Origin of the sequence: Silanimonas sp. (assembly GCF_027531545.1) — a bacterium.
Lineage (GTDB): Bacteria > Pseudomonadota > Gammaproteobacteria > Xanthomonadales > Xanthomonadaceae > Silanimonas.
Genome location: NZ_JAPZSC010000018.1, coordinates 57,672 through 169,257 on the forward strand (window position 1 = coordinate 57,672; position 111,586 = coordinate 169,257).

Below are 111,586 nucleotides of genomic sequence, written 5' to 3' on the forward strand. Positions count from 1 at the left end.
CGGCCATGGCCGTGGCCTGCTCGTCGGGCGAGCCCGGGGCCCCCCCCGAGGGTGCCCCGGCGCCCACCGTGATCGCGCCGGCCGAGCCTGCGGCGGCGGCGATGGCCACCGACGACCTCGCGTCGATGGCCCAGCAGGCCGTGGCCGACAACCGCATCTACGCCCCCGAGGGCGACAACGCGATCGAGTTCTACCTGGCCCAGCGCGAGCGGGAGCCTGCGGGGGAGCCCAGCGCGGAGGCGGCCCTGATCGAACTGCAGCCCTACGCGATGATGGCCGCCGAGCAGGCCATCGCCGGCGCGGACTTCCCGGAGGCCGAGCGCCTGATCGCGCTGATGGTGCGCATCGATGCGACCGCCCCGTCCCTAGCTCGCTTGCGTGAGGACCTCGACGCCGCCCGCAACGCCCAGGCCGCGGCCCTCGCCGCCGCCGAGGCCGCTGAAGCCGAAGCCGCCGCCGAAGTCGCCGCCACGCCGCCGGCGACCCGCCCGGCGCCGGCACCGCGCCCGTCCGCCGCACCGCCGTCGCGCGCACCGACCACCGCCGTTCGCACCCCCTCCCCGGCACCGGCACGCCCGGCCAACCCCGCGGCGACAGCAACCGCGCCCGCCCAACGGCCGTCAGCAACGCCGGCCACCCCTGCCCGGTCCGCCCCGGCTGCCGGCCCCCTGGTGCCGGTGAGCACGCCGTTCCCGCCCTTCCCGAGCGAGGCCATCGCCCGCGGCCGGTCGATGGGCAGCGTCACGGTGCGCTTCACCGTGCGCGCCAACGGCCGCGTGGCCGATGTCCGGGTGGTCGAGGCCCGGCCGGAAGGCCTGTTCGAGCGCACCGTCATCGACACCCTGGGCGAATGGCGCTTCGAGCCCGGCGCCGGCGACCGCACCGAGACCCGGACCTTCAACTTCCGTAACTGAGCCTCGGCGGCCTCTCCGGCCCAGCAGCGTATTGACGCGGTGCAATGTAAAGACCGGTCGGCGACCGTGCCAGACGTCACGCTTTGGTGTTGACAGAAAGCTAACGAACGCCGGAGTCTGGCCGTTCCCCTTCTCCGGCTGGAATTCCCATCGTGTCCGCTCCGTCGATCCGCAAGCCCTCCGCCGCGCTCGCTACTGCTCTCGCGCTCGCCCTTGGCCTGTCGGCCTGCTCGCCGGCGTCCGAGGAGCCTGCACCGGCGGCTCCGACCGCCGCGCCAGCGGCCGCACCCGCGGAAACCGTGGACCAGGCCGCTCAGGCCGCCGAGGCTGCCGAGGCCACGGCAAGCGCACTGGCCAACCTCACCGATGTGGAACTGCGCGAGAAGGGCAACACTGCCCTGCGCGAGCAGCGCCTCTATGCCCCCGCCGGCGACAACGCGATGGAGTACTACCTCGCGCTGCGCCAGAAGTCGGCCAAGCCGGACGTCTCGGCCGAATCGGCCCTGATCGACCTGATGCCCTACGCGCTGATCGCCTCCGAGCAGGCCATCAACGAGTCCGACTTCACGGAAGCCGAGCGCCTGCTCGAGCTCATGGGCCGCACCGATCCGGAAGCCCCCTCGCTGAACCGCATCCGTGACGCCATCGCCGGCGGCCGCACCGCCGCCGCCGACCGCGAGCGCCAGGACGCCGAGCGCGCCGAGCGCGGGCGCGTGGCCGCCGAGCAGCGGGCCCGCGAGGAAGCCACGGCCGCCGCGACCGCCGCCGCCGCTCCGGCGCCGGCTCCGGCCGAGCCCACCCCGGCCCCGGCCGAGCCCACCCCGGCTCCGGCCCAGCCGGCGCCCGCCCCGGTGGCGGCCGCGCCCGCCCCGGCGCCGGCCGCGCCTGCCCGGACGGGTGGCGCGCCGCGCGCCATCAGCACGCCGCAGCCGCCCTACCCGCGCGAAGCGGCCCGCACCCGCGCCGCGGGCACCGTCACCGTGCAGTACACGATCGGCGCCGACGGCCGCGTCACCAATGTTCAAGTCGTTCGCGCCCGCCCGCGTGGCCTGTTCGATCGCAGCGTGGTGCAGACGGTCTCGGGCTGGCGCTTCGAGGCCACCGGCGAGATCACGACGCAGACCCGCACCTTCGATTTCCGCATGTAATCGAAGCGCTGCCATCGCAGCACGAAGAAGCCCGGCTCTCGCCGGGCTTTTTCTTTGCCGGGGCGTTCGGCCCCGCGATCAGGCCGAGATCGCCAGCTGCTCGCGGTGGTAAAGCCGGGCCGCGATCAACCAAAGCAGCGCGCCGAGGCCGAAACCCGCGCCCAGGTAGGTCGCCCACTGCAGGCCGGTGATCGTTTCCTGGCGCAGCACCATCAGGATCAGCTGGTTCTGCGCGAGGAAGGGCGTGGCGAACATCCACAGCGCGTTCTTCACCGGGTTCACCAGCAGGATGATCGTCGGCAGGATCGGCAGCAGCATCAGGAAGGCCATGTAGCTCTGCGCTTCCTTCAGCGTCTTCACCGAAGCCGAGATCAGCGTCAGCAGCGTGGTGCCGATCAGCACCATCGGCAGCAGCACCAACAGCAGCTTGGCCACCGCCACCATCGAGACATCGACGCCCTTGAACGGGCCGCTGTCGACGAAGCCGAAGCTGAGCTTGAAGGACAGCAGCGTCAGCAGCAGGCCGATCATGCCGAAGGCGCAGGCGGCGGCGATCTTGCCGCTCATGATCGCGCCTCGGCCCGCCGGCGTGGCCAGCAAGGGCTCCAGCGACTGCCGCTCGCGTTCGCCCGCCGTGGCGTCCATCACGAGATAGGCGCCGCCGAGGAAAGCCGAGAGGATCAGCAGGTAGGGCAGGAAGGCCAGGATCATGCCGCGCTTGGCTTCCGGCGTGGCGAGGTCGCGGTAGGTGACGCTGACCGCGGTGCCGAGCGACGGATCCACGCCACGCGCGATCAAGCGGATGGCGCCGGCCTGCCGCCCATACGCCTGCAATGCACGCTCGACGCGACGCACCGGGATGCTGGAATCCTGGCGCGAACTGTCGTGCAGGATCTCCACGGTCGCCGCGCGGCTGGCCCGCCAATCGGTGGCGAAGTCGTCGGCGATGCGCAGGATCACGTCCTTCTCCTGCGAGAGGATCAACGCATCCGGGTTCTCCGGCGCCGCTTCCGCGGCGATGTTCTGCGTGGCGAGGAAGGCGACGAGGTTCGGCGCGATGTCGGCACCGATGATCGGCAGCTTCAGTTCGGACTCGAGCTGGGTCTTGGCGCGGTTCTCGGCGAGGGCGCCCATGCCGAGGATCAGGATCGGGAACAGCAGCGGCGAGAGCAGCAAGCCGTTGATGATGATCTTGCGGTCGCGGAAGATTTCGGCGAGCTCCTTGAGCATCACCGTGATCAGGGTCTTCATGCCTGCAGGCCCTCCTCGGAGCCGATGGCCTGGACGAAGGCGTCTTCGAGATTGGATTCGCCGGTCTGCGCGCGCAGCTCGTCGGGCGAGCCCTGCGCGGTGACACGGCCCTTGGCGATGACCACGATGTGGTCACACAGCGCGCCCACCTCCTGCATGATGTGACTGGAGAGGATCACGCAGCGGCCCTCGCCTTTCAGCTTCAGCAGGAACTCGCGCAGGCCGCGCGTCGTCATCACGTCGAGGCCGTTGGTGGGCTCGTCGAGGATGACGTTCTTCGGGTCGTGCACCAGGGCGCGCGCAATGGCGGTCTTGGTGCGCTGGCCCTGCGAGAAGCCCTCGGTACGGCGGTCGATGAAGTCGCCCATCTGCAGGGCTTCGACGAGGCGGTCGGTGTTCTTGCGGATCGCCGCCTCGTCCATGCCGTGCAGGCGGCCGAAGTAGGTGATGTTCTCGCGCGCGGTGAGGCGCTTGTAGACGCCACGCGCGTCCGGCAGCACGCCGAGCGAGCGGCGCACGGCTTCGGCCTCGACGTAGGCGTCGCGGCCATCCACGCGCACGCTGCCTTTGTCGGGCTTCATCAGCGTGTAGAGCATGCGCAGCGTGGTGGTCTTGCCGGCGCCGTTGGGGCCGAGCAGGCCGGTGATGGCGCCGTCGCGGGCGGTGAAGCCAACGCCCGAAACGGCGCTGACCAGCCCGGTCTTGGTCTTGAACTGCTTGTGCAGGTCGGTGAGTTCGATCATGGCAGTGTCCTCAGGGCTCCCAGCCGTGCAGGCCGGTGCCGGGGGGAAGCGGGGCGAGGCGGTCGAGGCAGGCGGCATCGAGCCCCTTCGCATCGGCGGTCTCGATGAATTGCGCGAACAGCTTGGGCATGCAGCCTTCATTGATCGGCGTGTGGCCCTGGCCTTTCAGCACGAGGTGGCGCGCGTTCGGCAGTTCGGCGATGGCGGCGTCGCCATAGCGCGGCGGCGTCACCGGATCGAACTCGCCGCTGATGGCCAAGACGGGCAGATCGCCAGTGAGCGGCGCGCGGAAGTCGGCCGGGCGCTGGCCGCGCGGCCACACCGCGCACTGGGCTTTGGTGAAGGCGACGAACTCCGCACCCATCACGGTCTCGGCGTCGGCCGGATCGGGCTGCATCTCGTCGGCGTCCTCGGTGCAGATCACCGAGAGCTGCATGCCGTGCATGATCGACTCGCCGATGTTGCCCATCAGGAAGCGCGACTGCGCCATCAGCGGCGCGTAGTCGCCGTCAGCGGCCTGCTTCAGCACCACCGGCAGCAGGGTCGCGGTGAGCGGCGAATAGCTGTAGAGCCGCAGCGCGATGGTGAGGTGGCCGAGGGTGGGCACCTCCTCGCGACGCTCGCCGGTGGTCGGGTCGCGGTAGGCCACCGGCGCGAGGCCCGGCTGCGACAGCGCGTCGCGCACCGTGGCCAGCGCGGCGCGGGCATCCGGCACGGCCTTCGCGCAGGCGGCATCGGCGGCGCAGCGCGCGAACTGCGCGTCGAGCGTGGCGTCGAGGTTCTTCGCATGCTCGCTACCGAGCACGAGGCTCATCGGCGCGACACTGTCGATCACCACCGCCCGCGTGTGCTGCGGGAAGGTCTTGGCGTACTGCTGCGCCACGCGGGTGCCGTAGCTGCCGCCGTAGAGGTTGATGCGCTCGGCGCCGATGGCCTGGCGCACGGCGTCGAGATCGGCGACGGCGTCGGTCGTCGTGTAGTGGCGCACGTCCGAGGTCTTCGAGAGTTCGGCGAGGCAGGCTTCGGCGAAGCGCGCCGCGGCGTCGGGGCTCTCGTCGGAAGGGTCGCTGAAGGCGTTGTTGCCCTCGGCATCGCGACAGGCCAGCGGGTTCGAGCCGCCGGTGCCGCGCTGGTCGACGAGGATGACGTTGCGCGTGCGCATCACGTCGCGGAAGCCGGGCGCGACCGAGGGGAAGGAATCGCGCGCGCCCTGCCCCGGGCCGCCCGCGAGCATGAAGATCGGGTCGGGCTCGGCTTCGCTTTCGGTGGGCACCCAGGCGATCGCGAGCTCGATCTTCCGGCCATCGGGTTCGGCACGGTTCTCGGGTACGGACAGCGTGGTGCACTGGGCTTCGACCGGGCCAGCCGCGCCGCTGCCGGCGAGGGTGCAGGGTTCGAATTGCAGCGTGCCGAGCGGGCGCGCCGCGAGGCCGCCGGCGCCGAGCAGTGGGAGGGCCGTGGCCAAGGCCAGCGGAAGGACAGAGAGACGGTACATCGATGACTCCGTCGTGGCGGGTGGGGGAGGGAAAGGGAGGGGAAGGAGCGGGGCGGGCTCAGGCGGCGGCGTCGTCAAAGAGGGTTTCGATGGGTTCGCCGAACAGGCGCGCAAGCTTGAAGGCCAGCGGCAGGCTGGGGTCGTACTTGCCGGTCTCGATCGCATTGACGGTTTGCCGGGACACGGCCAACTGCTCGGCCAGTTCGGCTTGCGACCAGCCGAGTGCCTCGCGACGTTCGCGAATGACGTTGCGCATCATCCGTGCCGCCAGCGGCCGACGACCTTGCCGAGCGTGTAAACGAGCATCACCGCCGGCAGCATGCCGTAGGCAATCAAGGTGCCGTCGAGCACCACGAGCTTGAACAGGCCCAGCAAACCGAGCGCGAAGTAAGCCATGCCGACGAGCAGCACGCCGATGGCGATGCCGTAGACCTCGATCAACTTCTCCCACTCGTCGCAATCGCGGAAGTAGTCGATGTAGACCTTGATGATCCATACCATCGGCAGCACCGGCAGCAGCGCAAGCGACGCGAGCACGGCGAAGGGCCACTCGTCGCGGTATTCGCGAACGAGCAACGCGCTGCCCAGCATGACGGCCAGGAATGCCAGGGTTGGCGCGATGCTGTTGCGGTAGTAGCGCTTCTCGTTCGGCGTGAAGCGCACCATGTCGATGAAGGGGTTCATCCGGCGTAGCTCCGTAGCACCACCGCCTTGGCGAGGCCGTAGGTGCCGAACAGCGTGGGGAGCACGAGGATGGCCACGAGGTCGCCCTTCAGGGCGAACACGCCGGCACTGGCGAGGAAGCCTGCCACCATGAAGCCGATGCCGGTCACCATCGCGGCCAGCGCGACCAGCAGCCAGCGCAGGTAGCGCCGGATGGGCGGGGTCAGGCACTCGTCATCGCGGACGGGCGTGGTGGCGAGCATGGTCCGGCTCCGGGGGTGTCAAGGACGCTTGACACCATCCTCCACCCGCCGCGATCCCGATGTCAAGCGTCCTTTACACCCCGCCTCGTGCCGCCAACCCGGACGGGCTTACTTCCCGCTGACGTACTTCTCGCGGCGGATCTGCGGCACCGGCAGGCCCGCGGCCTTCAGCGCCTCGAAGGCGGCATCGACCATGTTCGGGTTGCCACAGAGGTAGGCGATGTCGCCGTCGGCCTGCGGTTCGAGCGCGGCGATCTGCTCGGTCACGTAGCCGCGGCGCGCGTCGGGGCCGGCGGCCTCGTTGAACTCGCGGGAATAGCAGGGCACGAAGCGGAGATACGAGCGGTGCTTCGCGGCCATGGCGCGGAAGTCGTCGGCGTAGATCAGCTCGGCCTCGCTGCGGGCGCCGAACAGCACCAACACGTGCACGCCGCGCTCGAGGATGGCCTTCTCCAGCAGCGGCAGCATCGAGCGGTAGGGCGTGACGCCGGTGCCGGTGGCAATGAGCAGGTAGCGGCGGTTGGCGTCGTTAGGCAGCAGGCAGAAGCGCCCGAACGGGCCGCTCGCCATCACTTCGTCGCCGTCCTTCAGGCCCTCGAACAGCGCCGTGGCCGTGCCGCCCGGCACGAAGGACGCCGCGATATCCACCGCCTCGCCCGGACCCATCGCATGGTCGTGGATGGTGGCCAGCGAGTAGCTGCGCTTGGTCGGCTCGCCGTCCCGCCCGATGAGGTGGATCTGGATGAACTGCCCGGGGATGTAGTCGAGCGCCTGCCCGTCGGCACGCTGGAAGCTCAGGTGGGCGACAGCGGGGGCCAGCATGCGCTTGGCCACCAGCTTCATGGGGAATTGGGGAATCAAGGGACGGCTCCGGAAGACACGGGATTATGGCCCGCGCCGGCGTGCGCGGGGCGTGGCGGCGCCACCACGCGGCGTGCACGCGGCTCGGCCAAGGCTGGGGCGACCTGCCCGCGCCGACCCGCCATGACCCCGACCGCCGCTCCGCACGCCGACACCCTCGCCCTGCAGCGCCTCTACCACTGGGAGCGGCATTCGCCCGGCAAGCGCGTCTTCGTGCAGCCCTATGGGCCCGGCGACGTGCGCCACTGGACCTGGGGCGAGGCACTCATCGAGACCCGGCGCATGGCCGCGCACCTGCAGTCGCTGGGCCTGCCGCCCGGCTCGCGCATCGCGCTCATCTCGAAGAACTGCGCGCACTGGCTGATGGCCGACTGGGCGATCTGGATGGCCGGCCACGTGTCGGTGCCGCTGTATCCCACGCTCACCGGCACCTCGGTGCGCGAACTGCTCGCCCACAGCGGCGCCTCGCTGCTGTTCGTCGGCAAGCTCGACGATTGGGCGTCGATTGAACCCGGTATTCCCGACGAGCTGCCCTGCATCGCGTTCCCGCTGGCGCCCGAAGGCGCGAAGCGGCGCTTCAGCGGCTGGGACGCCGCTTGCGCCGCCCAAGGCCCGCTGGCCGGCACGCCAACGCGCGCGGCGGACGAGCTCGCCACGATCATCTACACCTCGGGCACCACCGGCATGGCGAAGGGCGTGATGCACGCCTTCGGCAACTTCGCCGCCGCCACCGCCGCCGTGTTGGCGCGCGTGCCCTTCCACCCCGGCGATCGCCTGCTCTCCTATCTCCCGCTGTCGCACATCGTCGAGCGCACGTTCCTCGAACACACGCTGCTCGCCACCGGCTACGAGGTGTACTTCGCCGAGTCGCTCGACACCTTCATCGCCGACCTGCAGCGCGCGCGCCCCACCCGCTTCGCCTCGGTGCCGCGGCTGTACCTGAAGTTCCAGCAGGGCGTGCTGGCCAAGGTGCCGGCGGCGAAGCTGGATCGCCTGCTGAAGCTGCCCGTCATCGGCTGGCTGGTGAAGCGCAGGGTGCTGAAGGGCCTCGGCCTCGACCAGTGCATTTGCGCCGGTGGTGGCGCCGCGCCCATGCCGCCGGCGATGCTCGAGTGGTACAAGCGCCTCGGCCTCGAGATCCTCGAGGCCTATGGCATGACCGAGAACTGCGGCGTCACCCACACCAACGTGAAGGGCCACCAGCAGATCGGCACCGTCGGCCCGCCCTACCCCGGCGCCGAGGTTCGACTCGACCCGAGCACGCAGGAAGTGCAGGTGCGCTGCGCCTGGAACATGCAGGGCTACTACCGCGATGAGGCCGCGACGACCGCCGCGTTCACCGACGACGGCTTCCTGAAGACCGGCGACAAGGGCGCCATCGCCGCCGACGGCGCGCTGAAGATCACCGGACGCGTCAAGGACGCCTTCAAGACCAGCAAGGCGAAGTACGTCGAACCCGGCCCGATCGAAGAGAAGCTTTCCGCACTGCCGCTGTTCGAAGCCTGTTGCGTGGCCGGCGCCAGCCTGCCGCAGCCCGTGGGCCTGGTGATGCTCGGCGACGCGGCGCGCGCCAAGGCCGCGACGGCGGCGGGCAAGGCCGAGATCGAGGCCATGCTGGCGAAGCATCTCGACGCCGTGAACGCGACGCTCGACAGCTACCTGCACCTCGACGCGCTGATCGTCGTCGGCGAGGAATGGACCGTCGACAACGGCCTGATCACCCCGACGATGAAGGTGAAGCGCGCCGGCATCGATGCCACGTACGGCCCGCACTTCGAGCGCTGGCTGGCGAGCGGCGCGAAGTTGGTGTGGGCCGAGCGCGTGGTGGCGGAGACGCCGAAGGCCGCGCAGGCGGCCTGAAGCACGCTGCGCTCAGGCCTCACCCAGCAACCACGCCACGCCGGCTGCGGCGTGGAGCGCCATGGTGTCGAGCAGCGGCACCGCGCTGTCCTCATCGCGCACGATCATCATCAGCTCGGTGCAGCCGAGGATGACGCCCTCGGCGCCGGCCGCGACGCCGCGCGCGATCACGCCGCGCAGGGCGTCGCGCGAGGTTTCCAGCACGCGCCCGGCGACCAGTTCTTCGAAGATGACTCGATGCACCTCGGCGCGGTCGGCGGCGTCGGGCACGAACACCTCGAGCCCCTCGGCGCGCAGGCGATCGAGCAGGAACGGCTGTTCCATCGCGAAGGCCGTGCCCAGGAACAGCAGGCGACGGCAGCCCGCCGCGCGCGCCGCCGCGGCCGTCGGCGTGGCGATATGCAGGACGGGCAAACCGCCGCCCGTTTCGACGGCCTCGACCAGCTTGTGCATGGTGTTGGCGCAGATCATCACCGCGCCCGCGCCCGCCGCCGCGAGGCCGCGCGCCGCGTCGGCCATCAAGACCGCCAGCTCGTCCCAGCGCCCCGCATGCTGCAGCGCGCTGATCGTCGCGAAATCGAAGGAATGCAGGCGCAGCTCGGCGGCATGCGGCGCACCGCGCGCCACGCGCACGCCCTCGTTGAGGGCGCGGTAGTAGTGGGCGGTGCTCTCCCAGCTGATGCCGCCGATGAGGCCGAGGACGCGATCCGACATGGCGGCAAGAAACGGAGTGCGGGCCCAGCCCGGGGCGGCCAGAATGCCGCCATGCCCGAGCACTCCGCCACCCTCCGCGCCTGCGACGACGACGCCCTGATCGCAGTGGCTCGAACCATCGCGACCCGCGCCGACGAACCGTGGCCACTGGCCGATCTCGCGGCCCCATTCGGACTCTCGCCCTCGGCCTTCCAGCGCCGCTTCACGGCAGTCATTGGGCTCTCGCCGAAGGCACTGCAGGACGCCGCGCGCTTGGGTCGGCTGAAGTCGGCCTTGAAGGCCGGCAGCCGGGTTACCGACGCCATCCTTGAGGCCGGCTTCGGTTCGACCAGCCGGGTGTACGGCGAGGCCCCGCGCGATCTCGGCATGACGCTCTCCGCCTACCGCGACGGCGCCGCGGGTGAGCTCATCCATTGGGCGGTGCGCGAGACGCGACTCGGGTGGCTGGCGATGGCCGCCACCGCGCGCGGCGTGTGCTTCGCGCAGTTCGGTGATGATGCCGATGGGCTGCGGGCCGAACTCGCACGCGAATTCCCGAAGGCCGCGCGGGTCGAGAGCGCGGGCAGTGCGCAGCTCGACGCATGGATCGAGGCCCTCGACGCGCACCTCTCCCGTTCGGTCCCCATGCCCGACCTGCCGCTCGACCTCCAGGGCACGTCCTTCCAGATGCGGGTGTGGCGCTTCCTGCAAGGCATCCCGCTGGGCGAGACGCGCTCCTATGCCGACGTGGCCCAGGCCATCGGCGCGCCGAAGGCCACCCGCGCGGTCGGCACGGCCTGCGGCGCGAACCGGGTGGCCGTGCTGGTGCCCTGCCATCGCGTGCTTCGAGGCGACGGGGCGCTCGGCGGCTACCGCTGGGGGCTGGAGCGCAAGCGCGCGCTACTCAAGACAGAGGCGACGACGACCCAGTGACGAGCCCCAAACGCTTGCCCCCCCCCCCCACGGACTCGTCTAGGATTGAATCGCGCCTTGCGGTGCACCCCCCAACTCAATGACAGAGGACGTTCCCCCATGTCCATGCTTGGACTCACGCTTGCGCTCGCGGTTGCTGCCGCGCCCGAAGCCGCAACCCCCGAGATGATTCCGCCGGCTGCTGCCCAGTGCGTTGGGCAAAGTGTGTTGATCGAATCCCGCCGATCGTTGCGTGGTGCAGAGGCCGCCCGCACGCACGAAGCGGTCGGACGTATCGTTCTCCAAACACCGGGGCTTTCAAACTCTAGTCGCACTTCGTTTCTTCGCCGATCGTCGGCAACGGTCGGCACGGCGTACGCTATTTCTCGTCGAACGATCTGCATTGCGGCCGCTGAAGCGTCAACGAAGGGTGTCGTCGATCCGCCTGATTTCCCGGACATTCCGCTCGACCGTTTCGCGTCACCCGGGGACACCTTTGTCTACAGCACGTGCGACCCCATCAGCAGATACAAGGCGACGTACACGCTCCGCTATGTGAGCGACAAGGACGGTAACCCGGCCACGAAAGACCCGGGCTGGATCATCGACAAGGAAGTGAAAGGGTTGCTTACCGCCGGTTGCCCCGTCGAGCAACGAGCTTGGGGGAGGGGTCCGCAACGGCTCCCTCCTCGCTCCACCGGGACTGCAGCCGCCGTTCCGTCGCGCTGAACGCCGCATTCCGGCGCAGCTACGCGCCAGCTGCCCGGCGCGGAAGCCGGGGCACCTATACTTCACGCCCTGCACTCCCGCCCGCCGCCTGAAGGCCCATGGCCGCCGTCCCCGCGCTCTGCGTCACCGACCTCCGCAAGACCTACGACAACAAGACGGAAGCCCTGAAAGGCGTTTCGCTCAGCGTGCAGCCCGGCGATTTCTTCGCCCTGCTGGGGCCCAACGGCGCCGGCAAGAGCACGCTGATCGGCATCGTCAGCTCGCTGGTGAACGCCAGCGCGGGCACGGTGTCGATCTTCGGCGTCGACCGCTTCGCCCACCGCGAAGACGCGATGCGGCTCCTCGGCCTCGTGCCGCAGGAGATCAACTTCAACATGTTCGAAAAGCCCTTCGACATCCTCGTGAACTACGCCGGCTTCTACGGCGTGCCGCGCGCCGAAGCCGAGCGCCGCGCCGAGGAGCAGCTGAAGCTCGCGCAGCTGTGGGAGAAGGCGCAGGTGATGAGCCGCACGCTCTCCGGCGGCATGAAGCGCCGGCTGATGATCGCCCGCGCGATGATGACGAACCCGCGGCTGCTGATCCTCGACGAGCCCACCGCCGGCGTGGATATCGAGATCCGACGCGGCATGTGGAAGCTGCTGCGCGAGATCAACGCGCAGGGCACCACGATCATCCTCACCACGCATTACCTCGAGGAGGCGGAGAACCTCTGCCGCAACCTCGCGATCATCGACAAGGGCCGCATCGTCGAGCAGGGCCCGATGCGCGACCTGCTGGCCAAGCTCGACGTCGAAGGCTTCGTGTTCGACATCGAAGGCGCGCTGCCGGCCACGCTGCCGGCCATCGAGGGCGTCAAGCTGCACGCCGAGAACCCCCAGACGCTGAAGCTCGAGATGCCGCGCGAGATGGACCTCAACCGTGTCTTCGCCGCCTTCCAGCAGGCCGGCATCACCGTGCGCTCGATGCGCAACGAGGTGAACCGCCTCGAGGAGCTCTTCGTCCGCCTCACCAACAAGGACGCCGCATGAGCGCCGCCACCGCCAACCCGAACTGGACGGCGTTCCGCACCATCATCCGCCGCGAGATCACGCGCATCGTCCGCATCTGGGGCCAAACCCTGGTGCCGCCGGCGATCACGATGACGCTGTACTTCCTGATCTTCGGCAAGCTGATCGGCAGCAAGATCGGCGACATGGGCGGCTTCAGCTACATGGACTTCATCGTGCCGGGCCTGGTGATGATGTCGGTGATCCAGAACGCCTACGGCAACATCAGCTCGAGCTTCTTCGGCGCGAAGTTCGGCCGCCACATCGAGGAGCTGCTGGTGGCCCCGCTGCCGAACTGGGTGATCCTCGGCGGCTATGTGGGCGGTGCCGTGCTGCGCGGCTTCATGGTCGGCGCCATCGTGCTGGCGGTGGCGATGCTGTTCACCAAGGTGCGCGTGCACGATTGGGCGGTGACGGTGAGCACCGTGCTGCTCGGCGCGGTGATCTTCTCGCTCGCCGGCTTCGTCAATGCCGTGTACGCGAAGAAGTTCGATGACATCGCGATCATCCCCACCTTCATCCTCACGCCGCTCACCTATCTCGGCGGCGTGTTCTATTCGGTGAAGCTGCTGCCGGACTGGGCCGAAGCGGCCACGCACGCCAACCCGATCTTCTACATGGTCAACGCCTTCCGCTATGGCCTGCTGGGCACCGGTGCCACCGACGTGCCGCTGTGGAGCGCGTATGCCGTGATGCTGGGCGCCGTGGTGGCGCTGACCTGGCTCGGCCTCTGGTTGCTGCAGCGCGGCGTCGGCCTGCGCAGCTGAGGAACCCCCGCCCGAATCGGGCGGGCGCTATGCTCCACGCGACCCACTTTGGGCGCGGGAGTACGTGATGGACGAAGCGGCCACGCTCGATCTCCACCGGCGCCACCGCGTGCGGGTGGAGGGAACCGGCCCCACCCTGCTCTACGCGCACGGCTTCGGCTGCAGCCAAGCCATGTGGGACGCGATCCTGCCGGCGTTCGCCGCGACCCATCGCCAGGTCTCGTTCGACTACGCCGGATCAGGCCGCTCCGATCGCGCCGCGTACGATCCAAAGCGCCACGCCTCGCTCGAAGGCTACGCGGACGACCTACTCGCGATCGCGCGCAGCGTCGCACCGCCCGAAGGCCTCACCCTCGTCGCGCACTCGGTGAGCTGCAGCATCGGCATGCTCGCCGCCGCACGCGAACCGGCCCTCTTCCGCGACCTCGTGCTGCTCGGCCCAAACCCCTGCTTCATCGACCATCCGCCCGACTACATCGGCGGCTTCCAGCGCGCCGACCTCGAAGGCCTGCTCACGCTGATGGACCAGAACTACCTGGGCTGGGCGCAAACCCTGGCCCCGGTGGTGGCCGGCGAGGGCGGCGGGGCCGAGGTTTCGGGGCGGCTTTCCGAAAGCTTCTGCTCGACCGACCCCAATGTGGCGCGCCAGTTCGCCGCGGCCACGTTCTTCTCGGACAACCGCGCCGATGTCGAGCGCGTCCGCACGCCTGCGCTGCTGCTGCAGCACCGCCATGACGCGCTCGCCCCTCTGGACGTCGGACGCTGGCTGAAGGCGCACCTCCCGCAGGCCACGCTGGAGGTCCTCGACGTCGCCGGCCATTGCGCCCACATGAGCCACCCGGCATTGGTCATCGACGCGCTGCGGAGGCGGCTTGGGCCCTGAGCGCCCATCGATGGCCGAGCTGCTGCCGCGCCTTCCGGCGCTGTTGATCGTCACCGATGCGAGCGGGAGCCTGCAGGTGGTGACCGGCGACGTCGTCGAAGAGCTGGGCATCGATGCCGGCGCGCTCGACTACATCGGCACCGTGTTCGGCCGCGCCTCGGCCATCTTCCTCGAGACCCACCTCTCGCCGCTGCTGCGTCGCGAGGGGCGTTTCGATGAATGCCATGTGCTGTTGCAGTCGCCGGGCGGCACCCCATGGCCCTGCCTCGTCAGCGCACGTCGCCTCGACGACGGCGCGCGCTTGCTCTGGCTGTTCTTCCCGGCGCGGGAGCGCGCCCGCTTCGAAGCCGAGCTGGTGGCCGCGCGTCAGTCCGCGCAGGGCCTCGCCAGTGAGCTGGCCGAGGCCAATCGGCGCCTCGAGGCGCAGTCCGAGGCCATCCGCACGCGCAATGACGAGCTTGACCAGCTCGCCCGCACCGACCCACTCACGGGCCTCGGCAACCGGCGCGTGCTCGATGCCGCGTTCCTGGCCCGGCCGGCCGCCCCACAGGACGGCACGCCGTCGACCGACAGCGCGCTGCTCATGGTCGATGCCGACCACTTCAAGGCCATCAACGACCGCTGGGGCCATGACGTCGGCGACACCGTGCTGGTGGCCATGGCAGGCGTCCTCCGCACCTGCCTGCGGCGCAGCGACACCGTCGTGCGCCTCGGCGGCGAAGAGTTCGCGTTGTGGCTTCCCGACGCGAACCCCGAGGCCGCCGCGCGCGTGGCGGAAACCGTGCACGCCAAGATGGCGGCCGTGCGGCTGCCGGACGCTGCCCAGGCGCTGACGGTGAGCATCGGCGTGGCGATGCTCGGGGGCCAACGCCACCGGAACGACCTCGCGCAGTTGCTGAAGCGCGCCGACGAAGCGCTGTACCTCGCGAAGCACTCCGGCCGTCACTGCACGCGCTGGGCGGATGCGCCGCCCGGCAGCCGCTGAGGTTCAGCCCTCGCGCCAGTCCTCGCCGGGCAGGATGCGCCGCAGGTAGGCGTCGAACATCGGCACGGTGAACGCGGTATCGCCGTGGTTTGGGCTCCACACCATGCCTTTGTCGATCAACTGCGCACGGATGGGCCCCATCGCAGTGACCTTGCGACCGAGGGTGTCGGCGATGTCGCCGGAGCGATGCGGGCCCGGCCCGAGCGCCGCCATCGCGCGCAGGTAGCGCTTCTCGGCCAAGGTCAGGCGATCGAAGCGCACGCGGAAGAAACTCTCGTCGAGGGCGGCCACCGCCTCGCGCGCGGCGCGTTCGACATCGGCGACCGTGATCGGCGAGCCCTTCGCCACGTCCCAGGCGTGCTTGCCCCACTCCTGCAGGAAGTACGGGTAGCCCTCGGTGGCGTGGAGGATGGCCTCGGTGGCGGCGGGCTCGAAGCGCACGCCCAGCGCGGCGGCCGGCACTTCGATGGCATCGCGCGCGGCGGTGGCGTCGAGCGGGCCGATGAAGGGGAAGGCAAACAGGCGCTCGGCATAGGACTTCGCGCGGCCCATCTGGCCGGGCAGCGACGGCAGGCCGGCGCCGACCAGCACCACCGGCACCTGCTGCTGCGCGCAGCGGTGCAACGCCGTCACCAACGACGCCAGCTGTTCCTCCGGCACGTACTGCAGCTCGTCGATGAAGAGCACGAGGGCCGTGCCATCGGCCTGCGCGGCGCGCGCGGCGGCCTCCAGCAGGGCCAGCAGGTCGCTCTCGAGGTCGCCGTTGTCGGCCAGGCCGGGCTCGGGATCGAGGTCGATGCCCACTTCGAGGTCGGCGTACTTCAGCTTCAGCGATTTCGCGAAGCCAGCCAGCGCGCGGAGGCCGCGGCTGGCGAGGTCCTTGGCCTTGTCGCGTCGCGAGAGGCGCAGCAGGGCGAGGCGCAGCTGCGGCGCCAGCATGGCCGGCAGCGAGCGGCCTTCCGGCGCCTCGATGCGGATGGTCTCCATCCCGGCGGCCTCGGCGTCCTGCCGCATGCGGTCGAGCAGCACGGTCTTGCCGACGCCGCGCAGGCCGACCAGCAGCACGCTCTTGGCCTGACGGCCGGCGCGGATGCGCGCAGTGGCGATCCGCACCTGCTCGATGAGCGCGTCGCGGCCGGCGAGTTCCGGGGGCGGTGCCCCGGCACCGGGCGCGTAGGGGTTGGCGATGGGGTCCATGGCCCATAGTCTAGGCCGATGTTTGGCAAATTACGCATTTTGGATAATTCGCCAAACCTCGACCAATCTCCCGGGAGAGGCGACCCCGCCGGCGGCCTCAGGCCTCCGGTAGCCGGAAGAAGGCCCGCGCGGTCGCCGTGGTGCTCGCCGCGGTCACCGCCACGTCCTCGCCGCGGTCCTTCGCGAGCTCGTGGACGATGTGCGGCAGGAAGGCCGGCTCGTTGCGACGGTCCTTCGGCGTGGGCTTCAGCGTGCGCGGCAGCAGGTAGGGGCAGTCGGTCTCGACCATCAGGCGGTCGGCCGGGATGCGCTTCACCAGCTCGCGGAGGTGCTGGCCGCGGCGCTCGTCGCAGAGCCAACCGGTGATGCCGATGTAGCAGCCGGCGTCCAGCGATTCCATCAGCGCGCGCTCGTCGCCGGTGAAGCAGTGCACCACCGCCGGGCCGCAGCGCGGCAGGAAGGGCTTGAGGATGGCGAGGAAGTCGTCGTGCGCGTCGCGCTGATGCAGGAACAGCGGCTTGCCGCATTCGACGGCGAGCTCCAGCTGGCGTTCGAAGGCGCGCTGCTGCGCGTGTCGTGGCGCGAAGTCGCGGAAGTAGTCGAGGCCGGTCTCGCCCACCGCCACCACCTCCGGGTGTGTGAGCAGTTCGCGCAGTTCGGCGACGGCTTCGTCGGTAACTTCAATGGCGTGGTGCGGGTGCACGCCGGCGGTGGCAAACAGCCGGCCCGGATGCGCGCGGGCGAGATCGAGCGCGTGGCGCGAGCCCTCGCGCGAGGCGCCGGTGACGACGAGCTGGTGCACGCTCGCCTCCGCCGCGCGCTCGAGCACGGCGTCGAAATCGTGGCCGAAACTCTCGTGCGTCAGATTGGCGCCGATGTCGATGAGCGGGTGCGGGAAGGTGGTGCGGTAGGGGTTCATGAACGAAATCAATTCAAACGTGTAGTCCGGCCGCGTGCCCTGAGGCCCAAGCCCATTGGAAGTTGTAGCCGCCGAGCCAGCCGGTGACGTCGAGCACCTCGCCGACGAAATGCAGGCCGGGCACGCGGCGGCTTTCCATCGTGCTGGACGAAACCTCTTTCGTGTCGACGCCGCCCAGCGTCACTTCAGCGGTGCGGTAGCCCTCGGTGCCGCTGCAGACCAGCGGGAAGCGGGCGAGCGTCTCGGCGATGCGCTGCATCGGCTTCGGGTCGATCTGCTTCATCGGCCTGCTCTCGAACACCGTCTCGCACAGGCGCTCGGCGAAGCGCTTCGGCAACAGCTCGCTCAGCACCGTGCGTAGCTGCGCGTCGGGGCGCGAGGTGCGGAGCGCGGCGAGGGTTTCGAGCGCGTCCTGGCCGGGCAACAGGTCGAGCTCCAGCGTGTCGCCGGGCTGCCAGTAATTGGAGATCTGCAGGATGGACGGGCCGCTGATCCCGCGATGGGTGATCAGCATCGCGTTGCTGAAGGCGGTCTTTCCGCACCGGGCCGTCACCGGCAACGCGACGCCGGCGAGCTCCGCCATGGCTTCCGCGGGCTTCCCGGTTTGCGTGAGCGGCACGAGGCCGGCGCGCGTGGGCAAGACCTCGTGGCCGAACTGCTTGGCCAGCGCATAACCGAAGCCGGTGGCGCCCATGCTCGGGATCGACAGGCCACCGGTGGCGACGACCAGCGATTCGGCATCGACGACGCCTTGCGAGGTGGTGACGCGGAAGCGCGGCGCGCCTTCGGTCGTGGCCTCCAGCGTCTCGACGGACTCGACCGCGCACGAGGTGCGCACATCGACGCCGGCCTCGGCGCATTCGGCCAACAGCATGGCCACGATCTGCTTGCTGCTGTCGTCGCAGAACAGCTGGCCCAGCTCTTTCTCGTGGTAAGCGATGCCGTGGCGCTCGACCATGGCGATGAAGTGCGCCGGCGTGTAGCGGGCGAGTGCGGACTTGCAGAAGTGCGGGTTGGCGGAAAGGAAGTTCGCCGGCGTCGTGCCGGTATTGGTGAAGTTGCAGCGCCCACCGCCGGACATCAGGATCTTCTTGCCGCAGCGATTGGCGTGCTCGATCACGCGCACGCGGCGCCCCCGACGGCCCGCGGTGAAGGCCGTCATCAGCCCGGCCGCGCCGCCGCCGATCACGACGACGTCGACGCGATCAGGCCGCACGCTGGTGCCACACGGGCGTGACGCTCACCGAGCCGCCCTCGCCCATCAGCTGCACCTCGCCGTCCTGCACGAGGCACTGCAGGTCCATGCCGCGGGCGAGCAGCGGCGCCAACGCCTCGGCCGTGCCGGCCGGCAGTTCGACGACGTCGAGGTTGGTGCAGCGCGCGAGGCCCGCAGCGTTCTTTTCCCACCACAGGCCGAAACCGCGGCCGCTGTAGCCGAACACCGTGACGCGGCGCGAGCGCCCGCAGGCGCGGCGCACGTCGGCTTCCTCGGGCTGGCCGAGTTCGATCCAGTGCTCGATGTCGCCGGTGAGCGAGCGCAACCACACGTCGGGCTCGCCGTCGCTGCTGATGCCGCGGCCGAACTCCAGTCGTTCCTCCGCGAACAGCCCGAAGGCGAGCAGGCGCACCATCAGGCGCGCATCCGTCTCGGAGGGGTGCTGCGCCAAAGTCAGCGTGTGCGTGGCGTAGTAGTGGCGATCGAGGTCGGAGACCTGCAGCGTCGCGCGGTGGACGGTGGCCTTGAGCGCCATGGGGATTCCGGGGAAGAAGCGGGGGGCATTGTAGGCGAGCCCGCCGGAGGCCCGGTCAGCGCGGCGCGCAGATCGGGTCGAAGCGCCAGCACAGGGCGGTCGGCAGGGCAGTGCGCCACGCGCCCTCGTTGTGTTCACCGTTCGGGTCTTCGAGGAAGTTCATCCGCGCGGAAGGCGATTGAACGCTCAAGGTCTCGAACATCGCCCGGGCTTTGGGCAGCGTCGATTCACTATCCTTGCCCCCGGCGTAGATCAACGCGTATTGCCCCGGCTTCAACGGCGTGCGCGCCGTCTCCTCGGCGATGGCCGGCGAGAACCAGTAGCTCGGCGAGAAGATGATCGCGCCGCCGAAGACATCAGGCCGCCGCAGCACCGCGGCATGCGCCATCAACCCGCCCATCGAGCTGCCGACGATAGTGGTGGAGGCCGCCGCGGGGCGCGTGCGGTAGCGCGCATCGATGGCGGGCTTCACCGCACCGACGAGATCGGCGAGGAAGGCCTCGCCCTTCGCCGGGCGGAACTCGGGGTTCTCCCAGACGCTCAGTTCCTGCATCCGCGCCTCGCCGCCGTGGTCGACGCCGACCGCGATCACCGCGAGGTCGTGCTTCGCCAGCAGGTCGTCCAGGGTTTCGTCGGCACCCCATTCGCCAACGTAGCTCGTGGCCGCATCGAAGACGTTCTGCCCGTCCATGAAATAGACGACGGGATAGCGGCAGCCCTCGCAGTTCGTATAGCCGCGCGGCAGGTAGACGCGCAGCGTGCGTTCGACGCCCAGCGTGGGCAGCGCGACGGTGAAGGTCTCGAAGCGCGAGGGCGAGGCGACGGTGGATTCGCGCGCCGGGTCGGCGGCGACGGCATCCGCGGCAATGCCCGCGGTCGTCAGCAGCAGCGAAGCGACGAGCACGCGCATCACTCAGCCTCCGGCAAGGTGTAATCGAAACGGTAGAAATGGTCGCCACCGGCGATGTCGATGCCCATCCGCCCGGAAAGACCAACGAGCTGCCCGGTGCCCGAATCCGGCACCACTTCGAGGAACAGGCGCTTCATGCCGCGCTCCATCACCCCGCTGTGCTGGAGCACGAAGCTGCCCAGCCGCCCGTCCAGCATCCCGACGACGCGCTCGATGGCGACGTAGCCGGCCGAGCCTTCCACGAAGGTGCGCGCGGAGAGCATCTCGCCGCGGCCGACCGCATCGAGCAAGCCTCCGTAGCGCTTGTCGAGCCGGAAGCGGCCAAGGTGCGGCGGGGCATCCGCATGCGCCAGCGGCTCGGGCGTCATCTGGACGTGGAAGGGACCTTCGATGGTGTGGGTCATGGCGTCACGAACGTTGGATTGGCTCCGCGCCACTCTAGGGTGCCGGCCGGGGCGTGACCATTGCGGCCCGGAAGTACGCCGCCGTTTCCGGATCCGAGCAATAGACGAAGCACCCCTTCATTCCACGAGTCATCAGGGTCCGATAGGTATTGCGAATGATGCGGTCGAGGCGCTCGCTTGTCTCCTCGGGCTTGGCCTTCTTGAGCGCCTTCCAACCACGAATGGATTTGTCCTGCTTCGAACGGCCTTCCGGCACGGTGATCAGGCGACCATCGCGTGCGACGAGATCAGGGCCAATGATCACGCCAACGGTATCCACCTCGAGGCCTTGGCATGTGTGGATGCAGCCGACCTCTTCGACTGAGGTGGGTGCCATGATCCACAGGCTGCCGTCCGACCCGAGGTTCCATCGCCGGCGGAATCCATGCTCGGCGATCACGATGTCGAAGGCATCTTCTTTCTTTTTGCTGACCCAGTCCCAGCAATAGCCCGCCACGAGCCTCGAACGATTGTTCGTGGCATTCAAGGCCTTGATGGTGTCGTGCAGTTCGGTCGGGGAGTCGAAAACCCGGAAGTCGTAATCCTGGGGCCGGAGGCCGCGATTTGCCGTTTCGCGTAGACCCAGCGTGTCGTCCAACCACGCGAGATAGCCGTCCGAGCCATTGCATCGGAACTGCGAGGCCAATGCGAGCCGGGTCACGGCGGCCCCTTCCTGCACTGCCCAACGCTCGATTTCCGCTGAGTGGCCGATGTCGGCGAGCGTCACGATCTGGTCATCGTCAACGAAGAAGACAGTGCAACGCGCGCTCCGGATCAGCTCCGCGATCTGGTTCTCGCCAAGGTTCTGGTACAGGCCGGATTTCGCGTTCAGTCGGTGGCCTTCATCAACGATCAGGGCATGGAAGGTATTTCGCGGCGTCTGGTGAAAGCTTCCCGACCCGGAGAACAGGTTGTCCACAACACTGGGGCGCACCGTGCCCTTCATCCGCGCCTTGTAGACAGCGCGCGGCGCGGCGTTTTTCGACACGTATTTGCATAACTTTCTTTCGCCCGTGAGTGCGGCCATCAGTTGGACGGCGAGCACCGACTTTCCGGTTCCCGGCCCGCCTTGGACGATCACCACTTGCTTCCGCTCATCCGTGGCCATCCGCGCGATGGCGCGAATGTCCTCGTAGACCATCTTCTGCTCGTCGATGAGCACGAACTCGCGGTGGCCCTTGATCATCGAACCCACCGCATCGGCCAGGGCCTTGGACGGACGGATTTTCCCGCCTTCGATCTGCACGATCAGGTCAGCGTCATCACCCTTGCGGATATGCGACTTGATGAAGTCGCGAAGTCGTTGCAACTCGGTGACGCCCTTGAGGAAGACCGGCGCTCGTTCGAGGTATTCCCCGTATCTCGGATCACTGACCCCCAAGCCGGAAGGGTGGTTGTGAAGGTAGGCGCAGGGCGAAAGATCCACCCCATCCTCGTAGGCCACCGTATTGAACCCCTTCAACAGCTCGGCGTAGGACCACGCCTGATAGCTGGGATGAAGCCCTTCACGCTCCAAACCCGAGCCGCCACGTTGTGCAAGAAGGACGCCATCCTTGTTGCTGGCGGTCGAACTGGACCATTGCTTCAGCTCGACGATGATGAGGCGTGACCGATCATCGTCTCCGAGCCCCGACAACATCACGTCGATGCGCTTCGAGGTCTGCGGAATGCCGAATTCGATGCCGACACCCAAGGTGTCGGGGATGTCCGGATCGCGAAGGACTTTGGCGACTTCGGCCAGTGAGGCCTTCCACGAGCGGAACTCGCTCTCCGGTGCGTAGCGCCCGGTCTTCGCCAGGAAGTTGGACGCGATGACATCCTCGATGAAGCCGTTGTCGGAGACATCGAGGAAGCCGCGCTTGTTCGAGTGATAGACGAGCATGGGTCACCCGCAGCGGATGGTGCCAGCGTCCTGCGCCGGGCGTTGGCCCCGCGCGGCCTGGACACGAAGCACCTCACCACCCACGGAACGCTTCAGCCAACCGGCCGCTTGGGCGCAGATGGGCACGGCGGCTTGGGCGGCGGTCAGCCCTTGCAGCTCCACCATCACGACTGGCCCGCCAGCGGCGTCACTCACGCCCTTCACCCGCACCGCCGCGAGGCGTTGCTCGATCGTCAGTTGCTGGCGTTCGGCCGTGTCACGAGCCATGGCGTCGCCCGCCGCTTGGATTTGAGCCTGCATCTGGCGCGTGGCTTCGCGGAGATCCCGTTCTGCCAGCTTGGCGTGCACGGTGTATTCGTAGAACGGGTAGGCGAGCAGCATCACGAGCGCGGCACCGAGGCCGATCCATAGCCGGCTCCAGGCGCCTCGGTCGGTGTCTTCGCTGGCTTGGCGGCGGCGAGCCCCGAGCTCCCCGGCGTCGTTTCCCCACGTCGTCATGACATCGCGCTCCGTATCCCTTCGAAGCGCCATTGGGGCCCAGCCGCAACACCCCGGTCAACCATCCCGCCCCCGCCGCGTTACCCGCCCCATGCGCCCTCTCCTCGCCCTCCTCGCCCCCCTGCTGCTGGCCCTGCCCACCGCGGCACAGACACCGGCCAAAGTCGATTTCTCCGTGGTGGATGCCCGCATGCAGTCGCTCGTGGCGCGCTACCGGCTCGACGGTGCCTCGCTGTGGGTGTCGCACAACGGCCAGCCCGTGCTGACGCGCCACTACGGCGGTTACTCGGACGCCACCCGCATCCCCATCGCCTCGGCCAGCAAGTGGGTCTCGGCCCTCGTGCTCGCGCGGCTGGTGGAGCGCGGCACCCTGCGATGGGATTCGACGGTGGGCGAATGGTGGCCCACCGCACCGGCCGACAAGCGCGCCGTCACCTTGGCCCAGCTGTTCTCGCACACGAGCGGGCTGCCCGGCGACGAGTCGGGCTGCATCGCCAACGCGCTCACCACGCTGCAGGCCTGTTCCTCGCAGATCCTCGCCGGGCCGATGATCGCCGCGCCCGGCAGCACCTTCGCCTACGGCGGCCTGTCGATGCAGGTGGCCGCGGCGATGGCCGAGCGTGCGACCGGGCTGGGGTGGGACGTGCTGTTCGCCCGCGAGCTGACCACGCCGCTCGCGCTCACCGCCACCGACTTCGGCCTCAACAGCACCGCACCCGGCCTCGTGGTGGTGCCCAACCCGCGCATCGCCGGCGGCATCCGCAGCACGCTGGCCGACTACCGGAAGCTGATGGCCATGTGGCATGCCGATGGCGTCATCCGCGAAGGCCCGAACGCCGGGCAGCGCTATCTCGCCGTCGCGACGATTCGCGCCATGCAGCGCGACCACGCCGAGGGCACGGTGAAGCAGGACGTGCCGCCCGTGCCCCAGGAGCTGAGCGCCTGGGGCTATGGCTTCGGCCACTGGATCCTGCCGACCTCTCGGGCCGGCGCGCCGGTCGTCGAGTCGAGCCCGGGTGCCTTCGGCTTCCAGGGCTGGGTGGACGGCGCCGCCGGCATCGCCGGCGTGTTCATGGTGCAGGACGCCAACACCCGCATGGCGCCGGAAGCCGAGGCCGTGCAGGCCGACCTCGCGCGCCTGCTCGATCCGCCGCGCTTCACGCAGTCGGCGGGCCCGGCCGCGAGCCCGCCGCCACTACCCGGCCATCAGGCGGTCCGCGGACGCCCGCGCAACCACGCGAAGTAAAGCAGCGGGATCACGACGAGCGTCAGCAGGGTGGAGACGGCGATGCCGAAGATCAGGCTGATGGCGAGGCCGTTGAAGATCGGGTCGTCGAGGATGAACAGCGCGCCGAGCATCGCCGCCAGCGCGGTGAGCCCGATGGGCTGCGCGCGAACGGCGCAGGCCTCGATGACGGCATCGGCGAGCTCACGGCCGTTCGCGATCTCGTGGTTGATGAAGTCGACCAACAAGATGGAGTTGCGAACGATGATGCCCGCCAGCGCGATCATGCCGATCATGCTGGTTGCGGTGAACTGCGCACCGAGCAGCGCATGGCCCGGCATCACGCCGATCACGGTGAGCGGGATCGGCGCCATGATCACCAGCGGCACGACGTAACTGCGGAACTGCGCGACGATCAGCAGGTAGATCAGCACGAGGCCCGCGGCGTAGGCGAGGCCCATGTCGCGGAAGGTCTGCCACGTCACCTGCCACTCGCCGTCCCACTTGATGGTGAAGGCCAGCGGGTCATCGGGCGCGGTGAAGAAGCGCTGCGCCACCGGCACGCCGACGTCGATCGAATCGACGCGGCCCACCAGCGAGAACATGCCGTACAGCGGCGAATCGACCTCACCGGCCTCGTCGGCCATGACATAGACGACCGGCAGCAGGTCCTTCTGCATCAGCATCGGCTCCCACGGCTCGCGACGCACCTCGACGAGCTCGACCAGCGGAATCATCCGCCCGTCCTGCGCACGCACCTTCAGCGCCAGCAGCTCGTCGATGCGCGCCTGTTCGCCCGCCGGGAGGCGCAGGCGCACCGGGATGGCGTGCTTCGCCACGCCGTCGCGCAGGTAGGTGGCGTCCACACCGCCCACGGCGAGCGCAAGCGTCTGTGCGATGGCCTGCTGGCTGACGCCCAGGCGTGCGGCGCGCACGCGGTCGACCACCACCGTCTCGCGGGAGGCCTTCGCTTCCAGCGAAGTGTCGATGTCGACGAGGCCATCGGTGTCGCGCGCGAGGCCTTCGAGGCCTTCGGCGATGCGCCGCACCGTGGCGGCATCGGGGCCATAGATCTCGGCCACCAACGGCGCCAATACGGGCGGGCCGGGCGGCACTTCCACCACTTTCAACGCGGCGCCATAGCGGGTGGCGATCGCCTGCAGGGCCGGGCGCCAGGCGCGGGCGAGGTCGTGGCTCTGGTCGTCGCGGTCATGCTTGTCGACCAGGTTCACCTGCAGGTCGCCGAGCGCAGCGCCTTCGCGCAGGTAGTACTGGCGCACGAGGCCGTTGAAGTTCACCGGCGCCGAGGTGCCGGCGTAGCCCTGCACGTCGAGCACTTCGGGGCGCTCGCGGAGTTCGGCGGCCAGTTCGAGGAGCAGAGCATTGGTGCGCTCCAGTGGCGTGCCTTCCGGAAGGTCGACGACGATCTGCAGCTCCGACTTGTTGTCGAAGGGCAGCATCTTCAGCACGACCAGCTGCACCACGACGAGGCCGACCGACAGCGCCACCGCGGCACCGATGCCGGCGAAGAGCTTGAACCGGCGCGCGCCGCCCTTGGCCGGGTCGAGGAAGGGGCGCATCAAGCGGTCGAACACGCCGTGCAGGCGCGCCGCGAGGCCGCCGTGGCCGTGGCCACCCGCCTCACCCAAGCGCGCGTAGTGGCGCGACAGCAGCTTCACCGCCAGCCACGGCGTCACCGTGAGGGCGATCAGCAGCGAGAGCAGCATGCCCACCGAGGCGTTGATTGGGATCGGGCGCATGTACGGGCCCATCAGCCCGGTGACGAAGGCCATGGGCAGCAGTGCCGCGATCACGGTGAAGGTCGCGAGGATCGTCGGGCCGCCGATCTCGTCGACCGCCGCCGGCAGCGCCTCGCGCAACGATTTGGCGCCGAGCGTCATGTGGCGGTGGATGTTCTCGACCACGACGATGGCGTCATCGACAAGGATGCCGATGGAGAAGATCAGTGCGAACAGCGAGACGCGGTTGATGGTGAAGCCCATCGCCCAGCTGGCGAACAACGTCACGGCCAGCGTCAGGATCACCGCCGCGCCGACCACCAGCGCTTCGCGCCAGCCGAGCGCGACCAGCACCAGCAGCACCACGGCCATGGTCGCGAAGACCAGCTTCTTGATCAGCGTGATCGCCTTCTCGTTGGCGGTGAAGCCGTAGTCGCGCGTCACCGTGGCATGCACGCCCTCAGGGATCAGCGCGCCTTCAAGGGCGACGAGGCGCTCGCGGATCGCGGCCGTGATGTCGGCGGCGTTCGCACCGGGCTTCTTGGCGATGGCCAACGTGACGGCTGGGGCCCATTCCACGGGCGACGCGTCGCCGGTCGGCGCGCCCGCGCCCGTCGCGTGCCAAACGTAAGCGGTCGGTCGGTCCGCGGCTTCGCGGATGGTCGCGATGTCGGCGAGACGGAGCGGCTGGCCCTCACGAAGGCCGAGCACGAGATCGGCCACGCCGTTCGCGTCGGCGAGGAAGGTGCCCACCGTCACCGGCACCTGCGTACCGCTGGCATCGACGCGCTCGCCGGCCTGCAGCACCACGTTGGCCGCGGCCAGCGCCTGCTGCAGTTCGCCGACCGTCATGCCATGCGCGGCGAGGCGCGTGGCGTCCAACTCGACGACCACCGCGCGCTCCGGCGCGCCGATCGTGGTGATGTCTCGGGTGCCGGGCACGCGCTTGAGTTCGGTTTCCAGCGCACGGGCCACGGCGCCGAGTTCGGTCGCACCGCGCTGCGGATCGTCCGTCCACAGGGTGACGCCCATCACCGGCACGTCGTCGATGCCCATCGGGCGCACCAGCGGCGGGCCCACGCCCAGCCCCGGCGGCACGAAGTCGGCGTTGGCGAAGACCTGATTATACAGGCGGACGAGGGCGTCCTTGCGCGGGATGCCGACGTCGAATTCGACGGTCACCACGGCCATGCCGGGACGGCTCATCGCGTAGACGTGCTTGACGCCTTCGACCTCGGCGAGCTTCTGCTGCAACGGCACGCTGACGAGTGATTCGACGTCGTGCGCGGACGAGCCGGCGAAAGGCACGAAGACGTTCGCCATCGTCACGTCGATCTGCGGCTCTTCCTCGCGCGGGGTGATCATCACCGCCACGAGGCCGAGCAGCAGCGCCGCCAGCGCCAGCACCGGCGTCAGCGGGTTGGTCTGGAAGGCCCGGGCCAGGCGGCCGGATACGCCAAGACGAGGCTCACTCATCGGCGGCCTCCCGCGCGGCGCGCTGGGCCACCAGCGCGGCCACCGGGTCGAGCGCGATGGCCTCGCCCGAAGCGAGGCCGGCGATCACTTCCACGCGATCCCCGAACACCTCGCCGACGCGGATCTGCCGCAGGCCCACGCGGCCCTCGGGCGACACCACGTAAACGGCAGCGATCTCGCTGCGACGGACGAGCGCCGTGGCGGGCACGAGCAGGCGCTCGGCCTCGCCCAGCTTGAAGCGCACCTTGACGGTGTTGCCCGGCTGCAGGCCGGTTTCCATCTCCGGCAGCTCGACGCGAACGGTGAAGGTGTGGGTCTGCGGGTTCGCCGCGGGGAACACGATCACCTCGCGGGCCTCGACGTCGCGGCCGTCGGCCAAGCGCACCGTGGCGGTCTTGTGCTCGCGGATGGCCGCGATGTCGGCCTGCGGCACCTGCACCTCGACGCGCAGCTGGCCGAGCGAAAGGCCCGACACCAGCGGCTGGCCCGGTGCGACGGTCTCGCCGATCTCGACATGGCGCTGGGTGACGAGGCCCGAGTACGGCGCGCGCACCACGGTGTAATCGACCTGCTCGCCCGCCTGCTTCACGCCCGCTTCGGCGGCGGCGAGGGCCGCGCGCGCGGCGTCGCGCCGTGCGGTGGCCTGGTCGAGCTGCGAGCGCGCCACCAGCTGGCGCCCGGCGAGGTCGGCGATGCGGCGCTGGTCGGCGTCCGCTTCCGCGGCCTGCGCGCGTGCGGCCCGCAGGGCGGCTTCCGCCTGCGCGCGACCGCTGCGCTGCTCGACGTCGGTGAAGCGCACGACGATGTCGCCGGCCTTCACCACGTCGTTGACGTCGAAGGGCAGTTCGACGACCCGGCCAGCGGTTTGCGCGGCGAGCGTTGCCTGGTTCACCGCCTGCACCACGCCGTCCCAGCTGCGCTCGCGCGCGGCGGTCGCCGGCGCGACGGCGAGCGTCTGCAAGCCGGGATCAGGCGACGTGGGAGCCGCGTCGTCGCTGCCCGAACAGGCGGTGAGCGCAAGGGCGGCGAAGAGGGCGGCAGCGAGGGGCAGGCGGCGGAAAACCATGGGGAAATCCTTCAGCGGAACGCAGAGCCGGACGAGAAACCCAGCTTTTTGAAGACGATGGCGGCCGGGCAGAAGCCGGAGAACGCGGATTGCAGCAGATTGAGGCCGATGAACACCGTGAACAGGACGAACCACGGCGAGACGAAATGGGTAAGGGCGACGGAAAGAAGGGTCATGACGCCGGCGAAGGCGAAGACAGCACGGTCGATGTTCATGGTGGAGCTCCGGGGAAAGGATAGGGGGAACGGCAGGCGCGTGGCTCGGCTCGATGCTTACTTCAGGCGCCCGATGCCCAAGGCCTTCAGGACGTACTTCTCGTAGATCGGCTCGGTGTTGCCGGATTTCATCTTGGCGAGGAAGTACTTCTCGAACGCCACCTTCGCCACATGCACCCACTTGCCGACCTTCGCCCACGTGACGTTGCGGGGCGGGATCTGCGGGATGGCGACGAAGGCGGCGCCGGTGTCGCCCATGTCGGCGAGGCAGATGGCGTTCCAGGTCGGCACCTCCTCCGGCTCGCGGCCGGCGAGCACCGCGGCGAGGTTGTGCGCTATCGCAGTCACCATCGATTCGATCATGAAGCCGGTCTTCGGCGCGCCGGTCGGCACGGTCGTCACTTCGACCGGCGGAATCGCCACGCAGACGCCCGCTGACCAGACGTTCGGGAAGGCCGGGTGACGCTGGTGCTTGTCGATCAGGATGAAGCCGCGCGGATTGCCCAAGCCCTCGACGCCACGCACGGCGTCCACACCGGTGAACGGCGGCATGATCATGGCGAAACGATGGGCAACGGCGTGCTCCTTCACCGCGTTGCCGCGCTCGTCGAACTCGGTGGCGCTCACCGCATCCCCGGTGACGCCGGTGATCTTGGCGTTGGCGATCCACTTGATGTGCCGCTGGCGGAGCTCGCTCTCGAGCAGGCCCTTGCTGTCGCCGACGCCGCCGAGGCCCATGTGGCCGATGTAGGGCTCGGGCGTGATGTAGGTCATCGGCACGCGGTCGCGCAGCTTCCGCTTGCGCAGGTCGGCGTCGAGGATCATCGCGAACTCGTAGGCCGGGCCGAAACAGCTCACGCCCGGTGCCGCACCGATGACGATCGGACCGGGATTCTTCAGGAAGTCTTCGTAGGCGGCCCAGGCAGCGACCGCGTGGTCGGTCGTGCAGATCGAATGGCTGTGCGCCTCCGGGCCGAGGCCGGGCACTTCATCGAAGGCGAGGCGCGGCCCCGTGCAAATCACCAGATGGTCGTAGGCGAGCTCGCGACCGTCCTTGAGCACAAGACGGTTGCGGGCGGGATCCACGCGCTGCGCGCCCGCTCCGTCGAAGCTGATCTGCTTCTTGGCGAGATGGCCGGCGACGTCGATCTGGATGTCGGCGGCTTTGCGCCAACCGACGGCGACCCACGGGTTCGACGGCGTGAAGCTGAACTTCCCGCCCTCACCGACAACGGTCACCTCATGCTCGCGACCCACGGCGGCGCGGATTTCATAGGCGGCACTCATGCCACCGAGCCCTGCCCCGAGAACGACGATCTTCGCCATGGCACGCCCCGCATTGAGTTGGTTGGTTTCTAATTTAGCACGCGCTAAAGTGAATTCAAGCGATGCCCGATCGACGGTCGGCCAGGCGTCGTGCCCTGCACTACGGAGGCTGCATGACCCGCCCGGACGACGCTCGAGGTGCCCGCGGAAGCGGGCTTTGCCGACTGACCGGGTCGTCGTCCTACAATCCAAGGCCTATGCCCAAGACCACCACCCGCCTGCCGCCGATGGCGGCCGCCATGGCCGCACAGGCCGAAGCCGCCGCCGAGCTCCTGAAGACGCTGGGCAACCCCCAGCGCCTCCGCATCCTTTGCCTGCTGGTGGAAGGCGAGCATTCGGTCGGCGAGATCAACGCCCACGTGCCGCTGTCGCAGTCGGCGCTGTCTCAGCACCTCGCTGTCCTGCGGGAGCAGGGACTCGTCGAGACGCGACGCGAGGCGCAGACGATCTTCTACGCCTTGGTCGATGGCCCCGCTCGCGCCATGCTCGGGACCTTGCACGACCTCTATTGCCCAACCCCCGAGGCCGCGGCGCCGAAATCCCGCCAAGCGGCGAAGTCGGCACCTCGGCCAGCCGCGGCGAAGGCGGCTTCGCGCCGCAAGGCCTCCTGATGGACAGCCTCAAGTTCCGCGGCCTGTTCGCCGTGCTCATGGCCCTGCTGATGGCCTTCCTGATGAGCGCCGTGCTCACCGCGGTCAACACGGGCGTCGATGCCGGTTTCGTCGGCCGATGGCTGCATGCCTTCGTCGTCGCGTGGCCGATCGCCATCGTCGCGGCCTTCTTCTGCGCACCGATCGCCCGGCGCTGGACGATGCGCCTTCTCGCGGCCTCGACCCGGAACGCGGGACACCCTGATGGATGACAAGCGCATCGAGGTGACCCTGCACCAGCAGGAGGGCTATGCCTTCCGGATCGAGTTCGGCGATGGTATCGACGACCTGCTGTCGGACGAGCCAGTGCCGCTCGGCGCCGGACACGGCCCAAATCCATCCAAGCTGCTGCTGGCCTCGATCGCCAATTGCCTGGCGGCGAGCCTCACGTTCGCTCTGCGCAAATTCGGCAACCAGCCCGGTCCGATCACCGCCCGGATCACCGGCCTCATGGGCCGCAACGCCGAAGGCCGGTGGCGGATCCCGCGAGCCCGCGTGGAGATCACGCTGGCCGAGCATCCGGGCGTGCACCAGCAGTTCGAGCGCGTGCTTGCCCAGTTCGAAGACTTCTGTGTCGTCACCCAGAGTGTCCGCGACGGCATCGATGTCGAGGTCGAGGTCCGCGACGCGGACGGTCGCGTCCTGCTGGGCGACAAGAGCAACGAAGGCGGCGGCTGAGGACTGCGGTCGCCGCCGCAACATGCCCTGTCTTGAGCGTCAGGGCGCCAGCATGCTGCGCAGCATCCAGGCCGTCTTTTCATGCATGGCGAGGCGCTGCGTGGCGATGTCCGCGGTGGGCTGGTCGTCGGCCTTGTTGGCGAGCGGAAGGAGTGCGCGCGCACTGCGGGCGGTCGCTTGCTGGGCATGGACGAGATGGCGAAGCATGTCGTCGGCGGACGGCACGCCCTCCACCTCACCGAAGGTGGCCAACTGTGCGAACTGCCGGTAGGTGCCCGGGGCCGGGAAACCGAGCGCCCTGATGCGCTCGGCGATGTCGTCGAGCGCGTTCCACTGCTCGGTGTACTGGCCCATGAACATCAGGTGCAGTCCGTTGAACTGCGGCCCGGTGACATTCCAATGGAAGTTGTGCGTCATCAGGTACAGCGTGTAGCTGTCCGCCAGCAACACGGACAAACCCTGCGCAATGGCCTTGCGGTCCTTCTCGCCGATACCGATGTCGATGGCGGGCATCTTCGGCACGTTCTGGGCTTTCGCTTGCTTGGCCATGGTCTTTCTCCAGTGGATGGTGCGGGTAAACAACGTGCCGCTTCAGGACGCCTTCTTCATCGAAAAGTACCAGTCGGTCGTCTCGAGCCCTTCGCCGAGGCGGGCCTCGAGGTCGGCCACGGTCTTCGGCGCTCCGACCAGCACCTTGTCGCCGGGCTGCCAGCCCTCGGGCGTAGCCACGCCCTGCGAGAGGCTGGTCTGCAGGCCGCGCACCAGGCGCAGGATCTCCGCGACGCTGCGGCCGTTCGTCATCGGGTAATAGACCATCGCGCGCAGGATGCCGTTCGGGTCGATGATGAAGGTGGCGCGCACGGCCGCCGTGTCGGAGGCGCCCGGATGGATCATCCCGTAGGCGCGGGCCACGTTCATCGACAAGTCCTCGATGATCGGGAAGGGAATCTCGACGCCGAACTTCTCCTTGATGTTCTGCACCCAGGCGAGGTGGGAGTAGATCGAGTCGATCGACAGGCCGAGCAGCTCAGTGTTGATGGCCGCGAAGTCGGGAGCGGCCTTGGCGAAGGCGGTGAACTCGGTGGTGCAGACCGGCGTGAAGTCGGCGGGATGCGAGAACAGCACCAGCCACTTGCCGCGGTAATCGTCGAGCGATCGGGGACCGAAGGTGGTCTGCGCCTGGAAGGCCGGCGCGCGCTCGTTGATGCGCGGCAGGCCATAGGCGACGGGCGCGGCCACCGCAGCGGCCGGAGCAGCAACGGTGGAAACCATCGGCGCAGCGTTTGCGGCGACCGGAAGGACGTTGGAATCAGTGCAGCTCATGGCAATTCTCCTGGGGAGGGCCGCGCTTCGCGCGGCAGATGGGTTCAGAGCGAATCGAGCGGAACCTTGAGGTAACGGACGCCGTTGCCCTCGGGTTCCGGAAGGGCGCCGGCTTTCATGTTCACTTGCAGGGACGGCACGATCAGGGTGGGCATGCCGAGGGTGGCGTCGCGAGCGGTGCGCAGCGCGACGTAGTCGTCCTCGGCGATGCCGTCGCGGACGTGGATGTTGGAGGCACGTTGTTCGGCCACGGTGGTTTCCCAGCGGATCTCGCGCCCGCCCGGGCCGTAGTCGTGGCACATGAACAGCCGGGTCTCGGGCGGCAGCGACAGCACGCGGCGCATCGAGCGGTAGAGCGTGCGGGCATCACCGCCGGGGAAATCGGCCCGCGCCGAGCCGCCGTCCGGCATGAACAGCGTGTCGCCGACGAACGCAGCGTCGCCGATCACGTGCGTCATGCAGGCCGGGGTGTGGCCCGGCGTGTGCAGGGCGACCGCCTGCAGCGCGCCGATGGCGTAGCGCTCGCCGTCCTGGAACAGGTGGTCGAACTGGCTGCCGTCGCGGCGGAAGGCCGGGCCTTCGTTGAAGACGCGGCCGAAGGTCTCCTGCACCACGTCGATGCGCTGGCCGATGGCGATGCGCCCGCCGAGTTCGCGCTTCAGCCAGGGCGCGGCGGAGAGGTGGTCGGCGTGGACGTGGGTCTCGATGATCCACTCGACATGCAGGCCCTCCGCGCGAACGACATCGGCGATGGCCTGGGCCGATCGATGGCTCGTGCGGCCGGAGGCGTAATCGAGGTCGAGCACCGGATCGACGATGGCGCAGGCCGGACCGTCCGGTTCACGCACGAGGTAGCTGACCGTGTGGGTGACCGGATCGAAGAATGCGGTCACTTTCGAGGCGGGACCACCCGGGCCCTCGAGGGTTTCGTTGGCAGTCATTTCGATGTCCTGGTTCGTCGTCATGGGAAGCACTCTAGGTCGCCGTGTTGATCAATAGAAATGAATAGTTACGATCGCTGTGTTTGATAGAGTCGAACACATGGACAATCCGCCCAGCCTTCGGCAACTCGAATACCTCGTCGCCCTCGACGCGCATGGCCATTTCACCGAAGCCGCCCGCGCCTGTGGCGTTGGCGCGCCGGCGTTCAGCAGTGGCCTCGCGGCACTGGAGGAGCGGCTTGGCGTGAGCGTCGCGGATCGCGACCGCCGCCACGTGGCCATGTCGCCGGCCGGCCGACGCCTCGCGGCGCAAGCGAAGCGCGTTCTCGCGGAGGCCGCGGCCTTCATGGCCTTGGCGCAATCCGAGTCGCAACCGATGGCCGGCACTTGGCGTTTCGGCAGTATCCCGACCATCGCGCCCTTCCTGATGCCGAAGCTGCTGCCGGCAATGCGCAAGCGCTTCCCCGAACTCGATCTGCTGCTTTCCGAGGACAAGACGCCCGAGCTGCTGGCCGACCTCGAAACCGGCCACCTGGACCTGCTGCTGATCGCCTTTCCCTACGAGGTTCCGGGCTGCGAGGTCGACCTTCTGTTCCATGACAGCTATCGCTTCGCCTGCAGCCCGCGCTCTGCCTTGGCCAAGGCGCCACGAATCGGTCCGAAGGAGATCGCTTCGCAGCCACTGATGCTGCTGGAGGCCTCGAATTGCCTGCACCACCACGCACTCCCCGTGCTGGAGACGGCCGCCGCCGCCGCACAAACCACCTTCGCCGGTACCAGCCTGCAGACGCTCGCGGCGATGGTGGCGGTGGACATGGGCAGCACCCTGCTGCCCACGCTGGCCATCGAGGGCGGGCTGCTGCAGGGCGGCGGCGTGGTCACTCGGCCCCTCGGTTACGACGGCGGGCGACGAACCCTCGGCTTGTGCTGGCGCCGCGGGCACGCTCGCGCGGACGAGTTCCGCGAGCTCGGAGCGGCACTCCGCGACTGGGCGCAAGCGGTGGGCATCGGCGAGGCGCTCACGCCGTCGAGCGCGCGCAGCGCGAGGCCGAGAGGAAGGCAGGCCGCCCGGCACCGGTGATCGGCGCCATCCAGGGACTTCGGGTGGTGATTTGTGCATTAGCGAATACTAATGTAGATTGGCGCCATGTCCACGCCCTGCTCCGCCGCCTGAGGCCGCCCCCGTGATCTGGCTCGCCCTGCTCGGTGCGGTGATCGTCGGCCTGTCACTGGGCCTGCTCGGCTCGGGCGGATCGATCCTCACGGTGCCGCTGCTCGTCTACCTCGTTGGCCAGCCGGAGAAGGTGGCCATCGCTGGTTCGCTGGCGGTGGTCGGCGGCATCGCCCTCGCCGGGGCCATCCCGTCGGCGCTGCGCGGCGGCGTCGAATGGCGCAGCGTCGGCTGGTTCGGCGTGCCGGGGATGCTCGGCACCATTCTCGGAGCGCACCTGTCGCGCTGGATCGCCGGCGATGTGCAGCTGCTGCTGTTCGCGGTCGTGATGGTCGTCGCGGCCTGGCGGATGACCCGGGCCGCGCCGGCGACCACCACGGTCGCCGCCCCGCGATCGCGGGGATGGATCGTCATCGATGGCCTTGGTGTCGGCCTGCTCACCGGCCTGGTCGGCGTCGGCGGCGGCTTCCTCATCGTGCCGGCCCTGGTGCTGCTCGGCGGCCTGCCCATGCACCGGGCAATCGCGACCAGCCTGTGGATCATCGCCCTCAACGCCTTCAGCGGCCTCGGCAAGCATCTCTTCGTACTCGACGCGGCCGGCCTCGCGCTGGATTGGCGGCTCCTCGGCCTGTTCACCGGGGTCGGCGCCATCGGCAGCATCGTCGGCCAAAAGCTCGCCACACGCCTGCCGCAAGTGCTCCTTCGTCGCGGCTTCGCCGCCCTGCTGATCCTGATGGGCTTGTACATCGTCGGGCGGGAACTCCCTGCCCTGCTCGCTTCCTGACCGTGCCGAAAGGCGCACCTTCCCCTGCCAAGGAGAACCCCATGAAGACTGTCCAGGACCTGGTCGCCGCCGCGAAGGCCCGCATCCGGGAGATCGACCACGCCGAACTGGAAACGCTCCGCGCGAAAGGCGCACCGCTCGTCGACGTGCGCGAACCCGGCGAATTCGCCGAAGGACGCATTCCGGGTGCGGTGAACATTCCGCGCGGCGTGCTGGAGTTCGAAGTCGATGGCCATCCGGCGGTGAACTGCATCAAGGATCCCGCGCTGTCGCATCGCGAGCTTCCGGTGATCCTCAGCTGTCGCAGCGGCGCACGCAGCGCACTGGCGGCAGCGGCGCTGAAAGATCTTGGATTCGCCGAGCCCGTCTCGCTGGCCGGTGGATTCATGGGCTGGACCAACGCGGGGCAGCCGGTCGAACGCTGACGCCTGCGGCCGCGTCGGTCGCGGTCAGCCTTCGCCCACCCGCGGCCAGCGCTGCCGCCGCCACGTGGCCGGCAGGGCCTCTGGCGCGTGCGTCACGATCACGGTGCAGCGCGCCTCGAGCCACGGCTGGAGACGCGGCAGCAGATGCGCCATCAGCGCCGCATCGAGGCCGCGGAACGGTTCGTCGAGCAGCACGAGGCCCGGATCACGCAGGAGCAGCGCGGCCAGCTGCAACCGCCGCGCCTGCCCGCCGGACACGCGCGAACCCCGCGGTCCCAGCCGGTAGTCCAACCCATCGCCGGTGCGTTCGAATACAGCGTCGAGCGCCACCGCCTGCAACACGCGATGCAGTTCAGCGTCAGCGACCTCACCCAAGCCGAGCCGCAGGAACTGCCGCACGCTCAAGTCGAGCAGATGGTCCTCCTGGCCGAGGTAGGCCACATGCGGATAGCGCTGCGCATCCGGCAGGGCCAGCCAATCCACGCCGTCGACGAGCACACGACCTGCGTGGGGCGGCAGCTCACCCGCCAGCGTGGCCAACAGGCTGCTCTTGCCGCAGCCGCTGGGGCCGTGAAGAACCCACGGCGCACCCGGCATCAGGATCGCCGACCACGGGGTTGCCTCATGCGGCTGGTGGCGCGCCCGCAGGCCTTCGATCACCCACGAGCGCGGGGCAAGCCTGTGCCTCGCTGCTTCAGGATGGAATCGCTCGGCGTCCGCCATGGCGCGGGATTCGAGTGCCATGACCCGATGCGCCGAGGCTTCGGCTTCACCCACCCGCCACCAGGCACCCGGCAAGCCGGCGAAGGCCTCGCCGAGACCCAGCGTCATCAGGGCGACCAAAGCGAGCGACGCGGCATCGAGCGTGCCCCAGCCCAGCGCCACCACGGCCACCAGCCACAGTCCCACCAGCGCCTGCACGGCATGCTCGGCCCAAAGCGCCCATTGCTCCTGCGATTGCGCACGCTGCAGATCGTCGCGCGCGAGGGCATCCAGCTGCACGAGCCCCTGGTCCGCCTTTCCGTAAGCGAGGCGCTCCGCCAAGCCACTGAAGTGATCGTGGTGGCCGATACGCAGCGCCGTGCGCGAGGCCACCCGCTCCATGCCGCGCCGTCGTCCGATGCCGGCAAAGAGGAGCGTCGTAATGCCGATGATTCCACCCCCGGCGCCCAGCACGACCGCCAACGCGAACGAGCCCCAATGGGCCATCGCCACCACTGCCGCCAGCAGGGTGAGCAAAGCGGCCAGCAAGGGGCCGACGACGCGCAACGGAACGCCATCCAGCGTGTCGACATCACGCAGTAGCCGGGTCACCAGATCCGCGTGGCGCTCGCGCCCCAAACCCTCGGCCCAAAGCCGGGCCGGGGTGGCCGCCACGGTGGCGAAAACGCGCACGCGAAGATCGGCAAGGAGCCGAAGCACCGCCGAATGGCCGACGATGCGCTCGATATATCGCGTCACCGGCTTCACCAGCGCCAGCCCGCGGATCGCCGTGGACGGCGTGAAGATGTTGAGCCCGACCAGCAGCCCGAGGCCGGCCAACGCCGTCGCCGCGATGAACCATCCCGACAGCGCGAGCAGCGCCGCGCCGGCCATCCACGTCAGGGCAAGCGCCGCCCATGCCAGCAGCCATCGAGGCAGGCCCGGGCGGTAGAGACGCCAGAGGTATCGCCACGGAGTCATCGGAAATCCCGGAAATCCGCGAGCGTGACGACACGATCGCATCGAGCCAACACGACCGGATCATGGCTGGCAATCAGCACCGCGACACGCGCCTCGCGGGCCAACGGCAGCAGTGCGTCGAGCAGGCGGTCACGCGTCGCGTCGTCCAGCGCCGCCGTCGGCTCATCGAGCAACCACAGGGGTGCGCCGGAGAGCCAAGCGCGCGCGACGCCGAGCCGCTGGGCCTGGCCGCCGGACACGCCCGTGCCGCCTTCGCCGATCGGCGTCTCCAGGCCTCTCGGCAGTTCCGAGGTCGGCGCCCCGAGGCCGACCGCCGTCAGCGCCTCGAGCAGCACCGCGTCGCCCACCGACGGGTCGCACGCGAGCTTCAGGTTGTCGCGAACCGTCCCGTGGAACAGGTGCACCCGCTGCGGCACCCAAGCCCAGCGGGCGCAGCGCGCCACACGGCCGGCGTCGGGCGTCAGGAACCCTGCCGCCAACGCCAGCACCGTCGATTTCCCGCTACCGCTGGGGCCGGCAAGGCCCACCACGTCGCCAGACCGAAGACGAAGATCGAGGCCCGAGAGCACGGCACGCTTCGAACGCCCGTAGCCGTGGTGCACCGCCTCGAGCACCAGAACCTCATCCTCTCCGGCGAGGGACTCCGGCCGCGCAGGCGCCGCCATCCCGCCACCTTCGTCGCCATCGAGGGCGGCAAGGGACGACGACGCGGCCAAGGCAGCGCTGCGCTCGTGGTAGGCCTGCGCCAACTGCCGCAGGGGAAGAAAGCCTTCAGGCGCGAGCATCAGCACGAAGAAGCCGGTCCACGCGTCGAGGCTCGCGGCGGGGCCGAAGGTGATCAAGCCGAGCAGCGCGAAGCCCACGTAGAGCGCGACGAGGCCAATCGCCAAGGCGCTGAACAGCTCGAGCGTGGACGACGACAGGAAGGCGACGCGCAGCACCCGCATGACGAGACCGCGATGGGCCTGCGCAGCCTCCGCCACCGCCGCCGTGGATTCCTCCAAGGCGCCCACCCGGCGCAGCCACGGCAGCGTCTCCAGGCGCTGCAGGAGTTCGGCACCCAGCGCCGCGTCCTGCGATTGCTGGGCCTCCTGGACGGATTGCGTACCCATCCCGATCAGCACCATGAAGAGAGGAACGAGTGGGATGGCGACCAACAGCAGGAGGCCGGCGATCCAGTCCAGCGACAGGACGATCGCGACCACGGCCAGCGGGAGGACGCGCGCCCACTCGCGAGCGGGCAGATAGCGAGCGAAGTACCCGTGCAGCGCATCCACCTGGTCCAGATGACGCTGCGCCCACCAGGCCGCCGCCCCTTGGGCAGTCAGCGCAGCCGGCCCCTGTCGCGTCGCCGCGGCGAGCAGCCGGAAACGCAGCGCATGGCGCACCGCTGCCGAGAGGCCCTGACCGCCGTGATCCCGCGCAAGGCCGCCAATGAAGCGCAGGGCCACGCCAGCGACCAGACCGGCCCAGGCGAGCGCCGAGGGAAATGCCGAACCCGGTTGAAGCGCCGCCACGAGCACGCTTGCCAAGCTGCCATACAGCAGCACCACGCCGACCAAGGCGGCCAAGCCACCGGCACGGGCCAGCCACAGCCAGCGGCGATGCTCGCTGGGAAGCCGTGCGAGCCAGCGAGCCTCGGCCGCGGCGCGGGGATCCCCCGCCAGCGACTCGACGGCGGCCTCAGTGGTAGCCGACACCCATCTTCACCTTGCCGCGGAACACGTAGTACGTCCACGCCGTATACATCAGCACGAACGGGATGACGAAGAGCACGCCGATGAGCAGGAACAGCTGGCTTTCGGGTGCGGACGCCGCGTCATGGAAGGTGTGGTTCGGCGGCACCACATAGGGCCACTTGCTGAAGAGCAGTCCGCCGTAGAACAGGCCGAACAGCACGATGGTGCCGATGAACGGCAGCGCATCACTGCCGCGCGCCAGCGCTCGCCACACGAGCGCGGCAACCGCCACCGTTGCGGCAGGCAGCACCCACAGCCACGAGAGGTTGCCGAACCAGCGGTCATGCACGTAGGCATCCATCTGCGGCGTCCACACGCTCACGACCACGAAGAAGCCCATGACCACGGCTAAAAGACGGACCGACCAGCGGCGCATCCGCTGCTGCAGTTCGCCTTCGGTCTTGAGCACCAGCCAAGTGGCGCCGAGCAGCGCATAGCCGGCGACGAGGCCAAGGCCGGTCATCACCGTGAACGGCGTGAGCCAATCGAAGGCGCCACCGACGTAGCGCATGTTCTCGGTCTCGAAGCCTTGGATGTAGGACCCGACCACGGCGCCTTGGGCGAAGGTCGCCACCAGCGAGCCGCCGGTGAAGGCGAGGTTCCACATCGGCTTTCCCTTCGCCGAGGCCTTGAAGCGGAACTCGAAGGCGACACCGCGGAAGATCAACCCGGCCAGCAGCAGGAAAACGCCGATGTATAGCGCCGGAAGGAAGACGGCATAGACCAGCGGGAACGCGGCGAGCAGGCCGGCGCCGCCGAGGATCAACCAGGTTTCGTTTCCGTCCCAGACCGGCGCGACGGAGTTCATCATCACGTCGCGCTCGTCTTCGCTGGCGGCGAACGGGAAGAGCATGCCGACGCCGAGGTCGAAACCATCGGCCAGCACGTACATCAGCAGGCCGAAGCCGATGATGGCGACCCAGAGATAGGTGAAGTCGAACATGGGATGTGCTCCGAGCGCTCAGTTCTGGAAGAAGGACGGCGTGGAGGACGGCGCCTCGTCGATTTCGACCGCGGAAAGCGGCCGCTTCGGCCGTCCATGGTCGTCGCCGTGGGCCGGCAGCTCGGTGATGCCGTGCTGAACGACCTTGCGCAGGTAGTGCAGCCCGGCCGTGAAGACCACGGCGTACACCGCGATGTAGCCGACCATCGTGAACAGCACCATCCAACCTTGCAGGCTCGGCGTCACTGCCTCGCTGGCCGTCATCACGCCGTAGATCAGGTAGGGCTGGCGACCGATCTCGGTGACGAACCAGCCGGCGAGCACGGCGATGAACGGCGCCGGGATCATCCAGGTCAGAACGCGCAGGAAGCGCGGCGACGAGCGCAGCGTGCCGCGCCACACGTGCCAAGCACCGAGGAGTCCGACGAGGATCATCAGCATCCCGATGCCCACCATCACGCGGAAGCTCCAGAACACGATCGCCACCGGCGGCCGCTCTTCGGGGGCGAAGTCTTTCAGTCCCTGCACCACGCCGTCAGCATCGTGCTTGAGGATGACGTTGGCCAGCTTCGGAATGCCGACCTCGAGGTGATTCTCCTCGGCCTGCTGATCGGGCAGCGCGAACAGCAGCAGCGGCACCTGGCCGCCGGTCTCCCAGTGGCCTTCCATTGCGGCGACCTTGGCCGGCTGGTGTTCGAGGGTGTTTAGACCGTGCATATCGCCGACGAACATTTGCAGCGGGGCGATCACCGCCAGCAGCACGAGCGTCATCTTGAGCGCGCGCTCCGCCGACTCCACGGCATGGCCACGCAGCAGGTACAGCGCCGAGACACCAGCCACCACGAAGCCCCCCGTCAGGAAGGACGCCAGCGCCATGTGCGCGAAGCGGTAGGGGAACGAGGGGTTGAAGATCGCCTCGGCCCAACTTGTCACGTGGACCATGCCTTCGCGGAGTTCGAAGCCGGTCGGCGTCTGCATCCAGGAATTGGCCGACAGGATCCAGAAGGACGAAATGAACGTGCCGATCGCCACCATGTAGGCGGACAGCAGGTGCAAGCCCTTCGGCACCTTGCCCCGACCGAACAGCAGCACGCCCAAGAACGCGGCCTCGAGGAAGAAGGCCGTGACCACCTCGTAGGCGAGGATGGGTCCGAGGAAGTTCGAAGCCGTGTAGGCGAAGTTGCTCCAGTTGGTGCCGAACTGGAAGGCCATCACCAGGCCCGAGACCACGCCCATCCCGAACACGACCGCGAAGACCTTGGTCCAGAACGCCGCGAGCCGCTCCCAATGCGGGCTACCGGTTTTCAGGGAGATCGTCTCCAACACCGCGATGTAGCTTGCGAGGCCGATCGTGAAGACCGGGAAGATCGCGTGGAAGGAAACGACGAAGGCGAACTGCAGCCTGGAAAGGAAGACCGGATCGAGATCCATGGTGCTGGCCTGCTGAGGGGCCGGCGGGCGCCGGCCGGGGTTGGACGGAATCGGAAGCGGCGAGGGCACCTTAAGGGAGACGCGCACCGGATTGAACCGGGGTGCGTCCAAGGGTCGCAGGGCCGTCGCTGGTCCGACGAACGACTTTATATCGGAATATTCTTATATTAGGATTGACTGAACTCAAAAGAGAAGAGGTGTTCGATGCTCGCCATGATTCGCAGTCTGCTCGGCGGCCCCGCTACCTCGGCATCCGTCGAGGAGGCGGCCTCGTTGATGGCGTCCGGCGCGACCCTCGTGGATGTCCGTGAACATTCCGAATGGCAGTCCGGACACGCGAAGGGGGCGATCCACATCCCGCTTGGCGACCTTCAAAGCGGCGGAGAGCGCGCCCTCGCTGCCAAGGGCGTGAACGCCGGCGCGAACGACACGCTCCTGCTCATCTGCCATAGCGGCATGCGCAGCGGTCTGGCCTGCCGGACTCTGGGCGACGACGCGTCGTTCAAGGCCATCAACGTGAAGGGCGGGATGATCGCTTGGCAACGCGCAGGCTTGCCGATGGGGGGTGGGCGATGAGCCGCCACGGCGTTCGGGGCGCGATCGCGCTGGCACTGGCGATGGCGCTGACTTCGGGAGCGGCCACGTCGCAGTCGCCTCCCGCACCGACGACGAACGACACGCGCGCTGCCGAAGCCGCGAAGGCGTTCTCCAGCGAACTGCGCCGCACGCTGGGCGCGGCCATGGCCGAAGGCGGACCGTCGGCCGGTGTCGAGGTCTGCCACGACGAAGCCCCACGCATCGCTGAGCGGGTCTCCGCGACCCACGGCGTTAGGTTGGGACGCGTGGGTGTGCGGTCACGCCAACCGGCGAACCGGCTGGAGGGATGGCAAAAGCAAACTCTGGACGCATGGCTGGCGTCGCCTCCGGAGGGCTCGCCCGCAAGTTGGGCGCCCGTGGCATCCGTGGATGCGGCCAGCGGTGGCTTCCACTGGGCGAAAGCGATCGAGACCGAGGCGGTTTGCACCGTTTGCCACGGCCCCTCGGTCGAGGCCGGCCTCGCGGGCACCATTCGACGCCTCTATCCCGACGATCCCGCGACTGGCTTCGAAGCCGGCAGCTTGCGCGGGCTGATCTGGGTGGAGGTTCCTGCAGACAAGGCAGAAGTGTCGCGCCCGTCGGATGCACGCCAAGCCATCACCATGACGCCCGCCCAGGCCGCGGCACTGCGTCGCCAGATGCGCAACCACCTCGAGCGCATCGAGGGCACGCTGTTGGCGCTGGGCCATGACGATGCGTCGTCCGCCGTCGCACTGCTTGCCGAGGGCGCGTCCGGTGGCGGGCACGCCGGGGCCGAGGACTTCCGATCCGCGTTGCCCGACGGCTGGCCGCGCTTCGCACGGCCCATGCACGTCGCCATGAGCCAAGCGTCGGAAGCTGCCGCCGCCAAGGATCTGCCGCGGACACTTCGACATGTCGGCGAGGCCATCAGCCAGTGCAATGCCTGCCATGCGACGTACCGCGTCGAGGCCCGGGAGCCCTGAGCCGTGGTATCCCCGACATCGCCAGCCTTCGCCCTCCTGGCCCGACTGGGCGTCCTGCCGGCGCTCGCCGAACTGCCGCCCTCGCGGAGCACGCCGGTCCGACGCCTTGGGGTGGTTGGCCACTCGGGGATCACCATCGAGCGCCTGACACTACCGGGGCGCGCGGTGCTTTTTGACGTGGGCGACGCGGTCGACACCCTGCACATCGTGCTGCAAGGCGCGCTCAAGACGGTGGCTCGCGAAGAATCCGGCGACGAACGGATCACGTCGTTCGTCCGACGTGGCGAGGTCATCGGCTTCGAACACACCAAGGACGGCAGGCACGCCGCGGAAGCCGTCGCGCTCGAACCCAGCGTGGTCCTGGCCCTGCCGGTGGCCGGCCTCGAGGCGATGTCCATGGACGACCCGACGCTGCTGCGACTGTGGTGGCGTACCTGTGCCGAACCCATGGAGCGGCACGCGGCCCAGCTCGTCCTGCTGGCGCAGCGACTGGTGCACGAGCGCCTCGAACGCTTCCTGTGGTCCCTGGTCCCTGCGCCGACCGCGACGGCCAACGACGCACCGCGCCTCCATCTGGCCATGGGCCGGGGCGAGATCGCCAGCTACCTCGGCATGACGAACGAGAGCGTCAGCCGGGCGTTCGCGAAGCTGGTCGATGACGGGCGGATCCGCGTGCGTGGCCGGCATGTGGATCTGCTATTGGTACCGGAATCGCCGTCGCGACTTGCCGGGAGCCTCGCCGGTCGGCGAGCCTGACGTCGATTCCTTTGGGGGACACACCGATGCCTTGGCCACCGATCCTCCGCCAGCAGCGCTTCGGCTATGCGGGGATGGTCCTCTTCGGACTCGTGCTGGTCGGCTTCGGGATGCAACCCCTCCTGCGCGACGGCGTGCTCGAGGCCCATGGCGTGCAGACCTTGGCCACCGTCGTCGATGCCGGCTCGGTACCCTCGTCCGGGGGAAGCCGCGTCGGATTCATCCGCTACGCATTCACGGACGCGGAAGGAGCGGCCCACGACGGGTAAAGCAGCGGCTATTCGGGCACGGTCGGCGAGTCCGTCCTGGTCGAGTACGCGCCGTCCCTTCCCTTCGTCCATCGTCTGGTCGGCGAAGATCGCCGGCTCACGGCGGGATGGCGATCAGCCATCAGCGGGTTCGGTGCCCTTCTCGTCGTTGCCGGCATCCATGGCCTCACCGTGCCGCTACCGGAATCGGCGCCGAAGCAACCGAGGTGTTGACGGCCGTCGAACGGGACCACCTGTGGTCGTCAACGCGAGGCTGACCCCTGCGACACATCGTCGCAGTGCGCCTCCGACTTGATTCGCCTCAAGGCATGGCGTGGCGCAAGGCATGACCCTGCGCGCCTCGATCCACTGGACCCCGTCATGCCCCTTCGCCACTCCCTCCTGGCTCTCGCCATCGTCGCCGGTCTTCCGGGACTCGTCATGGCCGCCCCTTCACCGGATGCCGTCACGCTCGATCGCGTCGAAGTGCACGGCGACCCCTTGCGGCCACTGCCCGTCGCCGAGAAAGCCGACAGCACCGGCGACCGTCGTGCGCATCACGGTGCCGACGTCGCGGCCCTGCTCTCGCACGTCCCCGGCGTCGCGCTGCAGGGGGCGGGCGGCGCGTCGAGCCTGCCGGTGCTGCGTGGACTCGCCGATGATCGTGTCCGCATCGCAGTGGATGGCATGGATCTGATCGCCAGCTGCGCGAACCACATGAATCCGCCGCTCTCCCATCTCGCGCCGTCACAGGTCCGGAAGGCAGCGGTGTTCGTGGGCCTCGCCCCCGTCAGCCTCGGCGGTGACAGTTTGGGCGGTGCCATCGCCATCGATGCGACGCCGCTGCATTTCAACGACAGCGACGCGGGTTGGCGTATCGGCGGACAAGCGGGCGGCTATGCGAGACAGCAAGGCGACGCCCGCGGTGCCGATCTCTCGCTTCGTGCCGGCGACGCCGACACCAGCGTGGCCGTGGTCGCCAACCACGCGCAGGCCGACAACTATCGCGCTGCCGAGGCCTTCAAGAGTTTCGCGGGCACGGGCCGCGAGAGCCATGTCCTGCCCTTGGACGAGGTGGGATCGAGCGCCTACGAGACGCGCAACCAGCAGCTCACGGTCGCCCAACGGTTCGGGGCGCAACAGTTCGACGTGACGATCGCTCGGCAGGATATGCCGTTCCAGGGCTTTCCGAACCAACGCATGGACCTGACCGACAACCAGGCTGATCGCGTCAACGCGCACTGGGCCGGCACGCTGGGCGGCCTAACCATCGACGCGCGCCTCTGGCACGAGCAGGTCGACCACACGATGGACTTCGGCCCGGACAAGCGCTTCTGGTACGGCATGGCCTCGAACGTGCCGGGCGCGATGACAGAAGGACGGCCTTGCGCCCCGATCTCTCCGACCTGCGCGGCCGGGATGCCGATGCAGGTGGAGAGCCGGACGAACGGCGCGAGCCTGCGCCTCGAACGAATCAACGCCGAAGGCGACGCGCTGCGCGCCGGCATCGATGGGCTCGCCTATCGCCTCGACGACTACTGGCCAGCCTCGGGCGCCGCGATGTGGCCCGGCACCTTCGTCAACATCAACGACGGCCAGCGCGATCGCACCGGCGCCTTCGTCGAATGGGAGTCAACGCCTTCCGAGGGCTGGACGCGACTCGTTGGGCTGCGCGTGGATCGCGTCGTCAGTGACGCCGGCCCGGTGCGCGGCTACGACATCGATCCGGCGCCGCCGGGCTCGTACATGATGACCGCCGCAGACGCCGCAGCCTTCAATGCGCGAGATCGTCGCCAATCCGACCTGCACTGGGGCTTCGCCGCGATGCTTCGCCGCAGCTTCGACACAGGATTCAGCGCCGAAGTGGGCGTGGCGCGCCGCGTGCGCTCGCCGAACCTGCACGAGCGCTACGCGTGGTCCACGTGGTCGATGGCCGCGCTGATGAACAACACCGTGGGCGACGGCAACGGCTACGTCGGCGATGTCGGCCTGAAACCGGAAACCGCGCATACGCTCTCCGCCACACTCGATTGGCAAGACAAGGCGAACGGCCACTCGGCCCGGCTCTCGCCCTATGTCACGTGGGTGGACGACTACATCGATGCCGTGCGCCTCACCAACAACGCGACGGGCTTCAACGTGCTGCGTTACGCCAACCAGTCAGCGCGCCTGCACGGCATCGACGCCAGCGCGACCTGGACGCTGGCGGACGGCATGGCAGGCCACTGGGCGCTGGAAGGCAGTGCCAGCGTCACGCGCGGCAGCAATCGCCAGACGGGCGACGGCCTCTACAACGTGATGCCGCCGCAGGGGCGGCTCGCCCTTGTTCATCATCGCGGGCCGTGGGAAGCGCGCCTCGGCTGGGAGGGCGTGCGCCGCAAGAGCGCGCGTTCCGCCGTGCGCAACGAGATCCGCACCGCCGGCTATGGCCTGCTCGGTGCGTCCGTGGCCTGGGCCTCGGACGACCTGCGCATCGACGTGGGCGTCGACAACCTGCTCGATCGCTTCTACCAGCACCCGCTCGGCGGGGCCTATGTGGGCCAAGGCGCGACGATGATGCTGGCCGGCGTGCCCGCGGGCATCGCCGTGCCCGGGCCGGGGCGCTCATGGCGCGCGGGGTTCCGCTGGTCGTTCTAGGGCACGGAATCAGGCGGCGTCGGCGCCCAGCCAGGGCGCCAGCCGCTCGGCGTCGAGGTGCCCGGTCTTGACGTACAGCGTGGTGCCTTCGCGACTGAACGGCGTGTGCCGCGAGCCGTGCGGACTGCGAAGCCAGGTGCCCGCCGGATAGCGGCCGTGCTCGTCCTCGAACACGCCGCGCAGCACCAGGATCTCCTCGCCGCCCCAGTGGGTATGCGGCTTGAACACCGTACCCGGCGCCCAATCCACGAGCGCGGTGTGCTCGGTGCCGTGCGAATGCAGGGGCATCACGCGCAGGCCTTCGACCAGACCCGGCCGCCATCCCTCGCGTGAGGGATCGAGGCGCACCGTCTCGCGATCATCCGCCGCGAACTGCCGGAGCTTCACGAACAGGGTACAGCCGGCCGCGCTTCGCGGTGCGTGGCGGAAGCCTTCCGGGTTGCGCAGGTAGCTGCCGGCCGGATGGTCGCCGGTGTCGTCGCTGAAAACGCCCTCGAGCACGAGGATCTCCTCGCCCGCCGGATGCCCGTGTTCGGCGAAGCTCGACCCCGGCGCGTAGCGCACGAGGCTGGTCGCGCGCGCCGCTTCGACGCCGATGCGGTCGAGCATCCGCCGCGTCACGCCGGGGCTAGGCGACGGCTGCCACGCGGCCTCGTCGGGAGGCAGCACCACGCGCTGGTCGAAATCGGCATTCAGGCGCATCGCATCGCCGCCTCGGAACGGAAAGCGCCATCCTAGTCGCGGTCGTGTCGTCCGCGGGCGACGCCGGCATCGTGTTTCGCCGCGCCTGCACTGGCATTGGTCCACACTCTGCCTGCTCCTTTCCCCTCGATGCCCAACGTGCCGCGTATTCCGTCGTTCTGGCTGGCGCTGCTGCCCGCCCTTGCCGCCGCCTCGTCGGCATCGGCCGCGCCGACGCCGACCCCCGAAGCGCAGGCCACGCGCCTCGATGCCGTGCAGGTGACGACGCGCCGCCCGGAAGACGGACGCGCGCGCGCCGAAGCGGTCGCGCGTCTCGACGCCGCCGCCCTCGACCGTCTCGCGCCCACGCATGCGAACGAGGCGCTGGCGCGCGTTCCCGGCGCCTGGGCCAGCCGCGGCAGCGGGCAGGAGCAGCTGCTGGCGCTGCGCTCGCCGGTGCTCACCGGCCCCGGCGCCTGCGGCGCCTTCCTCGTACTCGACGACGGCGTGCCGATCCGCCCCGCGGGTTTCTGCAACGTCAACCAGCTGTCCGAACTCAACCTCGCCCAGGCAGCACGGGTCGAGGTGCTGCGCGGCCCCGGCAGCGCAGTACACGGCAGCAACGCGCTGCACGGCGTGGTCTCTGCGCAACCTCGCCTTCCCGGTGACGGCGGTAGCGCCCGCATCGAGGTCGGCAGCGACGACTACCGCCGCGCGCTGCTGTCGCTCGATGGCGGCGCGGCCTTCCGCCTGGACGCGAACGCGGTCGACGCCGGCAGCTTCCGCGCCAACGAGGGCTACGCGCAGCAGCAGCTCACCGCGCAATGGCAACCCGCGTCGGACGGTGGCACGCGGCTCGCCTTCGCCGCACACCGGCTGCGCCAGGAAACCGCCGGCTTCGCCTTCGGCGAGGGCGCGTGGCGCGATGCGCGACGCTTCGGCAACGCCAATCCGGAAGCCTTCCGCGAAGCCGACAGCGCGCGCCTCGTGCTGCATCACGTCCGCGCACTCGGCGACGGCGAGTGGTTGATCCGGCCCTATGCGCGGGACGAATCGCAGCGCTTCCTCCAGCATTTCAACCTCGGCCAACCGCTCGAGGAGAACGGCAGCCGCAGCTTGGGCCTGCAGACGATGTGGTCGGACGCCTCGCTGCGCGTCGGCCTTGATCTCGAAGGCGTGGAGGGCGAACTGCAACAGACGCAGGCCCGCGCGCTCACGACCGGCACGCCGGCGCAGAACGCGCAGCGCCCCGCCGGCACGCACTACGACTACGCCATCGACGCCCGGCAGCTCGCGTTGTTCGGTGAGAAGCAATGGCGATTCGACCGCGACGCGATCACCGTCGGGGCGCGCGTCGAGAACCTCCGCTACCGCCACGACAACCGCGCCGCCGACGGCAACCTCCGCGATAACGGCACGCCCTGCGGCTTCGGCGGCTGCTTGTACCTGCGCCCGGCCGATCGCCGCGATGCCTTCACCGCGCGCAGCGCGCAGCTCGGCTGGATGCGGAGCCTCGACGGCGGCTTGTCGGTGGGCGCCCGCGCGGCGCGCGCGTTCCGCTTCCCGCAGGCCACCGAGCTGTACCGCCTGCAGCGCGGCCAGACCGTCGAAGGCATCGGCGTCGAGACCGCCGACAGCCTCGAAGGGACGCTCCGCTTCACCGGCCCCACCCTGCGCGCCGAGGCCGTGGCCTACGCGATGCGCAAGCGCGACGTACTGCTGCGCGACGCCGCGGGGCTGAGCGTGCCCGGCGCAGCCACCCGGCATCGCGGGGTGGAGCTCGCAGGAACCTGGACGCCGGACGACGCCTCATGGATCGAAGGTCAGTTGGCTTGGAGCGACCAGCGCTACGCCTTCGATCGCCTGCTGCCCGGCGGCGAGACGATCCGCCGTGGCACGCGCATCGACAGCGCGCCGGAATGGCTGGGCGGCGTTCGCGTGGGGCGGCGCTTCGGCACGCGCTTCGAGGCGGAACTTGAAGGCCTGTGGCAGGGCGCCTACGCCATCGATGCCGCGAACACACGCCGCTACGGCGGGCACGTGCTGTGGCATGCGCGGCTCGGCGCGGCGCTCACCGACGACTGGCGTGCAACCCTGCGGCTGATGAACCTGGCCGACCGCCGCTACGCCGAGCGCGTGGACTTCGCCTTCGGCGAGGAGCGCAGTTTCCCCGGCGCCGGGCGGAGTGTGTTCGTGGGTCTGGAGCGACGCTTCGAGTAGCGCGCCTCAGCGCACGTCGAAAACCCGCACGCCGGCACTCTCGCCGTCCACGCTCACTTCGACCTCGTAGCGGCCCGGCGCCCAGCCGCCTTCGGGCTGGCGGGTGAAGGTGTGCACGGCGGGGCCGCTGGCGGTGATCGCGCGCTCGTCGGCGTCGATCTCGGCGCCGCTGGCATCACGCCAGGCGATGGCGAGCATCGCGGCCTCGCTCTCGCCGACGGTGACGAGGCTGGCGTGCACGGCATCCGCCGGACGGACGCGATCCGTCGCCGCGGCGACGCGGCCGTCGGCATCCAAAACCACGCCGACCTCCAGCGCCACGGCTTCGAGGCTGCCCTGCGGCAGTTGCACGATCGGCTCGGCACCCGCGCCGCCCGCATCGGCGGCGGTCGACGGCGCTTGGGCGCCCGCGGCCGGCGCCGCGGGTTCACCACCGCAGCCGGCGAGCACCAAGGCCAAGGCGAATGCGATCGGGCGATTCACGAGCGGACGAACGCGGCGGCAGGGCATGGCGGGGCTCGGCGGGGGGAGCGGCTACTGCCGCGACAGGCGCAGATTGTCCGGCATCGCGGCGCCGGGCAAGGCCCGGAACGGATTGATGTCGAGACCGCCGCGACGGGTGAAGCGCGCGTACACCGAGAGCTTCACCGGGGCACAGCGCGCGCGCAGGTCGAGGAAGATGCGCTCGACGCAGGCCTCGTGGAAATCGCTGTGCGTGCGGAAGCTGACGAGGTAGCGCAGCAGCGCCGCGCGGTCGATGCGCGGGCCGGTGTAGGCGATCTGCAGGCTGGCCCAGTCGGGCTGGCCGGTGACCGGGCAGTTCGAGCGGAACAGGTGCGAGACCAGCGTCTCTTCCACCGTCTCCTGGGCGTCGGACTTCAGCAGCTCGGGCGCGGGCGGGCCGTAGTGCTCGATGGCGATGGCCACGCCGTCGATCAGCTCGCCGGGCAGCACGCTGACCGGGAAGGCCTGCGGCGAGGTCGGCGCGATCAGGCTCACCGACACGGATGCACCGGCAGCGGCGGAGAGGTCGGCGATCAGCGTCGCGCGCAAGGCGTCGGCGTTGGCGAGCCGCTCCTGCGCGAAGGAGTTCAGGTACAGCTTGAAACTCTTCGATTCGACGAGGTTCGGCGAGGTCGCCGGCACGCGGAACTCGGCCAGCGCCACCTGCGGCTTGCCGCGCAGGTCGAGCCACGAGAGTTCATACGCGTTCCACAGGTCGACGCCGACGAAGGGCAGCGCCTCGTCGAGGCCCAGCTTCGAGCGGGCCTCCGTGCGCGGGATCGGGAACAGCAGGCCGGCGTCATAGGACGACGGAAAGGCGACGCTCTGGCCGAGCGTCGAGGTTTCGGGGGTGTTGTTCATCGCCGCGGAGGATAGCGCCTGCGGGCGAAAAACCCGCTGAATCAGGCGCCGCCCTCGCGGTTCATCACGCGCCCGTGAGCGGCCGGCGCGAGAAGCAGCACGAAGGCCAACAGGCTGGCCACCACTAGCCACAGCAGGTAGCGGAAATCCGCAGCGGTCGCGAGCGGCACCAAGGGCGCGACCATCGCCAACCCCGAGGCCGACAACGCCGCGGCCGCGGCACGCCGGCGCCACGCGGCGGCAGCGAGCACGCCGACCGCGAGCAGCAGGTAGAGCCAGCCCATGAAGAAAGGCCCATCGACCCATCGGTGCCACGCGGCCACCAGCACCTCGCGCGGACGCGAAGGCGCCATCGTGAGCGGCGGGTTGTCCTTGAACGGCACGAGGTCGGGCATCAGCACCTGCGTGTCGGCGAGCTCGGCATTGCGAAAGCCGAACAGATAGCCCGACAGCCTCAGCCGATGCCGTGCCCAGGCCTGCGGTTCACGCAGCGGCAGCGTGAGCCAGGCCTCGCGCAGTGCGGCGAGGTCCTCGGCGCGCAGCGCGATTTCGTAGCTGAAATGGATGGTGCAGGTGGTGAAGCTCGGCACGTTCACGGCCGGATCGAATTCGCGCGCGAGATCGTCGACCGTCGCGCCCGGCTTCAGGAAGGGCGCGGGGATCGCCATGCGTCCAGTGTCGATCGACACCGCGGCGAGGTCCCACAGCGCCATGACCGGCCACACGGTGACGTGCCGGACGCTGCCGAGCCGGTCGGGCACTGCCGCGAGGCCGAGGAGCACGGGGAAGCTGAGCAGGGCGACCGCGACACGGGTCCGCGCAACGGCCCGCGTCGCCCCGTCCTGCGGCGCGGCAGGGTTCGAGGCCACCGGCACGCGGGCGATGCGCCACGCCAACCACGCCCACAGCGGCAGCACGCCGGTGAGGGCGTTGAAGCGGAAGGCCGTAGCCAGCGCCAGCATCAGCAGCGCCAGCCCGCGCCATCTCCACGCCGGGGCGGCCTGCTCGCGCAGCAGCGCGCCCACGGCCCACAGCAGCGCGCCGACCATCCACAGGTCCTTCCAGACCTGCGGCTGCAGCGCGAGGAAGGCCGGCCACAGGCCGATGCCGAGCAGCACGGCGACCCGCCAACGCGTGCGCATCGGCAGCGCGGTGGCGACGAAGGCCAGCCCACTCCAGACGAAGAGCAGTTGCAGGGCGAAGAAGCCTTGCGGATCGGGCAGCAGCGCGCGGCTCGCCTGCCAGAGCCGCACCATCACCGCGGGGTGCGTGGTATCGAGCTGGCCGGTGCGCGCCATCCACCACTGGTGCGCGGTGTCGAAGGTGAACCAGCCGGGCGCGAACAGCGTGAACAGCGCGGCCGCCGCGAGCGCCGCCACGCCCCAGGGCAGCCACGCCGCCGCGCGCCTCACGGCCGGTGCGCCCGCGCAAGGTACTCCTCGCTGCGCATTTCGACGAGACGCGACACCGTGCGTTCGAACTCGACGCGCAGCTTGAAGCCCTTGTACAGGCCCTGCGGCTGCGCGGCCGCGGTGGCGACGAGGTTGACGTTGCGGTCGTAGAGCTCGTCGACGAGGTGGATGAAGCGCCGCGGCGCGTCGGTGCTCTCGTCGCTGAAGGTCGGCACGCCGCTGAGCAGCAGGGTGTGGTGCTCGCTCGCGATCTCGATGTAGTCCGCCGCCGAGCGCGGGCCTTCGCACAGGGCTTCGAAATCGAACCAGGCCACGCCTTCGCCGAGCGCCTTCGCGGGGATGTCGCGGCCGTTCACCGACAGCGGGCAGGTCTGGCACACGCCGATACCATTGAGCACGCGGAAGTGCTCCGCGAGCTGCGCCTCGCCGGCGGCATCGATGGGCACGTGCCAGGTGTCGGCATGGGTGAACTGGCGCAGGCGGAAATCCGTCTCGCTGCCCAGCTTGTGCACCACGCAGTCCTTCTCGAGCAGGGCGATCGCCGGCAGGAAGCGCGCGCGCTGCAGGCCGTTGGCATACAGGCCCGGCGGCGCGATGTTCGATGTCGTCACGAGCGTGACGCCGCGGTCGAACAATTGCTCCAGCAATCGCGAGAGGATCATCGCGTCGGCGATGTCGTTGACGAAGAACTCGTCGAGCACCAGCAGCGGCGACATCGCGGCGTACTGCGCGGCGACCACGCTCAACGTGTCCGCGGTGTCGTGCAGCGCCGTCATGCGCGCGTGCACGTCCTGCATGAACCGGTGGTAGTGCAGGCGCTGCGGCTTCAGCTCGGCGCAGGCCTCCAGCAGCAGGTCGCACAGCAGGGTCTTGCCGCGGCCGACCCCGCCCCACAGGTACAGGCCGCGCACGCCGGCGTGGCCGGCCAGCCGGAATCCCAGCTTCTTCAGGAACCCGGCGCGCTGGCGTTCGAGCAGATCGACCGCGACGCGATCGAGTTCGACCAGCGCGGCGAGCTGGCCGGCGTCCTGCGTCCAGCGGCCTTCGGCCACGCCGTCCAGGTAGCGCTTCGAAGGCCGGCCCGGCATCGCGCGATCAGGCCGTGTGCTGCAGCGGCGGCAGGTTCTTGCGCACGCCGTTGCGGATGGCGCCGCGCAGATCGACGAGGCGGCCGTGGAAGAAGTGGCCGGCTTCGGCCATGCGCACGAGGGTCGGCGGGTTTTCGGCGGCGGCGGCCCAGTCGAACACCTTCTGCGGATCGACCACGTCGTCCTGCTCGCCCTGCACCACCAGCCACGGGCAGGTCGGCGGCGGCACGCCGGTGAAGTCGCGGAAGCCCACCGGCGGCGCGATGCACACCATCTGCTGGACGGGAAGCTGGCGCGCGGCGCGCAGGGCCACCCAGCTGCCGAAGGAGAAACCCGCCAGCCACAGCACGTCGCTGGGGCGCTGCGCCTGCAGCCACTGAGCCACCGCGAGGTAGTCGAGCGTTTCGCCGCGACCCTGGTCGTACACGCCTTCGGAATGGCCCACGCCGCGGAAATTGAAGCGCACCGAGGCGATGCCCGATTCAGCCAGCGCGCGCGCGATCGTCGTCACGACCTTGTTGTTCATCGTGCCGCCGTCGGGCGGGTGCGGATGGCCGATCACCGCGACGCCACGGCGCACGTCCTCGGCCTTCGGCAGCTCGACGGCGGCTTCGATCATGCCCGCCGGGCCCGCGAGGCGCAGGGAGCCGGAAACCGTCGGGAAGGTGGGCGTGGTGCTCATGCGTGACGGAGTCTAGCCGTGCCGACTTCAGCGCGCGGAAGCGGCGTCGAAGCCGAGCAGCAGCGGGTCGTGGTCGGAGCTGCGCCACGGGCTGGCCTCGTCGCGACCCAGCGCGCCGTCGTAGGCGAAGCCGATCGATTCGTCGCTGTTCACCGGCCACTTCGCCGCGCCGCGCAGCATCGCCGCCATCGACGGGCTGAGCATCGCGTGGTCGAGGCGCCCGGCCTGGCCGTCGAAGACAAAGCTGTGCGGAGTGTGGCCGTCCTCGGTGGCCATCGGTGCGTCGACCCAACCGCGCTCGCGCAGCACCCGGATCGGGTCTTCCATCGCGTAGGCGTTGTAGTCGCCGATGGCCACGACGCGGTCGCTGCCGCTGCCGGTGGGGTCGGTCGCCAGCCACGCGTGCATGGCTTCCGCGCTTTCCACGCGCTTGGCGTTGTAGCAGCCCTGGCCGTCGTCCTGGTCGCGGTCCGCACCCTGCGCGTCCTCGCAACCGCCCTTGCTCTTGAAGTGCACGCTGGCGACGGTGAACACCGGGCTGTCGCCAATGCGGAAGCTCTGCGCCAGCACCGGCCGGCTGCCGTACTCGAACGGGCCTTCGATGGCCAAGGCGGGCGCGCCCACGGCCTCGGCGCGATCGGCGCGATAGAGCAGGCCGACGGTGATCTGGTCAGTGCCGGGTCGGCCTTCGCTGGCCACCGGCGTCCAGCGCGCGCCGGGCTGCGCCGCGTTCAGCGCGTCGGCGAGCTCCTGCACCGCGGATTCCTGGCCGAAGCCGTCGTTCTCCAGTTCCTGCGCCGCGATGATCGCCGGGTCGAGCGCGGTGATCACGGTGACATGCTTCGCCAGCTGCCGCGCGTAGCCGTCGTAGTCCTTGGCGCCGCGCTCGGTCGGGAAGCCGCCGCCCTGGCCGTCGCCGTTGAAGAGGTTCAGCAGGTTCATGCCGGCGATGCGGATCGCGCCCTCGACGACCGGGGTGCCGGGTCGCGGTGCCTGCCGCACTTCACCGACCACCGCGTCGGCCTGCAGGCGGTAAGCGCCCCAGCGCTGGTCGAGCACGCCCTGCACGCCGATGAGCGTGCTGCCGGCACGCAGCGGCGCGTCGGTCGACAGCGGCGCCGACAGCCAGGCGATGGAACCGGGGTTCTCGGCGGTGCGGGCGTCGTCGAGCACCAGCAGGCGGCGGCGGTTGTCGGCGCGCTGTGCGATGGCGGCCTCGCCGGGCGCGGCGATCTCGGTCGGCGTGTAGAGCCGGCCGTCGAAAGCGAGGTCGACTTCGCCAAAGCGCAGCAGGGCGTCGTTGCCGGTGACGGTGAGCGGGGCCTCGACGCGCAGGCGCATGCCTTCGAAGGCTTCCCAATCGGCGGGCGGGGCCGTGAGGGCCTGCGGCTCGGGGAGCGGCACGGTGCCGAACACTTCGAGACGCGCATCGGCCAGCGTCGTCAGCGTGGCGCCGTCGCCGGATTCCGCGACCAGCCCTTCGGCAGCGACGTGTTGGCCGACCTCGAGCGCAGGCTGGCCCTCGGCCGGCATCACGAACAGGCCTTCGGCGGTCGCCGCGTCGGCATCGGCCTGCAGGCTCTGCACGAACGCGCCGTCGGCCATCAGCACGGTGACGACGCCTTCGATGCGCGCGCGCCGGCCTTCGTAGGCGCTGCGCTCGCCGCTGCCCTGCACGGCGGCGATGCCGTCCGTGGCGACGGGGGCCGGACGATCACCGCATCCGGCAGCAAGGAGGGCAAGGCCCAGGGCGAAGGCGAGCGGGGCGGGACGGAAACGCGTCATCGGAACTCCAGAGACGGCGACGCCGCCCGAAGGCGGCGTCGGAAACACACGGGATGGCGCGAGCTTACTGGTACTTGTTGACCATGTACTCGACGCTGGCGCGGACCTGTTCGTCGGTGAGGCGGGCGTTGCCGCCGCGCGCCGGCATGATGCCCGCCGCGCCCTGGAAGCCTTCGGTGGCGTGCTTCACCAGCGTGTCGAGACCCTGCGCGATGCGCGGCGCCCACGCCGCGGCCGTCGGGGCCGGGGCGCCGCCAGCGCCGTTGGCGTGGCAGGCCGAGCAGAGGTTCTGGTAGATCACGGCGCCATCCAGCGTGCCGCCGTAGGGTGCACCGCCGGCGGCCGCAGCTTCGGCAGCGGCCTTCGCGGCGGCAGCGGCAGCAGCGGCTCCGGTTTCACCCGCATACACTCCGCCCAGAGGCTGGATGCGCTCGATCGTGCGGGCTTCGGCGATCGGGTTGGGCTCGTGGGCCTTGCGGCCATTGAGGTAAAGGCCGATCAGGATCAGCACGACCATGATGCCGAACAGCACCGCGATGACCTGCGAGAAGTGCTTCAGGAAGACGAGATCGTGATTGCGCACGGGGATACCTGGTTGGGCTGGGCCGCCAATGGGACGCTGAAGTATATCGGCCCCATGCGCCGACGCGAAGCGCCGCGGCGCGGGGCGGCGGCATGACGTCGCGCTCGGACGGCCCGGGGCCCGGGGCGGCCACGCTGCTCCTGCTCGCCTATGTGCCCGCCTGGATGCTGCTGGACATGCTTTCGACCCCACTGGCCTTCTGGCCGGTGGCGCTGCGCTTCCTGCTGCTGTGGTTCCTGCCCTTGCGCTACTGGCCGGCGCTGGTGGCGGTGGACGCCGCAGGCGGGGTCGTGGCCCGGCATTTCCTGAGGGATGGTCCGCTGTTCGCCCTGGAAGCCTGGCTGGTGGCGCTGGCCCCGGTACTGGTATACGCCGCGATGATCCGCGCGCTGCGGGGCCCCGACTTCGCCGCGGCGCCGGACACGCCGGGCGGCATGGCACGGTTGCTGGCCGCTTGTGCCCTCTGCACCTTCGGCGTCGCGCCCTTGCTGGCCCTGCATGGCGGGGGCTTCGACGCCCTGCTCGCCTTCGGGTTCGGCGACCTCTTCGGCCTGCTCGTCGTGGTGCCGGCCGCGCTGACCTTGCGGGCCGACCCGACCGGCCTCTGGCGCTCGCGGCGGTGGGGCTTCGAGGGCGCCCTGGCCTTCGCCGTGACGCTGGGCGTGATGAGCCTCGCTAGGCAGCGGCCGGCGCTCGACGAGCACCTGCTGCTGATCGTGTTCCTGCCCGCCGTGGTGCTGGCGTTCCGGCACGGCTGGCGCGGTGCGGCCTGGTCGCTCGCCGGGCTCGGTGGCCTGCTGGCCCTGGGCTTCAGCGACCGGCCGGATCCGATGCGCCTGCAGGTCATGACGGCCGTGATCGGTGGCGCCGCGCTGCTGCTGGGCGCCGCGGCCACGCAGCTGCGCGAGCAGCGCGAGACCGTGGAGGCCCAGCATGCGGCGCTGCGGCTGGCCCTGCTGGAACAACGCGAGCTGGCCGGGCGGATCGTGGCGCTCGAGGACGAGGGGCAACGCCACGTCGCCGAATCGCTGCACGAGCAGGTGGCGCCGCCCCTGCAAGAGCTCCGGACCCTGCTGGCGATGGCCTGGCGTGGCAGCGGCGACGAGCGCGACGCGCGCATGCTGGAATCCCTGCGCGGCCACACCTGGCAGGTGCAGGACGGCCTCGAACGCGCCCTGCGCCGGCTCCAGCCGCCCTCGCTGGCCCGCGGTGACCTCCACGCCCTCCTGGCCCATGGGCCGCTGTGGGAATGGGCGCAGGAGCAGGGCGCCGCCTGGTCGGTGCAGCTCGGCGGGCCGGTGCAACGCCTGCCCGAACGCTGGAAAGGCGTCGTCTACCGGATCGCGCAGGCCGGCCTGGAGCACGGGTTGGCCCACGGGGCGCGGCAATGCCGGATCCACCTCGTGGCCACCGCCAACGCCGGCAGCCTCGACCTCGACCTCCAGCTCGATCTCGACCACCCGCCCGGCGCGTCGGCGCAGGGCCTCGGCATCGAAGCCATCCGCGATCGCACGCTGGCCGCCGGAGGCCGCTACCGGGCCGAACCGCGGCCCGAGGGCAGCCGGCACCGCGTGCACCTCGTCGATATCGCCATCGCGCCGGCCTGAGCCGGACTCACTGGCGTTGCGAATCCGCCACATCAGCGTTCCATAGACGGAACGTTGCCCTGACACATTTCTATACAAAACGTCCTGTAAAGTTGCGCCCCTATGACCCGCCCGCCCAAAGCCCGCCAGAAAGTGCTCGACGCCGCCCGCCGGATCGTCGAAACCCGCGGCGCCGGCCACCTCACCTTCGAAACGCTGGCTGAAGAGTCCGGCGTGACCCGCGGCGGCATCACCTACCACTTCCGGACCAAGGAAGACCTGCTCAAGGCCCTGATCGAATCCGATATCGCCGACTGGAACGCGGCCGCGGAGCAGCTGGGGGGCGACGCCGGCATGCCCTGCCCGAAGGCCTGCCGGATGATCGGCCACGTCCGCTCGTCGCTGGCCGACGAGGACGACGCCCACAAGCGCTTCGTCACCGGAATGCTCAGCGCCGCGATGGTCGACCCGCCGCTGCTCGACCCCGTCCGCACCCACCTCGCCGAGGAATTCGCCGATTGGCGCTGGGACGACGCCGACCTCGAGCGCTACCTGCTGCTGCTCGCCGCCGACGGCCTGTTCTGGAACCAGCTGTTCAACGTCAGCCCCCTGCCCCCGGCCGCGCGCCCGCGCCTGGCCGCCCTGATCGAAGCCAAGGTGCGCGCCTTCGCCGCCGACGCCCCGCCCCCACCCGAATCCCCGAATTCCTCTTCCGGAACCTGACCCATGGCCCCGACACCCCACGCCGCCTTCGCCCCTCGACCCGCGCTGGCGGGCCGCCTCGCTCTGGCCGGCGCACTGGCCCTCGCCCTTGCCGCCTGTGGTGGCGGCGGCGGTGGCATGCAGATGCCTCCCACCGAAGTGAACGTCGCGCCCGTGGTGGCGAAGTCGGTCGCGCAGTGGGATGAGTTCACCGGCCGCATCGAAGCCATCGAAAGCGCCGAGATCCGCCCGCGCGTCGGCGGCACCATCGTCGGCGTGCACTTCGACGAAGGCGGCCTCGTCCGCAAGGGCGACCTCCTGTTCACCATCGACGACCGCGAACACCGCGCCGCCGTCGCCAGCGCACGCGCCGACGTGGCCCGCGCCGACGCGCGTCGCGCCCTGGCCGCGACCGAGCTGAAGCGCAGCGAGACGCTGATCGCCGCCAAGGCCGTCAGCGCCGGCGAGCTCGAAAGCCGCCAGAACGAAGCGAAGCAGGCCGATGCCGACCTGCTCGCCGCGCAGGCGCGGCTCGAGACGGCCGAGTTGAACCTGTCGTTCACCCGCGTCACCGCGCCGATCGCCGGCCGCGTCGGCGTGGCCCGGATGCGCACCGGCAACCTCGTGTCGCCGGGCGAGCCGGTGCTCACCACCGTGGTGTCGCTGGATCCGGTGTACGTCAGCTTCCAGGGCGACGAACGCGCCTACCTGCGCTATCAGGACATGGCCCGCGAAGGCAGCCGCCCGAGCTCGCGCAACGCCGCCAACCCGGTGCGCGTGGGCCTCGCCAACGAGCAGGGCTTCCCGCACACCGGCCGCATGGTCTTCGTCGACAACGTCGTCGATCCGGCTACCGGCACCATCTTCGCGCGCGCCGAACTGCCGAACCCGGATGGCGTGTTCACCCCCGGCCTGTTCGCCCGCGTGCAGCTGCTCGGCTCCGGCCAGCGCGATGCGCTGCTCGTGCATCCGCAGGCCGTGCTCACCGACCAGGACCGCCGCTACGTCTACGTGGCCGACATGGTGACGCTGCCGCCGGAAATGGGCGGCACCGGCGAGCCGCACCTCGGCGCCGTGCGCAAGGACGTCGAGCTGGGCCCGACCATCGATGGCCTCGTGGTCGTCGAGAAAGGCCTCGACGCCGACGACAAGGTCGTCGTGAACGGCATGCGCAAGATCTTCTATCCGGGTGCCGCGATCGTGCCGGTCGAGGTGCCGATGGAGGCGCCGAACACCGTGGTCGCCGCGCCGGGCGCCGCCGATGCCGCCGGTGGCGCGACCACGGCCGACGACACGGCCGAGGGCTGAGCCATGGCCTCCGGACACACCGATCTTTCGCGCGTCTTCGTCGACCGCCCGATCCTCGCGGCGGTCCTCTCGATCGTCGTCTTCGTCGCCGGCCTGATCGCCATCCCCAACCTGCCGATCACCGAGTACCCGGAAGTCGCGCCGCCGACCATCCAGGTCACCGCGATCTACCCGGGCGCCAACCCGAAAACCATCGCCGACACCGTTGCCGCGCCGCTGGAGGAAACGATCAACGGCGTCGAGAACATGATCTACATGAAGTCGGCGGCGTCCTCGGACGGCACCCTCGTCCTGTCGATCACCTTCGGCCTCGGCACCGACGTCGACCTCGCCGCCGTGCAGGTGCAGAACCGCGTGGCGCAGGCCCTGCCGCGCCTGCCCGATTCGGTGCGCGCGCTCGGCGTCACCACCGCCAAGGTGTCGCCGAACATCACGATGGTCGTGCACCTGACCTCGCCGGACGGCCGCTACGACGGCCTGTACCTGTCGAACTTCGCCAACCTCAACGTCAAGGACGAGCTCGCCCGCCTGTCCGGCGTCGGCAACGCACAGGCCTTCGGCGCCGGCGTCTACGCGATGCGCGTCTGGATCGACCCCGACCAGGCGGCCGCCCGCGGGCTGACCGCGCTCGACATCGTCGGCGCGATCCGCGAACAGAACGTGCAGGTCTCGGCCGGCGCCATCGGCGCCTCGCCGCAGCCCACTGGCGCCTCGGTGCAGCTGCTGGTGAACGCCCGCGGCCGACTGGAGACGCCCGAGGAATTCGGCGCCATCGTGCTGAAGACCGGCACCGGCGGCGCCGTGACGCGCCTGCGTGACGTCGCCCGCGTCGAACTCGGCTCGAACACCTATGCGCTCAACAGCTACCTCAACAACGAGGAAGCCGCGGCCATCGTGATCTTCGAAGCGCCGGGCGCGAACTCGATCGCACTCTCCGACGCCGTGCGGGCGCGGATGGCCGAACTGAAGAAGGACTTCCCGGAGGGCGTCGACTACGCGATCGCCTACGACCCGACCGTGTTCGTGCGGGCGTCGGTCGACTCGGTGGTGAGCACCCTGCTCGAGGCCGTGCTGCTCGTCGTCCTCGTCGTGGTGGTGTTCCTGCAGACCTGGCGTGCGTCGATCATTCCGCTGCTGGCCGTGCCGGTCTCGATCGTCGGCACCTTCGCGGTGCTGCTCCTGCTCGGCTATTCCATCAACGTGCTGACACTGTTCGGCCTGGTGCTGGCCATCGGCATCGTGGTCGACGACGCCATCGTCGTGGTGGAAAACGTCGAGCGCCACATCGAAGAAGGCTTGACGCCGCTCGACGCCGCGCACAAGGCCATGAGCGAAGTCTCCGGCCCGATCGTCGCGATCTCGCTGGTGCTGGCGGCGGTGTTCGTACCGATCGCCTTCATCGACGGCGTGACCGGCCAGTTCTACCGCCAGTTCGCGGTGACCATCGCCGCCTCGGTGCTGATCTCGGCCTTCAACTCGCTGACCCTGAGCCCGGCGCTGGCCGCGGTGCTGCTGAAGCCGCACGGCGCGCCGAAAGATGCGCTGGCGCGCGGCATCGACCGCGTGGCGGGACGCTTTTTCGGCTGGTTCAACGCCCGCTTCAAGCACAGCTCGGACCGCTACGCGGGGCGCATCGGCGGCACCATCCGTCGCTCGACGCGCCTGCTGGTGCTGTACGCGGGCCTGGTCGGCGTGACCGTGCTCGGGTTCACGCAGATCCCGGGCGGCTTCATCCCGACGCAGGACAAGCAGTACCTGTTCGCCGGCGTGCAGCTGCCCGAGGGCGCCACGCTCGAGCGCACCGAAGCCGCGATGAAGCGCATGGGCGAGATCGCCTTGGCCACGCCGGGCGTGAAGGACGTGGTGCAGTTCCCCGGCCTCAACGCCATCCACTTCGTCAGCACGCCGAACGTCGGCGTGATGTTCATCGGCCTCGATGCGCCGGGCGACCTGCCCAAGCCGGCCGCGGCGATCGCTGGCGAGCTGACGGGCAAGTTCGGCGCCATCCAGGACGGCATGGCCTTCGCCTTCATGCCGCCGCCGGTGAACGGCTACGGCAACGCGGCCGGCGTCGAAGCCTACGTGCAGGACCGCCAGCGCGTCGGCTACGGCGAGCTCAACGCCGCCACGCAGGCGCTGACCGGCACGATCAGCCAGCAGCCCGGCTTCGGCCCCGGCTCCTCGTTCTCGTCCTTCCAGGCCAACGTGCCGCAGCTCGATGCCGTGGTCGACCGCGACAAGGTCAAGGAATCCGGCCTCGCACTCACCGATGTCTACGACTCGCTGCAGGTCTACCTCGGCAGCGCCTACGTCAATGACTTCAACCTGTTCGGTCGCACCTACTCGGTGTACGCGCAGGCGGATGCGCCCTTCCGCGACGAGGTCGGCGATGTCGCCCGCCTGCAGGTGCGCAACGCGCAGGGCGAGATGGTGCCGCTCGGCAGCGTGGTCGAACTGGTGCCGAGCTTCGGCCCCGACCCGGTGGTGCGCTACAACGGCTACCCGGCGGCGGACGTCAGCGCCAGTCCCTTCGATCCGGCTTCGGTGAGCAGCACGGACGCCGTGCGCATCGCCCGCGACACCGCCGGCCAGGTCCTGCCGCGCGGCATGGCGCTAGAGTTCACCGGCCTCACCTACCAGCAGGTGAACCAGGGCATCGCCCAGTACCTGGTGTTCCCGCTCTGCGTGCTGCTGGTGTACCTCGTGCTGGCGGCGCTCTACGAGAGCTGGTCGCTGCCGCTGGCGGTGATCCTGATCGTGCCGCTCTGCCTGCTGTCGGCGCTGGCCGGCATCTGGGTGCTGAACCAGATCAACGGCCTGTGGTTCGTGGCGCAGATCGTGACGGGGGCGATCAACCCGATGACGGCCGCACCGCCGACCATCATCGACATGAACGTGTTCACCCAGATCGGCCTCGTGGTGCTGATGGGCCTGGCCTGCAAGAACGCGATCCTGATCGTCGAGTTCGCGCGTGACCTGGAGCGCCAGGGCCGCGGCATCGTCGAAGCGGCCGTCGAGGCCTGCCGCCTGCGCTTGCGCCCGATCCTGATGACCAGCTTCGCCTTCATCGCCGGCGTGCTGCCGCTGGTGTTCGCGGGCGGTGCTGGCGCCGAGGTGCGCCACGTGATGGGCGTGACCGTGTTCTTCGGCATGCTCGGCGTGACCTTCTTCGGCCTGTTTTTCACCCCCGTGTTCTACGTGGTGATCCGTCGCATGGTGGAGAACCGCAAGGCGCGTCGCGCCGTCGCCCAGCTCGAGGAGTCCTCCCATGCCTAAGCTGCACGCACGAGGCCTCGCGCTGGCCATCACCGTCGCCCTGCTCGCCGGCTGCACGGTCGGCCCGCCGCACACGCGGCCGGACGTGAGCCTGCCCACCGAGTTCGACCAGGCGAGCAGCGAACAGACCGCCGCCGCCCCCGGCACCGCCGTCTGGCAGGCCTTCAACGATCCCGCCCTCGCGCGATTGATTGAACGCACGCTGGTGGCGAACACCACGATCGCGCAGGCCGAGGCGCGCCTCGCCGAAACCCGCGCGCTGTCCGGGCTCACGCGCTATTCGCTGTTTCCGACCGTCACCGCCGCCACCGACGCCGGCCGCAGCCGCGCCAGCAACCAGGATCCTTTCGTCCCGCCGGGCCTCGGCACCATCGAGACCTACCGCGCTGGCTTCGACGCCACGTGGGAGCTCGATCTGTTCGGTGGCCTGCGCAACCGCAGCCGCGCGATCCACACGCGCACCGCGGCGAACGCGGCCGAACTGCGCAGCGTGCGCATCAGCATGGTGGCCGAGACCGCACAGACCTACTTCGCCCTGCGCGGCGCGCAGCGTCGGCTGGCACTCGCGAAGGAGAACCTAGCGGCGGCCGACGAGGTGCTCGTCGTGATCGAGCTGCTGTTCGAGAACGGCCGCCAGAACGGCGTCGATTTCGCCCGCGCCCGCGCGCAGCGCAGCAGCCTCGCGGCCAACCTGCCGCAGCGCGAGGCCGAGCTCGTCGCGCAGGAGCAGCGCCTCGCCGTGCTCACCGCCCAGCCGGTGGCCGCCGTGCGCGAGCAGGTGGGCGACGCCCGCACCTTCCCGGAACTGCCGACGCTCGTGACCGCCGGCACGCCCGAGGCTTGGCTGCAGCGTCGTCCCGACATCATCGCGGCCGAGCGCCGCCTCGCCGCGGCGCGCAACGACGTGGGCGAGGAGATCGCGCAGTACTTCCCGAAGCTGTTCCTCGACGGTGCGTTCGGTTGGACCGGCCAGGTCGCGAACGTGCTCGGCGACCGCGATGCCGAACGCTGGCAGTGGGGTCCGTCGCTGACCTGGCGCTTCCTCGACTTCGGCCGCGTGCGGCAGAACGTCAAGGCGGCAGAGGCGCGTGCCGACGGCAGCGTGGCGGCGTACCGCGAGACGGTGCTCCGCGCGCTGGAGGAAACCGAGAACGCGCTCGCCGGCTACCGCGCCAGCAACCGTGCGGCGATCGAGCTCGGCAACGCCGCCGACGCGGCGAAAGAAGCCTCGCGGCTGTCGCGCCTGCGCTTCGAGGCCGGTGCCGACGACGCGCTCACCCTGCTGCAGACCGAGCAGACGCGCATCGACCTCGAGGACGCCGCGGTGCAGGCGCAGACCTCACGCACCACCGCGCTGGCCGCGCTGTACAAGGCCTTGGCGGGGGATTTCGCCGAGGCAGCGGCCCCGTCGGGGAGCGACCCGGGCGGGCACGCGCCCTGAGGCAAGGCGCGCGGACGTGGCTCAACCGCCGCGTTCGCGCAAACGGCGCCGGATGCGCGACAGCGCGACGGGCGTGATGCCGAGCCAACCGGCGATCTGCTGGAGCGGCACCGCGTCGAGCATGGCGGGGTGCCGTTCCAACAACGCGATGTAGCGCTGCTCGGGCGATCGCGTCAGCAGCGCCGCCTCCCGCTCGAGGCGTTCCGCGGTCAGCGCCATCAGGGTGGTCAGCAGGAACTGCGCCACGGCCGGGTCGGCCTGGCGCCAAGCGTCGAGCTCGTCGATGCGGAAGGCCGCCGCGCGCGTTGGCTGCAGCGCCTCGACCCCGAGCGCGCCGCCATCGCAGCAGCCGGGCAGCGCGCTCGACGCCAGCCGGCCATGGACCCAGTCGCCGGCGCCGTGGAAGCCATGGTTGTGCTCCCGGCCGTCCTCGCCCAGCGAGTAAAGGCGCACAAGGCCGTCGTGGAGGTACCACACGCGGCTCTCGCGGCGATCCGGCACCGCAAGGTGCACGCCTTTCGCGAAATGCTCCGGCGGGCGATTCGCGATCTGCGTCCGGAGCATGGCAGGCAGTTCGGTCATCGCGGCGCTGAACCCGGGTCAAGGACGAAGCCGCCGCGTGGGCGGACGCTGGCGTGCCTCGCACCTTCGCGGATGACCCGACATGACACAAGACACCCTCGAGCGTGGATGGCACGTGCCGCACCTGCTGCTGCTCAGCCTGCTCCCCGTGGTCGCGATGGGCGCACCCGGCCTCGCGCACGAGCTCCGGGTGGCGGGCTGGCTGCTGCTCAACGTGGCCGTGATCGCCGCCGCCGAGCGCTGGCGCCCGTATCGCGCCGACTGGCGTCCGACCCGGGCCGACCTCGTCCGCGACGGCGGCGTGTTCGCGCTGAATGCGCTTGTCGATGCGCTGGCGAAGATGGCCTTGGCCGTCGTCGCCCTGCGATTCGTTTCCGGTGCATCAGCGCTCCCGGGCTGGCTCCAGGTCATCGGCGGCGCGCTGCTGGCCGACCTGGGCAGCTACGCCCTGCACCGCTGGAGCCATCGCGGTGGCTGGCTGTGGCGGGTGCATGCCTTCCATCACCGGCCGGAAGCCCTGAACGTGGCGAACGCCCTCACGGCGCATCCGCTGAACGCCCTCTACGACGGCGTGGTCCGCTGGGGCCCGCTGGTGCTGCTGGGTTTCGATGCCGAGGTGATCACCGCCCTCGCCATGTTCCACCTGACCCAGGCGCTGGCGGCGCACGCCAACGTGCGCGGCATCATCGGCCCGCTGCGCTGGGTGCTCGGCAGTGCCGAACTGCACCGCCTGCACCACAGCACGGATGGGCGCGAGGCCGGCAACTTCGGCACCGACCTGCCGCTGTGGGACCTCGTCTTCGGGACCCACCGTTCCGGTCCCGGGCCGCGGGCCGTGGGCGTGTTCGACCCGGCGCGGTATCCCGTTGCCACGGCCACCGGCCGCTGGCTGGCCTGGCCCTTCCAGCGCCGCCCATCGACGGCTCAGGACAGATCACCGTCCACGTAGTACCAGCGTCCGTCCTCCCGCACGAAGCGGCTGGTCTCGTGCAGGCGCACGGCGGGCTTTCCGCCCACCTTGAAGCGTGCGACGAACTCGACGACCGCGGTGTCGCCGTGCTCGACCGCGCGCTTCACCTCGAGGCACAACCAGCGCGTGCCGGGCTCCGGCGCGAGGGCATCGGCCGCGGGCCGCGTGCTCGCGTGCCAGGTGGCCCGGAGGTAATCGACATCCCCGCGCACGTAGGCGCTGTAGCGCGAGCGCATCAGGGCCTCGGCGGTCGGCGCGGGATGGTCGGCCCGCCAGCGTCCGCAGCAGTCCGCGCTGGCGCGGCCGCTGCCGCAGGCGCAACTCACGACCCGACCGGCAACAGCACGGTCGCCAGCACGGCACCGACCCAAGCGATGGCGAGGCCCGCGCTGACGCGCAGCCCATAGGCCTTACCACCGGCCACCCACGCGACGGCGCCACGGGCGATCACGCTGGCGGCGAGCACGGCCAGCACCGCCTGCCGGGCGGTCTCAAGCCCCATCAGGCCTTGGCCCACGAGTTGGCCGATCGAGGCGACCGCGGCGTGCACCTCGGCGATCGCCGCGAGGAAGGCCGTGGCCAATGCGCCGGCTTCGCCGAAGGCCTGACGCAGCAGCGCCGAGACCACCAGCACGCCGGCCATGAAGCCGGCGAAGTACAGCGCGTGCGTGAAGCGGAACATCCGCGACTCCTGCGTGGGCGCCGGCTCGTCGCCCGATCCGCCGCGCAAGCCCAGCGCGCCGCCGACGGCGAGCACGAGGCCGAAACCAAGCAGGGCCGGCATCACCGCCTTCAGCAGGGTGGCCGAGACCGTCGCCAGCACCGGGAACATCAGCACCAGCGAGGCCAGTGCCGCGAACATGGCTGCGCCCACGCTGGGCCGCAGCAGGCTGGGGGTGGTCCGCACCCGCTGGCCGAAGCCGGCGATCGCCGCCGTCGACGACACGAAGCCGGCGAAGAAGCCCGCCACGGCCAGGCCCTTGCCGCTGCCGATGACGCGCAGCGCCACGTGGCCCAGCGCGCTGACGGCCATCACCAGCACCACGAGACGCCAAAGCTTCTGCGGATTCAGGGCGCCGCCCGGGCCGATCGATTCATCCGGCAGGAGCGGCAAGACCAGCAGCGCTGCGGCCAGCAGCAGCAGGCCATCGCGCACCTCGCGCTCGCTGATCAGGTCGCGGCCGAGGCGATGCAGCTTGTCCTTGGCCTGCAGCAGCAGGGCCACCAGCACGGCCAAGGCCGCGGCCAGGCCGGGCGAGCCCTGGGCCAGCGCGCCGAGCAGCACCGTGACCAGCAGGGCCACCTCGCCGGTTTGTCCCGGGTCGGAGGCATCGCTCAGGCGGTAGCTGCCGTAGGCAAGCAGGCCGACGGACCCGAGCACCACGAGGAACACCGGCAAGCCGAGCGTCCAGGCCACCGCGCCGGCGAGGGCGGCAATGGTGTGCGTGCGCATGCCCGCCGGCGTGTGGCCACCGTGGTCGCGCTGGCGCTCGCGCACCACGCCGATCAGCAGGCCGAGGCCGAGGGCGGTGAGGTATCCGGCGTACTGGGGATCAAGGCTCATGCGGGGATGATGGCATCGCCGGCCACCTTCGTGCCCGACCGGGGGGCCGCGCCCGGGGGCCGGTAGAATGCGGGCTTCCCGCCCCTGGAGCCCCCGCGATGTCGAGCCGCACGCCTCTCACCCGCTTCCTGATCGAGGCCGAACGCGCGGGGCAGATCAACCCGGAGCTGCGCCTGCTCATCGAAGTGGTGTCGCGCGCCTGCAAATCGATCAGCTACGCCATCAGCAAGGGCGCGCTGGGCGGCGTGCTGGGCGACGCCGGCACCGGCAACGTGCAGGGCGAGGCACAGAAGAAGCTCGACGTGCTCAGCAACGAGATCCTGCTCGAAGCGAACGCCTGGGGCGGCCACCTCGCCGGCATCGCCTCCGAAGAAATGGACGACCCGCACCCGATCCCGGACGCCTATCCGAAGGGCAACTTCCTGCTGCTGTTCGACCCGCTCGACGGCAGCTCGAACATCGACGTCAACGTGAGCGTGGGCACCATCTTCTCGGTGCTGCGCTGCCCGGACGGCATCACCGAGCCGCAGACCGAGCACTTCCTGCAGCCGGGCACCGAGCAGGTGTGCGCGGGCTACACCGTCTACGGCCCCTGCACCGTGCTGGTGCTGACCATCGGCCACGGCACGCATGCCTTCACGCTGGACCGCGAGACCGGCAGCTTCATCCTCACCCAGCGCGACATCCGCATCCCGGCCGACACCCAGGAATACGCGATCAACGCCAGCAATGCGCGCCACTGGGACGCGCCGGTGAAGCGCTACGTCGATGATCTTCTCGCCGGCAAAACCGGCCCGCGCGGCAAGGACTTCAACACGCGCTGGATCGCGAGCATGGTGGCCGACGTGCACCGCATCATGACCCGCGGCGGCACCTTCATGTACCCGGTCGATGCCAAGTGCCGCGACAAGGGTGGCCGCCTGCGCCTGATGTACGAAGCCAACCCGATGGCCTTCCTCGTCGAACAAGCCGGCGGCGCGGCCACCACCGGCACGCAGCGCATGCTCGAAGTATCGCCCACCGGCCTGCACATGCGCGTTCCGGTGATCCTCGGCTCGAAGAACGAAGTGGCCGAATACGAGCGCTACGTGCGCGAGGGCTGAGCAATGGACAGCGCGCACCCCGATTTCATCGAGGTCTACGAGGGCCTGATCGACCCGACCTGGTGCGCGGCGCTTTGCCGTCGCTTCGACGCGGCCAACCACGTCGACGGCCGCGTGGGCGGCGGCGTCTTTCCCGACATGAAGAAGAGCCGCGATCTCGAGATCACCGGCCGCGCCGACTGGAACGACGTCAGCGCCACGCTGATGGGCGCGGTGCTGAAAGCGCTGATGGCCTACCTGCGGACCTACCCGCATACGATCGTCGCGCCGCTGATGCTCGAGCACCGCCCCGCCGATGGCGGCCCGGCGCGCCGCCTCGGTGCCGAGGATCTCGCCGCCCTGGACGACGGCAGCCTGCTCGGCCTCGTTCAGCAGCTGCTGCGCCCCGGCAGCATCAACCTGCAGCGCTACACCGCCGGCGAGGGGGGTTACCCCTACTGGCATTGCGAGCTCTACCCGCGCGATGCCAACAGCGAAACGCTGCACCGCACCCTGCTGTGGACGATCTACCTCAACGATGCGTTCGACGAGGGCGAGACGGAGTTCCTGTACCAGCGCCGCAAGGTGGTGCCGAAGACCGGCAGCGTGCTGATCGCCCCCACCGCGTTCACGCACACGCACCGCGGCAACCGGCCGGCGGGCGGCGACAAGTACATCGCGACGAGCTGGATCCTGTTCAATCGCGCGGAAGCCATCTTCGGCCGCGCGGGATGAGATCCGGCGCGTCGCTTGCCGCGACGACGGCGCTGGCGCTGCTCGCCTTCGCGGCGAATTCGCTGCTGTGCCGGTTCGCGCTCATCGGCGGCGGCACCGACGCGGCGAGCTTCACCGCGATCCGGCTCGGGGCTGGCGCGCTGGTGTTGGCCGGGCTGCTGGCAGCGCGCCGACGACGCGAGGCGCCGCGTCCCGATGCCGGCATCGTGGAACGCGCCGGCTGGCGCAGCGCTTTCGCGCTGTTCGCCTACGCGGCGGGTTTCTCGCTGGCCTATGTCGACGTCGGCGCGGCCACCGGTGCGCTGCTTCTGTTCGGCGCCGTGCAGGCGACGATGCTGCTGATCGGCCTGTGGCAGGGCGAGCGGCTGGCGGGCACGCAGTGGGCCGGCTTCGTCGTGGCCGCGCTCGGGCTGGTGGCGCTGCTGCTGCCCGGCGCCGCGGCGCCACCACTCGGGGCCGCACTGTGGATGATCGGCGCGGGCGTGGCCTGGGGCCTGTATTCGCTGTGGGGCCGCGGCAGCACCGACCCCGTCGCCGACACGGCCGGCAACTTCCTGCGCAGCCTGCCGTTCGCGCTCGGCCTGCTCGCGCTGCACCTCGATGCGCTGGCACTGGACGCACGCGGCCTGCTCGGTGCCGTGGCCTCCGGCGCGCTCGCTTCGGGCCTCGGCTACGTGCTCTGGTACCGCGTGTTGCCGCAGCTCGGCGCCCTGCGCGCCGCGAGCCTGCAGCTGGCGGTGCCGCCGCTGGCGGCCGTCGCCGGCGTGCTGCTGCTCGGCGAGACGCTCGATGCCACCCGCCTGCTGGCCGGCGCGGCCATCCTCGCCGGCATCGCCGTCGTGTTGCGCGGTCGGCGCGTCGGGACGCATCCTCAGGCGCCCACCGCCACGCCCGGACCCCGTCCATGATCCTTCGCCTCGTCGCCATCCTCCTCGTCATCGCCGGCGGGCTCGCGCTCGCATTCGGCAGCTTCAGCTACACGCAGGAGAAGACCGCGCTGAAGGCCGGCCCGCTGGAGCTGAAGGTGCAGGACAAGGAAACCGTCACCATCCCGCCCTGGGCGGGCGGTGGCGCCATCGCCCTCGGCGTGGTGCTGCTGCTCGTCGGCGGCCGCAAGCGCTGAGGTCGAGGGCATCGCGATGAGCGACACCGACCTGCCACCCCTGCCCGACACGCCAACCGGCTTCTACCGCCACTACAAGGGCGGCGAGTACGAAGTGCTCGGCGGCGTGCGCCACAGCGAGACGCTCGAACCGCTCGTGCTGTATCGCGCGCTGTACGGCGAACGCGGGCTGTGGGTGCGGCCGCACGCGATGTTCTTCAGCCCGGTGATCGTGCACGGGCATGCGCAGCCGCGCTTCGCCTTCGTTTCGCCGGACCTGCCGCCGGAGCACTGAGCGCGTCGAGCGGGACCAATCGAGGGATCACACACCACGGGGAGCGGGGAATGGCGACGAAAGCTTGGCTCGCGGCACTGGTTCACGGCGGTTTGTGGCTCGGCGCACTGGCCGCGGCGGAGGCCCAAGCCGCGCCGGTCTTCGTCGAGGCGCCGTGCGACATCCCGATCGTCAACGACGCGGTGCGCGAACGACTGCGCTGCGGGACCGTGAGCGTGCCCCGCGATGCGGCGCGCCCGGCGGACGGGAGCTTCGAACTCGCCGTCGTGGTGAAGCGCAGTGCCGCGCCCACTGCAGGCACCACGCCGATCCTGTTCCTCCACGGCGGCCCCGGCGGCCAGCAGGTGCCCTACATGGGCCTGGGCGCCACGGACTTCACGCCGGGCCGCGACGTCATCGCCTTCGACATGCGTGGCGGTGGCCGCACCGGTCCGGCGCTGTGCGGCGGCATGACGGCCGCCCTGTTCGAATCCTTCCGCATCGCCCTTCGCGGCGGCGATCCGATGCCCGCGCGACAGGCCGCGCTCGATGCGTGCATGGACGAACTCGCCGCGGCCGGCTACCGGCCCGAGCACTTCGGCAGCGTGCGCAACGTCGAGGACGCGGAAAGCATCCGCCAAGCGCTCGGCATCGACCGTTGGGCCGTGTACGGCACGTCGTACGGCACGACGGTAGGCGCCGAGTACCTCGCGCGGCATCCGGAAGCCATCGAATCACTGGTGCTGGATTCGCTCTACCCGCCGGACGCGTATGTGCACACGGTGCGCGAGGCCCAAGGCCGGGCCATCGGGCGCCTCTTGGACGAGTGCGCGAGCGAGGCGGCCTGCGCCGCGCGCTTCCCCGGCCTCGACCGGGCGAAAGCGGACGCCGCACTGGCGTCGTTCGCGACCGATCCGCTGCCCTTCCATCTCGGGGGAGGGCGCTACGTGGCGGATGAGCGAGCGGTCCGCAGCGCCCTCTACACCCTGTTCTACACGGAAGCGATGGCGCGCTCGGTGCCCTGGTTCGTCGATGCCGTGGTCCGCCGCGACGGCGACGCGATCGCCTCAGCACTCGGCGCTCCGCTGCTGGTCCGCGACGCTTTTGCGGACGCTGGCGTCGCCATGCCCGGGCTGCTGGGCACGGATTGCCGCGACCGCGCCCGGCACCACGCGCCACACGCGGGGCCCGGCCCCAATTGGATGGACATGTTCCTCGGCATCCCCAACGGCGCCTGCCGCGACCTCCCGCTCGGCCCGGTGCCCGGCCTGCCCGAGGGCACGACGGTACCGGTGCTGGTGCTGTCCGCCGGCTACGACGGTTTCCAACCCGACGGCGAGGCGGTGGCCACAGCCATCGGACCGGCCGCCACCGCGTACTTGCTGCCACGGGCCGCCCACAGCGTTCGCGGCGCCGGCGACTGCCCGCGCGGCATCGTGTCGGCCTTCATCAACGATCCGTCGAAGACGCCGGACACCGCATGCATCGCGGAAATGACGGCACCGCCGTTCGTGCTCGACGTGCGACCGATGCCGGCGATGACGACCCTCGGGGCGGCGGCGAGCGGAGGCCGCCCGCCGGCCGGCGTGCTGGTGGCGGCGGCCGGCTTCGTTCTCCTGCTGCTTGCGGGCATCGTGGTCCCGGCGATCCTGTGGCTGTGGCGTCGCCTTCGCCGAACGCCGGCGGCACCAGGCGCACGAGGCGTCCGGGCCTTGGCCGTGGGCGGCGGCCTTTTGGGCGTCGCCGGCGCGGTCCTGCCGGTGGCCGGCACGATGCAGGCGCATCCCGGAATGATGGGCTTCGGGCTGGAGCCGACGCTGGCCCTCGGCCTGTGGGCGATTCCGGTCGGCGGGACGATGGCATTGCTTGCCCTTGGCCTCGCCCTGCTGAAACGGCAATGGGGCGTCGCACTGGCGGCCCTCGGCGGCGTGGTCGCCGTGGTGGGCATTCTCGTCCTCGGGCTCGCGCCCTGGGGCTGAGGCAGCGAACTTTGGCGCAAGCGCCCAGACCCGGGCGCACGTCCGCTTGAATCCTGGCGAGCTGCGGCAAGGTTCACACCGCACCCCGTCGCGGGACTGATAGCGTCTCCATCCAGTTGCCACCCAAGGAACGGGGTCGCCGTGCCGCACGCACCCGAGCTTAACGCAAGGAGTCCTCTCGACACGCCGCGGGCGCACCGCCGCCTCGCGCGTTGGTGGATCGCGACAGCGTTTGCACTGGCGGCAGCGTTCACCGGGGCGAATGCCCGGGCCGAGGTCACCGACACCGCGACCGTCCCGACCTTCCTAAGCGTGCCGGGCATCCCGCGGGATGTCGTGCCGAGCTTGGCGCAGGACGGTGAGGGCTTCCTCTGGGTCGGTACCGGCGATGGCCTTGCCCGGTACGACGGCTACCGGCTGAAGTCGGTCGAGCGCGAGGGCAGCGATCCGCTCGCGCGCAACATGGGCTGGATCCGCACCATGGTGACCGGGCCGGACGGTCGCGTCTGGATGGGGACCGAGTCGGCGGGGCTCGCCGTGTACGACCCCGACCAACGGCGCATTCTCAACCTAGGAGGGCCGGAGGCCGGCCCGCAGCACGCCATCATCGCGCTGGCCCTCGATGGCGAACGGCGGGTGTGGATCGGCACGGTGGGCGGAGGGCTGCTGCGCTACGACGAGGGCCGCAAGCACTTCGAGCGTCTCGCCCTGCCGGCCCTGGCGCAGGACGACGTCCATGCGTCGGCCATCACCCGCGGCAAGGACGGCACGATGTGGATCGGCCACCGGCACGGCCTCGCCCGCTGGCGGCCGGGCGCCGCGGCGGCCGAGGTCGTGGCCCTGCCGCCGCATCCCCGTGTGAACGGACCCGACACGGTCCAAGCTCTCCTCGCCACCGAGGAGGGAAGGCTGTGGCTCGGCACCCAGCATGGGGACCTCGGGATCCTCGAGGCCAACGACGCCTTCCGCTGGCTCCCCGCGGCGGAACGCGGCGGCATCCAGGCCCTCGCCTTCGATGGCCATGGGCAACTCTGGGTAGGCCACCGCTCCGGTCTCGACCTCATTGATCCGGCCAGCGGTGCGCTGCGGCAGCGACTTCGCCACCGCGGCGACCAACCGGGCGGGCTCGCCGGCAACGACGTCACGCAGATCCTCCGCGCGGCCAACGGCGCGATGTGGGTCGCCGGCTATGGCGTGGGCCTGCAGCGCCACGCCAGCAGCCCGGCCATCGCAATCCGCGGCCCCGATGCCAACCCGGACAGCCCCTTGGGCTACGCGGACGTGCGAGCCCTGGTGGCATTGGACGCCGAGCGCATCCTCGCCGCGACGGCCACGGGCCGGGTGGCCGTCCTCGATGCGGCGCTTCGAGTGCAGGGGGCCTGGCCGGCACCGGGACCGGCCATCGAAGCCATGGCGCGCGATGCGACGGGCGACCTCTGGATGGCGGGCGGCGGGCGGGCTTGGCGATTCAGTCCCGAAGGCCGGATCCGCGGCCAATGGGACACCGAGGCCGGCCGTTCCATCTTTCTGCGCGCGGGCCCGGACGGCACGCTGTGGCTCGGCGCCGATCGTGGGCTGCTGCGGCTCCGGCCCGGCGCGTCGGCCTTCGAGCCGGTGACGGATCGCGGCGGCACGCCGCTCGCGGAAGAAATCTTCGCCATGACCGCGGACGGCAAGGGCGGCTGGTGGGTGGGTGGACGCGCCGGCCTGTTCCGCATCGTTGCCGGCGAGAACGTCCTGACGCCCACCGAGGCTGCGCCGGGGCACGAGCTCGGATTCCCGCTCGTCCTCGGCCTGCTGCTCGATCGACGCGGACAACTCTGGGTCGACACACCGGTCGCCGGCCTGCATCGGCTCGAGGGCGTCGATGCGCAGGGCCGACTTCGGTTCGAGCGCATCAGCGTGCGCCACGGCATCGTTGGTCGACCCTTCGGCGCGAACCTTCACGAGGACGAACGCGGCCGTCTCTGGTCTCAGGCCTTCATCTACGACCCGTCGGCCGACCGCCTCGACGAGCTCCGTCCGGCCGACGGGGTGCAGATCGGCACGCCGTGGTTCGGCGCCGACGCCCGCTTGCCCGATGGGCGCCTGTTGTTCGGCGGCAGTCGCGGTGTGATGCGGGTCGATCCGCGACGCTTCGAAGTCTCGGAAGCGCAGCCGCCCCTCGTGGTCACCGGCCTGCGCATCGACGGCCTGCCGCATCGGCCACGTTCGCTGCGCGAGGGCCTCGTGCTGCCCCCGGGCAGGCGAAGCTTCGGCGTGGAATTCGCCGCGCTGGAGTATGCCGATCCGCAGCGCGTGCGCTACCGCTACCGCCTCGCCGGCTACGACCCGGATTGGCTGCCGACCGACGCCTCGTTCCGCAGCCCGAGCTATAGCGAACTGAGGCCAGGCGCCTACACCTTCGAGGTGCAGGCCACCAACCGCAACGGGATCTGGAACCCGAAAACGCTGCGCCTCCCGGTGACCGTGCAACCCCGATGGTGGCAGACGCTCTGGGCGCACTGGGCCTTCGGCCTGCTGGTCATCGCCGCCGTCTCGGGCGTGGTCCGGCTGCGCACCGCCCAGCTGCGCCGCCGCCAAGGCGTGCTTGAAGCCATGGTCGCGGAGCGGACGAGGGAACTGGAGGAGGCCAGCCTCACCGATCCGCTCACCGGCCTGCGCAACCGCCGGCATCTGATGCGCCATATCGAAGACGATCTCCGCCGCGCACGCGCGCCGACTCGCTCCACCAGGCCGAACGGACGGCAAAGCGCCGATCTCCTCGTGTTCGTCATCGATCTCGATCATTTCAAGACGATCAACGACCGCTACGGACACGCCATCGGCGATGCCCTGCTGGTGCAGACCGCTGGGACCCTGCGGCACCTGTTCCGTGAAGGGGACACGCTGGTGCGCTGGGGCGGCGAAGAGTTCCTCGTGATCGCCCGCGACAGCGATCGCCACCGGGCCGGCGAACTGGCCGAGCGCCTGCGCTGCGAGCTGCGCGACATGGCCTTGCGCCTGCCCGGCGACGAGGACGCGTCCGTGTCGATCACCGCTTCGATCGGCTTCGTCGCCTACCCGCCGGACCGCTCGACGCCCGACGCGTGGTCCCTCGACGCGGTGCTGCAGCTGGCCGACGCGGCCCTATATGCAGCGAAATCGCGGGGCCGGAACCGCTGGGTCGGCGTGACGGCCATCCCCGCCGCCGTGGCGGGATCGGGCGACGCGGCCGATTGGCTGGGCCATCCGGACACCGTGGTGCGGCAGTCCGACTGAGCCGGGCGACTAGTCCTCGCCGCCCTCGCGCTCGATGCCGTACTTGCGCAGTTTTTCGACAAGGGTGGTGCGCCGCAGGTTGAGCAGGGTGGCGGCATGGGCGACGACACCCTCGGCGCGATCAAGGGCTTGCCGCAGCAGCTTCTCCTCGATGGCCGCGATGTGTTCCTTGAGGTCGAGGCCATCCTCGGGCAGTTCGTCGAGCGCCGGCGCGGCCGGGGCGCCGAACAGCGCAGCGCGCTCGGCGGCGAGTTCCTCCGCCTCGGACATCCTGTGATCCGCCGCCAACGCAGCCACCGGCGTTGATTCGCCGCGATCGGGCGCTGGGACGGACGCCGGTGCCGGTGGGGCACCGTTGGCTTCCCAGGCGGCGCGGTAGCGCTGCGGCAGGTCGGTGGCGCTGACCGTCGCGTTCGGGTGCAGCACCGCGAGGCGCTCGATGAGGTTGTGCAGTTCGCGCACGTTGCCGGGCCAGGCGTAGGCGGCCAGCGCCGCCATGGCGTCGGCACCCAGCTTCACTTCGCCGCGGCCGTCTTCGGACAAGCGCGTGCCGATGGCGTGCACCAGGGCCGGCAGGTCGGCGATCCGCTCGCGCAGGGCCGGCATCTCGATCGGGAAGACGTTGAGGCGGTAGTAGAGGTCCTCGCGGAAACCGCCACGGGCGATCTGGTCTTCGAGGTTGCGGTGCGTGGCGGCGACCACGCGCACGTTGCACTTCAGGGTCTGCGTGCCGCCCACGCGCTCGAAGTTGCGCTCCTGCAGCACGCGCAGCAACTTCACCTGCATGGGCAGCGGCATGTCGCCGATCTCGTCCAGCAGCAGGGTGCCGCCCTCGGCCATTTCGAAGCGGCCTTTGCGCGCCGCCAAGGCGCCGGTGAAGGCGCCCTTCTCGTGGCCGAACAGTTCGCTTTCCAGCAGCTCGGCCGGCACCGCGCCGCAGTTCAGCGCGACGAAGGGGCCTTTCGCGCGCGAGGACGCCGAATGGATCGCACGCGCGGCGACCTCCTTGCCGGTGCCGCTCTCGCCGAGGATCAGCACGGTGGTGTCGAAGGGCGCGACCTGCTCGATCATCCGCCGCAGCCGACGCACGCCCTCGCTCTGCCCTTCCGGGCCGGCGTCGCGCTCGCTGCTTTCCTCGCCGCGCAGCGCCTGCAGGCTGGCGCGGCGCAGGTGGCCTTCCAGTTGCGGATGGCGGAGCGGCCAGTCCAGCGTCCAGACCTGCTCGGGGTGCACGCCCAACTGCTCGGTGAGCCCGTGCAGGGCCGGCAGCACCAGCAGCGGCGGGTGCAACGGCGACTTCGACAGCCAACCGCCGAAGCGGCGGAAGTCCTCCAAATCCTCCACCCCGCCAACCACGATCGCCAGCCAGTCGCGCGGCTTGGCCCGGGCGAGGTCGAGCTCGTCGACCGCGCCGATGCGCTTCGGGGTGAAATCGAGGAAATCGAGCAACGCGCCGATGCGGTCCGCGCGGGCGTCGTCGGACTCGACGACGAGGATGCGCGAATCGCTCATGCGCCGCCCTGCGGCGTCCCGGCGCGGGAGTCGATGATCGGCAGCAGCTCGGCGATGTAGTTGAGCTTGCTGATGAAGGCGTCGGCGCCGGCGCGCTGCGAGTGCTCGCGGTGCTCGACGTCGTCGAAGTGCGAGGCGATGACGACGAAGGGCGGTTCGTCCTGCGCCTTGATCAGGCGCGTGGCCTGCAGGCCGCCCATCTCCGGCATGGCCAGGTCGAGGACGACGAGGTCCGGCTTCAGTTCATCGGCCAGGGCCACCGCTTCGATGCCGTTGCGGCCGCGGCCGACGATGGCCACATGCGCCACGCGCCGCAGATGGCGCTCCGCCGCGTTCAGGAACGCGTCGTGGTCGTCGACGATGAGCAGGCGGATCAGGGTCATGGCAACGGGCTCGCGGCGCCGCGGGCGGCGTGGAACCGGTCAGGCCGCGCGGGCCGCGAGGCCCCGCTGCCGCGCCGGCGGGATGTTCAGTTGCTCACGATACTTGGCGACGGTGCGGCGGGCCACCTGCACGCCGCGGCGGGCGAGCAGGGCCACCAGCACGTCGTCGGCCAGCGGCGAGGCCGGCAGCTCGGCATCGATCAGCTTCTTGACCAGCGCGCGGATGGCCACCCCAGCGATCGCGCTGCCCTCCAGCTTCACGCCGAAGAAGCGCTTCAGTTCGAACAGGCCGCGGGGGGTCTGCAGGTACTTGCCGGTGGTGATGCGGGAGACGGTGCTCTCGTGCACGCCGACGTCGGCGGCGATCTCCTTCAGCGTGAGCGGCAGCAGGCCCTCTTCGCCGCGCTCGAGGAAGGCCTGCTGGCGCGCCACCACGGCGCGGGCGACCTTGATCAGGGTGTCGTGGCGCTGGGCGATGCCCCGGGCCAGCCAGCGCGCTTCGTTCATCAGAGCCTTGAGGTGCTGCACGGAGGGCGAATCACCGGCTTCCGACAGCGCGCTCTCGTACTCGCTGGCCACGCGCACCCGCGGGGCGGTCTGCGGGTTCAGCGCGACGTGCCAGCGGCCGTCCGCCGGCCACGCGACGACGTCGGGCAGCACGTGCACCTGCTCGTCGGCCAGCAGGGGCTCGCCGGGCTTCGGGTTCAAGGATTGGATCAGGCGGGCGGCGACGCGCAACGCCTCCATCGGCGCACCGTGCACGGCGGCCAGGGCCGGCCAGTCGCGCTGGGCGACGAGGGCCAGGCTGCGATCGATCATGTCGCGGGCCAGCACCACCCCGGCGTCCTTCGCCGGCAGGTCGTGGATCTGGGCCAGCAGGCACTCGCGCAGATCGACGGCGGCGAGGCCGGCCGGCGTGCCGTGCAGAAGGCGCTGGCGGATGGCCTCAGCGCGGCCCTTGCGGAGGCCAAGCGCGGCGGTGATGTCGGCATCGATGGCGTCACGGTCGCCGGCGAGGTAGCCGGAGTCCGCCGTGCGCTCCAGCCATGCGGCGGCGATGGCGAGGTCGGCGTCCTTCAGCTCCATGGCCAGGCCTTCGAGCACCCGCAGGGCCGGGTCGTTGCTGACCGGCGCGGCGACGCGCGACAGGCGGTCCTCGCCCTCTTCCGGGTCGAAGCCGCTGGCCATGCCGGGCGTCGACCAGAGGTCGGGCAGTTCGTCGAAGGCCGCGGTTTCCTGCGCAGCGCGCTCCTGCGGGGTGAGCTCGGGCAGCGAGGCCTCGGACTCGTCCTCCTCGCGCTCCAGCATCGGGTTTTGGGCGAGGGCCTCGGCCAGCTCCTGCTCCAGCTCGAGGCCGGTGAGGCCGAGCAGGCGGATCGACTGCAGCACCTGCGCGTTGAGGCTCTGCGACTGGGACTGGGTGGCGGCGAGGCGGTTCTTCATGGCGGCACTTCCGAGGAGGTGCCGAAGCGGGATGCAAGGGGCGTGCCAACGAGGGGTGGCGGGATTCCGGCGACCCGGAGCCAGCCCCGGGCCGAGCCCGCGGCCGACCCCTCCGGGGCTCAATCCACCGGCTGGAAGCGCATGTCCCGCGGGTCGGACTCGTCGAGGCCCTCGCGGTGACGGCGCAGCACCACGCCGTATTCCAGCGGGAAGAGGTTGCGGTCCGGAGTGTTGAGCTTGTCGAAGGACACGGTCTCGAAGTCGCGGAACAGCACCTTCAGGCCAAACTCGGTGAAGCGCCAGCAGTCCGGGATCGGGCCATGGATGCGGGCATTGAGCGGCGTGGTGACCAGCAGGTGCCCGCCCACCTTCAGGATGCGGCGCAGCTCGCGCACGGCGGCGAACGGATCGACGACGTGTTCGAGCACCTCGGTGCACATCAGCGCATCGAACTGGCCATCGGCCAAGTGCGGGTTGTACCGGGTGATGTCGGCGACGACATCGGGCTTCGTGTCGGGCGTGATGTCGAGCGTGACGACGCGGAAAGCCTTCAGCTCGGGAATGTCCTTGCCCTGGTTGCCGATGTCACAGACCACGTCGCCGTCGCGCAGGTACTGCGCCACGAATGCCTCGCGGGTGCGGGTGATGAAATCCCGCGCCACCGGGAAGCTTTGCAGGTCGAAGGCCGAAGGCAGGGTCATCAGGAACTCCAGGAAACCAAGGGCAAGGCCGGGGCGCACGTGCGGCGCTGTTGGCGGAATCGGGGCATACGGGCGTCAGGTGTCGCCATCACGGTCGGCTCCGTCGTCGATGACGCGGGCCGGATTGCCGAACACGGTGGCGCGCTGCGGCACGCGCCGCAGCACGACGCTGCCCAGCCCCACCGTGGCCCAGGCGCCGACGGCCTTGCCGGGGTGCACCATGCTGCCCGCGCCGAACAGCACGCCCTCGCCCACCGCGACGTGGCCGTTGATGGCCACGTTGCCGAGCAGGCTGCAGTAATCGCCAACCACGGCGTCATGGCCAACGCCGCAGGAGGAATTCACCAGCACGTGGGCACCGATGCGGCTGTCGGTGGAGATCCGGCAGCACGGGCAGATGACGGTGCCCGCACCCATGACGGCATTCAGTCCGACGTTCGCGCTGTCGTGGACGAAGGTTTCCGCGGTCCAGCCGAGGGCATCGAGCGACAGGGCGATGCGGCGCTTCGCCGCCGGGTCGGCGATGGCGATGACGTAGCGCGGCGGTGCGCCTTCGAAGGCCTCGGGCCGCAGCACTGGCAGTCCATGGCAGGTTTCGCCTGGCGCGGCCTGTTCGGTCACGAAGGCGTGCACCCGGTAGCGCTGCCGTGTGGCCTCGCCGCAACCGGCGATCCAGCCGAGCAGTTCGCGGCCCAAGCCGCCGGCACCGACGATGACGAAGGGCGCGCTGGGCGCCGTGGTCGGGGCGGGCCTCATGCCGAAATGTTGGCCGTGCGGCCGCCGTCGACCACCAGCTGCTGGCCGGTGATCCAGCGTGCCTGGTCGGACAGCAGGAACTCGACCGCGTCGATGACGTCACGCGGCTCGCCGACGCCCAGCGGGTAGTCGCGCAGCAGGCGGGCCGCGGTGTCCGGATCGTCGAACATGCCGGCGGTCATCGGCGTGCGCACGGCGCCGGGCAACACCGAGTTGGCGCGCACGTCGGGCGCCAGTTCGACGGCTAGCGAGCGCATCAACGCATCGAGCGCAGCCTTGCTCGCGCTGTAGGCGGAGAAGCCCTTGGCACCGAACTGCGCGGCGATGGTCGAGATGAAGACGACGTTGCTCAGTCGCTTGTGGTTGACGTCCTTGCGCATCAGCAGGCGGGTGATCTCGAAGGCCGAGAGCACGTTCGTGGCCATCACCTGCTGCGCGTGCGCGGCCGTGATGCTGCGCAGCGGCAGCACCGAGAGCGTACCGGCGCAGTGCACGAAGGCCTCGATGCAGGCCGGCTGGGCGGCGAGGCAGGCGCCAAGGCTGGCCGCGATGCCGTCCACATCCGCCAGGTCGTGGCACCAAGCGAGGTGCTGCTCCGGCGACTCGCAAGCAAGACGCGTGGCCTCGAGGCGTTCGCGATCGCGGCCCGCCAGCACCAGCCGATGCCGGCGCGAGAGCGCGATCGCCATCTCGCGGCCAATGCCTGAAGAGGCGCCGGTGAGGAGAAGGAAAGGTGGAAGCACGTCGGCCATGGGGCAAGTCTGTCCTTTTGGCGATCAGTGCGCGAGGTAGCCGCCATCGACCACCAGCACCGTACCGGTGATCCAACGGCCGGTGTCGGCGGCGAGGAAAACCACGGCGTTGGCGATGTCCTCGGGCTCACCGAAGCCGAGGGGATGCTGGGCCTCCACGGCCTCGCGCTGCCCCGGCTCCCAGAGCCGCTCAGTGCGCTCCAGCAGCGGCGTGCGCACGAAGCCCGGGGCGATGCAGTTGACGCGAATGCGCTTCGGCGCGAGCTCGACCGACAGCGTGCGCGCCATGCCGTGCAGGGCCGCCTTGCTGGCCGCATAGGCCACGGCACCGGGAGAACCGGCCATGGCCATGACGCTGGAGATGAAAACCAAGGCGCCGTGTTCTCCGGCATACACCTTGCGGCTGGCGAGCGCGCTCGACAGGGCCAGCGCGGCTTCGGTGTTGACCGCGAAAAGCTCTCGAGCGCGTTCGAGTTTGAGCGTGCGCACCGGCATCACGCTCTGGAGGCCGGCGCAGTGGACGATGCCGTGCAACGGGCCTTGCGCGGCCACACAGCCTTCGACCATCGGGCCGATGGCGTCGGTGTCGCGCAGATCGAAGGGCGTCGCCTGCACCACGCCACGCGCGAGAAGCGCGGCGCGCACGCCCTCGAGGGCCGCCGCGTCGACATCGACCAGGCTCAGGCGCGCCCCCAGCAGGGCCATCCGCTCGGCGACCGCGCGACCGATGCCGGAAGCGGCGCCCGTCACGAGGTAATGCCGGCCCGACAGGTCGAGCGGGTTGAACGCCGCCTCGCCCACGGTCACGCCGCGGCGCGCCGGCCGAGGATCAGGTCGTACAGCGCCTGCACCGTGTCGACCTTGCGGACCTCCTGCGCGGTGACCTTGGCACCGAAGGACGTGTCCGCCATCGCCACGACCGACAGCACGGCCAGCGAATCCCAGGCGTCGAACGCGTCGAGCACAGCATCGGCGGCCACCGCGTCGGCCTCGAGGATCTCGGCCATCTCGGCGAGGAATTCATCCATGGTCTGCTCCTTGGGGCGGGAAATCGATCATCTCGCCGAATTCGAGGGGGCCGAGCGGCATCAGCAGGGCACTCCATGTGAGGCCCACGCCGAAGCCGCCGAAGCACACCGTCAGGGTCTCGCGGCGCAGGCGCTCGGCGAAGTTGGAGGCGGTGGCGACGGGGATGGTGACGCCGCTGGAATTGCCGTAGTGCTCCACCACGTTCGACGGCATCTTCTCGTAGGGGATGCCCAGCTTCTCGGCGAGCTTGTGCAGCATGAAGCGGTTGGGCTGGTGGAAGAGGAACGCGTCCACCGCGTCGACCGAGGTGCCGGTATCGCGCAGCAATGCATCGACGAGCGCCGGTACCTCGGTCATCACGAAGTTGAAAACCGCCGAGCCGTCCATCACCAGATGGTCCGCGGCACGGACGTTGCCTTCGGCATCCTCGTGCATCGCCGCGGTTTCGGCACTGCAGGGCTGGCGCAACCCTCCGGCCGGGATGGTCAGGGCGCCGCCGCGGCTGCCGTCCATCTTCAGGCTGGCGTGGATCACGCCGGCGGTCGGATCGCGCTCGACGATGGTGATCGCCGCGCCGTCGCCGATCAGCGGGTAGCTGTTGCGGTCGCGCGGCGAGACTTTGCGGCTGAGCACATCGCCGTTCACCAGGGCGACCTTGGTGATGGCGGGCTGCTCGAGCAGCATGAACGCCTGCATCAACCCGATGACAAACCCCGCGCAGCCCTGGTTGATGTCGAGGCAGAACACGTCGTGGCCGAGGCCGAGGCGGCCATGGATCACGCTGGCCGTGCCCGGCATCAGGTAGTCCGGCGACTGGGTGACCACGACCAAGGCGCCAATATCGGACGGCGCGAGATGGCCCCGCGCGAACAGGTGCTCGAAGCCCGCGACCGCGAGGTCCGAGACGCACACCGGGCCGTCGACGATGCGCCGACGGTCGTAGCCCATCACCGCCTTCAGCTTGAGGGAGCGTGCCGGGCTGAAGTTGTAGTTCGCCATCTCGTCGACGAACAGACGCTCATACGCCGGCAGGACCGTGAGCAGCCCGGTGATGCGCTTGCCGGCGAAACGGAGGTTCACGGACGGACCCCAGCCTCGCCGAGCAGGCGCTCGATGGCCTCGAGGTTGCGGAAGTTCTCCGGGACGATAGCCATGCCGTCGATGCAGATGCCGTAGGTCGTCTCGAGGTCGGCCACGAGGGTGATGAGGTCGAGCGAATCGAGCAGGCCGTCGCCGAAGAAATCGGCGGACTGGCGGAAGTCGAACTCGGGGCGGATGGCGGAGAGCAGGTCGAGCACGCTCATGGCGTCGATTCCTCGAGGACGTTCCGCAGGCCGTTGCGATCGATCTTGCCGTTGGGGTTGCGCGGCAGTTGCGGCATGGGGTGGAAGGCCGTGGGCAGCATGTACTTGGGCAGCATCGTCGCGAGATGGCTGCGGATCGCCGCGGGCTCCACCGCTGCGGCCTCCACTTCGTAGAACAGGGTGATTTCCTTCTTCGCCGAGTGGTAGAGCACGCAGGCGTTGGCGATGCCCGGAACACCGATGACGTGGTGCTCGATCTCCGGCAGCTCGATGCGGTAGCCCATGTGCTTGACCTGGAAGTCCTTGCGGCCGGCGAGGTGGATCTCGCCGTTGGCGCTGCGGACGGCGAGGTCGCCGGTGCGGTAGATCCACTCCGGGTAGCGACGGTTCAGCGGGTTTTGCACGAAGGCCTTGGCGGTCTTCTCCGGATCATTCCAGTAGCCCAGCGCCAGCGAGCTGCCACGCACGCAGAGCTCGCCCATCTGGCCGTCGGCGCAGGGCGCGTCGTGCTCGTCGAGGATCAGGATGTCGGTGTTGCGGCAGGGGAATCCGATCGGCAGCGGCTCGTCGTCGGCGAAGGCTCGGTCGACGATGAAGTAGGTGCAATCGACATGGATCTCGATCGGCCCGTACAGGTTGACGAACATCGCCCCGGGCTGCGTGCTCCGCCAGTGGTTCAGGTGGCGCGTGGGGAAGACTTCGCCCGCGAAGAACACGGTCTTGAGCGCCGGCAGCGGCACGGCCTCGAGCAGGCCGAGCTTGGCGATGTGCACCATGATCGACGGCACCCAGAACAGGAAGCTCACGGCGTGCTCGGCGAGGAAGGCCATCAGCTTCGCGGGGAAGATCGCCAGCGACTCGGGGATGACCACCAGCGTTGCGCCCTTGGCGAGGCAGGCGTTGAGTTCCAACGTGTAGATGTCGAAGTAGAACGGCGAAAGGCTGCCGATGACCATCGTCTCGTCGAAGGCGAAGGTGTCGAACACCCAATCCATGAAGTCGATGGTGCCGCGATGGCTGAGCGCGACGGCCTTCGGCGTGCCGGTCGATCCGGAGGTGTTGATCAGGCACAGCGGATCGGTGTCGATCACCCGGGTGCGGCGCGCGGCGAGCGCCGCCTCGTCGAAGCCCGTGCTGCCGTCGCCGGGTGCAGCGACGAGGTCGTCGATGAACAGTAGTTGCGCCGCGTCGAGTCCGGCGGCCTCGGCCTCGGCGATGAGCGTGCGCGAGGTGATGACGAGATGCGGTCCGACGTGGGCGAGGATGTTCCGCAGCCGCTGCGCCGGCAGCTTCACGTCGAGGTTCATGTAGATGTTGCCGCTGTAGGCGATGCCGAGATCGGCCACGACCACGTCGGCGCCTTTCGGAAGGAACACCGCCACCGGCGAATTCAGCACGTCGGCACGCGCGACCAGGCGCGCGGCGCAGCGCTTCGCGCGGACCGCGAGGTCGGCGAAGCTGAGGCGCTGATCACCATCAATGACCGCCAGCTTGTCGGGGCAATGGCGCAGGGCGCCGTTTTCGAAGTAGTCGAGGACGTTCGTCTGCATGGGGGCTCCGGTCACGCGGCGGCGTGCCGATCGACGTCGGCAAGTTGGGCCGCCAGCGCAGGGAAAAAGGCCTGGTAGGGGCCGAGCCGACTGGCGCGACGGCGACGCTCGGGCGAAGCCTCGGCGCAGAGGCGTGCGACGTCCTTGTAGCCGAAGGCCTTGCCGGCATGCTCGACCGTCGTGCTGACGGCGTCGCCAGCGACGATCGCAGCGACGTGCTGCTCGTAGAGGCGCTTGCAGGCCTCGATGCCCCGGCCGAAAACGACGGCGAAGTCGTCCTCCGCCGCCACCGCGAAGGCCTGCTGGGCCACCACGGGGCCGGTGTCGACCTTCTGGCCCGGCAGCAGGCGGTGCAGGGTGGCGCCGTACTCGGCTTCGCCGCGGCAGATCGCTGCGAACGTGCAGATTTCCGCCAGACCGCGGTAGCGCTGCACGAGCCCGTTGTGGATGTTGTAGAAGCGCGGGCCCGAGGCGAGCAGCGCGTCCGAGAGCAGGAACCGGTTGTTGATCGAGAAGACCACTTCGGCTCGCGAGGCCACGAGCTGTGGCGGGAGGTCGGCGTTCGGGTCGTCGGAGGAAAGGACGGTGACGCCGAGGCGCGCCAGGCGCGGCAGGGCGGGGTCGTCCACGGGGCAGCACACGAGCACGAGCGGCAGGCCGAGGGCCAGCGCGTGGCCCACGGCATGCGAAAGCAGGGCGCCGCCGCCGACAAGAACCATCAGTCGCTCCCGCCCTGGAGCCGCGACAGCTCGGCGGTGAGCTCCTTCATCCGCGTGGTGCGCGAGCGCTTGAAGAGCGCCGCGGCCGCCGAACGGTCGATGCGATTCACCGGGCCGTTCTCTCCGCAGACCATGGCGACCGTGCTCGGGTCGCTGGCCGGCTGGATGATGGTGTCGGCGAGGATGCGGTCCGGGCCGCCGAGATGCGGGCCGGAGCGATGCCAGGTCGAGCTGTCCATCACGACGAGGTCGCCGGGATTCAGCTCGGGGAGGATCGACGGCCACGCCGGGAACGCTTCGGGATCGATCTCACCCGCATCGCCGAGGTAACCGTACTGGTGCGTGCCGAGGAAGAACTCGAGGCCGCCGTTCTCGCGCCCGCACACGCTCAAGGGAGTGAAGAACGAGGCCTTCTCAGGGAAACCGAGGTGGTAGCAGTAATCCTGGTGCAGGAACACCGGGTCGCGCGAGAACTGGTCCTTGATGACGAAGCGGTGGTTGTAGAGGCCGACATCAGGACCGAACATCGCCCGCGCCACGGCGCGGTGCTCCGGAGACTCGTACATCGTCGCCAGCACCGGCGGCAGCGGCTCTTCGACCGCCACCTTGTTGAAGCCAACCTTGCGCGCGGCAAGCGTGTCGGCCTGGAACTCGGCCCAGGCTGCCTGCCAGGCGGTGACGGTCGCTGCGGGAAACAGGTTGCGCACGACGAAGGCGCCGACCGCGCGGAAGACCTCGGCGTCGAACACCGGCGCATCGCAGGATGACGCCAGTGCAGCGACCTGCGCCGGCGTGAGCCCCCGCGACGTGCGGCTCATGGGCGCACTCCTCGCGCTCCCAGCACGCGGAACACCGAGGCGATCACCTCGATGGCGTCCGGCGGCAGGGCCGTACCGGTCGGCAGCACGATGACGCGCTCGGCGACGCTCTTCGTGTTCGGCAACAGCAGGCCGGCGTGGGGGTACAGGTCGCGGAATGGCTGCATGTTGTGGCAGCCGGGCCAGAAGTACTTGCGGGCCAGGATGCCCTCGGCGTGCAGTGCCGCCACGATCTCGTCGCGCGTGGCCCCGAAGCCCGGATCGACCTCGGCGACCACGTACTGGAAATTGCTCTGCTCGCGCGGGTCGTAGCGCAGCAGCGAAACCCCCTCGATCCCGGCAAAGGCTCTCTCGTAGGCCGCGAGGTTCACCCGGTTCGCTTCGACCACCGCGTCGAGCGAGTCCAGGTTGGTCAGCCCCATCGCCGCGCAGATCTCCGGCATCTTGCCGTTGGTACCGACGTGCACGGCCTTGTCATAGGTCTCGAAGCCGAAGTTGCGCATGTAGCGCATCGTCGTGGCGAGGTCGTCCTCGTTGGTGGTGACGGCCCCGCCCTCGAAGCAATTGAAGAACTTGGTCGCGTGGAAGCTGAACACCTCGGCGCGGCCGAAGGCGCCGACGCGGCGGCCGCGGTAGGTCGAACCGAAGGCGTGGGCGGAATCGAACATCAGCGACAAATGCCGGCGGCGCGCGATTTCGGCCAGCTCGTCGACCGGCGCGGCGCGGCCCCACAGGTGCACGCCGATGATGCCGCTGGTGCGCGGCGTGATCATCCGCTCCACCGCGGCGGGGTCGATGTTGTGGGTGACCGGGTCGATGTCGGCGAACACCGGCGTGATCTCCTGCCACTGCAGGGCGTGCGCCGTCGCGATGAAGGTGTAGGAGGGCAGGATCACCTCGCCCTTCAGGCCGAGCGCACGGATGGCGATCTCGAGGGCGATCGTGCCGTTGCACATCGCCACGACGTGGCGGACGCCGAGGTAGTCGGCGAGCTTGCGTTCCAGCTCCTGCACCATCGGCCCGTTGTTGGTCAGCCAGCGGCTGTCGAGCATCGCATCGACGCGACCCATGAACGCGGCGCGGTCGCCGATGTTGGGCCGGCCGACATGCACGGTGTCGGTGAACGCCGGCGGCGCGCCATGGATGGCGAGGTCGGCGAGGCCGCGGATGGCCTTGCGCCCCCGGCGGGGTTCGCCCGGAGGAGCGATCACGTCTTTCTCCACGGAGCCCCCTGGCACGGCGGTCGTTGCATGGGACGTTAGCATTGCGATCACGCTCGCGGCGAAGGAGTCGTGGCCGTGGCCGTGCAAGCTTCGTGCCGCGCCGCGGTGACGCTCCGGCGACGGGCGAGGATTCGGCCTCAGCGGGTGCGCGGCGGAATCACCAGCGGCGCCGTCGGCAACCCGTCGCACCAGCGCCGCCAGGCCATCCGCGCGCCATCCTCGAAGGTCTCGATAGCGGCTTGCGACGAACCGATGTTGGACGTCCGCATCCGCTCGCGGAGCCCGGCCCGGACCGCCGCCAGCCTCTCGCGAGCCGACGGATCGGCGAAGGCCGATGCGCGGACGACGAAATCGTCCGGGTCGGTGGCGATGAACTCCATCAACCCGACGCGTTCGAGGATCGCGGCACCGGCGCGGCTCGGCAGCGTCGGCCCGGGAACGCTCAGCGTGGGCACGCCCATCCACAGTCCGAGGCAGGTGGTGGTGCCGCCGGCATAGGGCGAGGTGTCCAAGAGCACGTCGATGCGCTCGTGTGCCTTGAGGTAGCTCGACGTATCCATGCGAGGCAGGAACTCGAGCCGGGAAGCCTCGATGCCCTCGCCCGCGAACTGGGCCCGCAGCCGCGCCTCGCCCGGCGCATCCGCCGCGCCGATCACCAGACGTGCAGCGGGCGTAGCGCGTAGCACCGCCGCCCAAAGTTCGACGGTGCGCGGCGTGATCTTGCTCATGCGGTTGAAGCTGCCGAAGGTGAATGGCACACCGCCGGCGGACGGCAGGAGCGCCACGTCAGGCGCATCGGCGGGCGGCTGGAAGGCCGCGTTGGCGGCGCCCAGCATCAGCTTTTCGGTGAACTGCGCGTCCATGAGGCCGGGCGGCGCGAAAATGGTGTCGGCGAGGTAGTAGTCCATGCGCGTCAGCCCCGTGGTGGCCGGATAGCCATACGAGCTGATCTGCACCGGCGCCGGCTTCAGGGCGAACACCCCGAGGCGGTTGAAGGCCGTGTGGCCGGAGAGATCCACGAGGATGTCGATGCCGTCCTGGCGGATGCGCTCGGCGGCGCGTTCATCGGTGAGTCCGGCGATGTCGCGCCAGCCGTCCGTCGCGGCGCGCAACTGCGCCGTGGTCTCGTCATTGGTGCGGTGGTTCGAATAAGCGAACACTTCGAACGCCGAGCGATCCATGCCCTTCCACAGCGGCTCGACGAAGCCCGCCATCGCATGACGCCGGTAGTCGCCGGAGACGAAGCCGACGCGGAGGCGGCGGCCTGGATCGGGCTCGTTTTCCCAGTGCGCCAGCGGGCTGCGCTCGCGCTCGATCAGCTCGCCGTAGCGGCGATGCAGGGCGAACAGTTCGTCGACGCCGATCTCGGCGATGTGCGTGCCGACGAACAGGGCGATGCCGAGCGCCCCGAGATGCGGGGTCCTCGAGGCGTCGAGTCGGCGGAACAGCGCGGCGGCTTCCTGGTGCCGACCGACGCCGAGGTAGCACACCGAGAGGGCCGCGATCGCCGGTTCGTTCCCTGGGTCCGCCTGCAAGGCCTCCTCGAGCAGCGGCAGTGCTTCCTCGTGCTGGTCGCGATCGCGCAGGTAGGCGCCAAGCGCGAGGGCCACGCGGTGGTCGTGGGCGCCGAGCGCACGAGCGCGCCGGAGAAGCGTCTCCGCCTCGGGATCCCCGCGCTGGTTGAGCAACAGGCCCCGATTGACCAGTGCTCGAAGGTTTTCCGGCTGGCGCTTCAGGACGTCGCTGAACAAGGCTTCCGCTTCGTCCAGCCGACCGCGCTCGTGGAGCGCGAGGGCGAGATTCATCACCACATCGACGCCATCGGGATCGAGGTCGCAGGCGATGCGAAGGACCTCGATGGGCCCGTCGCCAGCTTCATTGCTCGGCAGGCTGGCGCCGAGCACCCGCCACGCGAAGGCGCACAGCGGGTACGCGGCCACGAAGGCCGTTGCCGACGCGCGCGCAGCGGCGAAGTCGCGCTTCAGGAAAGTCTCCCGCAACGCCAGCACGGCTTTGCGAGGGGCGTCGGCGGCCTGCTTTGCCGTCTTGCCGCTGGCGCGAACCTGGGCCGCCAACAGTGCGGTGCGCCGCTCACGCAGGCGTTTCTCGAATACGGCCGCGGCCTCGGCGGGCAGGCCCGATTGCATCGCCCGATGCAGCAGCCGATGGACGGCCTCGTGCTGCCCGAGCTGCATCAGGGCCTCGAGCTGGCTGATCCAGAACTCCTTTTCCCAGGGACGCAGCTTCAGCGCGCGCCCGAAGCGCGGCAGTGCGCCTTTCCAGTCGCCGCGCTGCGCAAGCAGCCATGCGAGCCCGTGCTCGGCCTCGGCGGCATAGGGATTGGCTCGGAGCGCGTCGAGGTACTGGGCCTCGGCCTCGTCCAGCCGTCCGGACTCATGGGCAAGCGTGGCCTCGCGCAACGCGCGCTGCGCATCGTGGGCCAACTGGGCGGAAGGTGCGGCGTCGCGGGTCATCTCGGCCAGCATGGCTCAGGCCCATGGGGACAGGAACCCTCGGCGTGCAAGCCGCGTGCCGGCGCCCGTCCTCAGCCCCGACGCTGCGCCGCGAGCCCGCGCCGATGCAGGCGGAACACGTGGCGCTCGAGCAGATCGGCCAGGGCCGGCGGCAGCGGATCGAAGCGCCACCAGCTGCGGCCACCGCCTTGGGCGAGGCAGGTCACCGGCAGGTGCAAAGCGAGCGGCAAGCCGTCGCCCGGCTGCCAGACCAACACCGCGAGGCTCCCCACAGCCGCCGCGACGCCGGTCGGGCCCTCGAATCGGACGCCGACGGCGCTCAGGCGCACCGGCCGGGGCGGCGGACCGGCCAGCGCGGGCAGCGCCTGCGCCAACAACTGGAGGGTGAGGTCGAGCTTGGCCTCCAACCGCCGCAGCGCGGGATCGGGCGGGTGGGCCGGGTCCTCGTGTTCGCCCCGGCGCTCCTCGACCATCGCGAGGTCGCGCAGCAGGCGTTCGGCGGCATCGGTGGCGCCGGCCGGCAGGGGGGCCGGCAACAGCTGCATCCGGGCCGGCAGTTCGCAGGCGACGGCGCCATCGAACAGCGCGGCGTCGGCGGCGGCCTCATCCACCGGCGTTGCCCAGGTAGGCGCGCGCCGCGGCGCCGCCTTTGCGGGTAGCGGAGAGTTCGCGGGCCACGCCCGATTGAACCTCGAGCATGGCGTGCAGCAGTTCGCGTTGGCCGGCGGCCAGCATCTCCATCTCGCTCGTGGCGAGCGGATTCGGGCCGGTGCAGGCGGCACGGACCGCCTCGTCGTGCTCGGCGAGCGCCGCCTCGGCACGCCGCAGGTCGACGGCGTTGAGCGCGTCGCGGGCGTCGCGCAGGGCCTTCAGGGCCGTCGCGTAATCGCTCATCGGCTCAGGCCGGCTTGATCTGCTTCCACGCGGCGAAGACGTCGTCGAGCAGGCCGGCCACTTCGCCGAAGCCCTCGGCGTCGTTGGCCGCGTTCGCCGCGACGATGCGCCGCGAGGCATAGTCGTAAAGGGCCTCCAGCCGCGCGGCGATGGCGCCGCCCTGGCTGAAGTCGAGGCAGCCGGACAGCGAATCGACGATGGCGCCGGCTTCGGAGGCGGCCTTGGCCTTGCGGGTGAAGTCGCCGCTGGCGATGCAGGCCTCGGCCATGCGCAGGCGCTGGATGGCGCCTTCGAGCATGAGTGCGATCAGCTGGTGCGGATCGGCCTCGTGCACGCGGGTCTCGACGGCGGTGCTGCGGTAGGCGGCGGCGGGGTTGCGGGTGGTCATCGGGCATCAACCAGCGCCGGGGAGGCGCGCGAGTTCCTGGGTGAGAAAAGACGACGTGCTCTGCAGCTGCGCGACGAGGCCGTCGAGCGCCGTGAACTGTCGGCGATAGTTGTCCTCGATGCGCGAGATGCGCACATCAAGGCGCTCGCGGTCGCTCAGCAGGCCCTTCAGTCGGTCGTTCAGCGCCTTGGTGCGGGCGTCGAGCAGGCCGGTGTTGGGCGCGACGGCGCCTTCAAGGCGGGCCGAAAGGACAGCCCCGAGGCTGCCGGTGGCTTCCTTGTCGAAGAGGCGCTCCACCGCCGCGGGATTGGCGGCGAGGGCCGCATCGAACTTGCTGACGTCGATGCTGAGCGAACCGTCCTTGCTGCTCCTGATGCCGATCGCGCTGAGCTCGTCGAAGGCGTCGCCGATGGCCCCGCGGAGCTGCTGCTGCAGCCCGCGCACGGCGGCATCGCCGAGCAGCGGCCCGCCAGTGCGCGACTCGGCGTTGTAGGCACTGGCGTTGCGCAGCTGGGTCAGCGCGGCGTTGTACGACCCGACGAAGGTCTGCATCGCCGCGCGGACGTTCGCGTTGTCGGCGACGATGTCGAGCGTGAAGGTGCTGTTGTCCTGCGCCTTGGTCAGGTCGATCGTGACGCCGCTGATCAGATCGGTGAGGCGGTTGCTGTCGGCCGTTCGGGTGACACCGTCCACCTTGACCACGGCATTCGTCGCCGTCGTGGTGACCGCGAGACCATTGGTGAAGGTGGCGATGCTGCCCGTGGCGTTGATGGTGATCGCGCCGGCGGTGCCGGCCTTGGCGGCGTTCAGCACCAGCACGTTGCCGGCATCGCCGTTGACGACGGTGGCCGAAAGGCCCTTGCCGCCCGTGGCCGTGTTGATGGCGTCGCGCAGCTCGGTGATGGTGTTGGTGGCGCCGAGCGTGACGTTGAACGTCTCGGTGCCCACGGTGAAGCTCAGGGTGCCGCTGCCGAGATCGGCACTGCTGGTGACGGGCCCGCTCTGGCGCTTCTGCGCCGTCGCCAGCGATTCGACCTCGATGCTGTAACGGCCGAGAGCGGCGGTGCTGGTGGCCGTCGCGGTGAAGCCCGCGTCCGCCTGGATGGTGGTCTTGCGGCCGGCGACGCCGTTGGTGCCATCGAGCGCGTTCGCCGCGGTGCGCAGGCCGGCAAGCGCGGTCTTGATCTGGTTGAACGCGGCGAGATCGGCCCGGGCGTCGGTTTCCCGGCGGGCGATCCGCTGCTCCTGCGGCGCGCGCTCGGCCGCCACCAGCTGGGACACCAGCTGGTTGACGTTGATGCCGGACCCGATGCCGGGACTGGAAATCGAACCCATGGCGAACTCCTCGACTGCTCTGGATATCGGCCGCGCCCCCGGGGCCTGAAGCTACGCCGCCGGGGACAGGGCCGCCAGTGCGCGCCGGTTCAGCCCCGCAGCAGGGTCAGGACGTTCTGCGGGATCTGGTTCGCCTGCGCCAGCATCGCCGTGCCGGCCTGCTGCAGGATCTGCGTGCGGGTCAGCTCGGCGGTTTCGCGGGCGTAGTCGGCATCGCGGATGCGGCTGCGCGAGGCCGTCAGGTTCTCGGAGTTCGTCGTCAGGTTGGCGATCACCGAGCTGAAGCGGTTCTGGATGGCACCCAGGTCGGCGCGGCCCCCGTTCACCGTGGTCAGCGAGAGATCGACGATCGACAGGGCGCGGCCGGCCCCGACGAAGGTGGAGATGTCGAGGGTGTCCAGGTAGGCCGGGTTGCCAGCCGGTGCCACCGTGTTCGCCGCCGGCGCCGTGCCGAGGGTGATGCCGGCCGTGCTGCTGCTGACCGCGCCGTAGGTGACGGCGTAGCCGGCGAAGGCGCCGTTCGCGTCGACCGACTGGCGGACCGAGGAGAACGTGATGTCGACGCCGTTGGCAGCGACTTCGGCATAGAGGCCGGTTTCGCCGATGCGGGCGTTGATGGCGGCGGCGACGCGGCCCACCACGGTGCTCGCGGTATCGCCGATCCGAACCTCGACATCGTCGATGGTGACGGCGTTGCCGAGGCTGTCGGTGACGGAGATGCCGGAGATGGTGGCGGCGGCCGTGGCCGTGCCGGTCACCACGCCGGCGCCGGTGAAGCTGTCGAACACCGCTCCGCCCAGTGCCTCGGCGCGGGTGTCGGCGGTCTCGGTGATGGCGATGGCCTGGCCGGCGTTGGCGCCGACCTGGAACAGCTGTGCGGTGAACGAGCCGTCCAGCAGCTTGGTGCCGTTGAACTCGGCCTGCTTGGCGACGCGGTCGACTTCGTCGATGAGCTGCTGCACTTCCGAGTTCAACGCATCGCGGTCGCTCTGGCTGTTCGTGGCGTTCGCCGACTGCACGGCCAGCTCGCGGATGCGCTGCAGGTTGGAGCCGACTTCGCCGAGGGCGCCTTCGGCCACCTGGGCGAGCGAGATGCCGTCGTTGGCGTTTCGGGCGGCCTGGTTGAGGCCGCGGATCTGGGTGGTGAAGCGTTCGGAGATGGCCAAGCCGGCGGCGTCGTCGCGGGCGCTGTTGATGCGCAGGCCCGAAGACAGCCGCTGGATGGTCGTCGCCAGCGAGGCGCTGTTCGCCTGGAGATTCCGCTGGGCATTCAGCGAAATCGTGTTCGTGTTGATGATGCTCATGTCCGTTGGATCCTCGAGGAGATGGGAAGAGCCCTGCGAGGCGAGCCCGGCAGGACACGCGGACCCCTCACGGCATCCGCTGACCGCCGGCTTCCCGACAGGTCTGCCCCGGAGCTGCAAGCCCCGTGCCATTCGCCTCGAGCGCGCGGTCCGCCCAACGGAAACGGGCCGGAGGTCGCCCCCCGGCCCGGTGTCCAGCCATCGATGGCGGCGGCGGCCCGGAGGCCGGCGCCGAGACCGCTTACCGCAGCAGCGACAGGACGTTCTGCGGGATCTGGTTGGCCTGGGCCAACATCGCCGTACCGGCCTGCTGCAGGATCTGCGTGCGGGTCAGTTCGGCGGTTTCCTTCGCGTAGTCCGCGTCGCGGATTCGGCTGCGGGAGGCCGTCAGGTTCTCGGCGCTGGTGTTGAGGTTGGCGACCACCGACTGGAAGCGGTTCTGCACCGCGCCGAGGTCGGCGCGGGCGCCGTTCACCGTGGTCAGGGCCTTGTCGATGATCGCCAAGGCCTGGCCGGCACCGGCAACGGTCGAGATGTCGAGGTCGTCGAGGAAGGCCGAGGCCGGGGCCGTCGTGTTCTGGGCCGGGGCCGAGGCCAGGGTGATGCCGGCGGTGCTGCTGCTCACCGTGCCGGTGTTGACGATGAAGCCGGTGAAGGCACCGCTGGCATTGACCGACTCGCGCACCGAGGCGAAGTCGATGTTGGTGCCGTCGGCCGTGGCCAGCACGCCGGTCTCGCCGATCTTGGCATTGATGGCCGCGACGATCTTGCCGGTGACGACGGCGCCGGTGTCGCCGATGGCGATCGAGACGTCATCGATGGCGACCGCGTTGCCGAGGCTGTCGGTCACCGAGATGCCGGTGATCGTGGCCGCCGCCGTGGCGGTGCCGGTCGCGGCGCCCGCGTCGGCTTCGGCGTCGAACACCGCGCCGCCCAGTGCCGCGGCCTGCGCGTTGGCCGTCTTGCCGATGCTGATCGCCTGGCCGGCGTTCGCACCCACCTGGAACAGCTGGCCGAGGAACGTGCCGTCCAGCAGCTTGGTGCCGTTGAACTCCGCCTGCTTCGCCACGCGGTCGACTTCGTCGACCAGCTGCGCGACTTCGGCATTCAGGGCGTCGCGGTCGCCCTGGCTGTTGGTGGCGTTCGCCGACTGCACGGCGAGCTCGCGGATGCGCTGCAGGTTCGTGCCGACTTCGCCGAGGGCGCCTTCCGCCGTCTGCGCGAGGGAAATGGCGTCGTTGGCGTTGCGAACGGCGACGTTCAAGCCGCGGATCTGGGTGGTAAAGCGCTCCGAGATCGCGAGGCCGGCCGCGTCGTCGCGGGCGCTGTTGATGCGCAGGCCCGAGGACAGCCGCTGGATCGTCGTCGCCAGCGTGGCGCTGTTGGTCGAGAGATTGCGCTGTGCGTTCAGCGAAATCGTGTTGGTGTTGATGACGCTCATGGCAGGGTCTCCTGGTCGGGTCGTTACGCCGGTTCGACGGGGTGCCGTCCGGGGCCGCGGTGGGGGGCCGTGGCCCGGTGCTCCCGCTGCTGTATGCAGTAACGGCGCTACCGGCCGGAGCTTTAGGCCCCGGAGACTGGGTTTTGTGGATCAGCGCAAATAATTGAACAGCGAGAGGCTCGCGATGCGCTGGAAGCTGAGCTGGGCCGCGTCCAGGGCGGTGCTCTGCTGGGCCAGGCGGCTGGCCGCCTCGGCGACGTTCACGTCCCGCAGGTCGGAGAGCGTGGTCTTCAGGGTGACGGTGGTGGCCTCGCGCAGGGCGCTGGCCTCGTCGATGCCGGCCAGTCGGGCGCCGCCGGCGGCGCGCTTGTCGACGAAGTGGTCCTGGGCCGAGGAGACGTTGGCCAGGGCCACGAAGATGGCGTTCTGCTGCCGCACCCGCTCGGTGACGGTGGTGGCCGGGGCCTCGAGGCTGTCGGCCAGAGCGTCCAGCGTGCCGAAGATGTCCTGGCGACCGGCGGGGTCGATGGTGAACACGTCGCCGGTGGCCGGCTCGCCGTTGAGGCGGAGCTGCAGGCCCTCGAAGCTCAGCGTGTCGCCCGGGGCGTAGGTGCCCGTCTGCGGGGGCACCAGCGGGGCGCCGCCGGCGTCCTGGATCTCGTAGGTGGTCGGCGACGTGAAAGCCACCCGGTAGCCGACGCTGCCGTTCGCGGCCCAGGCGGCCGCATCGACCACGCCGAAGGTGCCGAGCAGGCCGGTGCCGGTGTTCGCCGCCGCGGCCGTCACCGCCACCCGGCCATCGCCGGTGGAAATGCGCATCCACACCTCGCTGCCGGGCTCGGCATCGGCCAGGGCCAGGGCCGGGGCCACCTCGATGCGGCGCTGCACCTGGTCGCCCACGTAGGTGACGCCGGTGGTGGCATCGACGAAGGGCGGGCGGTCGTCCTGCGCGCCGCCGAACAGGTAACGGCCGGCCGCATCGGTGCCGTTGGCGATGCCGAGCAGGCCCTCGCGGATCTGCCGGATCTCGCGGGCGATGGTCTGGCGGTCGCTGGCCGAGAGCGGGGCGTTCGCGGCCTGGATGGTGAGTTCGCGCACGCGCTGCAGCAGTTCGCCAGCTTCCGTCAGGTTGCTTTCCTGCAGGTTGAGGCGGTTGCCCAGCACGTTAGCATTGAGGTCGAAGCGTTCCAGCTCGGCCAGCGAGCGGTCGATGGCGGTGGCCGCGCCGGCCGCAAGCGGATCGTCGGCCGCGGTGTTGACCCGTCGGCCGCTGGCGATCTGGTTCTGCGTGGCGATCAGATCGACCTGCCGGCGCAGCAGCTGGGCGACATTGGACTCGTAGAGCGTATTGCTGGAGATGCGCGTGGTCATGGCTGTGCTCCGTCAGCGCCGCACGGCCGCGAGGAAGGTCTGGAAGATGTTGTCGGCGATGCTGATGACCTGCGCCGCCGCCTGGTAGGCCTGCTGGAAGCGCAGCAGGTCGGCCGCCTCCTCGTCGAGGTTCACGCCGGACAGCGACTCGCGCTGCTGCACCAGCGCCTCGTCGATCGCATTCTGGCTGTCGAGCGAGAAGCTGGTCTCGCGCGCGGCCGAACCGATCCGCGTGGTCTGGGCGACGATCGCATCGTTGAGCGAATTGGCGCCACCGCCGAGCACGCGGGCGTCGTCGAGCTGCGCCCAGGCCCGCATATTGGTGTTGTCGCTGGAATTCGAGACATTGGCCCCGACGCGGAAGGTGTCGCCAGCCCGCGGCACGCCGTCGAGCACGAGGCGCCAGCCATTCGCATCGATGTTGGCGCCCGGCGTGTAGGCCTGGGCCGGGCCGCCGTTGAGGCTGAAGGTGGTGGGCGTGAGGAACTGGACCGTCGCGGGGGTGGTGAGCGCCGCGTTGGTCGGGTCGAGCACCGCCAGCGAGACCACGCGGCCCTGCCCCAGGTTGGTGAGGTCGGCGCTGGGCCGGATGCGGCTGGCCGCGGCGATGCGGTTCGGGTCGTTGATGGCCAGCGCGATGTCGCGCGCGGCGTTGCTGGTCGGCTCGATCAGGAAGCGGTCGTTGGCCGCGGCGGCACCGGAGACCACCACCTCGATGCCATTGACGACGAAGGGGCTGGCTACGGTGCCGAGGCCGGCCAGCGCGACCGGCGCGCCATTGTCCCCGCGGCGTGCGGTCCAGTTCGCGCCGTCGAAGCGGAACTCCAGCGGCACGCCATCCAGCGCACCGACGTTGGCGATGTCGACGGCCAGCGTGGCCGTGCCGGTGTTGTTGCGGTTGGCCAGCGGCTGCGGTGCGGCCAAGGCGAAGAAGTCGGTGCCGACGTTGCCGTTGAGGTCGAGGCCGGCGGCGCTCTGGCCGTTGACGATCTCGGCCAGCGTTGCGGCGATGCGGCCCAATTCGGCGCGGCCGGCATCCACCAGCTCGGCGCGCGAGGACAGCGCACCGCCAAGCTGGCCGGCGATGCTGCCGGCCCCCAGGCGAACCGTGCCCGTGGTGGTCTCCAGTGCGAGCACGACCCGATCGTTGCGAAAGTCGTCCTGCACGGTGATGAAACGCGAGGCCGTCGCGCCGACCACGATCGGCTGGCCGCCGGTGGTGAAGACGTTCAGCGAGCCGTCCTCCTGCGGCAGCGTGGTGACGCCGGTCAGCGTGGCCACCTGGGCCACGAGGCGGTCGCGCTGGTCGAGCAGGTCGGGCGAGGCGTTGGCCGGGCCGTTCCGCGCGATCTCGACGTTGAGCCGCGCGATCTCGCTGGCCAGCCGGTTCACTTCCTCGGCCCCGCCGGTAAGCCGCGCGTTGATCTCACGATCGATCTGGTCGAGCCCGCCCTGCAGCTGGTCGAAACGGGCCACGAGGGCCTCGGCGCGGCCGAGCAATTCGGTGCGCGCGGCCTGCGAGGCCGGTTCGGCGGCCACGCCCTGCGCGGCGTCGAAGAAAGCGGAGAACGGCTGCGCGAGGCCGGTGGTGGCGTCGGTGAACAGCTGGTCGATGCGCAGCGCGAAGCCGTTCACGAGGTCGAGGCGGCCGATCTCGCCCTGGCTGTCGAGCAGGCGGTTGGTGACCAGCGTGTCGGAGAGGCGCGTGATGCTGGCGATCTGAACGCCGGCACCGATGTAGTTGTTGCGCAGGCCGTCGCCGGGACGGTTGGCCAGCTCGACGCGCTGTCGCGTGTAGCCGTCCACCGTGGCGTTGGCGATGTTGTGGCTGCTGGTGGCCAGCGCGCGTTGGAAGGCCAGCAGGGCGCTGGTGCCGTTGCCGAGGATGCTGGGCATCAGAAGGCTCCCATGCCGCTGGCGGCAAACATCAGGTTGCGGGCCGACGGGGCGGTCGGGCCGGTGGCGTCGTCGATGTCGAGGCGGGCCAGCGCGCGGTTCAGGGCCGGACCGGTGGCGATGGCTTCGATCTTCCGGGCATAGGCCGGATCGGTGGCGTAGCCGCCGCGCTGCAGGGCCGCGGCGAAGCCGCGGATGTCGTTCCCGGCATTCAGCGCGCCGGCGTAGCGCGGGCTGCGCGTCAGCAGGGCGGCATAGTCGTTGAAGCTCTGCTCGACGCCGTCGTAGGCGCGAAAGGCCGCGCGCTCGGTGCGGAAACCGCCCTGCGCGTATTCCTGCGTGTTCGTCGCGACGCTGCCACCGCGCCAGCCGCCGGTGGCCTTGATGCCGAAGTAGTTGTTCGCCGTCTGGCCGTTCGCGCTGATCGTGCTGCGGCCCCAGCCGGTCTCGAGCGCCGTCTGCGCGACGATGGCGCGCGGGTCGACGCCGAGTTCGCGGCCGATCTTCTGCGCGTGCGGCCAGACCTTGGCGACGAAGGCGTCCACGCGGGCATTCGCCGGACCGGCGTCGGTGCTTGCCTTCGCGGGCGGCACGGACTCGCCCGCGGCGCTGGCGCGCACGGCCGGCATCATCCGCGGAACGTCGGCGGCGGCGATCCAGTTCGGCCGGGCGGCGCCATTCGATGCGGCGAGGGCGACCGCAGGCGCAGCAGCGGGCGCGGACGGCAGCGGCGCAGCGGCGTCACGCGCCAGCGGCTTCGCCGCCATCGGGCGCACGTAGGTGTCGAGGGGCAGCATCGGTGCCGTGCCCGCCTTCGCCATCGACAGCGGCAAGGCCTGCACGGCGGCGTCCGCGCCGCCACCGGCCTCGCGGGTGAGCTGGCGGGCGATCATCGTGGAGAGCCCGAGGCCCTTGCCTTCGGTGAGCGATTTGGCGATCTGCTCGTCGTAGAGCTCGCGGAACTGGCCGGCGGCGCCGGGGAACATCGTGTCGCCGAGCGCTGTCTCGCGCATCTGCTTGATCATCATCTGCGCGAACAGGCCTTCCATCTGGCGCGCGACCTTGTCGATCTGCGCGGCGTCGTTGGCCGGCGGCGGCGAGAGTGGCAGGGGACGGGCGTCGACGCGCATGGCCGTGACTCAGATGATTTCCAGCTCGGCGCGCAGCGCGCCGGCCTGCTTCAGGGCTTCGAGGATGGCGATCACGTCACCCGGCGCGGCCCCCACCTCGTTCACGGCGCGCACGATCTGGTCCAACGAAGTGCCGCCGCGGAACAGGAACATGCGCGAGCCGTCGACGGTGGCTTCCACGGTGGATTCCGGCGTCACCACGGTCTCGCCCTGGCTGAAGGGCGCCGGCTGGCTGACGTTGGCGGATTCGGTGATCGTGACCGTCAACGCACCATGGGCGACGGCGGCCGGCATCACCTGCACGTTGCTGCCGATGACCACCGTGCCGGTGCGGGCGTTGACGACCACCTTGGCGGCGATCTGGCCCGGATCGAGCGTCAGGTTCTCGACGCGCGAGAGGAAGGCGACGCGGGCGCCGGCATCGGTCGGCGTCTGCACCTGCACGGTGCCGGCGTCGAGCGCGCTCGCCGAAGCCTCGCCGAAGGCCTTGTTCAGCGCCTCCACCATCCGGCTGGCGGTGGTGAAATCGGGCTGGTGCAGGTTGAGCATCAGGGTGCCGCCGGCGCCGCTCTGGGCCAGCGCATCCGGGATCGCGCGCTCGACGATGGCGCCGTTCGGGATGCGGCCGGAGCTGGGGATGTTCACCGACACGCGGGAGCCGTCGCTGCCTTCGGCGCCGAAGCCACCGACCACGAGGTTGCCCTGGGCGATGGCGTAGACCTGCCCGTCCGCGCCCTTCAGCGGCGCCATCAGCAGGGCACCACCGCGCAGGCTGACGGCGTTGGAGATCGAAGACACCGTGACGTCGATGACCTGCCCCGGCCGAGCGAACGGCGGCAGCTCGGCGCTGATGGCCACCGCGGCGACGTTCTTCACCTGCGGATTGATGCCCGGCGGCACCGTCACGCCGAGTTCGTCGAGCAGGTTCTTGAGGCTTTGGGTGGTGAAGGGCGACTGGCTGGTGCGGTCGCCGGTGCCGTCCAGGCCGACCACGAGGCCATAGCCGATCAGGGGATTGCCGCGCACGCCCTCGATCTGGGCGAGGTCCTTGATGCGCTCGACCGCGCTGGCCGGGGCGGTGGCCAAGGCAGCCAGCAGCGCCAGCAGGGCCAGCAGGCTGGTGGGGACGGAACGGGCACGGGCGGCATTGGGCAGCATCGGGAGTCTCCAGCGGTATCGACCGCACGGGCGGGAACTTGCAATTCCCGGGCCAGACCGGCTTCGGGGCGTTCCCCCACCCCGGGACGCGCGGTTTTCCTACAAGTCGGGCCGGAAACCCGGCGCAGGATTCGCGGGCTCCACCCCCTCCCCCGCCCATTGGAGAATCGCGATGATCCGCTCCCCGCTCGCCCTGGCCGCCCTCGCGGCCGCCCTTCTGGCCGCCGCCCTGCCCGCCCGCGCCGCCGACCGCCTCCCCGGGGTCCTCGCCACCGAACTCACCGACGCCGACGTGGGCGACGCCGCCAGCTTCGGGCGCAACGCCCGCTGGCTCGGGCTGCTCTCCGGCTTCATCGAACTCGACACCGACTGCAGCCCCGCCACCCCGACCGATCCACCGCGCACGAACTGCGTGGTGCTGAACCCGGCGCCGGCCACCACCAGCTTCGACCGTCCGGACCTCGCCAAGATCACGCTGCCGGGGAAGAGCACGAACAGCCTCCTCTGCCATTGGCAGACCCCGGTGGCCAATGTGTTCTGGAGCAACGAGACCGCCGCGAATTCCAACGCGCGCTTCGTGCTGCGGCCCTACTACGTGATCGAGAACGAGGTGCTGGCGGACCCGACGCTGGTGAACCCGCTCACCGGCCTGCCCTTCGCCGGCCGCTTCGAGCAGTCGCTGATCGCCGTGAACGAGCTGCAGACGATGGCGCCCGGCTTCTCGGCCAGCCGCCTGTACACCTATTCGCGCGTATGCATCGGCGGCGCGATCAGCCGCAGCTTCCTCGTCGACAGCCTCGGCCTCAGCGAGGACCAGGCGAAGCAGTTCTTCCGGAAGCCGACGACGATCCGCATCGGCCTGCGCGGCAACGCCCAGCTCGTGCAGTTCGCCTCGATCAACGTGGGGACGCGCTTCCTCGGGGATTGACCCCGGGGCAGGCGGCCGCGCGGTGCCTCAGTTCGGGAACCACGCGCCGTTGAAGAAGCGGTCGAGCCAGCCCATCGCATTGCTCCGGGCGATGGGGCCGCGGCCGCCGTAGACGATGCGGGCATCCGCCACGCGGGTGCTCGCGATCGTGTTGTCGGGGCCGATGTCGGCGGTGCGGATGATGCCCTGCACCTGGATCAACTCGTTGCCCTGGTTGAGCGTGAGCTCCTTGCTGCCCTGGATGACGAGGTTGCCGTTCGGCAGCTTCTGCACCACCTGGGCGGTGAGCGTGCCGGTGATCTGGTTGCACTGCGTGGAGTTGCCGTCACCGGCGAAGTCGCGGGTGTTCGCCAGCGAGTTGTCGAGGATGTCCTGGCCGCCCACCGTGACGGGAGCACCGAACACCGTGCCGGACATGCTGTTGGTCGATTCCTTGGTGATCGCGGTGTTGGCGCGCGTGCTGGCCTGCGTGCGCTCCGACAGGTTGATCGTGACGATGTCGCCCACCTCGCGCGCCTTGCGGTCGGTGTAGAGGCGCAGGCCCGGGCCTTCGCGGTAGATGGCGCCGGCGCTCGGCGCGGCCGTGGCCTGCACCGGCACCTGCATCACGGTCATCGGCGCCAGCGGCTGGACGTCGCCGCGGATCATCGCGCCATGGCCGCAGGCGGTGAGGATCGGAAGGACGAGGGCGAGGACGAGGGCGCGCTTCATGGCGGGGCTCAGACGTTGTTGTTGAGGTAGGCCAGCATCTGGTCGGTGGTGCTGATGGCCTTGGCGTTGATCTCGTAGGCGCGCTGCGTCTCGATCATCGCCACCAGCTCTTCCACCGTGTTGACGTTCGAGCTTTCCAGCGAGCCCTGCGCCAGCAGTCCGATGCCGGCCTGGCCGGGCGTGCCGGCCTGCGCCGGGCCCGAGGCGCCGCTTTCGAGGAAGAGGTTCTCGCCCTTGGCGAACAGGCCGGACGGGTTCACGAAATCGGTGAGGGTGATCTGGCCCACTTCCTGCGGCGCGGCCTGTCCGGCGATCTGTACCGTCACCGTGCCGTCGCTGCCGATCGAGATGGCCTGCGCGCCTTCCGGGATCTGGATGCCCGGCTGGATGGTGTAGCCGGAGTTGGTCACCAGCTCGCCCTGGGCGTTGATCTGGAAGCTGCCGTCACGGGTGTAGGCCTCGGTGCCGTCGGGCAGCAGCACCTGGAAGAAGCCGCGGCCGTTGATGGCGACATCCAGCGCGTTGCCGGTCTGCAACAGGTTGCCCTGGATGTGGCTCTTGGCCGTGCTCACCACCCGCACGCCGGTGCCGAGCTGCAGGCCCGAGGGCAGGTTGGTCTGCTGAGAGCTCGCACCACCCGGCGCGCGCACCTGCTGGTAGAGCAGGTCCTCGAAGCTGGCGCGGTCACGCTTGAAGCCCGTCGTATTGACGTTGGCCAGGTTGTTGGCCACCACCGACATGCGCGTCTGCTGCGCGTCGAGGCCGGTCTTGGCGATCCACAGGGCGGGGTTCATGGCGCGTCTCCTTTAGCGGGCACGCAGCAGCGTGTTCGCTGCCTGCGCGTTCTCGTCGCCGCTGCGGATGACCTTGAGGTTCATCTCGAACTGCCGCGAGAGGGAAATCATGGCCACCAGCTGTTCGGTGGCGTTGACGTTGCTGTTCTCCAGCACGCCGCTCATCAGCACCTCGCCGGCCGCCGCCTGCGGCTGCGCCGCCGGATCGGTGGAGGTGGGGCGGAACAGGCCGTCCTCGCCGCGCTGGAGCTTGGTCGGGTCGGCGCGAACGACGCCGATGCGGGCGACGTTCTGCGCGGTGCCGGTGGCATCGCCGAGGGCGACGATGGCGACGGTGCCGTCGCCGCCGACCGAGAGGCTCTGGAACGGCGGCAGCGCGATGGGCTGGCCGGAATCATCCATCACCGGCTCACCGCGGCCGTTCATCAGCCGGCCGGTGGCATCGAGCTTGAGGTCGGTGGCGCGGGTGTAGGCCGGCTTGCCGCCGCGGTCGGCGACGCTCATCCACAGGTCCGCGCCGTTGAGCGCGAAATCGAGCGGGTTGCCGGTGGTCTGCAGGCTGCCGCCGGTGGCGTCGAAGCCGCCGACGTCGCCCATCGTGTAGGTGCGCGAACCGACCTCGCCGCCCTTGGCCGGGAAGGCCTCGGTGGCGTGCAACAGCGCCTTGAAACCGGAGGTGGAGACGTTGGCGAGGTTGTGCGACACGGCCGCCTGGGCGCGCAGGTTGGCCTGCGCTCCCGACATCGCGACGTAAAGGGCCTTGTCCATCGTCGTGCTCCGGTGTCAGCCCGCGATCAACGCAGGTTGATGATGGTCTGCTGGATCTGGTCGGTGGTCTGGATCATCTGCGCGTTGGCCTGGAAGTTGCGCTGCGCGACGATCATGTTCACCAGCTGCTCGGTGAGCTCGACGTTGGAGCCTTCGAGGGCGCCCGAGGTCACGAGGCCGAAGTCGGAGGTGCCGGCCGCGCCGCGGCGCGGGCCACCCGAGTCGAAGGTCTCCGACCACAGGTTGTCGCCGAGGTTCTGCAGGCCCTGCTGGTTCGGGAAGGTGGTGAGCGCAACCTGGCCGAGCGGCGCGGCCACGCCGTTGGTGTAGCGCGCGAACACCACGCCTTCCTGCGAGAACTCGATCCCGATAAGGCGGCCGGTGGTGTAGCCGTCTTGGCGCAGGTCGTTGATGGCGAAGCGCTCGCCGTACTGCGTCGAGCTGCGCAGGTCGAGCGTGAGGTTGATCGCCGCGGCGCCGGTGGTCGGCGTGTAGGCCGGGAGCGTGATGAAGCCCGTGGCCGGCGTGGTGAGCGCGCCCTGGGCGTCGTACTGCAGCGTCTGCGCCGCGCCGACAGCCGTGCCGTCGATGTAGTTGTGCAGCTGCCACTCGTTCGGGTTGGCCGTCTTCACGTAGTACAGGGTCTGCACGTGGGCGACGCCCAGCGAGTCGTACAGCGTGATCGAGGTCGAGTGGTTGAAGGTGTTCGTGTCGTTCGGGTCGAAGGGTGCTGCCACCGGCGCGGTGCCGTTGGCCGGCAGGTTCGAACCAACGACCACTTCGGTCGACGCGCTCGGCGCGCTGTCCGTCGTCGTCAGCTGCAGGTCTTGCAGGCGACCGGTCTCGAAGTTGTTGCCGGTCTGGTCCGTCGGCGGGAAGATCTGCAGGCGCGCGCCGGTGGGATTCACGACGAAGCCGTCGCGGTCCACCTGGAAGTTGCCGGCGCGCGAGTACACGGTCGCACCGTTGTTGTTCAGGGTGAAGAAGCCGCCACCCGAGATCGCGACGTCGAGGTTGCGGTTGGTGAACTCGATGGGTCCCTGGGTGAACTGCTGCGTGATGCCGGTGACGCGCACGCCGGAACCGGCGGTGTTGCGCGAGGTGCCGAAGATCGACGCCGCGTAGAGGTCGCCGAATTCCGCGCGGCCTTCCTTGAAGCCGGCCGTGGAGACGTTGGCGATGTTGTTCGAGGTCACCGAAAGGTCGGTGGTGGCCGCGTTGATGCCGGAGAGGGCGGTGCGGAAGCTCATGGCGTGACTCCAGATGCGGTGCAGCGGGTGTTGGCGGTGGTCATGGCCGGCGAGGCATCAGCCCAATCGGCGGATCGCGGAGAGCGGGGCCGTGCCGAGGCCGCGGAGGTTCAGCAGCATTCCCTGCGGGTCGAGCGTGACGCTGTCGATCGGCGCCATGGTCCCGGTGCCGACGGCCTTCGAATCGCGGCCTTCGCCGAAGGTGGCCCGCATCCGGTAGGTGCCCGGCGCCATCGCCTGCCCCTGCTCGTTGCGGCCGTCCCACGCGAAGGGCACGTCGCCGGCCCCTGAGGACGTGACTTGCAAGCGCCGTACCAGCGCGCCGTTGGCGGTGGTGATCTCGATCGTCACCGGCCCAGCCCCAGGCGTGGCGGCGACGCCGCTGGCCGAAAGCACGCCGTCGGCGTTGGCCGAGAGCGGCAGGCGGTTGGTTTCGACGAGGGCGGTGCGGCCGATCAGGCTGGCGCCGCGCAGCGCCTGGTCGCCGTTGAACGAGGTGGCCATGTTGTCGATGGCCGTCTCGAGGTCGCCCACGCCTTGCGCGGTCGACATCTGCGCCATCTGGCTGACGAACTCGGCGTTCGAGAGGGGCTTGAGCGGGTCCTGGTTCTTCAGCTGCTCGGTCATGAGCCGCAGGAAATCCGCCTGCGTGAGGTCGGACTTGCCCATGCGGCTCTGGGTCTGCGGGCTGCTGGTGAGGCCGATGCCGTTGGCCACGTTGACGTCGAATGCCATGGTCGATTCCCGGGGCCGCGTCAGCGGCCGATGGTGAGCGTGGCGAGCGCGAGCTCGCGGGCGGAATTGAGCACTTCGACGTTGGCCTGGTAGCCGCGCGAAGCGGAGATGAGGTTCACCATCTGCGCCACCGGATCGACGTCCGGCGCGTAGATGTAGCCCTCGGCGTCGGCCATCGGATGGCCGGGCTCGTAGCGCTTGATCGCGGGCTTGTCGAGCGGATCGACGCGCAGCACCTTCACCCCGCTCATGCCCTCTTGGCCGCGCAGTGGCGCGCTTTCGAAGGTCGGCTCGATGGGCTTGTACGCGCCGTCGGGCGTCCGCCCCACGGTGTCGGCGTTGGCGAGGTTGGAGGCGATGGTGTTGAGGCGCACCGACTGCGCGGAGAGCGCGCTTCCGGCGACGTCGAAGATGGGCAGGCTGCTCATGGCGATTCCTTAGTGGGCCGCGGCGTCATTGGCCAGTGATCGCGGTCATCAGGCCGCGCACCCGGGATTCGAAGAAGGTCAGCGAGGCGCGGTACTCGAGCACCGCGCGACCGAAGGCGGCGTTCTCGGTCTCGGTGTTCACCGTGTTGCCGTCGAGGCTCGGCTGCAGGGCCTGGCGCGTGGTCACGTAGCGGCGGAAATCCGGCCCGTCGGCAAGGCCCATGGCATCGGCCGCACCGCCACCACCACCACCCATGCCGAGCGGCCCGCGCGAGGGGCCGGCGGAGACGCTGCGCTGGTGGTCTTCGGCGCCCTTCAGCGCACGCTGGAAGTCGAATTCCTGGGCCTGGTAGCCCGGGGTGTCGGCGTTCGCGAGGTTCGACGACAGCACCTTGAGCCGTTGCTCGCGCAGCGGCAGCGACAGGGCGGAAAGACCGAACGGATTGTCGAAGGGACCGGCCATGGGCGGCTCCGGGCAAGGGTTGCCACGGAGCGGTGCAAGGGCCGTGCCAGACCGGCGGGACGCGCCGGCGGCGGGTGCGGCGGCCTCAGGCCGCGGCTTTCTCGCGCTGGAAGGCCTGCACGCGGGCCAGCACCTTCTCGGCCAGTTCGTTGGCCGAGTACTTGGCCACGAAGGCGTTCGCGCCCACCTGGTCGACCATGGCGTTGTTGAACACGCCGGAGAGCGAGGTGTGCAGCAGCACGAACAGCCCGGCCAGCGCCGGGTCGCGGCGGATTTCCGTCGTCAGGGTGTAGCCGTCCATCGACGGCATCTCGATGTCGGAAATCACCATCGCGTAATGGCGGGTCACATCGATGCCCTCGGCGGCCAGCTGCTTCAGGTGCTCGATGGCCTGGCGGCCGTCGGACAGCAGGGTCGACGAAACCCCCAGCTGGTCCAGCACGCCGCGGATCTGGTTGCGCGCCACACGGGAGTCGTCGGTGACGAGGATGCGGACCGGCTCCTCGCCGCTGCCCAGCTTCAGGCGCTGCTCGATCGACTGCAGCATCTTGGCGCCGGTGGCGTCGGCCAGCACCGATTCGACGTCGATCACCTGGATCAGCTCGCCGCCGTAGCGGGTCACCGCCGTCAGGTAGCTGTCGTCCACACCCAGTTCCGGCGGCGGGCGGATGTCTTCCACGGCGATGTTGACGATGCGGTCGACCTCGGCCACCAGGAAGCCCTGCACCGAGCGGTTGAATTCCGTCACCACCAGGTAGGGCGGGTCGAGATGGCGCTCGGGGTAGCGCACCGCGCTGCCGAGGTCGAGGATCGGCACGGACCGGCCGCGGATGTCGGCGGCGCCGACGAAGCCGGGCGGCAGCCGCGGGATCGGGAACAGCGGCGGTCGGCGCAGCACTTCCTGCACCTTGAACACGTTGACGCCGAACAGCTGGCGGCCGCCGAGGCGGAACAGCAGCAGGGCCAGCCGGTTGTGGCCGGCCAAGCGGGTGCGCTGGTCGATGCGGTTGAGCAGGTCGCGCGACATGCGGCTCGGCAGCCTCGGATCCATGGGGACAGTCCTTGTCGTTGTCGGCCCGCCAACGGGCTTCTTGAGCGGGGGTCCCGGTCGGGACGGCCCGTGCACGTGGCGTGCCGCGGCACACCGCTTGCACAGCCTGCCACGACGCATCCGCGCCCGGAGTGACCGATGTCCCGCCCTGAAGCGACCCCGCTGCCCGCCCCGGCCCCGTTGCCGCCGCCGCGCCTGCCCGACCTCGCGCGCAGCATCCGGCGCGAGCGACGCGTGCCGCGCACCCTCCACCTCAGCTTGCTGGCCCTCGCGAGCCTCGCGGCCGGCCTCGTCTTCGCCGGTGAGCTCCGGGCCCAGGACGGCTGCTTCCAGACCGTGGCATCCATCCGCGCGGCCGCCGAGGGGGCCCTGGCCTCGCCTGGAGCGCGCATCGAGGCCAGCCTCGACCCCGCCCTGCGCATGCCGCCCTGCCCGCACGCCCTTCAAGCGCAGGCGCTTTCGGCCGTTAATGTCGAAGTGAATTGCCCCGACGGCTGGCGCCTGTTCGTGCCAGTCCGGGTGCAGCGGGTGCAGCCCGTGGTGGTGCTCACCGCCGCCGTGGCCCCCGGGCAACCGGTCCCGGCCTCGGCGGTCGGCGTGGAAACCCGCGACACCGCGCGCCTTGGCGCCGCGCCCCTGACCGACCCGGCCCAGGCCATCGGCCAGACCCTGCGCCTCGGCGGGCAGGCCGGCCAGGTCCTGCGCCGCAGCGATCTGGTCGCGCAGGCCGTGGTGAAGCGCGGCGAACCGGTGGCCCTGGTGGCCGGCGGGGGTGGCTTCGAAGTGCGGATGGCCGGCCGGGCCTTGGCCGACGCCGGCACCGGCGAGGTCGTCCGGGTCGAGAACCTGAGCTCCCGCCGGGTCCTGAGCGGGGTGGTGGCCGCTCCCGGCGAGGTCCGGGTCGGCCGATGAGCCCTCCGAAGCGTGGGCCGGCTCACGTTTCCGGCATGAACGAAAAAATTTCCCCCTTGGGGCTAAAGTCGCGCGGGACACGGCCGATACCGGTCGTGAGGAACCCCCAGTTCCGGAGGACACGACCATGACCAACAAGATTGACGGAGCCTCAGCGCCCCGCCCGGCCCCCGCGCCGGCGGCCGCGCCGACGCCGGCCGCCATCGAACGGTCGGGGACCCCGCGCGCCCAAGCCATCGCCGAAATCCAGGCACCGTCTTCGGACAATGTGCGCCTGACCGGTGAAGCCGAGGCCCTGCGGGTCGTGCAGAAGCAGACCAAGGCCGGCCCGCCACCGATGGACATGGCCAAGATCGAAGCGCTGCGCGCGGCACTCGCCGCGGGCACGTATCGCATCGATCCGCAGGAGATCGCCCAGCGCCTCGACGCGCTGGAGCGCCAGCTGAGCGTCTGACGAAGCCCGAGACCCGACCCGATGACCGCCCTCCTGCTTGACGCCCTCGAAGCCGCCCTGCGCGCCGAACGCGATGCCCTTGGTGGGCAGGACGTCGAAGCGCTGCTGCGCTCCACCGAGGCGAAGTTGCAGGCGCTGCGGGCCGCGGAGTCGGCCGGCCTCAACAGTGGGGATGCGCCACGCATCGCCGCCCTGGCCGAGTACAACCGCGAGAACGGCCTGATGCTGGCCCGCCGCCGCCGCGCGGTGGCCTTCGCCCTGCGCCAGCTCGGTCGCACGGAGGCCGTCGGCTACGACCCGCGCGGCCAGCGTGCGCAAGGCACCTGGTCGCGGCCTATCGCCGTCGCCTGAGCCGGCGTTAGCCTGTGCACCGTCGTCTTGACGGTGCTTCGCGAATGCCCGACTCCCCGCCCGGCCGCTTCTGGCTGCCGAGCCAACCCAGCAACCCGGAACTCGGCGCCTTCCTCGAGATGATCGAGGAGGGCGTCCTGCTGGTCGATGCCCGGCGCGCCGTGCACTACGCCAATCCGGCGGCCGGTGAACTGGCGCACCGGGTCGCCGCCGATCCCGCCGACCCGGACAACCCCGCGCCCCTCGTGGCCCTGCTGCCGGACGACGTGTTCAACGCCGCGGCCGGGGAAGCCTGGACCGGCGACGTCCGCGACGAGGGCAATGGCGTGGTGTTCGCGCTGCGGCGCTACCCGTGGATCATCGACGACGCGCCGGCGCACCTGCTGCTGCTGCGCGACGTCACCGAGGCACGCCACCGCCAGGACGAGCTGCGCCGCCGCCACGGCGAGCTGCAGCAGGCCTACGCCCGGCTGGCCAGCGCGCAGGAGCAGCTGCTGCAGCAGGAGAAGATGGCCTCGATCGGCCAGCTCGCCGCCGGCATCGCCCACGAGATCAACAACCCGATCGGCTACGTGCACTCCAACCTCGTCAGCCTGCGCGACTACACCAGCGGCCTGCTCGAGCTGATCCACGCCTACGAGCGCGCGCTCGCGCCGAAACTCGACGAGACGA

General features: G+C 70.1%; 111 protein-coding genes (2 of these 111 only partly in view). 40 read left to right on the forward strand and 71 right to left on the reverse strand.

The genetic code is table 11. The features are described 5' to 3' along the window. Positions 1–914, forward strand: partial view of an energy transducer TonB gene (locus O9280_RS11465; protein ID WP_298342641.1) — the 3' portion only. 67 nt of this gene lie to the left of the window's left edge; the window shows 914 of its 981 coding nt (coding positions 68–981); its start codon lies off the left edge, out of view; its stop codon occupies positions 912–914. A 152-nt stretch (positions 915–1,066) separates the two neighbouring features. Next, positions 1,067–2,062: an energy transducer TonB gene (locus tag O9280_RS11470; protein WP_298342643.1), complete on the forward strand. Its 996-nt coding sequence runs from the start codon at positions 1,067–1,069 to the stop codon at positions 2,060–2,062. 78 nt (positions 2,063–2,140) lie between these two features. Here O9280_RS11470 and O9280_RS11475 read toward each other — a convergent pair whose 3' ends face one another. From O9280_RS11475 to O9280_RS11505, 7 genes are all read right to left on the reverse strand, one after another. Next, entirely contained in the window at positions 2,141–3,313 is a 1,173-nt protein-coding gene (locus O9280_RS11475) for an ABC transporter permease (protein ID WP_298342645.1), read from the reverse strand. Continuing rightward, positions 3,310–4,056, reverse strand: a complete 747-nt coding sequence (locus O9280_RS11480) for an ATP-binding cassette domain-containing protein (protein WP_298342648.1) — start codon at positions 4,054–4,056, stop codon at positions 3,310–3,312. The genes O9280_RS11475 and O9280_RS11480 overlap by 4 nt, the downstream gene beginning before the upstream one ends. 10 nt (positions 4,057–4,066) lie before the next feature. Further along, on the reverse strand, positions 4,067–5,551 hold the full coding sequence (locus O9280_RS11485; RefSeq protein WP_298342651.1) for an alpha/beta hydrolase: 1,485 nt from the start codon (positions 5,549–5,551) through the stop codon (positions 4,067–4,069). A 58-nt stretch (positions 5,552–5,609) separates the two neighbouring features. After that, positions 5,610–5,807, reverse strand: a complete 198-nt coding sequence (locus tag O9280_RS11490; RefSeq protein WP_298343336.1) for a helix-turn-helix transcriptional regulator — start codon at positions 5,805–5,807, stop codon at positions 5,610–5,612. Next, the gene (locus O9280_RS11495; RefSeq protein WP_298342654.1) at positions 5,807–6,235 is read right to left on the reverse strand and encodes a hypothetical protein; all 429 of its coding nucleotides are present in this window, start codon (positions 6,233–6,235) and stop codon (positions 5,807–5,809) included. The genes O9280_RS11490 and O9280_RS11495 overlap by 1 nt, the downstream gene beginning before the upstream one ends. Continuing rightward, positions 6,232–6,477, reverse strand: coding sequence for a hypothetical protein (locus O9280_RS11500; protein ID WP_298342657.1), 246 nt, complete (start codon positions 6,475–6,477; stop codon positions 6,232–6,234). The genes O9280_RS11495 and O9280_RS11500 overlap by 4 nt, the downstream gene beginning before the upstream one ends. A gap of 108 nt (positions 6,478–6,585) precedes the next feature. Next, positions 6,586–7,320 carry an FAD-binding oxidoreductase gene (locus tag O9280_RS11505; protein WP_298343339.1) on the reverse strand — a complete coding sequence of 245 codons (735 nt, stop codon included), beginning with the start codon at positions 7,318–7,320 and terminating at the stop codon, positions 6,586–6,588. Positions 7,321–7,461: 141 nt separating this feature from the next. Here O9280_RS11505 and O9280_RS11510 point away from each other — a divergent pair, with 141 nt between their 5' ends. Continuing rightward, the gene (locus tag O9280_RS11510; RefSeq protein WP_298342660.1) at positions 7,462–9,198 is read left to right on the forward strand and encodes an AMP-binding protein; all 1,737 of its coding nucleotides are present in this window, start codon (positions 7,462–7,464) and stop codon (positions 9,196–9,198) included. A gap of 12 nt (positions 9,199–9,210) precedes the next feature. Here the strand turns inward: O9280_RS11510 and O9280_RS11515 are convergent, their stop codons facing one another. After that, positions 9,211–9,912 carry an amino acid racemase gene (locus tag O9280_RS11515; RefSeq protein ID WP_298342664.1) on the reverse strand — a complete coding sequence of 234 codons (702 nt, stop codon included), beginning with the start codon at positions 9,910–9,912 and terminating at the stop codon, positions 9,211–9,213. A gap of 51 nt (positions 9,913–9,963) precedes the next feature. Here O9280_RS11515 and O9280_RS11520 point away from each other — a divergent pair, with 51 nt between their 5' ends. The 6 genes from O9280_RS11520 (at position 9,964) to O9280_RS11545 (ending at position 15,213) form a co-directional block, all read left to right on the forward strand. Then, positions 9,964–10,824, forward strand: a complete 861-nt coding sequence (locus O9280_RS11520) for a methylated-DNA--[protein]-cysteine S-methyltransferase (RefSeq protein WP_298342667.1) — start codon at positions 9,964–9,966, stop codon at positions 10,822–10,824. Positions 10,825–10,923: 99 nt separating this feature from the next. Continuing rightward, entirely contained in the window at positions 10,924–11,532 is a 609-nt protein-coding gene (locus O9280_RS11525) for a hypothetical protein (RefSeq protein ID WP_298342670.1), read from the forward strand. Positions 11,533–11,630: 98 nt separating this feature from the next. After that, positions 11,631–12,560 carry an ABC transporter ATP-binding protein gene (locus O9280_RS11530; protein ID WP_298342672.1) on the forward strand — a complete coding sequence of 310 codons (930 nt, stop codon included), beginning with the start codon at positions 11,631–11,633 and terminating at the stop codon, positions 12,558–12,560. Further along, positions 12,557–13,345, forward strand: a complete 789-nt coding sequence (locus O9280_RS11535; protein WP_298342675.1) for an ABC transporter permease — start codon at positions 12,557–12,559, stop codon at positions 13,343–13,345. The genes O9280_RS11530 and O9280_RS11535 overlap by 4 nt, the downstream gene beginning before the upstream one ends. Positions 13,346–13,412: 67 nt before the next feature. Beyond that, positions 13,413–14,228, forward strand: a complete 816-nt coding sequence (locus O9280_RS11540; RefSeq protein WP_298342678.1) for an alpha/beta hydrolase — start codon at positions 13,413–13,415, stop codon at positions 14,226–14,228. Between the two features lie 10 nt (positions 14,229–14,238). Continuing rightward, on the forward strand, positions 14,239–15,213 hold the full coding sequence (locus tag O9280_RS11545; protein ID WP_298342681.1) for a GGDEF domain-containing protein: 975 nt from the start codon (positions 14,239–14,241) through the stop codon (positions 15,211–15,213). Positions 15,214–15,216: 3 nt separating this feature from the next. Here O9280_RS11545 and O9280_RS11550 read toward each other — a convergent pair whose 3' ends face one another. The 8 genes from O9280_RS11550 to O9280_RS11585 all read right to left on the reverse strand — a co-directional run bounded on the left by O9280_RS11550 (position 15,217) and on the right by O9280_RS11585 (position 22,813). Next, on the reverse strand, positions 15,217–16,410 hold the full coding sequence (locus tag O9280_RS11550; protein ID WP_298342684.1) for an ATP-binding protein: 1,194 nt from the start codon (positions 16,408–16,410) through the stop codon (positions 15,217–15,219). A 97-nt stretch (positions 16,411–16,507) separates the two neighbouring features. After that, positions 16,508–17,329, reverse strand: coding sequence for a TatD family hydrolase (locus O9280_RS11555; protein WP_298342687.1), 822 nt, complete (start codon positions 17,327–17,329; stop codon positions 16,508–16,510). A gap of 13 nt (positions 17,330–17,342) precedes the next feature. Continuing rightward, positions 17,343–18,545: an NAD(P)/FAD-dependent oxidoreductase gene (locus tag O9280_RS11560; RefSeq protein WP_298342691.1), complete on the reverse strand. Its 1,203-nt coding sequence runs from the start codon at positions 18,543–18,545 to the stop codon at positions 17,343–17,345. Beyond that, entirely contained in the window at positions 18,535–19,080 is a 546-nt protein-coding gene (locus O9280_RS11565; RefSeq protein ID WP_298342693.1) for a YaeQ family protein, read from the reverse strand. The genes O9280_RS11560 and O9280_RS11565 overlap by 11 nt, the downstream gene beginning before the upstream one ends. Positions 19,081–19,135: 55 nt before the next feature. Next, entirely contained in the window at positions 19,136–19,990 is an 855-nt protein-coding gene (locus O9280_RS11570) for an alpha/beta hydrolase-fold protein (RefSeq protein WP_298342696.1), read from the reverse strand. Next, positions 19,990–20,394, reverse strand: a complete 405-nt coding sequence (locus O9280_RS11575; RefSeq protein ID WP_298342699.1) for a DUF3224 domain-containing protein — start codon at positions 20,392–20,394, stop codon at positions 19,990–19,992. Before O9280_RS11575 ends, O9280_RS11570 begins: the two co-directional genes overlap by 1 nt. Before the next feature lie 34 nt (positions 20,395–20,428). Beyond that, positions 20,429–22,315 (reverse strand): DUF2075 domain-containing protein, encoded by a 1,887-nt coding sequence (locus O9280_RS11580; RefSeq protein ID WP_298342704.1) that lies wholly within the window; start codon positions 22,313–22,315, stop codon positions 20,429–20,431. A gap of 3 nt (positions 22,316–22,318) precedes the next feature. Further along, positions 22,319–22,813, reverse strand: coding sequence for a hypothetical protein (locus O9280_RS11585; RefSeq protein WP_298342707.1), 495 nt, complete (start codon positions 22,811–22,813; stop codon positions 22,319–22,321). Positions 22,814–22,904: 91 nt separating this feature from the next. Here O9280_RS11585 and O9280_RS11590 point away from each other — a divergent pair, with 91 nt between their 5' ends. Continuing rightward, positions 22,905–24,059, forward strand: coding sequence for a serine hydrolase domain-containing protein (locus tag O9280_RS11590; RefSeq protein ID WP_298342710.1), 1,155 nt, complete (start codon positions 22,905–22,907; stop codon positions 24,057–24,059). Here O9280_RS11590 and O9280_RS11595 read toward each other — a convergent pair. Genes O9280_RS11595 through O9280_RS11610 form a run of 4 tightly spaced genes read right to left on the reverse strand, consistent with a single transcriptional unit; the run spans position 24,020 to position 29,860 of the window. Then, positions 24,020–27,253, reverse strand: coding sequence for an efflux RND transporter permease subunit (locus O9280_RS11595; RefSeq protein WP_298342713.1), 3,234 nt, complete (start codon positions 27,251–27,253; stop codon positions 24,020–24,022). The genes O9280_RS11590 and O9280_RS11595 overlap by 40 nt on opposite strands. After that, positions 27,246–28,319 (reverse strand): efflux RND transporter periplasmic adaptor subunit, encoded by a 1,074-nt coding sequence (locus O9280_RS11600; protein ID WP_298342716.1) that lies wholly within the window; start codon positions 28,317–28,319, stop codon positions 27,246–27,248. Before O9280_RS11600 ends, O9280_RS11595 begins: the two co-directional genes overlap by 8 nt. 11 nt (positions 28,320–28,330) lie before the next feature. Then, positions 28,331–28,534, reverse strand: coding sequence for a DUF2892 domain-containing protein (locus tag O9280_RS11605; protein ID WP_298342718.1), 204 nt, complete (start codon positions 28,532–28,534; stop codon positions 28,331–28,333). Positions 28,535–28,591: 57 nt separating this feature from the next. Next, entirely contained in the window at positions 28,592–29,860 is a 1,269-nt protein-coding gene (locus O9280_RS11610) for an FAD/NAD(P)-binding oxidoreductase (protein WP_298342721.1), read from the reverse strand. 197 nt (positions 29,861–30,057) lie between these two features. Between O9280_RS11610 and O9280_RS11615 the strand changes: the two genes are divergently transcribed. Genes O9280_RS11615 through O9280_RS11625 form a run of 3 tightly spaced genes read left to right on the forward strand, consistent with a single transcriptional unit; the run spans position 30,058 to position 31,188 of the window. Continuing rightward, positions 30,058–30,471, forward strand: coding sequence for a metalloregulator ArsR/SmtB family transcription factor (locus tag O9280_RS11615; protein ID WP_298342724.1), 414 nt, complete (start codon positions 30,058–30,060; stop codon positions 30,469–30,471). Next, entirely contained in the window at positions 30,471–30,722 is a 252-nt protein-coding gene (locus O9280_RS11620; protein ID WP_298342727.1) for a DUF2798 domain-containing protein, read from the forward strand. Before O9280_RS11615 ends, O9280_RS11620 begins: the two co-directional genes overlap by 1 nt. Next, complete coding sequence (locus O9280_RS11625; RefSeq protein WP_298342730.1) at positions 30,715–31,188, forward strand: OsmC family protein; 474 nt, start codon at positions 30,715–30,717, stop codon at positions 31,186–31,188. Before O9280_RS11620 ends, O9280_RS11625 begins: the two co-directional genes overlap by 8 nt. 39 nt (positions 31,189–31,227) lie before the next feature. Here O9280_RS11625 and O9280_RS11630 read toward each other — a convergent pair whose 3' ends face one another. Genes O9280_RS11630 through O9280_RS11640 form a run of 3 tightly spaced genes read right to left on the reverse strand, consistent with a single transcriptional unit; the run spans position 31,228 to position 33,452 of the window. Further along, the gene (locus O9280_RS11630) at positions 31,228–31,737 is read right to left on the reverse strand and encodes a Dps family protein (protein WP_298342732.1); all 510 of its coding nucleotides are present in this window, start codon (positions 31,735–31,737) and stop codon (positions 31,228–31,230) included. Between the two features lie 42 nt (positions 31,738–31,779). Then, positions 31,780–32,511, reverse strand: coding sequence for a peroxiredoxin (locus tag O9280_RS11635; protein ID WP_298342735.1), 732 nt, complete (start codon positions 32,509–32,511; stop codon positions 31,780–31,782). Positions 32,512–32,555: 44 nt separating this feature from the next. Next, entirely contained in the window at positions 32,556–33,452 is an 897-nt protein-coding gene (locus O9280_RS11640) for an MBL fold metallo-hydrolase (protein WP_298343342.1), read from the reverse strand. Between the two features lie 100 nt (positions 33,453–33,552). Here O9280_RS11640 and O9280_RS11645 point away from each other — a divergent pair, with 100 nt between their 5' ends. The 3 genes from O9280_RS11645 to O9280_RS11655 all read left to right on the forward strand — a co-directional run bounded on the left by O9280_RS11645 (position 33,553) and on the right by O9280_RS11655 (position 35,832). Beyond that, entirely contained in the window at positions 33,553–34,533 is a 981-nt protein-coding gene (locus O9280_RS11645) for a hydrogen peroxide-inducible genes activator (RefSeq protein ID WP_298342738.1), read from the forward strand. Positions 34,534–34,636: 103 nt separating this feature from the next. After that, the gene (locus tag O9280_RS11650; protein ID WP_298342741.1) at positions 34,637–35,407 is read left to right on the forward strand and encodes a sulfite exporter TauE/SafE family protein; all 771 of its coding nucleotides are present in this window, start codon (positions 34,637–34,639) and stop codon (positions 35,405–35,407) included. A gap of 41 nt (positions 35,408–35,448) precedes the next feature. Then, positions 35,449–35,832 (forward strand): rhodanese-like domain-containing protein, encoded by a 384-nt coding sequence (locus O9280_RS11655; RefSeq protein ID WP_298342744.1) that lies wholly within the window; start codon positions 35,449–35,451, stop codon positions 35,830–35,832. Between the two features lie 24 nt (positions 35,833–35,856). Here the strand turns inward: O9280_RS11655 and O9280_RS11660 are convergent, their stop codons facing one another. Genes O9280_RS11660 through O9280_RS11675 form a run of 4 tightly spaced genes read right to left on the reverse strand, consistent with a single transcriptional unit; the run spans position 35,857 to position 41,628 of the window. Beyond that, complete coding sequence (locus O9280_RS11660) at positions 35,857–37,515, reverse strand: ATP-binding cassette domain-containing protein (protein WP_298342747.1); 1,659 nt, start codon at positions 37,513–37,515, stop codon at positions 35,857–35,859. Further along, entirely contained in the window at positions 37,512–39,215 is a 1,704-nt protein-coding gene (locus O9280_RS11665) for an ATP-binding cassette domain-containing protein (protein ID WP_298342751.1), read from the reverse strand. Before O9280_RS11665 ends, O9280_RS11660 begins: the two co-directional genes overlap by 4 nt. Beyond that, entirely contained in the window at positions 39,199–40,197 is a 999-nt protein-coding gene (gene cydB, locus O9280_RS11670) for a cytochrome d ubiquinol oxidase subunit II (protein ID WP_298342754.1), read from the reverse strand. The genes O9280_RS11665 and cydB overlap by 17 nt, the downstream gene beginning before the upstream one ends. An 18-nt stretch (positions 40,198–40,215) precedes the next feature. Then, positions 40,216–41,628, reverse strand: coding sequence for a cytochrome ubiquinol oxidase subunit I (locus O9280_RS11675; RefSeq protein ID WP_298342757.1), 1,413 nt, complete (start codon positions 41,626–41,628; stop codon positions 40,216–40,218). Between the two features lie 204 nt (positions 41,629–41,832). Between O9280_RS11675 and O9280_RS11680 the strand changes: the two genes are divergently transcribed. From O9280_RS11680 to O9280_RS11700, 5 genes are all read left to right on the forward strand, one after another. Beyond that, a complete protein-coding gene (locus O9280_RS11680) occupies positions 41,833–42,204 on the forward strand; it encodes a rhodanese-like domain-containing protein (RefSeq protein ID WP_298342760.1) in 372 nt (123 codons plus the stop codon). Positions 42,205–42,245: 41 nt separating this feature from the next. Next, positions 42,246–43,169 (forward strand): DUF3365 domain-containing protein, encoded by a 924-nt coding sequence (locus O9280_RS11685; RefSeq protein ID WP_298343345.1) that lies wholly within the window; start codon positions 42,246–42,248, stop codon positions 43,167–43,169. Positions 43,170–43,172: 3 nt separating this feature from the next. Beyond that, positions 43,173–43,925: a Crp/Fnr family transcriptional regulator gene (locus O9280_RS11690; RefSeq protein ID WP_298342763.1), complete on the forward strand. Its 753-nt coding sequence runs from the start codon at positions 43,173–43,175 to the stop codon at positions 43,923–43,925. A 26-nt stretch (positions 43,926–43,951) separates the two neighbouring features. Next, positions 43,952–44,194, forward strand: a complete 243-nt coding sequence (locus O9280_RS11695; protein WP_298342766.1) for a hypothetical protein — start codon at positions 43,952–43,954, stop codon at positions 44,192–44,194. A 360-nt stretch (positions 44,195–44,554) separates the two neighbouring features. Beyond that, the gene (locus O9280_RS11700) at positions 44,555–46,810 is read left to right on the forward strand and encodes a TonB-dependent receptor (RefSeq protein WP_298342769.1); all 2,256 of its coding nucleotides are present in this window, start codon (positions 44,555–44,557) and stop codon (positions 46,808–46,810) included. A gap of 9 nt (positions 46,811–46,819) precedes the next feature. On the opposite strand, the gene O9280_RS11705 is transcribed toward O9280_RS11700, so the two are convergent. Then, positions 46,820–47,512, reverse strand: coding sequence for a cupin domain-containing protein (locus O9280_RS11705; RefSeq protein ID WP_298342772.1), 693 nt, complete (start codon positions 47,510–47,512; stop codon positions 46,820–46,822). Positions 47,513–47,650: 138 nt separating this feature from the next. Between O9280_RS11705 and O9280_RS11710 the strand changes: the two genes are divergently transcribed. Continuing rightward, entirely contained in the window at positions 47,651–49,711 is a 2,061-nt protein-coding gene (locus O9280_RS11710; protein ID WP_298342775.1) for a TonB-dependent receptor, read from the forward strand. 6 nt (positions 49,712–49,717) lie between these two features. Here the strand turns inward: O9280_RS11710 and O9280_RS11715 are convergent, their stop codons facing one another. The 7 genes from O9280_RS11715 to O9280_RS11745 form a co-directional block, all read right to left on the reverse strand. Next, the gene (locus O9280_RS11715) at positions 49,718–50,221 is read right to left on the reverse strand and encodes a hypothetical protein (RefSeq protein ID WP_298342778.1); all 504 of its coding nucleotides are present in this window, start codon (positions 50,219–50,221) and stop codon (positions 49,718–49,720) included. Positions 50,222–50,245: 24 nt separating this feature from the next. Beyond that, positions 50,246–51,076, reverse strand: a complete 831-nt coding sequence (gene queF / locus O9280_RS11720) for an NADPH-dependent 7-cyano-7-deazaguanine reductase QueF (protein WP_298342781.1) — start codon at positions 51,074–51,076, stop codon at positions 50,246–50,248. A gap of 41 nt (positions 51,077–51,117) precedes the next feature. Further along, complete coding sequence (locus O9280_RS11725; protein ID WP_298342783.1) at positions 51,118–52,488, reverse strand: hypothetical protein; 1,371 nt, start codon at positions 52,486–52,488, stop codon at positions 51,118–51,120. Beyond that, positions 52,485–53,576, reverse strand: a complete 1,092-nt coding sequence (gene zapE / locus O9280_RS11730; protein WP_298342786.1) for a cell division protein ZapE — start codon at positions 53,574–53,576, stop codon at positions 52,485–52,487. The genes O9280_RS11725 and zapE overlap by 4 nt, the downstream gene beginning before the upstream one ends. Positions 53,577–53,583: 7 nt before the next feature. Continuing rightward, positions 53,584–54,258 (reverse strand): alpha/beta fold hydrolase, encoded by a 675-nt coding sequence (locus O9280_RS11735; protein ID WP_298342789.1) that lies wholly within the window; start codon positions 54,256–54,258, stop codon positions 53,584–53,586. Between the two features lie 27 nt (positions 54,259–54,285). Beyond that, on the reverse strand, positions 54,286–56,043 hold the full coding sequence (locus O9280_RS11740; RefSeq protein ID WP_298342791.1) for an ExeM/NucH family extracellular endonuclease: 1,758 nt from the start codon (positions 56,041–56,043) through the stop codon (positions 54,286–54,288). A 64-nt stretch (positions 56,044–56,107) separates the two neighbouring features. Continuing rightward, a complete protein-coding gene (locus tag O9280_RS11745) occupies positions 56,108–56,626 on the reverse strand; it encodes a c-type cytochrome (RefSeq protein ID WP_298342794.1) in 519 nt (172 codons plus the stop codon). 92 nt (positions 56,627–56,718) lie between these two features. Here O9280_RS11745 and O9280_RS11750 point away from each other — a divergent pair, with 92 nt between their 5' ends. The 5 genes from O9280_RS11750 to O9280_RS11770 all read left to right on the forward strand — a co-directional run bounded on the left by O9280_RS11750 (position 56,719) and on the right by O9280_RS11770 (position 64,939). Continuing rightward, the gene (locus O9280_RS11750; protein WP_298342797.1) at positions 56,719–58,233 is read left to right on the forward strand and encodes a hypothetical protein; all 1,515 of its coding nucleotides are present in this window, start codon (positions 56,719–56,721) and stop codon (positions 58,231–58,233) included. Between the two features lie 102 nt (positions 58,234–58,335). Then, positions 58,336–58,935, forward strand: coding sequence for a TetR/AcrR family transcriptional regulator (locus tag O9280_RS11755; protein WP_298342800.1), 600 nt, complete (start codon positions 58,336–58,338; stop codon positions 58,933–58,935). A gap of 3 nt (positions 58,936–58,938) precedes the next feature. Beyond that, positions 58,939–60,222 carry an efflux RND transporter periplasmic adaptor subunit gene (locus O9280_RS11760; protein ID WP_298342803.1) on the forward strand — a complete coding sequence of 428 codons (1,284 nt, stop codon included), beginning with the start codon at positions 58,939–58,941 and terminating at the stop codon, positions 60,220–60,222. A 3-nt stretch (positions 60,223–60,225) separates the two neighbouring features. Beyond that, entirely contained in the window at positions 60,226–63,498 is a 3,273-nt protein-coding gene (locus tag O9280_RS11765; RefSeq protein WP_298342806.1) for a multidrug efflux RND transporter permease subunit, read from the forward strand. Beyond that, on the forward strand, positions 63,491–64,939 hold the full coding sequence (locus O9280_RS11770) for a TolC family protein (RefSeq protein WP_298342808.1): 1,449 nt from the start codon (positions 63,491–63,493) through the stop codon (positions 64,937–64,939). Before O9280_RS11765 ends, O9280_RS11770 begins: the two co-directional genes overlap by 8 nt. 21 nt (positions 64,940–64,960) lie before the next feature. On the opposite strand, the gene O9280_RS11775 is transcribed toward O9280_RS11770, so the two are convergent. Further along, entirely contained in the window at positions 64,961–65,521 is a 561-nt protein-coding gene (locus O9280_RS11775) for a Crp/Fnr family transcriptional regulator (protein ID WP_298342810.1), read from the reverse strand. Positions 65,522–65,603: 82 nt separating this feature from the next. On the opposite strand from O9280_RS11775, the gene O9280_RS11780 reads away from it, so the two are divergent. Continuing rightward, positions 65,604–66,470 (forward strand): sterol desaturase family protein, encoded by an 867-nt coding sequence (locus tag O9280_RS11780; protein WP_298342813.1) that lies wholly within the window; start codon positions 65,604–65,606, stop codon positions 66,468–66,470. Here O9280_RS11780 and O9280_RS11785 read toward each other — a convergent pair. Further along, positions 66,446–66,817 carry a YchJ family protein gene (locus O9280_RS11785; protein ID WP_297875842.1) on the reverse strand — a complete coding sequence of 124 codons (372 nt, stop codon included), beginning with the start codon at positions 66,815–66,817 and terminating at the stop codon, positions 66,446–66,448. The genes O9280_RS11780 and O9280_RS11785 overlap by 25 nt on opposite strands. Next, positions 66,814–68,055: an MgtC/SapB family protein gene (locus tag O9280_RS11790; protein ID WP_297875841.1), complete on the reverse strand. Its 1,242-nt coding sequence runs from the start codon at positions 68,053–68,055 to the stop codon at positions 66,814–66,816. The genes O9280_RS11785 and O9280_RS11790 overlap by 4 nt, the downstream gene beginning before the upstream one ends. A 98-nt stretch (positions 68,056–68,153) precedes the next feature. Between O9280_RS11790 and O9280_RS11795 the strand changes: the two genes are divergently transcribed. The 7 genes from O9280_RS11795 to O9280_RS11825 all read left to right on the forward strand — a co-directional run bounded on the left by O9280_RS11795 (position 68,154) and on the right by O9280_RS11825 (position 76,488). Beyond that, on the forward strand, positions 68,154–69,158 hold the full coding sequence (locus O9280_RS11795; protein WP_298342817.1) for a class 1 fructose-bisphosphatase: 1,005 nt from the start codon (positions 68,154–68,156) through the stop codon (positions 69,156–69,158). 3 nt (positions 69,159–69,161) lie between these two features. Further along, on the forward strand, positions 69,162–69,872 hold the full coding sequence (locus O9280_RS11800) for a 2OG-Fe(II) oxygenase (RefSeq protein WP_298342820.1): 711 nt from the start codon (positions 69,162–69,164) through the stop codon (positions 69,870–69,872). After that, entirely contained in the window at positions 69,869–70,780 is a 912-nt protein-coding gene (locus O9280_RS11805) for a DMT family transporter (protein ID WP_298342823.1), read from the forward strand. Before O9280_RS11800 ends, O9280_RS11805 begins: the two co-directional genes overlap by 4 nt. After that, positions 70,777–70,995: a hypothetical protein gene (locus O9280_RS11810; protein ID WP_298342825.1), complete on the forward strand. Its 219-nt coding sequence runs from the start codon at positions 70,777–70,779 to the stop codon at positions 70,993–70,995. Before O9280_RS11805 ends, O9280_RS11810 begins: the two co-directional genes overlap by 4 nt. Positions 70,996–71,011: 16 nt before the next feature. Next, on the forward strand, positions 71,012–71,269 hold the full coding sequence (locus tag O9280_RS11815; RefSeq protein ID WP_298342828.1) for a DUF1653 domain-containing protein: 258 nt from the start codon (positions 71,012–71,014) through the stop codon (positions 71,267–71,269). Positions 71,270–71,319: 50 nt separating this feature from the next. After that, complete coding sequence (locus O9280_RS11820; RefSeq protein WP_298342830.1) at positions 71,320–73,227, forward strand: alpha/beta fold hydrolase; 1,908 nt, start codon at positions 71,320–71,322, stop codon at positions 73,225–73,227. Positions 73,228–73,368: 141 nt separating this feature from the next. Beyond that, positions 73,369–76,488 carry a ligand-binding sensor domain-containing diguanylate cyclase gene (locus tag O9280_RS11825; RefSeq protein ID WP_298342833.1) on the forward strand — a complete coding sequence of 1,040 codons (3,120 nt, stop codon included), beginning with the start codon at positions 73,369–73,371 and terminating at the stop codon, positions 76,486–76,488. A 9-nt stretch (positions 76,489–76,497) separates the two neighbouring features. On the opposite strand, the gene O9280_RS11830 is transcribed toward O9280_RS11825, so the two are convergent. The 25 genes from O9280_RS11830 to O9280_RS11950 form a co-directional block, all read right to left on the reverse strand. Continuing rightward, the gene (locus O9280_RS11830) at positions 76,498–78,000 is read right to left on the reverse strand and encodes a sigma-54-dependent Fis family transcriptional regulator (protein WP_298342835.1); all 1,503 of its coding nucleotides are present in this window, start codon (positions 77,998–78,000) and stop codon (positions 76,498–76,500) included. Then, positions 77,997–78,383, reverse strand: coding sequence for a response regulator transcription factor (locus tag O9280_RS11835; RefSeq protein WP_298342838.1), 387 nt, complete (start codon positions 78,381–78,383; stop codon positions 77,997–77,999). The genes O9280_RS11830 and O9280_RS11835 overlap by 4 nt, the downstream gene beginning before the upstream one ends. A gap of 39 nt (positions 78,384–78,422) precedes the next feature. Next, positions 78,423–79,826: an RNA polymerase factor sigma-54 gene (gene rpoN / locus O9280_RS11840; protein WP_298342840.1), complete on the reverse strand. Its 1,404-nt coding sequence runs from the start codon at positions 79,824–79,826 to the stop codon at positions 78,423–78,425. 119 nt (positions 79,827–79,945) lie between these two features. Further along, the gene (locus O9280_RS11845; protein ID WP_298342842.1) at positions 79,946–80,527 is read right to left on the reverse strand and encodes a methyltransferase domain-containing protein; all 582 of its coding nucleotides are present in this window, start codon (positions 80,525–80,527) and stop codon (positions 79,946–79,948) included. A gap of 75 nt (positions 80,528–80,602) precedes the next feature. Next, positions 80,603–81,283, reverse strand: a complete 681-nt coding sequence (locus O9280_RS11850; protein WP_298342845.1) for a NeuD/PglB/VioB family sugar acetyltransferase — start codon at positions 81,281–81,283, stop codon at positions 80,603–80,605. Then, entirely contained in the window at positions 81,280–82,035 is a 756-nt protein-coding gene (locus O9280_RS11855; RefSeq protein WP_298342848.1) for an SDR family oxidoreductase, read from the reverse strand. Before O9280_RS11855 ends, O9280_RS11850 begins: the two co-directional genes overlap by 4 nt. Before the next feature lie 24 nt (positions 82,036–82,059). Then, the gene (locus tag O9280_RS11860; protein ID WP_298342851.1) at positions 82,060–82,842 is read right to left on the reverse strand and encodes an SDR family oxidoreductase; all 783 of its coding nucleotides are present in this window, start codon (positions 82,840–82,842) and stop codon (positions 82,060–82,062) included. After that, entirely contained in the window at positions 82,839–83,063 is a 225-nt protein-coding gene (locus tag O9280_RS11865; protein ID WP_298342854.1) for a hypothetical protein, read from the reverse strand. Before O9280_RS11865 ends, O9280_RS11860 begins: the two co-directional genes overlap by 4 nt. After that, positions 83,056–84,144 carry a ketoacyl-ACP synthase III gene (locus O9280_RS11870; protein ID WP_298342857.1) on the reverse strand — a complete coding sequence of 363 codons (1,089 nt, stop codon included), beginning with the start codon at positions 84,142–84,144 and terminating at the stop codon, positions 83,056–83,058. The genes O9280_RS11865 and O9280_RS11870 overlap by 8 nt, the downstream gene beginning before the upstream one ends. Further along, the gene (locus tag O9280_RS11875) at positions 84,141–84,368 is read right to left on the reverse strand and encodes an acyl carrier protein (RefSeq protein ID WP_298342860.1); all 228 of its coding nucleotides are present in this window, start codon (positions 84,366–84,368) and stop codon (positions 84,141–84,143) included. Before O9280_RS11875 ends, O9280_RS11870 begins: the two co-directional genes overlap by 4 nt. Next, complete coding sequence (locus O9280_RS11880; RefSeq protein ID WP_298342863.1) at positions 84,365–85,918, reverse strand: amino acid adenylation domain-containing protein; 1,554 nt, start codon at positions 85,916–85,918, stop codon at positions 84,365–84,367. Before O9280_RS11880 ends, O9280_RS11875 begins: the two co-directional genes overlap by 4 nt. An 11-nt stretch (positions 85,919–85,929) precedes the next feature. Beyond that, positions 85,930–86,637, reverse strand: a complete 708-nt coding sequence (locus O9280_RS11885; protein WP_298342866.1) for a formyltransferase family protein — start codon at positions 86,635–86,637, stop codon at positions 85,930–85,932. Further along, entirely contained in the window at positions 86,637–87,455 is an 819-nt protein-coding gene (locus tag O9280_RS11890) for a phytanoyl-CoA dioxygenase family protein (RefSeq protein WP_298342869.1), read from the reverse strand. The genes O9280_RS11885 and O9280_RS11890 overlap by 1 nt, the downstream gene beginning before the upstream one ends. Continuing rightward, positions 87,452–88,666 carry a DegT/DnrJ/EryC1/StrS family aminotransferase gene (locus O9280_RS11895; protein WP_298342872.1) on the reverse strand — a complete coding sequence of 405 codons (1,215 nt, stop codon included), beginning with the start codon at positions 88,664–88,666 and terminating at the stop codon, positions 87,452–87,454. Before O9280_RS11895 ends, O9280_RS11890 begins: the two co-directional genes overlap by 4 nt. Before the next feature lie 149 nt (positions 88,667–88,815). After that, positions 88,816–91,164, reverse strand: a complete 2,349-nt coding sequence (locus tag O9280_RS11900; RefSeq protein ID WP_298342875.1) for a tetratricopeptide repeat protein — start codon at positions 91,162–91,164, stop codon at positions 88,816–88,818. A 59-nt stretch (positions 91,165–91,223) separates the two neighbouring features. Continuing rightward, complete coding sequence (locus tag O9280_RS11905; protein ID WP_298342878.1) at positions 91,224–91,763, reverse strand: PilZ domain-containing protein; 540 nt, start codon at positions 91,761–91,763, stop codon at positions 91,224–91,226. Further along, complete coding sequence (locus O9280_RS11910) at positions 91,756–92,046, reverse strand: hypothetical protein (RefSeq protein WP_298342882.1); 291 nt, start codon at positions 92,044–92,046, stop codon at positions 91,756–91,758. Before O9280_RS11910 ends, O9280_RS11905 begins: the two co-directional genes overlap by 8 nt. 4 nt (positions 92,047–92,050) lie before the next feature. Next, positions 92,051–92,434, reverse strand: a complete 384-nt coding sequence (gene fliS, locus O9280_RS11915) for a flagellar export chaperone FliS (RefSeq protein WP_298342885.1) — start codon at positions 92,432–92,434, stop codon at positions 92,051–92,053. A 6-nt stretch (positions 92,435–92,440) separates the two neighbouring features. Further along, entirely contained in the window at positions 92,441–93,769 is a 1,329-nt protein-coding gene (fliD, locus tag O9280_RS11920) for a flagellar filament capping protein FliD (protein ID WP_298342888.1), read from the reverse strand. 89 nt (positions 93,770–93,858) lie between these two features. Then, positions 93,859–95,073, reverse strand: a complete 1,215-nt coding sequence (locus O9280_RS11925; protein ID WP_298342891.1) for a flagellin — start codon at positions 95,071–95,073, stop codon at positions 93,859–93,861. A gap of 241 nt (positions 95,074–95,314) precedes the next feature. Continuing rightward, a complete protein-coding gene (locus O9280_RS11930; protein WP_298342893.1) occupies positions 95,315–96,514 on the reverse strand; it encodes a flagellin in 1,200 nt (399 codons plus the stop codon). A 150-nt stretch (positions 96,515–96,664) separates the two neighbouring features. Next, a complete protein-coding gene (gene flgL, locus O9280_RS11935) occupies positions 96,665–97,885 on the reverse strand; it encodes a flagellar hook-associated protein FlgL (protein WP_298342895.1) in 1,221 nt (406 codons plus the stop codon). Between the two features lie 12 nt (positions 97,886–97,897). Then, positions 97,898–99,781, reverse strand: coding sequence for a flagellar hook-associated protein FlgK (gene flgK / locus O9280_RS11940; protein ID WP_298342897.1), 1,884 nt, complete (start codon positions 99,779–99,781; stop codon positions 97,898–97,900). After that, complete coding sequence (gene flgJ / locus O9280_RS11945; RefSeq protein ID WP_298342900.1) at positions 99,781–100,911, reverse strand: flagellar assembly peptidoglycan hydrolase FlgJ; 1,131 nt, start codon at positions 100,909–100,911, stop codon at positions 99,781–99,783. Before flgJ ends, flgK begins: the two co-directional genes overlap by 1 nt. 9 nt (positions 100,912–100,920) lie before the next feature. Further along, positions 100,921–102,069, reverse strand: coding sequence for a flagellar basal body P-ring protein FlgI (locus O9280_RS11950; protein WP_298342903.1), 1,149 nt, complete (start codon positions 102,067–102,069; stop codon positions 100,921–100,923). A 172-nt stretch (positions 102,070–102,241) separates the two neighbouring features. On the opposite strand from O9280_RS11950, the gene O9280_RS11955 reads away from it, so the two are divergent. After that, on the forward strand, positions 102,242–102,997 hold the full coding sequence (locus tag O9280_RS11955) for a hypothetical protein (RefSeq protein ID WP_298342906.1): 756 nt from the start codon (positions 102,242–102,244) through the stop codon (positions 102,995–102,997). A 27-nt stretch (positions 102,998–103,024) separates the two neighbouring features. On the opposite strand, the gene flgH is transcribed toward O9280_RS11955, so the two are convergent. The 8 genes from flgH to O9280_RS11995 all read right to left on the reverse strand — a co-directional run bounded on the left by flgH (position 103,025) and on the right by O9280_RS11995 (position 109,173). After that, a complete protein-coding gene (gene flgH, locus O9280_RS11960) occupies positions 103,025–103,708 on the reverse strand; it encodes a flagellar basal body L-ring protein FlgH (protein ID WP_298342908.1) in 684 nt (227 codons plus the stop codon). A gap of 8 nt (positions 103,709–103,716) precedes the next feature. After that, complete coding sequence (gene flgG / locus O9280_RS11965) at positions 103,717–104,502, reverse strand: flagellar basal-body rod protein FlgG (RefSeq protein ID WP_297865535.1); 786 nt, start codon at positions 104,500–104,502, stop codon at positions 103,717–103,719. Between the two features lie 12 nt (positions 104,503–104,514). Continuing rightward, the gene (locus O9280_RS11970) at positions 104,515–105,270 is read right to left on the reverse strand and encodes a flagellar basal body rod protein FlgF (protein ID WP_298342910.1); all 756 of its coding nucleotides are present in this window, start codon (positions 105,268–105,270) and stop codon (positions 104,515–104,517) included. A gap of 26 nt (positions 105,271–105,296) precedes the next feature. Further along, positions 105,297–106,520, reverse strand: a complete 1,224-nt coding sequence (gene flgE / locus O9280_RS11975) for a flagellar hook protein FlgE (RefSeq protein WP_298342912.1) — start codon at positions 106,518–106,520, stop codon at positions 105,297–105,299. Positions 106,521–106,577: 57 nt separating this feature from the next. Beyond that, complete coding sequence (locus O9280_RS11980; protein ID WP_298342915.1) at positions 106,578–107,255, reverse strand: flagellar hook capping FlgD N-terminal domain-containing protein; 678 nt, start codon at positions 107,253–107,255, stop codon at positions 106,578–106,580. A gap of 20 nt (positions 107,256–107,275) precedes the next feature. Further along, positions 107,276–107,683: a flagellar basal body rod protein FlgC gene (flgC, locus tag O9280_RS11985; RefSeq protein ID WP_298342918.1), complete on the reverse strand. Its 408-nt coding sequence runs from the start codon at positions 107,681–107,683 to the stop codon at positions 107,276–107,278. 25 nt (positions 107,684–107,708) lie between these two features. Then, positions 107,709–108,146 carry a flagellar basal body protein gene (locus tag O9280_RS11990; protein ID WP_298342921.1) on the reverse strand — a complete coding sequence of 146 codons (438 nt, stop codon included), beginning with the start codon at positions 108,144–108,146 and terminating at the stop codon, positions 107,709–107,711. Between the two features lie 85 nt (positions 108,147–108,231). After that, complete coding sequence (locus O9280_RS11995; RefSeq protein ID WP_298343348.1) at positions 108,232–109,173, reverse strand: chemotaxis protein CheV; 942 nt, start codon at positions 109,171–109,173, stop codon at positions 108,232–108,234. A 162-nt stretch (positions 109,174–109,335) separates the two neighbouring features. Between O9280_RS11995 and flgA the strand changes: the two genes are divergently transcribed. From flgA to O9280_RS12015, 4 genes are all read left to right on the forward strand, one after another. Beyond that, positions 109,336–110,109 carry a flagellar basal body P-ring formation chaperone FlgA gene (gene flgA, locus O9280_RS12000; protein ID WP_343228753.1) on the forward strand — a complete coding sequence of 258 codons (774 nt, stop codon included), beginning with the start codon at positions 109,336–109,338 and terminating at the stop codon, positions 110,107–110,109. Between the two features lie 127 nt (positions 110,110–110,236). Next, entirely contained in the window at positions 110,237–110,563 is a 327-nt protein-coding gene (flgM, locus tag O9280_RS12005) for a flagellar biosynthesis anti-sigma factor FlgM (RefSeq protein ID WP_298342924.1), read from the forward strand. Between the two features lie 21 nt (positions 110,564–110,584). After that, the gene (locus tag O9280_RS12010) at positions 110,585–110,914 is read left to right on the forward strand and encodes a flagellar protein FlgN (protein ID WP_298342927.1); all 330 of its coding nucleotides are present in this window, start codon (positions 110,585–110,587) and stop codon (positions 110,912–110,914) included. A 44-nt stretch (positions 110,915–110,958) separates the two neighbouring features. After that, positions 110,959–111,586: the 5' portion of an ATP-binding protein gene (locus O9280_RS12015; RefSeq protein ID WP_298342930.1), read on the forward strand. It continues 626 nt past the right edge of the window; only the first 628 of its 1,254 coding nucleotides appear in the window; it begins with the start codon at positions 110,959–110,961; its stop codon lies beyond the right edge, outside the window.

Bases quoted from the DNA above. Each gene is read 5' to 3' on its own strand.
- O9280_RS11980 (WP_298342915.1), bottom strand. From the start codon at position 107,255: ATGGCATTCGACGTCAACGTGGCCAACGGCATCGGCCTCACCAGCAGC.
- O9280_RS11790 (WP_297875841.1), bottom strand. From the start codon at position 68,055: ATGAGCCTTGATCCCCAGTACGCCGGATACCTCACCGCCCTCGGCCTC.
- flgG (WP_297865535.1), bottom strand. From the start codon at position 104,502: ATGAACCCCGCCCTGTGGATCGCCAAGACCGGCCTCGACGCGCAGCAG.
- O9280_RS11635 (WP_298342735.1), bottom strand. From the start codon at position 32,511: ATGAGCTGCACTGATTCCAACGTCCTTCCGGTCGCCGCAAACGCTGCG.
- flgC (WP_298342918.1), bottom strand. From the start codon at position 107,683: ATGAGCAGCCTGCCCATCTTCGACGTCGCCGGAAGCGCGCTCTCCGCG.
- O9280_RS11815 (WP_298342828.1), top strand. From the start codon at position 71,012: ATGAGCGACACCGACCTGCCACCCCTGCCCGACACGCCAACCGGCTTC.
- O9280_RS11515 (WP_298342664.1), bottom strand. From the start codon at position 9,912: ATGTCGGATCGCGTCCTCGGCCTCATCGGCGGCATCAGCTGGGAGAGC.
- O9280_RS11865 (WP_298342854.1), bottom strand. From the start codon at position 83,063: ATGGATGAATTCCTCGCCGAGATGGCCGAGATCCTCGAGGCCGACGCG.
- O9280_RS11950 (WP_298342903.1), bottom strand. From the start codon at position 102,069: ATGCTGCCCAATGCCGCCCGTGCCCGTTCCGTCCCCACCAGCCTGCTG.
- O9280_RS11600 (WP_298342716.1), bottom strand. From the start codon at position 28,319: ATGGTTTTCCGCCGCCTGCCCCTCGCTGCCGCCCTCTTCGCCGCCCTT.
- O9280_RS11500 (WP_298342657.1), bottom strand. From the start codon at position 6,477: ATGCTCGCCACCACGCCCGTCCGCGATGACGAGTGCCTGACCCCGCCC.
- O9280_RS11740 (WP_298342791.1), bottom strand. From the start codon at position 56,043: ATGACGCGTTTCCGTCCCGCCCCGCTCGCCTTCGCCCTGGGCCTTGCC.
- O9280_RS11820 (WP_298342830.1), top strand. From the start codon at position 71,320: ATGGCGACGAAAGCTTGGCTCGCGGCACTGGTTCACGGCGGTTTGTGG.
- O9280_RS12010 (WP_298342927.1), top strand. From the start codon at position 110,585: ATGACCGCCCTCCTGCTTGACGCCCTCGAAGCCGCCCTGCGCGCCGAA.
- O9280_RS11640 (WP_298343342.1), bottom strand. From the start codon at position 33,452: ATGACTGCCAACGAAACCCTCGAGGGCCCGGGTGGTCCCGCCTCGAAA.
- O9280_RS11970 (WP_298342910.1), bottom strand. From the start codon at position 105,270: ATGGACAAGGCCCTTTACGTCGCGATGTCGGGAGCGCAGGCCAACCTG.
- O9280_RS11495 (WP_298342654.1), bottom strand. From the start codon at position 6,235: ATGAACCCCTTCATCGACATGGTGCGCTTCACGCCGAACGAGAAGCGC.
- O9280_RS11535 (WP_298342675.1), top strand. From the start codon at position 12,557: ATGAGCGCCGCCACCGCCAACCCGAACTGGACGGCGTTCCGCACCATC.
- O9280_RS11615 (WP_298342724.1), top strand. From the start codon at position 30,058: ATGCCCAAGACCACCACCCGCCTGCCGCCGATGGCGGCCGCCATGGCC.
- O9280_RS11705 (WP_298342772.1), bottom strand. From the start codon at position 47,512: ATGCGCCTGAATGCCGATTTCGACCAGCGCGTGGTGCTGCCTCCCGAC.
- O9280_RS11625 (WP_298342730.1), top strand. From the start codon at position 30,715: ATGGATGACAAGCGCATCGAGGTGACCCTGCACCAGCAGGAGGGCTAT.
- O9280_RS11910 (WP_298342882.1), bottom strand. From the start codon at position 92,046: ATGAGCGATTACGCGACGGCCCTGAAGGCCCTGCGCGACGCCCGCGAC.
- O9280_RS11585 (WP_298342707.1), bottom strand. From the start codon at position 22,813: ATGACGACGTGGGGAAACGACGCCGGGGAGCTCGGGGCTCGCCGCCGC.
- O9280_RS11855 (WP_298342848.1), bottom strand. From the start codon at position 82,035: ATGGCCGACGTGCTTCCACCTTTCCTTCTCCTCACCGGCGCCTCTTCA.
- O9280_RS11575 (WP_298342699.1), bottom strand. From the start codon at position 20,394: ATGACCCACACCATCGAAGGTCCCTTCCACGTCCAGATGACGCCCGAG.
- flgE (WP_298342912.1), bottom strand. From the start codon at position 106,520: ATGAGCTTCCGCACCGCCCTCTCCGGCATCAACGCGGCCACCACCGAC.
- O9280_RS11830 (WP_298342835.1), bottom strand. From the start codon at position 78,000: ATGAGCGATTCGCGCATCCTCGTCGTCGAGTCCGACGACGCCCGCGCG.
- O9280_RS11735 (WP_298342789.1), bottom strand. From the start codon at position 54,258: ATGAGCACCACGCCCACCTTCCCGACGGTTTCCGGCTCCCTGCGCCTC.
- fliD (WP_298342888.1), bottom strand. From the start codon at position 93,769: ATGGGTTCGATTTCCAGTCCCGGCATCGGGTCCGGCATCAACGTCAAC.
- fliS (WP_298342885.1), bottom strand. From the start codon at position 92,434: ATGACCACCCGCAACCCCGCCGCCGCCTACCGCAGCACCGCCGTCGAG.
- O9280_RS11900 (WP_298342875.1), bottom strand. From the start codon at position 91,164: ATGCTGGCCGAGATGACCCGCGACGCCGCACCTTCCGCCCAGTTGGCC.
- queF (WP_298342781.1), bottom strand. From the start codon at position 51,076: ATGAACAACACCCCCGAAACCTCGACGCTCGGCCAGAGCGTCGCCTTT.
- O9280_RS11795 (WP_298342817.1), top strand. From the start codon at position 68,154: ATGTCGAGCCGCACGCCTCTCACCCGCTTCCTGATCGAGGCCGAACGC.
- O9280_RS11850 (WP_298342845.1), bottom strand. From the start codon at position 81,283: ATGAGGCCCGCCCCGACCACGGCGCCCAGCGCGCCCTTCGTCATCGTC.
- O9280_RS11620 (WP_298342727.1), top strand. From the start codon at position 30,471: ATGGACAGCCTCAAGTTCCGCGGCCTGTTCGCCGTGCTCATGGCCCTG.
- rpoN (WP_298342840.1), bottom strand. From the start codon at position 79,826: ATGAAGAACCGCCTCGCCGCCACCCAGTCCCAGTCGCAGAGCCTCAAC.
- O9280_RS11800 (WP_298342820.1), top strand. From the start codon at position 69,162: ATGGACAGCGCGCACCCCGATTTCATCGAGGTCTACGAGGGCCTGATC.
- O9280_RS11550 (WP_298342684.1), bottom strand. From the start codon at position 16,410: ATGGACCCCATCGCCAACCCCTACGCGCCCGGTGCCGGGGCACCGCCC.
- O9280_RS11765 (WP_298342806.1), top strand. From the start codon at position 60,226: ATGGCCTCCGGACACACCGATCTTTCGCGCGTCTTCGTCGACCGCCCG.
- O9280_RS11655 (WP_298342744.1), top strand. From the start codon at position 35,449: ATGAAGACTGTCCAGGACCTGGTCGCCGCCGCGAAGGCCCGCATCCGG.
- O9280_RS11875 (WP_298342860.1), bottom strand. From the start codon at position 84,368: ATGAGCGTGCTCGACCTGCTCTCCGCCATCCGCCCCGAGTTCGACTTC.
- flgM (WP_298342924.1), top strand. From the start codon at position 110,237: ATGACCAACAAGATTGACGGAGCCTCAGCGCCCCGCCCGGCCCCCGCG.
- O9280_RS11485 (WP_298342651.1), bottom strand. From the start codon at position 5,551: ATGTACCGTCTCTCTGTCCTTCCGCTGGCCTTGGCCACGGCCCTCCCA.
- O9280_RS11685 (WP_298343345.1), top strand. From the start codon at position 42,246: ATGGCGCTGACTTCGGGAGCGGCCACGTCGCAGTCGCCTCCCGCACCG.
- O9280_RS11660 (WP_298342747.1), bottom strand. From the start codon at position 37,515: ATGACTCCGTGGCGATACCTCTGGCGTCTCTACCGCCCGGGCCTGCCT.
- O9280_RS11680 (WP_298342760.1), top strand. From the start codon at position 41,833: ATGCTCGCCATGATTCGCAGTCTGCTCGGCGGCCCCGCTACCTCGGCA.
- cydB (WP_298342754.1), bottom strand. From the start codon at position 40,197: ATGTTCGACTTCACCTATCTCTGGGTCGCCATCATCGGCTTCGGCCTG.
- O9280_RS11475 (WP_298342645.1), bottom strand. From the start codon at position 3,313: ATGAAGACCCTGATCACGGTGATGCTCAAGGAGCTCGCCGAAATCTTC.
- O9280_RS11755 (WP_298342800.1), top strand. From the start codon at position 58,336: ATGACCCGCCCGCCCAAAGCCCGCCAGAAAGTGCTCGACGCCGCCCGC.
- flgH (WP_298342908.1), bottom strand. From the start codon at position 103,708: ATGAAGCGCGCCCTCGTCCTCGCCCTCGTCCTTCCGATCCTCACCGCC.
- O9280_RS11780 (WP_298342813.1), top strand. From the start codon at position 65,604: ATGACACAAGACACCCTCGAGCGTGGATGGCACGTGCCGCACCTGCTG.
- O9280_RS11695 (WP_298342766.1), top strand. From the start codon at position 43,952: ATGCCTTGGCCACCGATCCTCCGCCAGCAGCGCTTCGGCTATGCGGGG.
- flgK (WP_298342897.1), bottom strand. From the start codon at position 99,781: ATGCCCAGCATCCTCGGCAACGGCACCAGCGCCCTGCTGGCCTTCCAA.
- O9280_RS11570 (WP_298342696.1), bottom strand. From the start codon at position 19,990: ATGCGCGTGCTCGTCGCTTCGCTGCTGCTGACGACCGCGGGCATTGCC.
- O9280_RS11845 (WP_298342842.1), bottom strand. From the start codon at position 80,527: ATGACCCTGCCTTCGGCCTTCGACCTGCAAAGCTTCCCGGTGGCGCGG.
- O9280_RS11610 (WP_298342721.1), bottom strand. From the start codon at position 29,860: ATGGCGAAGATCGTCGTTCTCGGGGCAGGGCTCGGTGGCATGAGTGCC.
- O9280_RS11580 (WP_298342704.1), bottom strand. From the start codon at position 22,315: ATGCTCGTCTATCACTCGAACAAGCGCGGCTTCCTCGATGTCTCCGAC.
- O9280_RS11995 (WP_298343348.1), bottom strand. From the start codon at position 109,173: ATGTCGCGCGACCTGCTCAACCGCATCGACCAGCGCACCCGCTTGGCC.
- O9280_RS11605 (WP_298342718.1), bottom strand. From the start codon at position 28,534: ATGAACATCGACCGTGCTGTCTTCGCCTTCGCCGGCGTCATGACCCTT.
- O9280_RS11770 (WP_298342808.1), top strand. From the start codon at position 63,491: ATGCCTAAGCTGCACGCACGAGGCCTCGCGCTGGCCATCACCGTCGCC.
- O9280_RS11990 (WP_298342921.1), bottom strand. From the start codon at position 108,146: ATGGCCGGTCCCTTCGACAATCCGTTCGGTCTTTCCGCCCTGTCGCTG.
- O9280_RS11565 (WP_298342693.1), bottom strand. From the start codon at position 19,080: ATGGCGCTCAAGGCCACCGTCCACCGCGCGACGCTGCAGGTCTCCGAC.
- O9280_RS11555 (WP_298342687.1), bottom strand. From the start codon at position 17,329: ATGAACCCCTACCGCACCACCTTCCCGCACCCGCTCATCGACATCGGC.
- O9280_RS11525 (WP_298342670.1), top strand. From the start codon at position 10,924: ATGTCCATGCTTGGACTCACGCTTGCGCTCGCGGTTGCTGCCGCGCCC.
- O9280_RS11750 (WP_298342797.1), top strand. From the start codon at position 56,719: ATGACGTCGCGCTCGGACGGCCCGGGGCCCGGGGCGGCCACGCTGCTC.
- flgL (WP_298342895.1), bottom strand. From the start codon at position 97,885: ATGACCACGCGCATCTCCAGCAATACGCTCTACGAGTCCAATGTCGCC.
- O9280_RS11760 (WP_298342803.1), top strand. From the start codon at position 58,939: ATGGCCCCGACACCCCACGCCGCCTTCGCCCCTCGACCCGCGCTGGCG.
- O9280_RS11955 (WP_298342906.1), top strand. From the start codon at position 102,242: ATGATCCGCTCCCCGCTCGCCCTGGCCGCCCTCGCGGCCGCCCTTCTG.
- O9280_RS11510 (WP_298342660.1), top strand. From the start codon at position 7,462: ATGACCCCGACCGCCGCTCCGCACGCCGACACCCTCGCCCTGCAGCGC.
- O9280_RS11925 (WP_298342891.1), bottom strand. From the start codon at position 95,073: ATGAGCATCATCAACACGAACACGATTTCGCTGAATGCCCAGCGGAAT.
- O9280_RS11805 (WP_298342823.1), top strand. From the start codon at position 69,869: ATGAGATCCGGCGCGTCGCTTGCCGCGACGACGGCGCTGGCGCTGCTC.
- O9280_RS11810 (WP_298342825.1), top strand. From the start codon at position 70,777: ATGATCCTTCGCCTCGTCGCCATCCTCCTCGTCATCGCCGGCGGGCTC.
- O9280_RS11530 (WP_298342672.1), top strand. From the start codon at position 11,631: ATGGCCGCCGTCCCCGCGCTCTGCGTCACCGACCTCCGCAAGACCTAC.
- O9280_RS11630 (WP_298342732.1), bottom strand. From the start codon at position 31,737: ATGGCCAAGCAAGCGAAAGCCCAGAACGTGCCGAAGATGCCCGCCATC.
- O9280_RS11880 (WP_298342863.1), bottom strand. From the start codon at position 85,918: ATGCAGACGAACGTCCTCGACTACTTCGAAAACGGCGCCCTGCGCCAT.
- O9280_RS11715 (WP_298342778.1), bottom strand. From the start codon at position 50,221: ATGCCCTGCCGCCGCGTTCGTCCGCTCGTGAATCGCCCGATCGCATTC.
- O9280_RS11590 (WP_298342710.1), top strand. From the start codon at position 22,905: ATGCGCCCTCTCCTCGCCCTCCTCGCCCCCCTGCTGCTGGCCCTGCCC.
- flgA (WP_343228753.1), top strand. From the start codon at position 109,336: ATGTCCCGCCCTGAAGCGACCCCGCTGCCCGCCCCGGCCCCGTTGCCG.
- O9280_RS11645 (WP_298342738.1), top strand. From the start codon at position 33,553: ATGGACAATCCGCCCAGCCTTCGGCAACTCGAATACCTCGTCGCCCTC.
- O9280_RS11520 (WP_298342667.1), top strand. From the start codon at position 9,964: ATGCCCGAGCACTCCGCCACCCTCCGCGCCTGCGACGACGACGCCCTG.
- O9280_RS11890 (WP_298342869.1), bottom strand. From the start codon at position 87,455: ATGAGCCGCACGTCGCGGGGGCTCACGCCGGCGCAGGTCGCTGCACTG.
- zapE (WP_298342786.1), bottom strand. From the start codon at position 53,576: ATGCCGGGCCGGCCTTCGAAGCGCTACCTGGACGGCGTGGCCGAAGGC.
- flgJ (WP_298342900.1), bottom strand. From the start codon at position 100,911: ATGCGCGTCGACGCCCGTCCCCTGCCACTCTCGCCGCCGCCGGCCAAC.
- O9280_RS11595 (WP_298342713.1), bottom strand. From the start codon at position 27,253: ATGAGTGAGCCTCGTCTTGGCGTATCCGGCCGCCTGGCCCGGGCCTTC.
- O9280_RS11700 (WP_298342769.1), top strand. From the start codon at position 44,555: ATGCCCCTTCGCCACTCCCTCCTGGCTCTCGCCATCGTCGCCGGTCTT.
- O9280_RS11505 (WP_298343339.1), bottom strand. From the start codon at position 7,320: ATGAAGCTGGTGGCCAAGCGCATGCTGGCCCCCGCTGTCGCCCACCTG.
- O9280_RS11540 (WP_298342678.1), top strand. From the start codon at position 13,413: ATGGACGAAGCGGCCACGCTCGATCTCCACCGGCGCCACCGCGTGCGG.
- O9280_RS11930 (WP_298342893.1), bottom strand. From the start codon at position 96,514: ATGAGCGTCATCAACACCAACACGATTTCGCTGAACGCACAGCGCAAT.
- O9280_RS11675 (WP_298342757.1), bottom strand. From the start codon at position 41,628: ATGGATCTCGATCCGGTCTTCCTTTCCAGGCTGCAGTTCGCCTTCGTC.
- O9280_RS11775 (WP_298342810.1), bottom strand. From the start codon at position 65,521: ATGACCGAACTGCCTGCCATGCTCCGGACGCAGATCGCGAATCGCCCG.
- O9280_RS11480 (WP_298342648.1), bottom strand. From the start codon at position 4,056: ATGATCGAACTCACCGACCTGCACAAGCAGTTCAAGACCAAGACCGGG.
- O9280_RS11835 (WP_298342838.1), bottom strand. From the start codon at position 78,383: ATGACCCTGATCCGCCTGCTCATCGTCGACGACCACGACGCGTTCCTG.
- O9280_RS11885 (WP_298342866.1), bottom strand. From the start codon at position 86,637: ATGGTTCTTGTCGGCGGCGGCGCCCTGCTTTCGCATGCCGTGGGCCAC.
- O9280_RS11545 (WP_298342681.1), top strand. From the start codon at position 14,239: ATGGCCGAGCTGCTGCCGCGCCTTCCGGCGCTGTTGATCGTCACCGAT.
- O9280_RS11490 (WP_298343336.1), bottom strand. From the start codon at position 5,807: ATGCGCAACGTCATTCGCGAACGTCGCGAGGCACTCGGCTGGTCGCAA.